Source organism: Halomonas sp. TH-94, assembly GCF_057473365.1.
This window is the reverse complement of the sequence record NZ_JBYCKL010000010.1, coordinates 1-112,555: the sequence shown is the minus strand read 5'-3', so window position 1 is coordinate 112,555 and position 112,555 is coordinate 1. Positions and strand designations below refer to the sequence as shown.

At 63.4% G+C, this 112,555-nt stretch carries 106 protein-coding genes and 2 tRNA genes (1 of these 108 cut by a window edge); 41 read left to right on the top strand and 67 right to left on the bottom strand.

From position 1 onward, the window contains the following. From upp to AC2VNO_RS01880, 6 genes are all read right to left on the bottom strand, one after another. Positions 1-66, bottom strand: partial view of a uracil phosphoribosyltransferase gene (upp, locus tag AC2VNO_RS01905; protein ID WP_228579120.1) — the start only. The gene continues 564 nt to the left of window position 1, outside the view; the window shows 66 of its 630 coding nt (coding positions 1-66); its start codon is at positions 64-66; its stop codon lies off the left edge, out of view. A gap of 108 nt (positions 67-174) precedes the next feature. After that, entirely contained in the window at positions 175-858 is a 684-nt protein-coding gene (gene ung, locus AC2VNO_RS01900; RefSeq protein ID WP_486932546.1) for a uracil-DNA glycosylase, read from the bottom strand. A 22-nt stretch (positions 859-880) separates the two neighbouring features. Continuing rightward, complete coding sequence (gene gpt, locus AC2VNO_RS01895; RefSeq protein ID WP_228579118.1) at positions 881-1,360, bottom strand: xanthine phosphoribosyltransferase; 480 nt, start codon at positions 1,358-1,360, stop codon at positions 881-883. Positions 1,361-1,367: 7 nt separating this feature from the next. Next, a complete protein-coding gene (locus tag AC2VNO_RS01890) occupies positions 1,368-1,913 on the bottom strand; it encodes an adenine phosphoribosyltransferase (protein WP_228579117.1) in 546 nt (181 codons plus the stop codon). A 22-nt stretch (positions 1,914-1,935) separates the two neighbouring features. Next, complete coding sequence (locus AC2VNO_RS01885) at positions 1,936-3,237, bottom strand: NCS2 family permease (protein WP_486932545.1); 1,302 nt, start codon at positions 3,235-3,237, stop codon at positions 1,936-1,938. A 201-nt stretch (positions 3,238-3,438) separates the two neighbouring features. Next, complete coding sequence (locus AC2VNO_RS01880; RefSeq protein WP_228579115.1) at positions 3,439-4,068, bottom strand: riboflavin synthase subunit alpha; 630 nt, start codon at positions 4,066-4,068, stop codon at positions 3,439-3,441. 429 nt (positions 4,069-4,497) lie between these two features. Between AC2VNO_RS01880 and AC2VNO_RS01875 the strand changes: the two genes are divergently transcribed. The 4 genes from AC2VNO_RS01875 (at position 4,498) to AC2VNO_RS01860 (ending at position 7,637) form a co-directional block, all read left to right on the top strand. Then, a complete protein-coding gene (locus AC2VNO_RS01875) occupies positions 4,498-5,589 on the top strand; it encodes a methionine ABC transporter ATP-binding protein (protein ID WP_486932544.1) in 1,092 nt (363 codons plus the stop codon). Continuing rightward, a complete protein-coding gene (locus AC2VNO_RS01870) occupies positions 5,570-6,223 on the top strand; it encodes a methionine ABC transporter permease (protein ID WP_228579113.1) in 654 nt (217 codons plus the stop codon). The genes AC2VNO_RS01875 and AC2VNO_RS01870 overlap by 20 nt, the downstream gene beginning before the upstream one ends. Positions 6,224-6,249: 26 nt before the next feature. After that, on the top strand, positions 6,250-7,065 hold the full coding sequence (locus AC2VNO_RS01865) for a MetQ/NlpA family ABC transporter substrate-binding protein (protein ID WP_228579112.1): 816 nt from the start codon (positions 6,250-6,252) through the stop codon (positions 7,063-7,065). A gap of 92 nt (positions 7,066-7,157) precedes the next feature. Beyond that, positions 7,158-7,637 (top strand): GAF domain-containing protein, encoded by a 480-nt coding sequence (locus AC2VNO_RS01860; protein WP_228579111.1) that lies wholly within the window; start codon positions 7,158-7,160, stop codon positions 7,635-7,637. Positions 7,638-7,694: 57 nt separating this feature from the next. Here the strand turns inward: AC2VNO_RS01860 and AC2VNO_RS01855 are convergent. From AC2VNO_RS01855 to glpK, 3 genes are all read right to left on the bottom strand, one after another. Further along, positions 7,695-7,771: transfer RNA gene (locus AC2VNO_RS01855), tRNA-Val, on the bottom strand. 26 nt (positions 7,772-7,797) lie between these two features. After that, positions 7,798-7,874 (bottom strand) — tRNA-Val (locus AC2VNO_RS01850). A gap of 104 nt (positions 7,875-7,978) precedes the next feature. Continuing rightward, positions 7,979-9,460, bottom strand: a complete 1,482-nt coding sequence (gene glpK / locus AC2VNO_RS01845) for a glycerol kinase GlpK (RefSeq protein WP_228579110.1) — start codon at positions 9,458-9,460, stop codon at positions 7,979-7,981. Between the two features lie 151 nt (positions 9,461-9,611). Between glpK and AC2VNO_RS01840 the strand changes: the two genes are divergently transcribed. The 3 genes from AC2VNO_RS01840 to AC2VNO_RS01830 all read left to right on the top strand — a co-directional run bounded on the left by AC2VNO_RS01840 (position 9,612) and on the right by AC2VNO_RS01830 (position 13,149). Continuing rightward, positions 9,612-10,370, top strand: coding sequence for a DeoR/GlpR family transcriptional regulator (locus AC2VNO_RS01840; RefSeq protein ID WP_228579109.1), 759 nt, complete (start codon positions 9,612-9,614; stop codon positions 10,368-10,370). 154 nt (positions 10,371-10,524) lie between these two features. After that, the gene (glpD, locus tag AC2VNO_RS01835) at positions 10,525-12,021 is read left to right on the top strand and encodes a glycerol-3-phosphate dehydrogenase (protein ID WP_486932543.1); all 1,497 of its coding nucleotides are present in this window, start codon (positions 10,525-10,527) and stop codon (positions 12,019-12,021) included. Positions 12,022-12,078: 57 nt separating this feature from the next. Beyond that, the gene (locus AC2VNO_RS01830; protein WP_486932542.1) at positions 12,079-13,149 is read left to right on the top strand and encodes an endonuclease/exonuclease/phosphatase family protein; all 1,071 of its coding nucleotides are present in this window, start codon (positions 12,079-12,081) and stop codon (positions 13,147-13,149) included. Positions 13,150-13,156: 7 nt separating this feature from the next. Here AC2VNO_RS01830 and AC2VNO_RS01825 read toward each other — a convergent pair whose 3' ends face one another. Continuing rightward, positions 13,157-14,536, bottom strand: a complete 1,380-nt coding sequence (locus tag AC2VNO_RS01825) for a class II fumarate hydratase (protein WP_486932541.1) — start codon at positions 14,534-14,536, stop codon at positions 13,157-13,159. A gap of 403 nt (positions 14,537-14,939) precedes the next feature. On the opposite strand from AC2VNO_RS01825, the gene AC2VNO_RS01820 reads away from it, so the two are divergent. Next, positions 14,940-15,293, top strand: a complete 354-nt coding sequence (locus AC2VNO_RS01820; protein WP_486932540.1) for a hypothetical protein — start codon at positions 14,940-14,942, stop codon at positions 15,291-15,293. A 14-nt stretch (positions 15,294-15,307) separates the two neighbouring features. On the opposite strand, the gene AC2VNO_RS01815 is transcribed toward AC2VNO_RS01820, so the two are convergent. Beyond that, positions 15,308-16,063 carry a helix-turn-helix domain-containing protein gene (locus AC2VNO_RS01815; protein ID WP_228579104.1) on the bottom strand — a complete coding sequence of 252 codons (756 nt, stop codon included), beginning with the start codon at positions 16,061-16,063 and terminating at the stop codon, positions 15,308-15,310. A 225-nt stretch (positions 16,064-16,288) separates the two neighbouring features. Here AC2VNO_RS01815 and AC2VNO_RS01810 point away from each other — a divergent pair, with 225 nt between their 5' ends. The 3 genes from AC2VNO_RS01810 to AC2VNO_RS01800 all read left to right on the top strand — a co-directional run bounded on the left by AC2VNO_RS01810 (position 16,289) and on the right by AC2VNO_RS01800 (position 18,494). Continuing rightward, complete coding sequence (locus AC2VNO_RS01810; RefSeq protein WP_486932539.1) at positions 16,289-17,290, top strand: sensor domain-containing diguanylate cyclase; 1,002 nt, start codon at positions 16,289-16,291, stop codon at positions 17,288-17,290. Between the two features lie 136 nt (positions 17,291-17,426). Then, positions 17,427-17,798 (top strand): phasin family protein, encoded by a 372-nt coding sequence (locus AC2VNO_RS01805; protein WP_486932538.1) that lies wholly within the window; start codon positions 17,427-17,429, stop codon positions 17,796-17,798. Between the two features lie 141 nt (positions 17,799-17,939). Continuing rightward, positions 17,940-18,494 carry a carboxypeptidase-like regulatory domain-containing protein gene (locus AC2VNO_RS01800; protein ID WP_228579102.1) on the top strand — a complete coding sequence of 185 codons (555 nt, stop codon included), beginning with the start codon at positions 17,940-17,942 and terminating at the stop codon, positions 18,492-18,494. 6 nt (positions 18,495-18,500) lie between these two features. On the opposite strand, the gene hda is transcribed toward AC2VNO_RS01800, so the two are convergent. Together hda and AC2VNO_RS01790 are read right to left on the bottom strand one after the other, a co-directional pair. Continuing rightward, entirely contained in the window at positions 18,501-19,202 is a 702-nt protein-coding gene (gene hda, locus AC2VNO_RS01795) for a DnaA regulatory inactivator Hda (protein ID WP_486932537.1), read from the bottom strand. Beyond that, positions 19,199-20,275 (bottom strand): AI-2E family transporter, encoded by a 1,077-nt coding sequence (locus AC2VNO_RS01790; protein WP_486932536.1) that lies wholly within the window; start codon positions 20,273-20,275, stop codon positions 19,199-19,201. Before AC2VNO_RS01790 ends, hda begins: the two co-directional genes overlap by 4 nt. 160 nt (positions 20,276-20,435) lie before the next feature. Here AC2VNO_RS01790 and purM point away from each other — a divergent pair, with 160 nt between their 5' ends. Together purM and purN are read left to right on the top strand one after the other, a co-directional pair. Continuing rightward, complete coding sequence (gene purM / locus AC2VNO_RS01785) at positions 20,436-21,512, top strand: phosphoribosylformylglycinamidine cyclo-ligase (RefSeq protein WP_228579099.1); 1,077 nt, start codon at positions 20,436-20,438, stop codon at positions 21,510-21,512. Further along, positions 21,509-22,234, top strand: coding sequence for a phosphoribosylglycinamide formyltransferase (purN, locus tag AC2VNO_RS01780; protein ID WP_228579098.1), 726 nt, complete (start codon positions 21,509-21,511; stop codon positions 22,232-22,234). The genes purM and purN overlap by 4 nt, the downstream gene beginning before the upstream one ends. Positions 22,235-22,238: 4 nt before the next feature. On the opposite strand, the gene dcd is transcribed toward purN, so the two are convergent. The 4 genes from dcd to AC2VNO_RS01760 form a co-directional block, all read right to left on the bottom strand. Further along, positions 22,239-22,805, bottom strand: a complete 567-nt coding sequence (gene dcd, locus AC2VNO_RS01775) for a dCTP deaminase (RefSeq protein WP_228579097.1) — start codon at positions 22,803-22,805, stop codon at positions 22,239-22,241. A gap of 100 nt (positions 22,806-22,905) precedes the next feature. After that, positions 22,906-23,712, bottom strand: a complete 807-nt coding sequence (gene apbC / locus AC2VNO_RS01770) for an iron-sulfur cluster carrier protein ApbC (protein WP_486932535.1) — start codon at positions 23,710-23,712, stop codon at positions 22,906-22,908. Positions 23,713-23,874: 162 nt separating this feature from the next. Next, a complete protein-coding gene (locus AC2VNO_RS01765; protein WP_486932534.1) occupies positions 23,875-25,005 on the bottom strand; it encodes a hypothetical protein in 1,131 nt (376 codons plus the stop codon). Positions 25,006-25,121: 116 nt separating this feature from the next. Beyond that, positions 25,122-25,769, bottom strand: a complete 648-nt coding sequence (locus AC2VNO_RS01760; RefSeq protein WP_486932533.1) for a hypothetical protein — start codon at positions 25,767-25,769, stop codon at positions 25,122-25,124. 103 nt (positions 25,770-25,872) lie between these two features. On the opposite strand from AC2VNO_RS01760, the gene AC2VNO_RS01755 reads away from it, so the two are divergent. Beyond that, positions 25,873-26,931, top strand: a complete 1,059-nt coding sequence (locus AC2VNO_RS01755) for a serine hydrolase domain-containing protein (RefSeq protein ID WP_486932532.1) — start codon at positions 25,873-25,875, stop codon at positions 26,929-26,931. A 290-nt stretch (positions 26,932-27,221) separates the two neighbouring features. Next, positions 27,222-28,145, top strand: coding sequence for a YihY/virulence factor BrkB family protein (locus AC2VNO_RS01750; RefSeq protein WP_486932531.1), 924 nt, complete (start codon positions 27,222-27,224; stop codon positions 28,143-28,145). A 10-nt stretch (positions 28,146-28,155) separates the two neighbouring features. Here AC2VNO_RS01750 and AC2VNO_RS01745 read toward each other — a convergent pair whose 3' ends face one another. The 28 genes from AC2VNO_RS01745 to AC2VNO_RS01610 form a co-directional block, all read right to left on the bottom strand. Beyond that, entirely contained in the window at positions 28,156-29,556 is a 1,401-nt protein-coding gene (locus AC2VNO_RS01745; protein ID WP_486932530.1) for a glycosyltransferase family 2 protein, read from the bottom strand. A gap of 10 nt (positions 29,557-29,566) precedes the next feature. Beyond that, positions 29,567-30,697, bottom strand: a complete 1,131-nt coding sequence (locus AC2VNO_RS01740) for a HEAT repeat domain-containing protein (protein WP_486932529.1) — start codon at positions 30,695-30,697, stop codon at positions 29,567-29,569. Then, positions 30,687-31,466, bottom strand: coding sequence for a YaiO family outer membrane beta-barrel protein (locus AC2VNO_RS01735; RefSeq protein WP_486932528.1), 780 nt, complete (start codon positions 31,464-31,466; stop codon positions 30,687-30,689). The genes AC2VNO_RS01740 and AC2VNO_RS01735 overlap by 11 nt, the downstream gene beginning before the upstream one ends. After that, positions 31,466-31,855 (bottom strand): response regulator, encoded by a 390-nt coding sequence (locus AC2VNO_RS01730; RefSeq protein WP_486932527.1) that lies wholly within the window; start codon positions 31,853-31,855, stop codon positions 31,466-31,468. The genes AC2VNO_RS01735 and AC2VNO_RS01730 overlap by 1 nt, the downstream gene beginning before the upstream one ends. A 12-nt stretch (positions 31,856-31,867) precedes the next feature. After that, positions 31,868-33,919, bottom strand: coding sequence for a sensor histidine kinase (locus AC2VNO_RS01725; protein WP_486932526.1), 2,052 nt, complete (start codon positions 33,917-33,919; stop codon positions 31,868-31,870). A 4-nt stretch (positions 33,920-33,923) separates the two neighbouring features. Next, the gene (locus AC2VNO_RS01720) at positions 33,924-34,151 is read right to left on the bottom strand and encodes a lipopolysaccharide assembly protein LapA domain-containing protein (RefSeq protein ID WP_486932525.1); all 228 of its coding nucleotides are present in this window, start codon (positions 34,149-34,151) and stop codon (positions 33,924-33,926) included. Positions 34,152-34,270: 119 nt separating this feature from the next. Next, complete coding sequence (locus tag AC2VNO_RS01715; RefSeq protein ID WP_486932524.1) at positions 34,271-34,873, bottom strand: HupE/UreJ family protein; 603 nt, start codon at positions 34,871-34,873, stop codon at positions 34,271-34,273. Between the two features lie 41 nt (positions 34,874-34,914). Then, a complete protein-coding gene (ureG, locus tag AC2VNO_RS01710) occupies positions 34,915-35,553 on the bottom strand; it encodes an urease accessory protein UreG (protein WP_486932523.1) in 639 nt (212 codons plus the stop codon). A 19-nt stretch (positions 35,554-35,572) separates the two neighbouring features. After that, positions 35,573-36,292, bottom strand: coding sequence for an urease accessory protein UreF (locus AC2VNO_RS01705; RefSeq protein WP_486932599.1), 720 nt, complete (start codon positions 36,290-36,292; stop codon positions 35,573-35,575). After that, positions 36,282-36,806 (bottom strand): urease accessory protein UreE, encoded by a 525-nt coding sequence (gene ureE, locus AC2VNO_RS01700; protein ID WP_486932522.1) that lies wholly within the window; start codon positions 36,804-36,806, stop codon positions 36,282-36,284. Before ureE ends, AC2VNO_RS01705 begins: the two co-directional genes overlap by 11 nt. A gap of 222 nt (positions 36,807-37,028) precedes the next feature. After that, the gene (ureC, locus tag AC2VNO_RS01695) at positions 37,029-38,738 is read right to left on the bottom strand and encodes an urease subunit alpha (RefSeq protein ID WP_486932521.1); all 1,710 of its coding nucleotides are present in this window, start codon (positions 38,736-38,738) and stop codon (positions 37,029-37,031) included. Further along, positions 38,735-39,055, bottom strand: coding sequence for an urease subunit beta (locus tag AC2VNO_RS01690; protein ID WP_486932520.1), 321 nt, complete (start codon positions 39,053-39,055; stop codon positions 38,735-38,737). The genes ureC and AC2VNO_RS01690 overlap by 4 nt, the downstream gene beginning before the upstream one ends. An 11-nt stretch (positions 39,056-39,066) precedes the next feature. Then, positions 39,067-39,369: an urease subunit gamma gene (locus AC2VNO_RS01685; protein WP_228579085.1), complete on the bottom strand. Its 303-nt coding sequence runs from the start codon at positions 39,367-39,369 to the stop codon at positions 39,067-39,069. A gap of 18 nt (positions 39,370-39,387) precedes the next feature. Further along, positions 39,388-40,281, bottom strand: coding sequence for an urease accessory protein UreD (locus AC2VNO_RS01680; RefSeq protein ID WP_486932519.1), 894 nt, complete (start codon positions 40,279-40,281; stop codon positions 39,388-39,390). A 230-nt stretch (positions 40,282-40,511) separates the two neighbouring features. Beyond that, positions 40,512-41,210: an urea ABC transporter ATP-binding subunit UrtE gene (gene urtE / locus AC2VNO_RS01675; RefSeq protein WP_486932518.1), complete on the bottom strand. Its 699-nt coding sequence runs from the start codon at positions 41,208-41,210 to the stop codon at positions 40,512-40,514. Then, a complete protein-coding gene (gene urtD / locus AC2VNO_RS01670) occupies positions 41,210-42,049 on the bottom strand; it encodes an urea ABC transporter ATP-binding protein UrtD (RefSeq protein ID WP_486932517.1) in 840 nt (279 codons plus the stop codon). The genes urtE and urtD overlap by 1 nt, the downstream gene beginning before the upstream one ends. Next, complete coding sequence (gene urtC, locus AC2VNO_RS01665) at positions 42,046-43,188, bottom strand: urea ABC transporter permease subunit UrtC (RefSeq protein WP_486932516.1); 1,143 nt, start codon at positions 43,186-43,188, stop codon at positions 42,046-42,048. Before urtC ends, urtD begins: the two co-directional genes overlap by 4 nt. 3 nt (positions 43,189-43,191) lie before the next feature. Beyond that, positions 43,192-44,895, bottom strand: a complete 1,704-nt coding sequence (gene urtB / locus AC2VNO_RS01660) for an urea ABC transporter permease subunit UrtB (protein WP_486932515.1) — start codon at positions 44,893-44,895, stop codon at positions 43,192-43,194. 70 nt (positions 44,896-44,965) lie between these two features. Continuing rightward, positions 44,966-46,312, bottom strand: coding sequence for an urea ABC transporter substrate-binding protein (gene urtA, locus AC2VNO_RS01655; protein ID WP_486932598.1), 1,347 nt, complete (start codon positions 46,310-46,312; stop codon positions 44,966-44,968). A 354-nt stretch (positions 46,313-46,666) separates the two neighbouring features. Continuing rightward, the gene (locus tag AC2VNO_RS01650; protein WP_486932514.1) at positions 46,667-48,163 is read right to left on the bottom strand and encodes a tripartite tricarboxylate transporter permease; all 1,497 of its coding nucleotides are present in this window, start codon (positions 48,161-48,163) and stop codon (positions 46,667-46,669) included. 19 nt (positions 48,164-48,182) lie between these two features. Continuing rightward, a complete protein-coding gene (locus tag AC2VNO_RS01645; protein WP_486932513.1) occupies positions 48,183-48,665 on the bottom strand; it encodes a tripartite tricarboxylate transporter TctB family protein in 483 nt (160 codons plus the stop codon). A gap of 119 nt (positions 48,666-48,784) precedes the next feature. Beyond that, entirely contained in the window at positions 48,785-49,786 is a 1,002-nt protein-coding gene (locus AC2VNO_RS01640) for a Bug family tripartite tricarboxylate transporter substrate binding protein (RefSeq protein WP_486932512.1), read from the bottom strand. 163 nt (positions 49,787-49,949) lie between these two features. Continuing rightward, the gene (locus AC2VNO_RS01635) at positions 49,950-50,708 is read right to left on the bottom strand and encodes a response regulator (RefSeq protein ID WP_486932511.1); all 759 of its coding nucleotides are present in this window, start codon (positions 50,706-50,708) and stop codon (positions 49,950-49,952) included. Positions 50,709-50,729: 21 nt separating this feature from the next. After that, positions 50,730-52,418: an ATP-binding protein gene (locus AC2VNO_RS01630; protein ID WP_486932510.1), complete on the bottom strand. Its 1,689-nt coding sequence runs from the start codon at positions 52,416-52,418 to the stop codon at positions 50,730-50,732. 80 nt (positions 52,419-52,498) lie between these two features. After that, positions 52,499-52,873 carry a septal ring lytic transglycosylase RlpA family protein gene (locus AC2VNO_RS01625; RefSeq protein WP_486932509.1) on the bottom strand — a complete coding sequence of 125 codons (375 nt, stop codon included), beginning with the start codon at positions 52,871-52,873 and terminating at the stop codon, positions 52,499-52,501. Positions 52,874-53,010: 137 nt separating this feature from the next. Then, on the bottom strand, positions 53,011-54,471 hold the full coding sequence (locus tag AC2VNO_RS01620) for a sodium-dependent transporter (protein ID WP_486932508.1): 1,461 nt from the start codon (positions 54,469-54,471) through the stop codon (positions 53,011-53,013). A 166-nt stretch (positions 54,472-54,637) separates the two neighbouring features. Next, positions 54,638-55,738 carry a 4-hydroxyphenylpyruvate dioxygenase gene (gene hppD, locus AC2VNO_RS01615; RefSeq protein ID WP_486932507.1) on the bottom strand — a complete coding sequence of 367 codons (1,101 nt, stop codon included), beginning with the start codon at positions 55,736-55,738 and terminating at the stop codon, positions 54,638-54,640. A gap of 266 nt (positions 55,739-56,004) precedes the next feature. Then, positions 56,005-56,613, bottom strand: coding sequence for a LysE/ArgO family amino acid transporter (locus AC2VNO_RS01610; RefSeq protein ID WP_486932506.1), 609 nt, complete (start codon positions 56,611-56,613; stop codon positions 56,005-56,007). Between the two features lie 94 nt (positions 56,614-56,707). On the opposite strand from AC2VNO_RS01610, the gene AC2VNO_RS01605 reads away from it, so the two are divergent. Further along, on the top strand, positions 56,708-57,643 hold the full coding sequence (locus AC2VNO_RS01605) for a LysR family transcriptional regulator ArgP (protein WP_486932505.1): 936 nt from the start codon (positions 56,708-56,710) through the stop codon (positions 57,641-57,643). On the opposite strand, the gene AC2VNO_RS01600 is transcribed toward AC2VNO_RS01605, so the two are convergent. The 4 genes from AC2VNO_RS01600 to AC2VNO_RS01585 are packed head-to-tail and all read right to left on the bottom strand — an operon-like array spanning position 57,640 to position 65,237. Further along, positions 57,640-57,945: an MTH1187 family thiamine-binding protein gene (locus AC2VNO_RS01600; RefSeq protein ID WP_486932504.1), complete on the bottom strand. Its 306-nt coding sequence runs from the start codon at positions 57,943-57,945 to the stop codon at positions 57,640-57,642. The genes AC2VNO_RS01605 and AC2VNO_RS01600 overlap by 4 nt on opposite strands. A 34-nt stretch (positions 57,946-57,979) precedes the next feature. Beyond that, a complete protein-coding gene (locus AC2VNO_RS01595; RefSeq protein WP_486932503.1) occupies positions 57,980-62,881 on the bottom strand; it encodes a coiled-coil domain-containing protein in 4,902 nt (1,633 codons plus the stop codon). Further along, entirely contained in the window at positions 62,878-63,714 is an 837-nt protein-coding gene (locus AC2VNO_RS01590; RefSeq protein ID WP_228579067.1) for a hypothetical protein, read from the bottom strand. Before AC2VNO_RS01590 ends, AC2VNO_RS01595 begins: the two co-directional genes overlap by 4 nt. Beyond that, positions 63,711-65,237, bottom strand: coding sequence for a hypothetical protein (locus tag AC2VNO_RS01585; protein WP_486932502.1), 1,527 nt, complete (start codon positions 65,235-65,237; stop codon positions 63,711-63,713). Before AC2VNO_RS01585 ends, AC2VNO_RS01590 begins: the two co-directional genes overlap by 4 nt. A gap of 173 nt (positions 65,238-65,410) precedes the next feature. On the opposite strand from AC2VNO_RS01585, the gene AC2VNO_RS01580 reads away from it, so the two are divergent. Further along, on the top strand, positions 65,411-67,396 hold the full coding sequence (locus tag AC2VNO_RS01580) for a RecQ family ATP-dependent DNA helicase (RefSeq protein ID WP_486932501.1): 1,986 nt from the start codon (positions 65,411-65,413) through the stop codon (positions 67,394-67,396). On the opposite strand, the gene AC2VNO_RS01575 is transcribed toward AC2VNO_RS01580, so the two are convergent. Continuing rightward, entirely contained in the window at positions 67,393-68,955 is a 1,563-nt protein-coding gene (locus AC2VNO_RS01575; protein ID WP_486932500.1) for a sigma-54-dependent transcriptional regulator, read from the bottom strand. The two genes, AC2VNO_RS01580 and AC2VNO_RS01575, sit on opposite strands and share 4 nt — an antisense overlap. Before the next feature lie 274 nt (positions 68,956-69,229). Here AC2VNO_RS01575 and phhA point away from each other — a divergent pair, with 274 nt between their 5' ends. From phhA to AC2VNO_RS01560, 3 genes are all read left to right on the top strand, one after another. After that, positions 69,230-70,066, top strand: a complete 837-nt coding sequence (gene phhA, locus AC2VNO_RS01570; protein WP_486932499.1) for a phenylalanine 4-monooxygenase — start codon at positions 69,230-69,232, stop codon at positions 70,064-70,066. A 51-nt stretch (positions 70,067-70,117) separates the two neighbouring features. Beyond that, a complete protein-coding gene (locus tag AC2VNO_RS01565) occupies positions 70,118-70,462 on the top strand; it encodes a 4a-hydroxytetrahydrobiopterin dehydratase (protein ID WP_228579062.1) in 345 nt (114 codons plus the stop codon). Between the two features lie 213 nt (positions 70,463-70,675). Continuing rightward, entirely contained in the window at positions 70,676-70,942 is a 267-nt protein-coding gene (locus AC2VNO_RS01560; RefSeq protein ID WP_228579061.1) for a ComEA family DNA-binding protein, read from the top strand. Between the two features lie 57 nt (positions 70,943-70,999). On the opposite strand, the gene AC2VNO_RS01555 is transcribed toward AC2VNO_RS01560, so the two are convergent. Further along, on the bottom strand, positions 71,000-71,761 hold the full coding sequence (locus AC2VNO_RS01555) for an SDR family oxidoreductase (RefSeq protein WP_228579060.1): 762 nt from the start codon (positions 71,759-71,761) through the stop codon (positions 71,000-71,002). A 201-nt stretch (positions 71,762-71,962) separates the two neighbouring features. On the opposite strand from AC2VNO_RS01555, the gene AC2VNO_RS01550 reads away from it, so the two are divergent. The 5 genes from AC2VNO_RS01550 (at position 71,963) to AC2VNO_RS01530 (ending at position 76,726) form a co-directional block, all read left to right on the top strand. After that, a complete protein-coding gene (locus tag AC2VNO_RS01550; protein WP_486932498.1) occupies positions 71,963-72,475 on the top strand; it encodes an FxsA family protein in 513 nt (170 codons plus the stop codon). Positions 72,476-72,697: 222 nt separating this feature from the next. Beyond that, entirely contained in the window at positions 72,698-72,991 is a 294-nt protein-coding gene (locus AC2VNO_RS01545) for a co-chaperone GroES (protein WP_228579058.1), read from the top strand. A gap of 59 nt (positions 72,992-73,050) precedes the next feature. Then, positions 73,051-74,694: a chaperonin GroEL gene (groL, locus tag AC2VNO_RS01540; RefSeq protein WP_228579057.1), complete on the top strand. Its 1,644-nt coding sequence runs from the start codon at positions 73,051-73,053 to the stop codon at positions 74,692-74,694. A 216-nt stretch (positions 74,695-74,910) separates the two neighbouring features. After that, positions 74,911-75,942: a sensor domain-containing diguanylate cyclase gene (locus AC2VNO_RS01535; RefSeq protein WP_486932497.1), complete on the top strand. Its 1,032-nt coding sequence runs from the start codon at positions 74,911-74,913 to the stop codon at positions 75,940-75,942. A 49-nt stretch (positions 75,943-75,991) separates the two neighbouring features. Further along, positions 75,992-76,726 (top strand): RNA methyltransferase, encoded by a 735-nt coding sequence (locus AC2VNO_RS01530; RefSeq protein WP_228579055.1) that lies wholly within the window; start codon positions 75,992-75,994, stop codon positions 76,724-76,726. A gap of 209 nt (positions 76,727-76,935) precedes the next feature. Here AC2VNO_RS01530 and AC2VNO_RS01525 read toward each other — a convergent pair whose 3' ends face one another. The 7 genes from AC2VNO_RS01525 to AC2VNO_RS01495 form a co-directional block, all read right to left on the bottom strand. Beyond that, the gene (locus tag AC2VNO_RS01525; protein WP_486932496.1) at positions 76,936-77,985 is read right to left on the bottom strand and encodes an Lnb N-terminal periplasmic domain-containing protein; all 1,050 of its coding nucleotides are present in this window, start codon (positions 77,983-77,985) and stop codon (positions 76,936-76,938) included. Positions 77,986-78,075: 90 nt separating this feature from the next. Next, positions 78,076-79,044, bottom strand: coding sequence for a branched-chain amino acid transaminase (locus AC2VNO_RS01520; protein ID WP_486932495.1), 969 nt, complete (start codon positions 79,042-79,044; stop codon positions 78,076-78,078). Positions 79,045-79,088: 44 nt separating this feature from the next. Beyond that, a complete protein-coding gene (locus AC2VNO_RS01515; protein ID WP_486932494.1) occupies positions 79,089-80,207 on the bottom strand; it encodes a class II histone deacetylase in 1,119 nt (372 codons plus the stop codon). Next, positions 80,204-81,145 (bottom strand): bifunctional Delta(1)-pyrroline-2-carboxylate/Delta(1)-piperideine-2-carboxylate reductase, encoded by a 942-nt coding sequence (gene lhpI, locus AC2VNO_RS01510; RefSeq protein ID WP_486932493.1) that lies wholly within the window; start codon positions 81,143-81,145, stop codon positions 80,204-80,206. The genes AC2VNO_RS01515 and lhpI overlap by 4 nt, the downstream gene beginning before the upstream one ends. A 1-nt stretch (position 81,146) precedes the next feature. Then, positions 81,147-81,503 carry a RidA family protein gene (locus AC2VNO_RS01505; protein WP_486932492.1) on the bottom strand — a complete coding sequence of 119 codons (357 nt, stop codon included), beginning with the start codon at positions 81,501-81,503 and terminating at the stop codon, positions 81,147-81,149. A 64-nt stretch (positions 81,504-81,567) separates the two neighbouring features. Beyond that, entirely contained in the window at positions 81,568-82,602 is a 1,035-nt protein-coding gene (locus AC2VNO_RS01500; RefSeq protein ID WP_228579049.1) for a histone deacetylase family protein, read from the bottom strand. Between the two features lie 81 nt (positions 82,603-82,683). Then, entirely contained in the window at positions 82,684-82,863 is a 180-nt protein-coding gene (locus AC2VNO_RS01495; protein WP_228579048.1) for a hypothetical protein, read from the bottom strand. A 162-nt stretch (positions 82,864-83,025) separates the two neighbouring features. On the opposite strand from AC2VNO_RS01495, the gene AC2VNO_RS01490 reads away from it, so the two are divergent. Then, complete coding sequence (locus AC2VNO_RS01490; protein WP_486932491.1) at positions 83,026-84,234, top strand: MFS transporter; 1,209 nt, start codon at positions 83,026-83,028, stop codon at positions 84,232-84,234. Further along, positions 84,231-84,359 (top strand): hypothetical protein, encoded by a 129-nt coding sequence (locus AC2VNO_RS01485; protein ID WP_486932490.1) that lies wholly within the window; start codon positions 84,231-84,233, stop codon positions 84,357-84,359. Before AC2VNO_RS01490 ends, AC2VNO_RS01485 begins: the two co-directional genes overlap by 4 nt. A gap of 28 nt (positions 84,360-84,387) precedes the next feature. Here AC2VNO_RS01485 and AC2VNO_RS01480 read toward each other — a convergent pair whose 3' ends face one another. Beyond that, positions 84,388-85,335, bottom strand: coding sequence for a LysR substrate-binding domain-containing protein (locus tag AC2VNO_RS01480; protein WP_486932489.1), 948 nt, complete (start codon positions 85,333-85,335; stop codon positions 84,388-84,390). Between the two features lie 126 nt (positions 85,336-85,461). Between AC2VNO_RS01480 and AC2VNO_RS01475 the strand changes: the two genes are divergently transcribed. From AC2VNO_RS01475 to AC2VNO_RS01455, 5 genes are all read left to right on the top strand, one after another. Beyond that, on the top strand, positions 85,462-86,331 hold the full coding sequence (locus tag AC2VNO_RS01475) for a pirin family protein (protein WP_486932488.1): 870 nt from the start codon (positions 85,462-85,464) through the stop codon (positions 86,329-86,331). 70 nt (positions 86,332-86,401) lie between these two features. After that, on the top strand, positions 86,402-87,022 hold the full coding sequence (gene ycaC, locus AC2VNO_RS01470; protein ID WP_486932487.1) for an isochorismate family cysteine hydrolase YcaC: 621 nt from the start codon (positions 86,402-86,404) through the stop codon (positions 87,020-87,022). A gap of 69 nt (positions 87,023-87,091) precedes the next feature. Continuing rightward, a complete protein-coding gene (locus tag AC2VNO_RS01465; RefSeq protein WP_486932486.1) occupies positions 87,092-87,667 on the top strand; it encodes an antibiotic biosynthesis monooxygenase in 576 nt (191 codons plus the stop codon). Between the two features lie 97 nt (positions 87,668-87,764). Next, positions 87,765-88,706 carry a pirin family protein gene (locus AC2VNO_RS01460; RefSeq protein ID WP_486932485.1) on the top strand — a complete coding sequence of 314 codons (942 nt, stop codon included), beginning with the start codon at positions 87,765-87,767 and terminating at the stop codon, positions 88,704-88,706. A gap of 44 nt (positions 88,707-88,750) precedes the next feature. Further along, the gene (locus tag AC2VNO_RS01455; protein ID WP_486932484.1) at positions 88,751-89,359 is read left to right on the top strand and encodes an NADPH-dependent FMN reductase; all 609 of its coding nucleotides are present in this window, start codon (positions 88,751-88,753) and stop codon (positions 89,357-89,359) included. Between the two features lie 111 nt (positions 89,360-89,470). Here AC2VNO_RS01455 and AC2VNO_RS01450 read toward each other — a convergent pair whose 3' ends face one another. After that, on the bottom strand, positions 89,471-89,656 hold the full coding sequence (locus tag AC2VNO_RS01450; RefSeq protein ID WP_486932483.1) for a hypothetical protein: 186 nt from the start codon (positions 89,654-89,656) through the stop codon (positions 89,471-89,473). 175 nt (positions 89,657-89,831) lie between these two features. On the opposite strand from AC2VNO_RS01450, the gene AC2VNO_RS01445 reads away from it, so the two are divergent. Together AC2VNO_RS01445 and AC2VNO_RS01440 are read left to right on the top strand one after the other, a co-directional pair. Continuing rightward, positions 89,832-91,232, top strand: coding sequence for a patatin-like phospholipase family protein (locus tag AC2VNO_RS01445; RefSeq protein ID WP_486932482.1), 1,401 nt, complete (start codon positions 89,832-89,834; stop codon positions 91,230-91,232). Continuing rightward, positions 91,229-92,674 carry a GntP family permease gene (locus tag AC2VNO_RS01440; protein ID WP_486932481.1) on the top strand — a complete coding sequence of 482 codons (1,446 nt, stop codon included), beginning with the start codon at positions 91,229-91,231 and terminating at the stop codon, positions 92,672-92,674. Before AC2VNO_RS01445 ends, AC2VNO_RS01440 begins: the two co-directional genes overlap by 4 nt. 19 nt (positions 92,675-92,693) lie before the next feature. Here the strand turns inward: AC2VNO_RS01440 and yddG are convergent, their stop codons facing one another. From yddG to corA, 3 genes are read right to left on the bottom strand one after another with little or no spacing between them, the layout of a single operon-like run. Next, positions 92,694-93,590, bottom strand: coding sequence for an aromatic amino acid exporter YddG (gene yddG / locus AC2VNO_RS01435; RefSeq protein WP_486932480.1), 897 nt, complete (start codon positions 93,588-93,590; stop codon positions 92,694-92,696). 41 nt (positions 93,591-93,631) lie between these two features. Continuing rightward, entirely contained in the window at positions 93,632-94,402 is a 771-nt protein-coding gene (locus AC2VNO_RS01430; RefSeq protein ID WP_486932479.1) for a helix-turn-helix domain-containing protein, read from the bottom strand. Between the two features lies 1 nt (position 94,403). Beyond that, complete coding sequence (gene corA / locus AC2VNO_RS01425) at positions 94,404-95,489, bottom strand: magnesium/cobalt transporter CorA (protein WP_486932478.1); 1,086 nt, start codon at positions 95,487-95,489, stop codon at positions 94,404-94,406. 178 nt (positions 95,490-95,667) lie between these two features. Between corA and AC2VNO_RS01420 the strand changes: the two genes are divergently transcribed. Then, positions 95,668-97,131 carry a sodium/glutamate symporter gene (locus AC2VNO_RS01420; RefSeq protein WP_486932477.1) on the top strand — a complete coding sequence of 488 codons (1,464 nt, stop codon included), beginning with the start codon at positions 95,668-95,670 and terminating at the stop codon, positions 97,129-97,131. A gap of 33 nt (positions 97,132-97,164) precedes the next feature. Here the strand turns inward: AC2VNO_RS01420 and AC2VNO_RS01415 are convergent, their stop codons facing one another. Beyond that, a complete protein-coding gene (locus tag AC2VNO_RS01415; protein WP_486932476.1) occupies positions 97,165-98,037 on the bottom strand; it encodes a class I SAM-dependent methyltransferase in 873 nt (290 codons plus the stop codon). A gap of 185 nt (positions 98,038-98,222) precedes the next feature. Further along, on the bottom strand, positions 98,223-99,176 hold the full coding sequence (locus tag AC2VNO_RS01410; protein WP_486932475.1) for a LysR family transcriptional regulator: 954 nt from the start codon (positions 99,174-99,176) through the stop codon (positions 98,223-98,225). A 133-nt stretch (positions 99,177-99,309) separates the two neighbouring features. Here AC2VNO_RS01410 and AC2VNO_RS01405 point away from each other — a divergent pair, with 133 nt between their 5' ends. From AC2VNO_RS01405 to AC2VNO_RS01380, 6 genes are all read left to right on the top strand, one after another. Continuing rightward, on the top strand, positions 99,310-100,248 hold the full coding sequence (locus AC2VNO_RS01405) for a sodium-dependent bicarbonate transport family permease (RefSeq protein ID WP_486932474.1): 939 nt from the start codon (positions 99,310-99,312) through the stop codon (positions 100,246-100,248). Positions 100,249-100,485: 237 nt separating this feature from the next. Then, the gene (locus AC2VNO_RS01400) at positions 100,486-101,655 is read left to right on the top strand and encodes an isovaleryl-CoA dehydrogenase (protein WP_486932473.1); all 1,170 of its coding nucleotides are present in this window, start codon (positions 100,486-100,488) and stop codon (positions 101,653-101,655) included. Positions 101,656-101,665: 10 nt separating this feature from the next. Then, positions 101,666-103,273: a carboxyl transferase domain-containing protein gene (locus tag AC2VNO_RS01395; protein WP_486932472.1), complete on the top strand. Its 1,608-nt coding sequence runs from the start codon at positions 101,666-101,668 to the stop codon at positions 103,271-103,273. A gap of 52 nt (positions 103,274-103,325) precedes the next feature. Next, entirely contained in the window at positions 103,326-104,159 is an 834-nt protein-coding gene (locus AC2VNO_RS01390; protein WP_486932471.1) for an enoyl-CoA hydratase/isomerase family protein, read from the top strand. Then, positions 104,156-106,198, top strand: coding sequence for an acetyl/propionyl/methylcrotonyl-CoA carboxylase subunit alpha (locus AC2VNO_RS01385; protein ID WP_486932470.1), 2,043 nt, complete (start codon positions 104,156-104,158; stop codon positions 106,196-106,198). The genes AC2VNO_RS01390 and AC2VNO_RS01385 overlap by 4 nt, the downstream gene beginning before the upstream one ends. Positions 106,199-106,386: 188 nt before the next feature. After that, positions 106,387-107,286: a hydroxymethylglutaryl-CoA lyase gene (locus AC2VNO_RS01380; protein ID WP_486932469.1), complete on the top strand. Its 900-nt coding sequence runs from the start codon at positions 106,387-106,389 to the stop codon at positions 107,284-107,286. 89 nt (positions 107,287-107,375) lie between these two features. Here the strand turns inward: AC2VNO_RS01380 and AC2VNO_RS01375 are convergent, their stop codons facing one another. After that, positions 107,376-108,551, bottom strand: a complete 1,176-nt coding sequence (locus tag AC2VNO_RS01375) for an outer membrane protein assembly factor BamB family protein (protein WP_486932468.1) — start codon at positions 108,549-108,551, stop codon at positions 107,376-107,378. A gap of 34 nt (positions 108,552-108,585) precedes the next feature. Beyond that, positions 108,586-112,555 (bottom strand): RHS repeat-associated core domain-containing protein (locus AC2VNO_RS01370; RefSeq protein WP_486932467.1); only part of this gene is annotated, 3,970 nt, incomplete at its 5' end.

The following is a 112,555-nucleotide window of genomic DNA, read 5'->3' as shown; positions in this document are numbered from 1 at the left end:
GCCGGCTTCGCGCATCAGGCCGAGCTTGTGCTGGACCAGCGGATGTTGAATGGCATGGACGCTCATGACGGACCCCTTGGCGTGTTGGAAAGTGGCGGCTCTCACCGCAATGACGAGACGCGGGCATTTTACTCTTATCCAGGTGCGAGGTTAAGGCAGCCAAAACCCACGCATTCATGGCGTTTCCGGCAGCTGCCAGTCGATCGCTTCGCGCCCGTTGTCTTCGAGAAATGCATTGGCCCGTGAAAACTGATGATTGCCGAAAAAGCCACGGTGCGCCGAGAGTGGCGAAGGGTGCGGCGACTCCAGCACCAAGTGGCGCGACGTATCGATCAAGGCCTTCTTTTGTCGTGCGTGGCTACCCCATAGCAGGAACACGCACGGCTCGGCATGGGCATTGATGACTTCGATGGCGCGGTCGGTGAAGACCTCCCATCCCTTGCCACGGTGGGAGCCGGCATTGCCCTGCTCCACCGTCAGTGAGGTGTTCAGCAACAGTACGCCCTGCCGGGCCCAGGACTCGAGATTGCCATGACTCACCGGCCGGCAGCCTACGTCGGCAGCCAGTTCCTTGTAGATGTTGGCCAGCGAAGGCGGAACCGGAACCCCGGGGCGAACCGAGAAGCTCAATCCATGGGCCTGGTTGGGGCCATGGTAAGGGTCCTGACCCAGCACCACGACCTTGACCTGCTCCAACGGCGTCAGCTCGAAGGCCCGAAACCAGTTCGAGGAGTGCGGATAGATCACCTTCCTGGCGGCCTTCTCGGCAGCCAGGAAATCACGCAGCGCCTCCATGTAGGGGGCATCGAACTCGTTCCCCAGCCAGCGCTCCCAGCTTGCGGGCAATGGACAGCTCATGATTCGCTCCCCCGGTGGACGCCTAGCGCTTGACCTGATCGACCAGCGGCTCGACGTAAGCCACACCCATGTCCCACGGAAACTGGATCCAGCAATCCTGAGCCACCTCGGTGAGATACTGATCCACCAGCGGGCGCCCTTCCGGCTTGGCGTAGATGGTGACGAAGTGCGCCTTGGGCATCATTTCACGCACCTTGCGCGCCGTCTTGCCGGTGTCGACCAGATCGTCCACCAGCAGCCAGCCGTCACCGTCATGCTCCACTCCCTTCAGCGTTTGCAGGCCACCCTGTTCCATGTGGTCGTAGCTGCTGATGCAGACGGTATCGATCAGCCGCACGTTGAGCTCGCGAGCAATCAGGGCCGCGGGAATCAGGCCGCCACGGGTGATGGCCACGATGCCCTTGAAGTCGCGCTCGACCAGGCGGTGGCACAGCTCGCGCACATCGCGGTGAAGCTGATCCCAGGAAACGGTGAAGTGTTGGTGGTAGCGGGCGTTACTCATGGCGTTGTCACTCGTCCTCATTGAAGGAGCAGACTGCAAAGACACTGAAGCCGGCCTCGCGAATCTTGCTCGACCCGCCGATATCGGGCAGGTCGATGATGGTGGCGGTTTCCACCACTTGCCCGCCCGAACGGGTGATGAGCTTGGCAGCGGCCAGCATGGTGCCGCCGGTGGCGATCAGGTCGTCCATGATGAGTATCCTGTCGCCCTGGCGGAACGCATCGGAGTGCAGCTCCACCTCGGCCTGACCGTACTCAAGCGTGTAGGTCTCGCTGATGGTGCGAAACGGCAACTTGCCCTTCTTGCGTACCGGCACGAAGCTGCAACCGAGCTCATAGGCGACCGGCGCACCGATGATGAAGCCACGAGCATCGATGGCGGCGATAGCATCCAGCTCCATGTCCTGGTAGCGGTGCACGAAGCTGTCGATCAGCTTGCGAAAGGCCGAACTGTTCTGCAGCAGCGGGGTGATATCACGAAAATTGACCCCTTGCTGCGGCCAGTCGGGGACGGTTCGGATGACGGACTTGATGTAGTCGCCGTAAATGCTCATCGCAGCTCTCGGTGAGGAAGTGTCAGTCTAGGAACAGGAATTTCAGTACGAACAGGATCGCCAGTACCACCACGGCCGGGTTGAGATCCCGGAAACGGCCGGAAAGCGTCTTGATAGCAGCGTAGCTGATGAAGCCAAGCGCAATGCCTTCGACGATCGAGAAGGTCAGCGGCATGGCCAGCGCGGCGATCAGTACGGGCGCGGCGTCGGTGGGGTCGTCCCAATTGGCGTGCGCCAGGCTGCCGGCCATCAGCACCGCCACATAGAGCAGCGCTCCGGCAGTGGCGTAGGCCGGTATCGAACCCGCCAGCGGAGCGAAGAACAGGCTGATCAGGAACAGCCCCGCCACCACCACGGCGGTCAAGCCGGTGCGCCCGCCCGCTGCGATACCCGCCGTGGACTCGATGTAGCTGGTAGTGGTCGAGGTACCCAGTGCAGCGCCGGCCATGGAGGCGCCACTGTCGGCCATCATGGCGCGATTCAGCCGCGGCAGCTTGCCGTCCTTGTCGAGCAGGCCACCCTTGTGGGCAACCCCAACCAGGGTGCCGGAGGTATCGAACAGGTCGACGAACAGGAAGGCGAAGATGACGCTCAGCATCGCCACGTCGAGAGCGCCCATCAGGTCCATGGCCATGAAGGTCGGCGCGATGGAAGGCGGCATCGACATCAGGCCGCCATACTCGTTGTGCCCCAGCACCATGGCCAATACGGTCACACCGAGAATGCCGATCATCACCGCCCCGGTAATCTTCAGATAAGCCATGGCAGTGATGACGAAGAAGCCCAGCAGCGCATAGATTGCCGCTGGCTGAGAAAGATCGCCGAGGGCTACATAGGTGGCCGGATTGGAGACTACGATGCCGGCATTCTTGAGTGCGATCATGGCCAGGAACAAGCCGATACCGGCGGCGATACCAAGGCGCAGGGAGAGCGGAATCGAGTTGATGATCCACTCACGCACCTTGAATATGCTCAGCAGGAAGAAGCAGAAGCCGGAGAAGAACACGGCACCCAGCGCCGCTTCCCACGTGTAACCCATGCCCAGTACGACGCCGTAGGTGAAGAAGGCGTTGAGCCCCATGCCGGGCGCCTGTGCGATGGGATAGTTGGCCCACAGCCCCATGACCAGACAGCCGACCGCCGCGGCCAGACAAGTGGCGACGAATACCGCGCCATAATCCATGCCGGCTTCGGAAAGAATGCTGGGGTTGACGAAAATGATGTAGGCCATGGTCAGGAAGGTGGTGATCCCGGCGATGACCTCGGTCTTCACGCTGGTGTTGTGTTCTGTCAGCTTGAAGCGTTTTTCGAGTACGTTCTTCATTTGTATTTGCTTCCTGCGCACAAGGGCTGGCGTTCGGCCAGGGGCGAGAAAAGCCGCACATGGTACCCAAAGGCTGGCGGTGATGCGAGGCCCAGCAAGGATACGCAGTGCGGCCGGTTCGCTCTGTATAAGCAAACTCTGCGCCAGACGCCAGCGCAGCTACCAACGAAGACTTGACGAAACGGTTGTATGAACCGTTTCTCAAACACCGCGAGCCGCCAGCACGCGCTCTACGGACTCGACGATGGCTTGGGTTTGAGGATCGATTTCGATATTGACCCGGTCACCGGGCACACGGTCAACCAGGAGAGTACGTTCCAGGGTTTCGGGAATGAGATCGACGCAGAACTGAGGGCCGCGTGAGGCCGTGGCGGGTCTCGTCGCCCCGATCGTCAGGCTGATGCCATCGACCCCGATATAGCCCTTGTCGAACAGAAATCGGCCCAGGGAGTGAGGCACCTCGAACCACAGGCGGCGGTTGTTGGGCGCCTGATCGAGCTCAACCAGTTCCGCCATGGCCATCACATGTCCGGACATGGCATGACCGCCTATCTCGTCACCGAAGCGGGCCGCGCGCTCGATATTGACGCGATCTCCTTCGCGCAATGCACCAAGATTGGTCACGCGCAAGGTTTCACGCATCAGGTCGAAGCTGACACGCTCCCCGTCGATGCCGGTGACGGTGAGGCATACGCCGTTATGTGCCACCGAGGCACCCAGCTCGAGCCCCTGGCGCAAATGCTCGGGCAGGCTCACGACATGAGTGCGAAAGGCCTCGGCTTCTTCGATGGCGACGATCTCGGCCGTGCCCTGAACGATGCCTGTGAACATAGTGACTCCTGCGCGGCTCCCTGAAGCGGGAAAGACATTGGGAAGAGTGGAACGCAGTGTAAGAATTGGCTGGCGCGCCGTCCATCATAAGCGAGCGCGCCTCAGCGCCATCGACCAGAGATATCCATGGAATTTCTTCCTCTAACAGCAATATCTTCTGTTAAACGAAGCGCACAAGACGACCTTTCACCAGTCGCGTTGACACCCTACGTCTTTGGCCCTAATATGCCGCCTCACATTTCAGGCGCCGATTTGTACCCGGCTTGCGGGCGCCCACGATGAGGACAGAGAACCGTCGGTTCGATGCTCTCATCGTGAAGTGCAGCTAAAAGGGTGTGTCCAGCGTTGATGGCCACCCGTCAGGGTGGCCTTTTTTTTGGTCTCGGCTCTGCCTGCACGCGCCTCACCGGAACGGCCGTAGGATGCCAGATGATCACGCTACGTAACGTCTCCAAGATTTATCATCTCGATCGCCCCCGAGCCCGGCTGCCGTTCGTTTCGCAACGACATACCGCCCCCGGGCGCACGATCGAAGCGCTGAACGAGGTGGACCTGCACGTTCCTGCAGGCAGCATTCATGGTGTCATCGGCCTGTCGGGTGCCGGCAAGTCGACCCTGATCCGCTGCGTCAACATGCTCGAACGCCCCACCAGCGGCAGCGTCATCGTCGACGGCAAGGAGATGACCGCCCTCTCCTCGACCCAGCTCAACCAAGCTCGCCACCGCATCGGCATGATCTTTCAGCATTTCAACCTGCTGACATCGCGCAATGTATTCGACAACGTCGCCCTGCCCCTGGAACTGATGGGCATGAAGCGCAGCGCCATACGCGAGCGCGTGCTGCCGCTGCTGGAACTCACCGGCCTCTCCGACAAGGCCCGCCAGTTCCCGTCGCAGCTTTCAGGCGGCCAGAAGCAGCGTGTGGCGATAGCCCGAGCGCTGGCCAGCGAACCGCGGGTATTGCTGTGTGACGAGGCGACATCGGCACTGGATCCACAGACCACCGGCTCGATCCTGACACTGCTGCGCGACATCAACCAGAAGCTTGGGCTGACCATTCTGCTGATCACCCACGAAATGGAAGTGGTGAAGACGATTTGCCATCGCGTCAGCCTGATCTCGGACGGCAGACTGGTAGAGGAAGCCGAGGTCGGCGATTTTTTCACTGCACCACGCACCCGTCTCGGCCGGGAATTTCTCAACGACTTCCTGCAGCTGGAGCCCCCCAAGGCGCTGGTCGAGCGGCTCGAAGAAGCGCCCGGCGAGCGTACCCACCCGGTGGTACGCCTGGCTTTCTCCGGCGACGCGGTGTCGACGCCGCTGATCTCGCGATTGGCACGGGAGTGTGGAGTCGACGTCAGCATCCTGCAGGCCAAGGTGGAGTCGATCCAGGAACGTACCCTGGGACTGATGATTGCCGAGCTGCTCGGTTCCCCCGAGCAGACTCGCCGTGCCATCGACTATCTCGAAGCCCATGATCTTCACGTGGAGGTGCTCGGCCATGTCCAGCGCGATGATTGACCTGATCCTGAGGGCGACTCTGGATACCCTCTATATGGTGGCGGTTTCAGGCACCCTTTCGGCCCTGCTCGGCGCACCGCTGGGCGTGATGCTCTACGTCACCCGCCCGCGCCAGATACTGGCACGCCCGCTGCTCAACAAGATCCTGGGCATGGCGACCAATATCGGCCGCTCCATTCCTTTCATCATCCTGATGGTGGCGATCATTCCCTTCACGCGCATGATCGTCGGCACCTCGATCGGCACCAACGCCGCCATCGTGCCGCTGACCATCGCCGCCATTCCCTTCGTCGCCCGCCTGGTGGAAGGCGCGCTGAACGAAATACCGCCGGGCCTGGTGGAAGCCGCTCAATCGATGGGCGCCACCCCGTATCAGGTCATTACCAAGGTGCTGCTGCCGGAAGCCCGCGGCGGCATCATCACGGGCCTGACGATCACCGTCGTGACCCTGGTGAGCTACTCGGCCATGGCCGGTGCCGTGGGCGGCGGCGGCCTGGGTGACCTGGGCATCCGCTACGGATACAACCGCTTCAACCCCACCGTCATGCTGATCACCGTGGCCATCCTGGTGGTCATGGTGCAGGGCTTCCAGAGCCTCGGGGACCACCTGGTACGTAAATCGGATCGCAAGTGACGTAACACCCAAGGAGAACGACCCAAATGCAAGCAACCCTGACCCGCCTGCTCGGCGCCGCCACCCTGGCAGGCGCCACCCTGATCGCCGGCTGCGGCAACGACGACGGCGCCGCCGAAACGCGCTCGATCAAGGTGGGCACCATGTCCGGCCCCGAGTCGGAAGTGATGGAAGTCGCAGTCGCCATTGCCCGCGAGCGCTACGATCTCGAAGTCCAGATCATCGAGTTCACCGACTATGTATCCCCCAACGCGGCTCTGGCCGACGGCAGCCTGGACGCGAACGCCTTCCAGCATGAACCGTACCTGCGCAGCATGATCGATGATCGCGGCTATGACCTGGCCGTCGCCGGGTACACCTTCGTCTATCCGATCGGCGCTTACTCCGACCGCCACGACAGCATCGAAGAGCTGCCCGAGCGCGCCATCATCGCCCTGCCCAACGACCCGACCAATGGCGGCCGTGCGATGATCCTGATGCACAACGCCGGCTTGATCGAGCTGGACGACCCCGAGAACCTCGAGGCGACCCCGATCAATGTGATCGAGAACCCACAGGGCTTCCGTTTCCGCGAAATCGAAGCTGCCCAGCTGCCGCGCGTGCTGCCCGACGTCGACCTCGCCTTCATCAACAACACTTTCGCCCAGCCGGCTGGCCTGCGCCTGGACGAGGCCCTGATTCAGGAAGGCGCCGAGTCACCTTACGTCAACCTGATTGCCGTGCGTGCAGGCGACGAGGAGCGCGAGGAGATCCAACAACTGGTCTCGGCCTATCAAAGCGATGAAGTCGCCGCCAAGGCACTGGAGCTGTTCGACGGCGGCGCGGTTCCCGGCTGGCAGTAATGCGGCCAGGGGAGACGTGACGACGACGGGCCGGCGCATGCGTCGGCCCGTTGGCGTTTCTGTCACGCTTGAATCTCGTTTCAGGAGACGACATGACACATCCCGACTATCCCCTGCTTGCCCGCCAGCTCGAGGCCCTGCTCGATACTCGCGACTGGCTGGTCAACAGCGCCCAGACCTGCGCCTTCATCATGCAGCAGGTGCCCAATCTCAACTGGGTGGGGTTCTACCTGCAGCGCCACCCCGAGCTACTCACCCTCGGCCCCTTTCAGGGCAAACCCGCCTGCAACCCGATACCCTTCCACAAAGGCGTTTGTGGAGCCGCTGCCAGGAGCCTGCAGTGCCAGCGCATCGATGACGTGCATGCCATTGCCGATCATATCGCCTGCGATGCCGACTCGAACGCCGAACTCGTGATACCGGTGCTGGTGGAGGGTTCCCTTTGGGGAGTGCTCGATCTGGATAGCCCGCTCGTGGGCCGGTTCACGGCAGCCGACCAGGCCGGCATCGAAGCGCTGGTAGAGATCTTCGTGATGAAAAGCGATCTGTCTGGCTTTGCGTTCGGGCAATGAGGTCGAGCGGAAATGAAAACGCCCCTTGGCATTCAAGCCAAGGGGCGTTTTGCAATCTGGTAGGACCAAGCGGATTTGAACCGCTGACCTCCACGATGTCAACGTGGCGCTCTAACCAACTGAGCTATGGTCCTGTAAAGCGACATACGGCGGCAGAGTCTGGTAGGACCAGGCGGATTTGAACCGCCGACCTCCACGATGTCAACGTGGCGCTCTAACCAACTGAGCTATGGTCCTGCTGCTTGCCGTATTCTGGCAATTCATGCCTGCCGACGCTGCTATTGAGCCGCGCCAACGGATGCATATCTTACCGATATCACTGATTTTTGCAAGCCTCGTCCTCAGCTTTTTACGCGCTCCACCGCCTCGAGCCAACCTTGATAGAGCCGCTCGCGTTCGGTCTCCGGCATGCTCGGTATGAAGCTGCGTTCGCAGCGCCATAGCTCGGCGATCTCCCCCAGATCTCGATACCAGCCGAACTGAAGGCCCGCCAGGTAGGCGGCACCCAGCGCCGTCGTCTCGAGGACCGTCGGTCGGTCGACCTGCACGCCCAGCATGTCGGCCAGGAACTGGACCAGCCACTCGTTGGCCACCATGCCGCCATCGACACGCAGCGTCCCGGGCGGCACACCCATGTCATCACTCATGCAGCTCTGTAGGTCGCGAGTCTGGTAGCACACAGCCTGCAGGCCGGCGGCAACGATTTCGGCGATCCCAGTATCACGCGTCAGACCGAATATCGCCCCCCTGGCCTTGGGGTCCCAGTGAGGCGCACCCAACCCGGTGAAGGCGGGCACCAGGTAGACGCTATGGCCGTCGCGAGTCTGCTTGGCCAAGGCCTCCGTCTCGGCGGCATTCGTGAACAGCTTCAGCCCATCCCGCAGCCACTGCACGGCCGCGCCGGCCACGAAAATGCTTCCCTCCATGGCGTAGGTGGTCTTGCCATTCAAGCGATACGCCACTGTGGTCAGCAGGCGGTTGCGCGACGTGGCTGGCTTGGCCCCGGTATTGACGATCATGAAGCAGCCCGTGCCATAGGTGCTCTTTCCCGTTCCCGGTTCGAAGCAGGCCTGGCCCACCAGAGCCGCTTGCTGATCGCCCACTACCCCCCCGATGGGAAGCTCGGCGCCCAGCCACTGTGCTTCGGTGGTCCCGAAATCGTCGCTGCTGTCGAGCACGTCCGGCATCAGGCTGGGGGGGATGTCGAAGAGCGCAAGCAGCTCGTCATCCCATTTCTGGGTGTGGATGTTGAACAGCATGGTGCGCGAGGCGTTGGTGGCATCGGTGGCATGGACGCGCCCGCCGGTGAGACGCCACAGCAAAAAGGTGTCTACCGTGCCGAAGGCGAGCTCACCACGTGCGGCACGTTCCCGGGCGCCTTCGACGTTCTCCAGCATCCAGGCAAGCTTGGTTGCGGAAAAGTAGGGGTCGATCAGCAGCCCCGTGTGCGACTGCACGAGTTCCGCATGCCCTTCGTCTCGCAGCTGGCGGCAGAAGTCCGCCGTACGCCGATCCTGCCAGACGATGGCTTTGTAAAGAGGCTGACCGGTTGCCCTGTCCCACAGCAGAGTGGTTTCACGCTGATTGGTGATGCCGATGCCGGCTATGTCACTGAGTGCAACGCCCGATAGATCGAGCACTTCCCGGCAAGTGGCGAGCACGCTCTCCCAAATGTCCTGGGGGTCGTGCTCGATCCATCCGTCCTGAGGAAAGTGCTGCGGAAATTCGCGTTGCGCTACGCGGATTACATGGCCGTCGCGATCGAAAAGGATGGCGCGGGAGCTGGTGGTGCCCTGGTCGATGGCAAGAAGGTAGGCGGCCATGATTCATCCTGTCATTGTATGTTCGTTTATGATCACCAAGAGTACTCGACTATGTTCGCAATGCTTTACGACTTTCGTTGAATAGTGTTTCGATCGTCTGCCGCAAGCGTACCGAATCGCTTACACTCGACTGGATCGAAAGGGAGCCGTCATGAACCAGCAACAGCGCCAAGATGCCATCGTGGAGCTGGTACGCCGTCAGGGCTATGCCAGCATCGAGCAGTTGACCGAACACTTCTCCGTCACTCCGCAGACCATACGTCGCGACCTCAACGCCCTGGCGGAAGAGGGTATGATCCGTCGCGTCCACGGTGGCGCCGGACTCGAATCCAGCACGGTGAACACGGCCTACAGCACGCGCAAGAACCTCAATCTCGAAGCCAAACGACGCATAGCCAATCTGGTGGCCAGCCATATTCCCGATCACGCCTCGCTGTTCATCAATATCGGCACCAGCAACGAGGTGGTGGCAGAAGCACTGCTGGATCACCAGGGGCTCGAGGTGATCACCAACAATCTCAACGTCGCCGCCATTCTCCAGCACAAGGAGGACTTCAACGTCATCATCGCCGGTGGGCAGGTGCGTTCACGGGATGGCGGCATCATCGGTGAGGCGACGATCGATTTCATCAATCAGTTCAAAGTGGACTTCGGCATAATCGGCATCAGCGGTATCGACGAAGATGGCGCGCTGCTCGAATTCGACTATCAGGAAGCGCGCGTGGCTCAAGCCATCATTCGCAATTCCCGCCAGGTCTACCTGACCGCCGACCATTCGAAATTTCATCGCAATCCCGTCGTTCGCCAAGGCAACATTGCCCAGCTCGACGCACTCTTCACCGATCGCCAGCCGCCTGAACGTATCGTTCACCTGATGCAGGTGAATGAGGTAGCGCTGTACATCGCCTGACCCTTCTGCAGGAAATCCCCTTCGCCGATGAAAAATGTCGGCACCTTCGCCATCGCCCTTGATGTTCGCTTTCGATTGCTCTATGTTCGTTTTCAAACATGAACTGTTTGAAAGCGCAGCTCAACGCTGGCGAAACATCGGAGCCTCTCCCCTCATGGCGCATAACCACCTACTCGACATGTTCATCATTGGCGGTGGCATCAACGGCACCGGTATCGCCAACGATGCCGCCGGGCGCGGGCTTGCGGTCAGTCTCTGCGAACAGGGCGACCTAGCAGGCGCCACTTCCTCGGCCAGCAGTAAACTGATTCACGGCGGCCTGCGCTATCTCGAGCACAATGAATTTCGCCTCGTGGGAGAGGCCTTGCGCGAGCGCGAAGTCCTGCTGCGCAAGGCACCTCACATCATCTGGCCGCTACGTTTCATTCTTCCGCATCGCTCTCATCTGCGGCCTGCCTGGATGATTCGCACCGGTCTGTTTCTTTACGACTACCTGGGCAAACGCAAGACGCTGCCTGGTTCGCGTGGCGTTCGCTTCGGTACCGACTCACCGCTGAAGAACGACATCATGCGCGGATTCGAATATTCCGACTGTTGGGTGGATGACGCACGCCTGGTCGTGCTCAATGCCCTGCAGGCTCGTGAGGGTGGCGCGGAGGTGCTCGTGCGCACGCGCTGCACCGGCGCGTCGGAGGAAAACGGCATCTGGCGCATCGAGCTGGAAGACGTGCGAAGCGGCAAGCGTTTGGTACGCCATGCACGCACCCTGGTCAACGCCGCCGGCCCCTGGGTAGAGCGTGTGGTACGTGAACAGGCCGCACGCAGCTCTCGCTACAGCATTCGCATGATTCAGGGCAGCCATCTGATCGTGCCACGGCTCAATGGCGACGAACGGGCCTACATTCTGCAGAACAACGACCGCCGAATCGTCTTCGTGCTTCCCTACGAAGACGATTTCAGCCTGGTCGGCACCACCGACCGCCGCTATGAGGGCGACCCTGCCCAAGTGGCCGTCAGCGAGGAGGAAGTCGATTACCTGCTCGGCGTGGTCAATGCCCACTTCAACCGACAGCTGGATCGGCGCGACGTGATTGCCAGCTACGCTGGGGTGAGGCCGCTGTGCGACGACGAGTCGGCGGATCCCTCGGCCATGACCCGCGACTATACCCTGGCGCTGGACCAGCAAGGCGCCCCGCTGCTTTCGGTATTCGGCGGCAAGATCACCACCTACCGCAAGCTGGCCGAGGCCGCCTTGAAACAGCTCGCGCCCGCCCTGCCCGGTATGGGGCCGAGCTGGACGGCCGACGCCATCCTGCCCGGCGGCGAGATAGGCAATCAGGCAAATTTCATGGCCCGGCTGCTACACGACTTTCCCTGGCTTGGTGAGATGCGGGCGCGCCGCTTCGCCCGCAGTTATGGCAGCCTGTGTCTACGTTTCCTCGCCGGCGCCCAATGCGAGCAGGACTTAGGCGAGGATTTTGGCGCCGGTCTGACCGCCGCCGAAGCCGATTATCTCGTCGACCATGAATGGGCAACCACCGTCGAGGACATCCTGTGGCGTCGCACCAAGCTCGGCCTGCGCCTGACACCGCGCCAGGTAGAGCGTTTGAGCACCCATGTCGAAACCCATCGTCAAGTACTGGCGGCGTGATGGCGACATGCCGTAGGCTGAAGGAGGAATGACCGAACGGCCTAACAGGGAGCCACCATGCCCTTCTTCCAGCTCGCGCTTGGTGGCTTGGTCGCGCTCCTGCTCTTTGCCACCGTCATTGCCAAGTTACCACTGCGCTGGTGGTGGATACGCGCCTGCGAATTCCCCCGGTTGCAGTTGGCTTCGGCCGCTCTGATTGCCGCACTGCTCGCCTTACCTCTCGGTCCACCCTGGGGCTGGTTCCTCTCCGCCACTGGCCTGCTGGTCGTCGCTCTGCAGGCGCGCTTCATACTTCCATGGACCCGCTTGTGGCCAGTCCAGGTCAAGGATGCCGAACCGGGACAGTCTGCACCCTGCATCTCGCTGCTGATCGCCAACGTGCTGACGCCGAATCGGCGTGCCGCTGAGTTGATTGCACTCATTCACCAGCACGAGCCCGATCTAGTCCTGACCCTCGAATCGGATGCGTGGTGGCAGAAGCATCTCGATAACGGTCTCGAAGCGGCATGGCCGCACAGCGTCAAGATTCCCCTCGACAACCTGTACGGCATGCATCTTTATTCACGCCTGCCGCTGAGCGACACCCGCATCGAGTGGCTGATCCAGGACGATATCCCCTCCATCCATACCGACGTCACGCTCGAAAGCGGCGATGCCGTGCGCCTTCATGCGCTGCACCCGCGTCCACCCGCCCCGAACGAGAGTGAAGAGACGCTGTGGCGCGACGCCGAGCTGCTCCTCGTCGGCCAAGCGGTCCATCGCGACCCGATGCCCACCATCGTGGCCGGCGACCTGAACGATGTGGCCTGGTCACGGACCACGAGGCTCTTCTGCCGCATCAGCGGCATGCTCGACCCGCGCCGCGGTCGCGGCATGTATAGCACCTACCACGCGCGCTACCCGCTGTTGCGCTGGCCGCTCGACCACATCTTCACCACCGAGCACTTCACCTTGGTAACACTGGAAAGGCTGCCATACATTGGCTCGGACCACTTCCCCATCCTGGCCTCGCTCTGCTTTCGCCCCTCGCGTAGCGATGAACACGACACCCCCGAAGCCGCTAGCGAAGAGCGCGCATGGGCACAATCGACCATCAGCGAAGCCAGCGTTCGCGAGCAGAAGACATAGCGTTGCGTCAGCCTGGAATGCCGCCCTGGGTCAGGCTTGCCGGGTCCAGCAGACGTTCAAGCTCCTCGCGGCTCAAGTCGGTCTGCTCTTCGGCCACATCGATGATCGGGCGCCCGGCCTGATAGGCCTGCTTGGCAATGGCTGCCGCAGCGTCGTAGCCAATCACTCCGTTCAGTGCGGTCACGAGAATCGGATTGCGCGCCAAGGGGCCGGCCAGTCGATCCTCCCTCACACGGAACGTGGCAATGGCTCTCGCACCCAGAAGACGAGCCGTATTGGCCATCAGCCCAATCGAGGTCAACAGGTTGTAGCCGATCAGCGGCAGCATCACGTTGAGCTGAAAGTTGCCGCTCTGTCCCGCCACGGTAACGGCGGTATCCAGACCGATGACCTGGGCGGCAGCCTGGGCCGCCGATTCGGGAACCACCGGATTGACCTTGCCCGGCATGATCGAGCTGCCCGGCTGGAGCGCCTCGAGCTCGATCTCGCCAAGGCCGGCCAGCGGCCCGGAATTCATCCAGCGCAGGTCGTTGGCGATTTTCATTACCACACAGGCCAATCCCTTGAGCTGGCCCGACAGCTCCACGGCAGCATCCTGGGCTCCCAGGCTGGCGAAGAAGCTATCGTTGGGCGACAGGGTTAGCCCGGTCTGCTGACTCAGTTCCTGAGCCATGCGGTCGGCGAACTCGGGATGCGCATTGATGCCGGTGCCTACAGCGGTACCGCCCTGCGCCAGACGCGAAAGCCTGACCATGGCGCTGTCGATGCGCTCGATCGCCTGGCCGATTTGGCTCGACCACCCTCCCAGCTCCTGTCCCAGCCGTAGCGGCATGGCATCCATCAGATGCGTACGCCCGGTCTTGACCACCCCGTCGAGCTCGAAGGCCCGCTCGTCGACGGTGGCACGCAGTTGCACTAACGCAGGCCGCAGCTGCGTGGTGACTTCCAGCGCAGCGGAAAGATGGATCGCAGTGGGGATGACGTCGTTGCTCGACTGCCCCATGTTGACGTGATCGTTGGGTCCCACCTTGAGATCGTCACGACTAGCGAGGCGGGCAATGACCTCATTGACGTTCATATTGCTGGAGGTCCCGGAGCCGGTCTGGAAAACATCCACCGGGAACTGATCGTCGTGCTTGCCATCGACGATCTCCTGAGCAGCGGCGATGATCGCCTTGGCACGCTCCTCATCGAGCAGGCCCAGCTCCCGATTGACATTGGCCGCCGCCAGCTTGATGCGCGCGATGGCGTGAATGAAGGAAGCCGGCATCGCTTGACCCGATACCGGGAAGTTCTCCACCGCTCGCTGGGTCTGAGCGCCATAAAGAGCCGAACTCGGCACCTGAAGTTCGCCCATGCTGTCGCGTTCGATTCGATGTTCGCTCATTTCATACCCTCGTAGTTTCGTCCTTTCTTAACCATGGTGCCAAGAGACAAACCGTGCAAGCCATGGCGTAGCCCATGCGCCTGATGTGAATGTCCGCCCTGACTGATATTTATCAAGTTTGCCGCTTATCCCCGTGCAATCGAGTTGGAATGTGACAACTATCGTTGTCGCGCCATTACCCGCCTCCTAAGATCGCTTCGCCTACCCACTCATGGCACTAACGACAACGGCCCGGCTCGGGCAGAACACGCGGACAATATCTTTCATGAACAAGAGCCATTCCTTGCTTCTATTGCCTTATGAGCAGCTGACATTAGCCAATGCGCATGAGGCAGCCGAGCTTCAGCGCTATCGTCGGCTGACCCTCAGTTTTCTGCCAGTAGCGCCTCAGACGAGTCGATTGATGGCGACTCTGGGACTGCAGTGCGAGAAGCGTCTCGACACGCTGCGACAGACCGCCGCGCTGTTGGAGTTGGAAGCCTGCGTCAGCAAACATCCTTTCGCCCCGCCCAACTACAGCATGGCCCAGCGGCACTTCTTCGTTGTCGACCACAGCATGGCGAGCGAGGTCATCGAACAGACCGTACGTACTGCGGTCGAGTCGAAGAACTTTTTCGAATGGCTGCTGAATACCAACGCCACTCCGGAATTGCATCAGCCACTGGTTGACTTCGTCAGGGAAAAAGAGGGTGAGAGCCGTGTCCTGCTCGAACACTGGGAGCAGCACCGAACGCCCAGTCTCATGCAGCGGGCCTGATCGATCAGAGTGACTCAAGGCCTCTTCTGACGCCTGCCAGTGGAAGAGGCCAGCCGCTCGAGTCGAGCGAGGTCAAGAAGATGATAATCACGACCCTGTACCTGCAGCAGTCCCTGGGCCTGGAAAGCCGAAAGCATCCTGCCCACGGTCTCCTGAGTCAGCCCCAGATAGCTGCCGATCTCGTTGCGCGACATGGGCAGGCGAAATTGGCGCGGCGAATATCCCCGACGCCGAAAACACGACGATACGGTCATCAAGAAAAACGCCAACCTCGCTTCGGCCGTGCGAGACAACAGCTGATGCAGGCTCACTCGTTCATCGTGAATGGCGCGGCTGATATTGCGCTGGAGATGGGTGCGCAGCTCGGGCAACCGCTGCATCAGCGCCTCGAACCGCCCGAAAGGAAGCTTGCAGAGCGTCGTCGTTTCCAGCGCGATGACAGAACCGGGATAGCGACCCCGGCCTATGGCATCGCAGCCGATGATATCGCCGGGAAGCCAGAACGCCGTCAGCAGATTCTCGGACCCCTCGACTGCAGTTTCTTGTTTGAGGGCTCCGCTTCGTACCGCATAGAGACTATCGAACGGCGCCTCCTGCCGGCAGAGCACATCACGCTTTTCCAGTCGGATGGGGGGGAAGACCATTTCGTCGAGCAGCGTTACCTCCTCGGACGACAACCCTTGTGGAATGCACAGTGCACTCAGATAGCAAGAGAGGCAGCTAATGGCCTCCGGCTTACCACCATGTCCATGACTGCCATAGCTCGACATAGTCGGCACTCCACTCCATGGGATAGAGACATTATAGAAGCCCGACGCGCCCAGGCAGTTTGAGTTCTTTCATGCTTCCCTTGAAGCGAGGCCAAAGTGGTTGCGTCAATGTCATGACAAAAATCATGCTGCACAGAAAGTTACAGCTGCCTAGTGTTAACGCTGCAACGCGCAGGCAAAGCGACGCCTCTGGAAAAGGGACGCGTATCAAAAGGGAACCTAGCCATGCACAAGACATTCTGGATGACGTCTGACATTCTCAGCCAACTCAATCCCAATGCAGGCATGCTACTGGTACGTAGCCTCTGGGAATATTGTCCCGAACAGATGTTCATATTGCGGGTAGAGGGGCCGAGCGAGTTCGTGATCGAGGCCATGAACCCTACGCGGCAAGCCGTCCTGGGTGAGTCCGCCGCGCTCATTGGCAAACCCATCGAGCAGTTGGTCCCCGCCTCGGAATGCCAGGGCGTCGTGGCTCACTTACGTCGTTGTGTGGAGACGCGCTCCCCGCTTAGCTACGAGGAGAGCTGTGGCTATCATGAGCTGAACGGTGGCTCTCTCCACGCCCATTGGCAAACCCTGCTGATTCCTATCAGCAACCAGGAAGGGGTCGTGACCCATGTGTTCGGTATATCGCGGGACCTGGCCCTGATGTCGCCTGGAGTCGGCAGTGGCGGCTCCCAGTTCTGCGAGCTGGAACAGCGCGTGCATGAACGCACGGCGGAATTGCTCGCGGCCAACGAGAGGCTGACCTATCTCGCAAGCCACGATCACCTGACCGGCACCTATAACCGCCGCTACCTGCTGGAAATGGCCGAGCTGGAGCTCAGACGCGCCTTTCGTTACCAGCAGCCGATGTGTCTGTTGATGCTCGATATCGACTACTTCAAGGAGCTGAACGACACCCACGGCCATCTGGAAGGCGACGAAGCGCTGTGCTGTTTGGCACGGACGATCATGGCGACCGTACGCGAGTGCGATCTCGTTGGCCGCTATGGCGGCGACGAATTCCTTATCCTGATGCCTGAAACCACCGCCAGCGGTGCCCAGGAATTCGCCGAGCGGCTGCGTATCACTCTCAGCCAGACGACACGATTGACAATCAGCATCGGCATCGCCTGCCTGGAGCCGGGGGACGATCTCGTCGTCGACCTGATCGATCGCGCCGATAGCTTGTTGTTGCAGGCCAAACGTAACGGACGCAACCGCATCGAGTACGCTGCGTAGCAACGACAAAGGCTCACAAGAAAGCGCTGCATTGGCTTACAAAAGAATATTGCAGCGCAAAAACAACTTTGTTATGTTGCATTGCAGCAGAACGGGTTTCCCGTTCGATACCAACGTGAAATCCGGAGATTGCCACATGATGAAATCATTCAGCTTCGACACCAAATCTTTTGAGGCGATGATGATCGGCCCGGCTCGCGCCTACGCCGCCCTGAGCATCGACTACACCTCAAAGCTACTCGGCACCCAGCTCGAGTCCGCCAAGGCCTACGCCGATACCAGCCTGGCCCAGGCCCGTGCGCTGCTCGACGTACGCGATGCCGATGGTCTGCGCAGCTATATCGAAGGCCAGCAGCAGGTCGCCAAGGACGTGACCGAGCGCTTCAAGAGCGATGCCGAGAAAGCCGTCTCTCTGCACCAGGACTTCTTCCAGCAGAGCCAGAAGCTCGCCGAAAGCAGCCTGCAGCAAGCTCAGAAGACCGCATCTAGCCAAGCCGCCAAAGCCTGACACTGCGGTACCGCTTCGACGAAAGGCCCGCCGGACGATGTCCGGCGGGCCTTTCGTCTGTTGAGTGCTAAAGCGCTGTGCCGCCAGGTTTTCATCGTTTATGCTCAAGGCGCACGGGCACAGCAATGAGGATGCATGCGAATGAAAGCCTGGTTACCCGTGGCCCTGCTGGGCCTCACCCTTGCCGGCTGTCAGATGATGGAACCGAGTCCACCACGCGAAGGAATCGAAGTCATCGATATCGGTGAGCCGCATCGACCCGATGCCGAAAGACCCGATATGGAGCGCCCTGCCCCGTCGCCGGGACGCATCGCACGTCAGGTGGCCTTTCCTGCAGCAGAATATGCCTCGCTGCCAAAAGCGGGCACCGCCGCCATCAGTGGCAGGCTGAGCATGAACGGTGCGCCCGGCGCAGGAGAAACCATCTCCGTGGCGCCCGTGACGACCTACTCCGCCGAAGCCGCCGAGCATGCGCTGGCAGGCCAAGCGGTCGAGCCTGCCGACCCCCGCGCGCGGGAATATACCCATACGACGCGAACCGACGGCAATGGAAACTTTACCCTGCAGGGGCTTCCCGCCGGGGAATTCTATCTCTCGGGAAGCATGGTCAATCCTGCCAACGGTCAACGTCAGGTCGTGCTTCGCCAGGTCTCCCTGCGCAATGGACAGCGACTCGACGTCAACCTGAGCCGCTGAGCCAAGCTACCAGCCCAGCGCCTGCTTGACGAAAGGGATGGTCAACTTGCGCTGGGCGGATAGCGAAGCGCGATCGAGAACGGCGAGTTCTTCGAACAGATCGTCGAGCCGGCGCGAACCGCGATGCAGGATATAGCGTGCCACTTCGTCGGGCAGCTGCATGCCGCGTATGCGAGCGCGCAGCTGCATGGCCTGCAGTCGCTCACTATCGTCCAGCGGCTGCAAGTGGAAGGTGACCCCCCAAGTCAAACGCGAAGCCAGGTCGGGCAACTTGACCGGCAGCTGGCGCGGCGCGGCGGCGGCTGATACGAGCAGCCGCTTACCGGCGTCACGCAGCCGATTGAAGGCATGAAACAACCCCTCTTCCCATCGCTTGCGCCCTATCACGCTATCCATGTCGTCTATAGCCACCAGGTCCAGTCGCTCGATATTTTCCAGCATCAGGGGGGGGAAATGCCCCAGCTCCTGAAGCGGTAAGTAGAGCGCACGCAAGTCACGATCCGTTGCTGCGTGGCAAGCCGCCTGGAGAAGATGACTGCGCCCGCTCCCGGGCGCTCCCCACAGGTAGACGAAGGGCTCTCCGTCGACATCGAGCTGGCGCGAGAGACGGTCCAGCAAGCCCGCGTTGCCCGCCGGAAGAAAGCTCTCGAAAGTGGCATCGTCACGCAGCCCCACACCCAAGGGCAACTGCGCAGGCGCTCGGCTCATGGTGGATCCTCGCTGCGACGCTCTTTTGTATCGGCGTCGTAAAGGCTGCTGCGTTTGTAGCGTTCATGCAGTTCGCGCAAGAGTACCATGATCACGGCCGCCGCCGGCAGCGCCAGGAGCACCCCGGTGAAACCGAATAGATTCCCCCCCGCCAGCACGGCGAAGATGACCGCCACAGGATGCAGGCCGATACGATCGCCCAGCAGCTTGGGCTGGAGCACCACGCTTTCGATGATCTGCCCGATGGAGAAAACGACGCCCACCCCGAGCAGCGCCAACCATGAGTCGAACTGAAAGAAGGCGACGATGAGCGCGACGCTGATACCGACGATGAAACCGAGAAACGGCACGATGCTGGCCAACCCTGCCACCATGCCGATCAGCAGGCCGAAACGAAGCCCCATGAGGGTCAGCCCGAGGGCGTAGATCGCCCCCAGGGTCAGCATCACCATCAGCTGCCCCCGCAGGAAGGCGGAAAGCACTTCATCGCAGCGCTGGCTCAAGCGCACCGCATCCGGCTCCAGGCGGCGGGGGACCATGGAGCGCAGATTGATCAACAGCCGCTCCCAATCGAGCAGCAGGTAGAAGGTGACAACCGGAATCAAGGCAAAATAGGTGACCCAGGCCAAGAACGCCGCGCCGGAACGACCCACCTGCCCCAGGAACTGGGCCAGATAGCCGCCGGCATCCTGCCAATGCTCAGCCATCGTCTGCTGCACGTCGTCCAGCCCTGCGGCCATGTCCAGGCCCGTCCAGCCCTGTATCTGCGGGGCCAGCACCGTTTCCACCCACTCGAAGATGCCCGGAACCATCTGCCCGAACTGGCGTAGTTGCTGCACCAGCAGCGGAATCAGTACCAGCAACGCCACCACCAGCACCAGCGTCATGATCAGGAAGACCCCGCATACCGCGAGGGTACGTGACATGCCCAGGCGCTGGAGCCGATTGGCCAATGGGTCAGTGAGGTACGCCAGTATCATGCCGGCGATGAACGGCATCAGCATCGTTTCCAACTGGAACAGCAGCCACACCATGGCCACCGCACCGATCAGGACCCACCATTCTCTACGCATCACCCCTCCCTGCGTTAACGTTCACGGCGATGCGAGCCGTGCGTCGTGATGCTACAATTCCGGCCCGATCTTGCCCACTGCTTCGGCCTTCAAGGTGACCGCTGCCTTGCGCCGACCGCCGGACCACTAACTACGTATTCTTCTTCGTACAGGACAGGCCATGACCGATTCCACCTCTCCCGACAACGCCAAGGCATCGCTGAGCTACAAGGATGCCGGTGTCGACATCGATGCCGGCAATGCCCTGGTCGACCGTATCAAGGGCGTCGCCAAGCGCACCATGCGCCCCGAGGTGATGGGTGGGCTGGGCGGCTTCGGCGCCCTGTGCCAGCTCCCTAGCGGCTATCGCGAACCGGTTCTGGTCTCCGGTACCGACGGCGTGGGGACCAAGCTGCGCCTGGCAATGGACCTCGGCCGCCATGACACCATCGGTATCGATCTGGTCGCCATGTGCGTCAACGATCTGGTGGTGGCCGGTGCCGAGCCGCTGTTCTTCCTTGACTACTATGCCACGGGCAAGCTCGATGTGGACATCGCTGCCGATGTGGTCGCCGGTATCGGTGAAGGCTGCGAGCGGGCCGGCTGCGCCCTGGTAGGTGGCGAAACCGCCGAGATGCCGGGCATGTACGAGGGCAGCGACTACGACCTGGCCGGATTCTGCGTCGGCGTGGTGGAGAAATCCGAGATCCTCGACGGCAGCAAGGTCGGCGAAGGCGACGTACTGCTCGGCATCGCCTCCAGCGGTGCACACTCCAACGGCTACTCGCTGATCCGCAAGATCCTCGAGGTCAGCGGCGTGTCGCTGGACACCGCCATCGACGGCCAGCCACTCGGCGATGCCCTGCTCGCCCCCACGCGCATCTACGTCAAGCCGCTGCTTTCGCTGATCAAGGAGAGCGGTGTTCCGGTACACGCCCTGTCGCACATTACCGGTGGCGGCCTGTTGGAAAACATCCCCCGCGTGCTGCCCGAATCGCTGGCGGCTCGCATCGACGTGAAAAGCTGGACCCGTCCCGCGCTGTTCGACTGGCTCCAGCAGCAGGGCAACGTGGCTGAGCTGGAGATGTATCGCGTGCTCAACTGCGGCATCGGCATGGTCATCGTCGTGCCCGCCAGCCAGGCCGACCAGGCTCGTGCGCATCTCCAGGCCCAGGGTGAAACGGTCTACCGCATCGGCGAGATCGTCGCTCGCAGCGAGGGCGAGGAAGCGGTTCTACTGGAGAACCTCGAGGCATGAGCGAGAGCTACGCGGATACTCTCAACGACCTGACGCCCGAGCTCACCGGTGCGCGTCGGGTCGTGGTGTTGATTTCGGGCAATGGCAGCAACCTGCAGGCGCTCATCGACGAGCAGACCCACGACCGGCTGGGCGGCGAGATCGTCGCCGTGATCTCCAACGTCGCGGATGCCTACGGCCTGCAGCGTGCCCGTGACGCAGGTATCGATGCAGTGGTGCTGCCCCACGGCGAGTACGACAGCCGTGACGCCTACGACGGCGCCCTGATCAAGGTGATCGAGCGACACGAGCCCGACCTGGTGGTGCTGGCCGGTTTCATGCGCATCCTGAGCACGCGCTTCGTACAGCGCTTTCACGGTCGCATGCTCAATATCCACCCTTCCCTGCTGCCAGCCTATCGCGGCCTTGGAACTCACGCCAAGGCGCTGGCCGATCGCGTGACCGAACACGGCTGCAGCGTGCACTTCGTCACCGAAGAGCTCGACGGCGGCCCGGTAGCGATCCAGGCCGTGGTGAAGGTCAGTGAAGGCGAGACCGAAGACAGTCTCAAGGAGAAGGTGCACGCTCGCGAGCACCTGATCTACCCCATCGCGGTGAAGTGGTTCCTGGAAGGACGCCTGCGCCTCGAAGGCGAGGCCGCCCTGCTCGACGGCACCCCGCTGCCGCCCCAGGGGCTACGCCTCTCCCACGCCGATGCCGCCGAAGAGCTAGACGAAGAATAGAGAGTTAGGTGCGGGGCAGAGTCACTCCCCTCTGCCCCATATACTTGCCGCCGCGATCCTTGTAAGACACCTCACACACCTCGTCGGATTCCAGGAACAGCATCTGCGCCACGCCCTCGTTGGCATAGATCTTGGCCGGCAGGTTGGTGGTGTTGGAGAACTCCAGGGTCACATGCCCTTCCCATTCCGGCTCCAGCGGTGTCACGTTGACGATGATGCCGCAGCGAGCGTAGGTCGACTTGCCCAAACAGATGGTCAATACGCTGCGTGGGATACGGAAATACTCCACGGTGCGCGCCAAGGCGAAAGAGTTGGGCGGGATGATGCAGACATCGCCCTTGATGTCGACGAAGCTCTTGTCATCGAAATTCTTGGGATCGACCACCGCCGAATGGATGTTGGTGAACACCTTGAATTCGTCAGCGCAGCGGACATCGTAGCCGTAGCTGGAGGTGCCGTAGGAGATCACCCGTTGATCGTTCACATAACGCACCTGATCGGCTTCGAAGGGTTCGATCATGCCATCCCGCTCGGCCATGCGGCGGATCCAACTGTCGGGCTTGATGCTCATGGGGCGTCCTGAGAAGTTGTGCCGAAGAATGAAGTAGGGCCGCTATCATAACGGCCCTAGGTGCACTCGTCACGATCCATGGCCAACGGGCCGGACCGAGTCAGTCACTGAACGAAATGCTCGGCCCCTCGCTCGGCGACTGGCCACCGAGTGTCTCCGCGATCTGCCTTGCCATGTCGCGGAAGGTGCTCGTCACCTCGCTTTCGGGGTCGGCAATGACCGTGGGCCGGCCGCTGTCTGCCTGCTCGCGTATCGACAGTGCCAGTGGCAGCCTACCCAGTACGCGGGTCTCGTACTCGCTGGCAATACGCTCGCCGCCGCCTTCGCCGAAGATCGGCTCGGCATGGCCGCAATTGGAGCACACGTGCAGGCTCATGTTCTCCACCACGCCCAACACCGGCACGTTTACCTTGCGGAACATTTCGATGCCCTTGCGCGCATCGAGCAGGGCTATGTCCTGCGGCGTCGTCACGATCACCGCGCCGTCTACCGGCACCTTCTGAGCCAGAGTCAGCTGAATGTCGCCGGTACCCGGCGGCATGTCGATGAACAGCACGTCGAGATCCTTCCATGCCGTTTGCGTGAGCAGCTGCTGAAAAGCGCCGGCCACCATGGGACCGCGCCATACCATCGGCTCCCGGGTATCGACCATGAAGGCCATCGACATGGCTTGGACACCATGCATCTCCAGTGGCCTGAACTTGTTCTCGCCGGCCTGCTGTGGCCTGACACCTTCCGGAGCGCCCAGCATCTGCGCCTGGCTTGGGCCATGAATGTCGGCATCGAGGATGCCGACCCGATAACCCTCGGCCACCATGGCCAGTGCCAGGTTGACGGTGACGGTGGACTTACCCACCCCGCCCTTGCCGGAGGCTACGGCCACGATATGCTTGACCCCTTCGATCACGACTGGCTCCTTGTGCTGCAAGTGGTGTGCTGCAAATGACGCTTGTACCTGGCCCAGTATAACGCGCCAATGAATGAGAAGAGCGAGTCGCCGTCACTTGGCGACACCCTGAAACAGCGTGCGGCGAGCCATGGCCCGCCGCACGCTGTATCGCCAGTGTCGTCAGTTGCGCTCGTTTTCAGCGTTCTGCTCTTCGTCTTCGTCCTCGTCTTCGTTATCCTCTTCCTGCTGACCTTCCTGCTGAGCTTGCTGCTCTTCCTGCTGAGCTTGCTGCTGTTGCTGCTGACCTTGCTGCTGCTGTTGCGCCGGCTGTTGTTGCTCCTGCTCGGCGGCTTCGGTGCGTAGCTCTAGCTCGGCCAGGGCATCGCGCCACTGGGCCAGCTGCGCCTCGATCTGCTCGAGCTGCTGACGACGACGGTCAACCTGGGCTTCGACATCCTGAAGCTCGCTCCGCCCCGACTCGATCTGTTCAGCCAACTCGTCGCGCTCTTCACGAATGGTCTCGGTTTCGGACACGGCCGCGTCGCGTTCGTCGCGAGTCTCGCCAACCTCCCGCTCGACCTCGCTACGCCAGGCTTCCAGCGCTTCGATATCGTTCTCCAGAGCTTCGAGCGTCTGCTGCCGCTCCTCGATCGCCTCGTTCAGCGTATCGAGCTGCTCCTGCGCAGCTTGGGTTTCCTCGCGAATCTGCCCAAGCTCATCGGCGCTCTGCTCAAGCGCGGCCTCGGCCTGCTGACGCGCCTGCTCCGCCTCCTGACGCTCTTCTTCGGCGGTCTGACGTGCCGCCTCGGCTTCCTGCCGGGCCCTTTCCGCATCCTGACGTGCCTCATCGGCGTCGGCCCGCGCCTCATCCACCGATTGGAAATCACTGCGGAGCGCGGTCATGTTCTCTTCCATCTCGCCCTGCTCTTCGCGGCGAGCCTCGAGCTCACTCTCCAGCGCGGTCTGCTGCTCCTGGAGCTCGGCGATACGGTTCGAGGCTTCAACGGCTTCGGCTTCGAGCTGTTCTACCTCGCCGCGGGCCGCCTGACGCTCCTCCTCCAGTGCGGCCAGCTGCGATTGTAAGGTCTCGATGTCCTCCCCCGCCTGATTACGCTCTTCGAGCTGAGCGGCGAGCTGCCGGTGTTCGGTTTCAAGCGTGGCCAGTCTCCCTTCCAACTCTGCGCTGCGCTCACGGTGGTCACCGGCATTGTTGTGAGCGAAGATCGCCCAGATGATAGCGAGCACAGCGATGGCGACCAGGCCCATGACGCGTCTGTCTTGGTATAGTGGGCTCTCGACTGTTTCTGGCATGTGTAAGACCCTCCTGATGGTCTATTTGAACGTCTTCATGGCATGACGATCGCTTACGGTTCCTTACTCAGCATACATAGCCAACCCAGTCGGCGAAAGAAAACGACACCCGGGGTTCAAGGCTCGGCGACTCGCCAATTGGACAGCCAGGGCGAGCCTTGAACCTCGACATCCAGCTCGCGCAGCCAGCTGGCGACGACCAGGTTGGACTGATGTACGGCTGAGTAGCGCCGCGGGTAAGGCACGAATGCCAACCCGTAGCTTTCACTTCTCACCGGCTCGCTGCCGGCGTCGGCAAATATTCCATCGAGCCGCTTCTGCAGCGCATTGACACGTTCCGCCTCGGCCTGTAGCGGATAGATACCACTGACTCCTTCCGGTGCCAGCCGGGAAAAATGACGAGGCTGGTCGATCCCGATATCGTCATGCTCGGCCTTCCCGAGCCCGGCACTGGTTGGCCACAGCATCGCCGAGGCGGCGGTGAAGACGTTCTGTCGTTCCTCGACGTACCATCGCCAGTCACCGTAACTATAGCGCACCACTCCCCCCTGCTCCCGGGGGAGGACGAGACTGGCGTGACGTCCGTGGTCGAGCAGGTAGATATCCACCGGCTCGGACAGGGTTCGGGGCTCGGGTGGCACGACCCGGCCGACGCAACCCGACATAGTCAGTATCAAAAAGGCGATTCCCAGCCAGAACAACGGACGAATGCGCCGATACAAGGTCGCTCTAACCACCACCGCTCCCGCCATACCCACTCTCACGATGATCACCTCCAAAGCGACAAGGCAGAATTTGGGACGGGTCGGAACCCCTCATGAGTCACGCTCTCAAAAGCTAAACGGTGGCGACGGGAGAGAAGCAGGCATGGACGACAAACACATCGACGCGATGCCCAAGCGCATGGCTCGCACCTGGCGCCGGGGTCTGCCGCTGCTGCTGACTCTGCTCATTCTCGCCCCCTTGTCGTCAGCGGGCCAGCCGACACACAACCGCGTCAGCGCCGCAGCCTTGTCCGCGCTGGAAGCCGAAGCGCAACGCATATCCCGTCTGCACAACGTGGTCGTGGCGGAGCGCGGAGAGATCATTCTCGACCTTCAACTGGGAGAGCGTAGCAGCGATCAGCCGGTCAATATCAAGTCGCTGTCGAAAACGGTGCTGGCTGCTCTGGTAGGCGCCGCCATCGAGGCGGAGCTTATCGAAGGCGTCGACCAACCCATCGTTGATCTGCTTGCCTCTCGCGTCCCGGATGGCGCCGACCCACGCATTGCCGACATCACCGTGGAGCACTTGCTGGCACAACAGGCGGGACTCGAGCGAACGTCGGGGCAATACTACGGCGCCTGGGTTGCCAGTCGCGACTGGGTCGCCTATGCACTGAGCCGCCCCTTCGTCGACCGCCCAGGCGGAAGAATGCTCTACTCCACCGGCAGTTCGCATCTGCTCTCGGCCGCTCTTACCGATGCCACCGGCGAGAACACCCTGGCTCTGGCGCGACGCTTGCTCGGTGCTCCACTGGATATCGCCATCCCGCCATGGCCCCAGGACCCGCAAGGAATCTATTTCGGAGGTAACGACATGTTGCTTTCGCCCCTCGCGTTGATCCGGCTTGGGGAGCTCTATCGTCATGACGGCCTGATCGACGGGCGCCGCGTGCTGCCCGAGGGCTGGGTAGAAGCCTCCTGGCAACCCCGCGGCACCTCGCGCTGGACGGGCGATGCCTATGGCTACGGCTGGTTCATCACCACCTTGGGCGAGGAGCGCGTCCTATACGGCCGTGGCTTCGGCGGCCAGGCCCTCTACGTCGTACCGGGAAGGGAGCTGACCGTGGCCTTCACCGCTGACCCGAGCCCCGGCGCCGATGACAGCCCCTTCCGACAGGAGCTGTTACATCGGCTCATGGCAAGGCTGCTCGAAACACCCTGATGCCTTTGATGCCTACCGGGGCCACTCGATCCGGAGCTGGCTAGCGCAGGCCCAGCATCGACAGAATGAACAGCACTACCACGATCAGGCCAATGATATAGATGATATTGCGCATACAGCTCTCCTTGCTGAGGGTTCGGGGTCGATAGGCGACAAAGGTATCGCCGTCAGCCCCAGTGTAGCGAACATGACAGATCCGGCCAGTCGAGTAACCGCCTTGTCGCCAAGAGCCCGGGCGAATACCTTGTGAAGCAAGGATCGACTAACCGGCACAAGGAGCGACGCTCGCCATGACCCAGGTTCGCAAGTCGCAACGTGTCATGTTCGTGATCTTGCCCCGCACGGCTGCCTTCGCCTGGCGTGTGCTGGCCAATTTCATGCGCAATCGAGGCATCCTGCTTGCAGGCGGTGTCGGCTACAACATTCTGCTCTCCATCGTTCCGCTATTCGCCCTGCTGGCCGTGCTGCTTACCCAAGTCATGGATGAAGAGCTGCTTTTCGAGGTGCTGGGTGTCCAGCTCGTTCATCTCGCCCCCTCTCATGCCGACGGCCTGATGGAAGCGGTACGCACACTGCTCGATTCCAGCGACGTTATCGGTATTTTCGGCATCCTGGTACTGCTGGTGTTCAGCTCTTTCGCCTTCCGCATGCTGGAGGACGCGCTGGCCATCATCTTTCACACGCCCGAATCACATCCCAAACGGAGTGTCTGGGTTTCGGTCTTGCTGCCCTATCTGTTCATGCTGGTGCTGGGAGCGGGCCTGGCAGCTCTCACTCTGATGGTGACCCTGGCCGAGGCGATGGGAACCTTGTGGGTGGCGGTGCTGGGGCGCGAGATGCCCCTTGCCGGCCTGTCCGACCCGCTGCTGAATCTGTTCAGCTTTCTCGGGGTATTCCTACTGTTCAGCGCCATCTACAAGGTCTTGCCGGTGGTAAGGATCTCGTTGCGTAGGGCCGTGGTGGGCGGCTTCGTCGCGGCACTGCTCTGGGAGGGGGTGCGCTTGCTGCTGATGTTCTATTTTCTCAACGTCTCCCTGGTCAACGTCGTATACGGATCGCTTGCCACTCTTATCGTGGTGCTGCTTACGCTGGAAGTCGGCGCCATGATCCTGCTGCTTGGCGCCCAGGTGATCGCCGAACTCGAATACAACGCCCGTCGCGGCCTGCCATGGTATGTCGATCCACGCCATGAGGCTGTCACTCACGTCGACTGAGCCAGACGTCTCACTGGCCCCATTGGCCGCTACGCTTCATGGCACCCCATTGATGCTTGCGCCGCGCGAACCATTGCCACAGTCCGCGGCAGCGCCAAAGCGTATTGAGCTGGCGATAGCCGAAGTTCTCCAATATCGCGACCAGAAATAGCCGCAGCATGTCCCGCCGACGCTGGTAGACGCGAAACGACAGGGTCTCCAGCAGCAGGCCGTTAACCGATAGCAGGATACCCATGCCGATCGCCACCAGCAGGAAGACAGTCAGCGCCACCGGCGAAATGACCCCCATGGCAAACCCACCGATCATGAAGACGTAGCCGGCCAGCTCCACCAGCGGCCCCAGCCATTCGAACAAAGCCATGAAGGGCCAGGCCAGATGACCTGGCGCCCCGCCCCGCCGGCTGAACGCGAGTCGCGCATGGCGGCTGAGGCTTTCAGCCAGTCCGCGCTGCCAGCGGCTACGCTGTCGTCCCAGTGTACCCAGGTCCTCGGGCGCCTCGGTCCAGCAGATCGGATCGGGCAGATAGCGGATGCGATAGGGAATCTGCCGCTCACGGTGGTAGCGGTGCAGACGCACCACGAGTTCCATGTCTTCGCCTACCGTGGTGGTGCTGTAGCCCCCCACCTCGGCGACACGCTCGCGGTCGAACAGCCCGAAGGCACCGGAGATGATCAAGACCGCATTGAGAGGCGACCAACCCAACCGGCCGAATAGAAAGGCGCGCAGGTATTCGACGATCTGAAACCGCGCCAGCAAACTGTTCGGGATACCCGCCTCGAGTAAAAAACCACCGCGCACCTTCGAACCGTTGGCGATGCGCACCGTGCCTCCCGCGGCCACGGTGCGCTCGTCCTCGAGGAACGGCTGCACCACGCGCAACAGGCTGTCTCTCTGCAGAATGGAGTCGGCATCCACCGCACAGAAGAGCCCATGACGCGCGGCATTGATTCCGGCATTGAGCGCATCGGCCTTCCCCCCGTTGGCCTTGTCGATCACCTTCAGGTTGGCATGGCGGCGCGAACGGTAGATGCCTCTCACCTCCTGGTGCGGCACGCTGCGGCGCAGCGGCTCCGGATGCAGCTCGAGCTCGAACGCCTCGATCAGAACGTCCAGCGTTTCATCCTTGGAGCCGTCATTGACCACGACCAGCTCGAACTCTGGATACTGCAGCTGAAGCAGGGAGAGCAGCGACGTGCGTATCGTGGCGGCCTCGTTGTAAGCCGGCACCAGTATCGAGACGGCGGGTTCCAGCCCCAGGTAGGGTGCAAGCTCACCCAGTTCTGCCCGCTGACGCATGTAGCGCCGCAGGCTTACCATGGAAAGCAGGTTGAGAAGCAGGTAGCCGCCATTGAGCAACACGAAGTAGCCAATGAAGCCGACCTGCCCCCACCAAACCCAGTCGATACCCATACTTGTCCCCTCAGCGGCGCTTTTCGGCCATGGCACGCGTCAGGGCGTCCTGCCCGTAGCGATCGGTCAGCTCCTGGTGCCAGGAGGCAATGTCGGCGTCGCTGACGCCAGGCAGTACGACCAATGCGTCTGCTGCGGCCTGGCGTACCCACCAGCTACTGTCGGCCAGTCGCTCGAGCAGGAAAGTGGCATCGTCGCGCCCTGCCTGACGACGCAAGGCCTCCACCGCCGCCAGCCGAACCTGAGGGGAAGCCGCGTCGAGCCAGCGCAGCAGCAATGGTCTGTCACGCGGGTCGCACTGCTGCCCCACGCAGCTCATTGCGGCACAGAGAGAGACATGCGTCCCTTCCTGCTCATCGACCTGGCCTGCGAGGAAGCGTCTGGCCCAGGGAGCAACGCGGTTCGGCTCGGCCCAGGCCAACAGGGCCACGAGTCGCACGGGGGGCTCTTGCCCATCGACCAGACGCGACAGCAACGGCCCGCTGACGGCAGCCGGGCCGGCCTGACGACATATCGCTTCGAGGCGAGGAATGGCCCAGTCGCGCCGCAGTTCTACCTGGGGAATGACACGCTGCATGGCGCGCACGGGATCCATGGCGACCAGAGTTTGCGCGGCGGTGAGCGCAACCACCGGGTTAGGATCGTCCACCAATGGCGAAACCTCGGGCCAGTAGCGACGATTGCCAAGGTCCTGCAGGCAGCTCAGCGACAGCAGGCGGCGGTGTACTCCCCTGCCGCGCAGGAGCTGCACCACGCGGCTGTTCATGCCGATGCCTTCGAAAAGAGTATTCAGCCGCTGTTGGGACTGGCCGCGTACCTGTCGCCGCAGGCGCAACCACAGCAACATGAACCAGACCTCCTCCTGCCTGCCGCGGGGTGGCCAGGGTAATGAATCGCCGTACTCCATGCTCCACGCCGCCAAGCGCGGTCGCCATTGGTCGGTGAAGACCAGGCGGCGGCGTTCTCGGCGGCTGGCCATCTCCGTCAGTATCAGGACCTGGAGCATGATGAGCAGCGTCAGCGCGGCCAGCGCCATGGCGCTATAGACGGCAAAGCGCAATACCGGGTCGTCCGGTGGGGTCGTGAGAACATTGAGCGCCTGGTTTAGCAGCTGCTGCAGTACCGCCAGGTCAGAAGGCATATCTCAGACCCAGCTGAACACCATAGCGGTCATAGAGGTCGCCTTGGCTGAGTGCCCCCAGCTCCCAGCTCAGCGCCCAGTCATGGTGAAACCAGTGCCGCCCGCGCAGGGCTACGGAAGCCACATCGGTAGTTGCCACCTGCCCGCCCGGAAGTCCCTCCTCCTCGCGGCCCAGAGCACCGCGCAGACCAACGACGCTGCGTTCGTCGTAGTAGTAGTCCAGCGCCACGGCATGCCCTACCGGGGTGCCTGCCACATCCACGTCACTGACGTTGAGCGTGTAGGCACCTCGCCAATTACCCCAGTAGCGCTCAATGCCGAGGGCGAGCCTGTCGACCTGGGAGCCTTCGTAGCGGGTGCGACGCAGGCTGGCACTGGCCACGTAGCCACCCCCCAATACACGCTGAAGGCGCAGGTCGGCATGCCACTGGGCCAGGAAATCGGCCGCAAAGGTACGTCCCACCTCAGGCTGTACGACCCAGGCATCGCCCAGCGGCACCGCTGCACCCGCCAGCAGCCCATCGTCCCAGGTACCGTAGCGGCGCTCGCGGTACGCCGCGCCATACCAAGTCGGTTCCCCCCGCCGGCTCGACTGCACATCCAGACGCTGGGTGAGCCAGTCGTCGAAGTCGCTGTCCAACGCGTCGTAGCGCAGCGAGGCCTCCACTTCGGTACGCCTTTCCTCGGCTGTCACGGCAGGTGCCATCCCGAGTCCCAGTACCATGGCGCCCAAGGTAACGGCACGACTGGCATTCACCATCGTCAACATCAACGCCTCCTCATGAAACGCCGCAGCCGGGCCAGGAGTTCCTCCGGCTGGAAAGGCTTGGTCACGTAGTCGTCGGCCCCCAGCTCGAGCGCTCGAACGACATCGGCTTCACGCGCCTTGGCGGTCAGCATGATGACGGGCACGTCCTGCCAGGCGGGCAGCCCACGCAGCCGCTCGAGCACTTCCAGCCCATCGTGGTAAGGCAGCATGATGTCGAGCAGTGCAAGGTTGACCGGGGGGATCTCCGCCAAGAGTTCCAGTGCCCGTCGTCCGTCCGGGGCATGCTCAACCTCGAACCCCTGCCGCTCGAGCAGGAAGCGAATCAGGAAAGCAATGTCTTCCTCGTCCTCGACCATCAAAATGCGGGGCTTGGGATCGGTCGTCGTCATCGCGCAACTCCTCTACAAGATTCGCAGACTGTCGGCGCCTGCCAAGGCCGGGAAACGCACCCGAAACTCGCTGCCGGCCCCAGGCACGGAGGTGAAGTCGATCTCCCCGCTCATGGCATGTACCAGGCCGCGAGTGATCGCCAGACCTAACCCGGTACCGCCTATGCGACGCCGGTCCGAGCTGTCCGCCTGGGCGAAACGCTCGAACACACGCGGCTGGAACTCGAGCGGTATGCCTTCACCCCGATCGGTGACCGCCACTTCCCACCACTCTCCTGCCGCGTGGTGCACCTGCTTGACGGAAACCACTACGGTCGAACCGGCCGGGGAATGCTTGCAGGCGTTGGAGATGAGGTTGGCAATTACCTGGGCGAAGCGATGCGGGTCCAGATCGAGTTCGGCTTGTCGCTCCGGGCGTTCGAGTCGCAACGTCACCCCGAAGCTATCGGCGTAGGGGGCATTGTCGACCAGGGCCTGCGCCACCAGCGAACTCAGTTCGACACGCTGAGGCCGCACCTCCAACTGCCCTGCTTCGAGCTTTTCGATATCGAGAATGTCGTTGATGAGATGTGCCAGACGCTGGCCGTTCTTATCGGCCACCTGGATCAACGCCTTGGCATCGTCAGTCAGGTCGCCGCCATAGCCCTGCTGCAACATGGTCAGCGCCCCCGTCACGGCGGTGAGGGGCGTACGCAGCTCATGGCTCACGGTAGCGATGAATTCTGCTTTCATACGCTCTATCTGGCGCCGCTGTGTAATGTTCACCGCCACCGTCAGCAAGTGTTGACTGCCGTCAGATAGCGTCAGCGGCCGCTTGAGCATCTGCAGCCAGTGTTCGTTGCCCTCGGTGTCCCGAACTTCCAGCTCCGGCACGCGCAGCTCATCGCGACCGGACAAGAGCTCACCGTCACCCACACTCAGCGGCTGCAATAGCGAGGCCTGGTGCAGCTCCGAAGGCTGACGCCCTTCCATCTCCCCGGGCTGCATGCCGAAAAAGTTGGCGAACGACTGATTGCATAGAAGAAAGCGCCCCTCGGCATCACGGGAGAAGATCAGGTTCTCATCGGCGTCCACCACCCGGCGCAGATACATCTGTTGATCGCGCAGCCGACGGCGACTGCGCAAACGATCGGTAATGTCACGAGCGATGACCAAGTGTTCGCCATCGCGTGTCGGCAGCATGCGCACTTCGTACTCGGTATCGTCGGGGTCATGCCAGACGAAGCTATGCAGCAATCCCGAGCTACCACTCTCGGCGAGGCGCTCGTGCAGCTCCCGGGCGAAAGGTTCGGATACCGGCGCTGCTCCTACCAATCGATGAATCCGGCGCTCGGCATCGATGACGTAGAGTTCGTCGGGCACGGTATGCAGCAGGGCCTGCAGTCGAGCTTCGCGATGTTCGGCATCTTCGAGCAGCTGGCGACGTATGGTCAGTACACGATTCAGGGCAGCGTAAGCCGCCACGAAGAGGATCACCACGAAGACCATGCCGACGATTCCTACCTGCCTGGCACGGGCTGCCTGCTCGGCGGCGCGATCGCTCTGCATCCCGAGCATTTCTCGCTCATTGCTCTTGAGCGGGTCGAGAATGGCGCGTATTCGCACCATGGTCTGGCGTCCACCGGCGGCCAGCAGACGCAGCGAGGCAGCCTCGAGCCCATCGCTCTCCCGCACGGCAATATTGTCCTCGGCGATCTTCACCCGCTGGTCGATCAGCGCTTCGAGAACCGCCGACTGCTCGACGGAGAGGCGCTCCTTGACGACTAGGCGTTCGAGTAAAAGCCGACGCTCGGCGTCGAGTCGCTCCCGGGCACTTCGATAGGGAACCAGATAGTCGCTGCGCCCGGTGATGACAAAGCCGCGCTCCCCGGTTTCCACTTCGAGAAGAGTCAACTGAAGGTCCTGTATGGCGGAGATCAGCGCCAGGCCATCATCCACCGCTTCGTTGGCGACCAGAAGCGCCTGCTGGACCCGCCCTGCCTGAAGGACAAGACCGATCAACAGGAGAAAGGCGAGTAGCGAGGCGAGACGATGCAGGGCAATCGCGGAGAGTCGATTCAGCAACGCGTCAGTACCTCGACGAGTGCTTGCGACGGCTTCGCAGTCGACTCAACAGATGAAACAGCGTCTTTCCGCTCACCATGCCGAGCACATAAATCACCAACAGCAGCAAGGCCAGCGGTAGCCGGGCACCCCAGAACAGGAAGCGCACTTCTACAAGGGCAATGTTCTGTACGAAAAGGATGAGAACCAGCAACGTGATGAATATCTTCACCGCCAGTAGTAGCTTGTCCATGCGCTCTCCAGGCCGAAGCGTCTACCTAAAGCTGGGCGGCTGAGCGTTTTCTGTCAACCTTCGCTAATACGACAACGCCCGGCTGCGTAGCCGGGCGTAATACTTTCGATAAACGATAATCAGCCGAAGGCAAACAGCGCACCGGCAGCGGCAATCGCCACGCCTAGTACCCGCAGGATCCGGTTCTCACGCATCATGAGGAACGCACCTGCCGCACGACCCGCATAGGTAATCGCCAGGGTCGCCAGGCTGAAGCCCGCCAGGTAGGCCAGCGTCGATGCTCCGTGCGGCATCTCGTTGCCGTGAGCGTGACCGTGAAAGAGCATGAACAGCACTACCACCGCAGCGCCAACCGGAGCAGGTACCTTGACGAGCGCAGCGATCAGCACCCCAGCCAGCAGCACCGACATGGCGATGCCGAACTCCACGCCGGGAAGTGCAAAGCCGCCCCACGCCAGTCCCGCCCCCAGCAACATTCCCACCGCAGCGAGGAGCGGCGCAGCGAAGCTGAAGGCACGGCTTTGGCGCAGGCTCCATAGCCCTACTGCCAGCATAGCCAGCAGGTGGTCGAGCCCCAGCAGCGGATGGGCCAGACCGGCGGCAAAACCGCCACCGTGGGCATGGTCGTGCCCCGGGTGCGCAATGGCCACGCCGGCGAAGACGATCAGTGCCGGCGCTGCAAGCAGCGCCAGCCGCGAGGTGTGAGAAAAAGATAGATTCATGGTGGCGATCTCCTTGCCGATGGTATTGCAGTGGAATTTTGTCAGGCGCTGGCAGAGTGGGCCTGGGGCCGGCGCTCCGGCAGCATGCCGCGGTCGAGAATGAACTCGATGATCGTCTCCAGCCCCACGCCGTCGTAGAGGTTGGTAAAAACGAACGGACGCTCGCCGCGCATCTTCCTGGAGTCGCGCTCCATCACCTCGAGTGAGGCGTGGACCTGCTCGGCGATGTCGATCTTGTTGATGATCAACAGGTCCGACTTGGTAATCCCCGGCCCGCCCTTGCGCGGAATCTTGTCGCCGGCCGAAACGTCGATCACGTAGAGCGTCAGGTCCGAAAGTTCGGGACTGAAAGTGGCCGAGAGGTTGTCGCCGCCCGACTCCACCAGCACCAGTTCGAGGTCCGGGTGCCGCTCCTGCAGCTCATCGATGGCGGCGAGATTCATCGAGGCGTCCTCACGAATCGCCGTATGCGGGCAGCCGCCCGTCTCCACGCCGAGGATGCGGTCGGCCGGCAGCGCCTCGTGACGCAGCAGGAAGTCGGCGTCCTCACGGGTGTAGATGTCATTGGTGACCACGGCGATGTCGTAGTGGTCGCGCAGCGCCAGGCAGAGCTGCTTGAGCAGGGCCGTCTTGCCGGAGCCCACCGGGCCGCCGACGCCGATGCGTAGGCAATGAGTCATGTCATCCTCCTGGATTTCATTAGCTGCGAAAAAGTCGTGAGTATTGGGTCTCGTGCAGCGCGCTGGCCAATGCCAGCCCCGGCAACGCCGGCCCGAGCTCTTCATCTTCGAGTGCGAGCGCCTCGTCTACTGCGGCGACCAGCGCCGGGCGCAGCCGTTCGACAAGACGCTGGGCCGCGGTATGACCGAGCGGCAGCGCCTTGCAGGCCACCGCCAGTTGATTCTCGAGCCAGGCCCAGGCAAAGCCGAGCATGGCCTGGCGCGGCGCCACCCCACGCACCTGGGCGGCCCAGGCGAAGACGGTCACGTAGCCCGCTCCGGCCGGTAGCACGGGCGACTCGCTCGATAAATCAGATGGCAACAGCTCCAGGCTGCCCAGCAGCCGGGTCAGCGATGCGCCCAGGCGGGAGTCCTCGGCGGCCAGCTCGGCTGTCTCGCGGTTGGCGGCAAGCCAGCAGTCCCACTGGGCTATCGCCTCGCCGTCGCCTGCCGCCCATGCCTGCTGCAGGCGCGCCAGCACCGGCAGCTCGCAGCGGGTCAGGCCGTCGTCGAGCACGCCCTCCAGCCAGCTACCGAGGCTTGTCTCGTCATGTGCCCAGCCCAGCTCGAAGGCGCTCTCGAGCCCCTGGGAGAAGGCAAAGGCACCAATCGGCAGCGCCGGGCTGACCAGTTGCAGCAGCCCCAGCAGCGCCAGGTCGTCGCTCTGCGGCATCCCCGACGGGGCCGACTCAATGGGCATGGTGATGCCCATGGCCATGGTGGCTGTGTTCGTGGCTGTGGTCATGATCGTGGCTGTGCACGTGTGCATGGCCGAGCTGGTTGTAGGCGCCCGGCTCGGGGTCGAAGGGAGCCTCGTGCCGCTCCAGGTTAGCCCCCAGAAGCTCGGCAAGCTCTTCCAGCACGTGGTCCGGGGGGAAGCGCACGTAGCTGCCCTTGGTGTCCTCACCCAGCGCCAGCTGAACGTGCCGGTTGCCCAGGTGATAGGCGAGCCGCGCCAGCGGCAGGCCGGCTTCGATCCGGGCCGTCACCACCGGTTCGATGGCCGCCCTGATCCGTACGATCTCGCCGCTCTCGGCACGCAGGCCCTCACCGTCGCGCAGCACCGGGCCGCGGTCGAGAAACAGTCCCAGCTCATGGTCGGCGTCGCTTGTCGCCTTGAGCCTGCCGCGAATGCGCAGCTCATAGGGTAGTGTCAGGGTGTCGGTGGCCTGGCTCGCCTCGATGGGCCCCAGACGTTCAATCAGTTTCAGCATCGGTATCGCCTCTTCGCTGGCCGCCAGCCTTGCCCTCGCTCAACGCCACGTGACCGAAACCCTGCCCCCTCGGGCGGACTCCTGCGGTCGGAAAGACGGCACATCCTTGTGCCGGCTTTCCTCGATCTTCATCCATGAAGATCGACCGCATCGCTTCGCCCGAGGGGTTAGCGGTCACGCGAGGTTTCGCGATGACAAGCTGGTTTGGCGATGTAGTCATGGTCAAAACAGGTGGTAGCGCTGCGCCAATGGCAGCTCGGTGGCCGGCTCGCAGGTCAGCAGCTCGCCATCGCAGCGCACCTCGTAGGTCTGCGGATCGACGCTGAGCTCGGGGCAGGCGTCGTTGAGCTTCATGTCGCTCTTGCGCACCCCGCGCACGTTCTTGCACGCTGCCAGCGGGCTCGCGAGACCCAGCCGCTCCTTGATGCCGGCCTCCAGCGCGGCCTGACTGACGAAGGTCAGCCGTGTCTGGCTGGCAGCACGGCCGAAGGCGCCGAACATGTAACGGTAGTGCACCGGCTGCGGCGTGGGGATCGAGGCGTTGGGATCGCCCATGGGGGCCGCTGCGATCATCCCCGCCTTGAGGATCAGCGCCGGCTTGACGCCGAAGAAGGCCGGGCTCCACAGCACCAGGTCGGCCAGCTTGCCCACCTCGATGGAGCCCACCTCATGGCTGATGCCGTGGGTGATCGCCGGGTTGATGGTGTACTTGGCGATGTAGCGCCGCGCACGGAAGTTATCGGCGCCCAGCGCCTCGTCCTCCGGCAGCAGGCCGCGCTGCACCTTCATCTTGTGGGCGGTCTGCCAGGTGCGGCACACCACCTCCCCGACCCGGCCCATGGCCTGGGAGTCCGAAGCGATCATCGAAATAACGCCCAGGTCCTGCAGGATGTCCTCGGCGGCGATGGTCTCGCGGCGAATGCGGGAATCGGCGAAGGCCACATCCTCGGGAATGTTGGGGTCGAGGTGATGGCACACCATCAGCATGTCGAGATGCTCGTCGATGGTGTTGACCGTATAGGGCCGCGTCGGGTTGGTCGACGACGGCAGCACGTAGGGCTTGGAGCAAGCGATGAGGATATCCGGCGCATGACCGCCCCCGGCACCCTCGGTGTGGTAGGTGTGGATGCCGCGCTCCTTGAAGGCGGCAAGAGTATCCTCGACGAAGCCCGACTCGTTGAGGGTGTCGGTATGAATGGCGATCTGCACGTCGTAGCGCTCGGCCACGCTCAGGCAGTTGTCGATTGAAGCGGGCGTGGTGCCCCAGTCCTCGTGCAGCTTCAGGCCCATGGCGCCGGCTTCGAGCTGGGCTTCCAGGGCCTCGGGCAGGCTGGCGTTGCCCTTGCCGAGCAAGCCGATGTTCATCGGCAGGTCGTCCACCGCCTGCAGCATCTTGCCGATATGCCAGGCGCCCGGCGTGCAGGTGGTGGCGTTGCTGCCGGTGGCCGGCCCCGTACCGCCGCCGAGCATGGTGGTAATGCCGCTCATCAGCGCCTCTTCCACCTGCTGGGGACAGATGAAATGAATGTGCGCGTCGATGCCACCCGCGGTGAGGATCTTGCCTTCACCCGCGATCACCTCGGTGCCCGGGCCGATGACTAGCTCGACGTCGGGCTGAGTATCCGGATTGCCCGCCTTGCCGATGGCCGCGATACGGCCGGCCTGGATGCCGACATCCGCCTTGACGATGCCCCACCAGTCGAGAATCAGGGCGTTGGTAATCACGGTATCCATCACCGTATCGTCGAGGCGCTGGCTCTGGCCCATGCCGTCGCGAATCACCTTTCCGCCGCCGAATTTCACTTCATCACCATAGTGGGTGGCGTCGCGCTCGACTTCGATCCACAGCTCGGTATCGCCCAGGCGTACCCGGTCGCCCACCGTGGGGCCATACATGTCGGCATAGGCCTGCCGGCTGATGCTGGTGCTCATGCCTCACCTCCATCCAGCGATCCCATTACCTCACCGCGGAAACCGTAGATATGCCGGGTGCCGGCAAAAGGAATCAGCGTGACCTCCCGCGTCTGGCCCGGCTCGAAGCGAATCGCCGTGCCCGCTGCCACGTCCAGACGAAAGCCCCGGACCCTGGCACGGTCGAAAACCAGGGCCGGATTGGTCTCGGCAAAGTGGTAATGGGAACCAACCTGAATCGGCCGGTCGCCGGTATTGGCGACCTCGACGGAGATCCGCTCGCGTCCGGCGCAAAGCTCGATCTCGCCGTCTTGCAACTGGTACTCACCGGGTATCATCAGGCGTCTCCTTACACTATCGGCGAATGAACGGTGACCAGCTTGGTACCGTCCGGGAAGGTCGCCTCGACCTGAACCTCCCCGACCATCTCCGGCACCCCTTCCATCACGTCGTCGCGAGTGAGGATTTCGCGGCCGTAGCTCATCAGTTCAGCCACGCTGCGGCCATCACGGGCCCCTTCCATGATCTCGAAGCTGATCAGCGCCACGGCTTCGGGATAGTTGAGCTTGAGGCCACGGGCGCGACGCCGCTCGGCCAGTTGAGCGGCCGAGAACAGCAGCAGCTTGTCCTTGTCTCTCGGGGTCAGTTCCATGCGTGTCTCCTGATTGAGTCAGGTGAACCAGATACGGGGTGGGTGGGCAGGCACGCCGATTAGCAGAGGTCTGAGGCACTCCCAGGCCTGCCGGCAGATCGCCCAGGCCTCGTTGCGCTCATGGCCCAGGTAACGCAGCAGCAAAACACCATGGCGAACGGTCACCGCCCAACGCTGGCTCGCCGTGATCGCCTCACGCAGGGCCTCGACGGCCACGGCCTCGTCGGTAAGCCCCACGGCCCACAGGGTGGCCTGCACACTGGCTCCGCCCTGCCCCCAGCGGCCGGTAAAACGTGGATGCCCGGGGTCGAGCGGCTGGCGTTCCAGCCATAGCGGCCGGCCGCCACGAAGCAAACGAAAGCGTTGATCGATTCGGCCTGAAACATAAGGCAGCCGGCTCGCCGGACGGCCCAGCGCCAGCACTTCCCAGCCCAGGCAGCGCGCACCTTCGTCCAGCTCGATGAACGTTTCCTGCTCGCCCCGCGAACCGTCGAAGGCGATGGTTTCCTGGGGCAGCCACTCGAGAACGCCATGCTGCGCCACACGCAGCTGGGTACGCTGGGACCAGGCAACGCCATGACTGTCGGCGCGATAGAGCTTGTTGGCGGCGGGCGTGGTGAGCAGCGCATGGGCGTCCGTTCCGACCCCAATCGAAATACTCAACGCATCGCCGCTCACCAGGCCGCCTGGTGGATGCAACATGTAGACGTGACAGGCACCGCCCCGGCCTTCCGGATAGAAGGGCCGCTGCACCCGCAGTGGACCGCTGTGCCTTGCCTGCAGCATGCGCGTGGCGCCGTCACGGGAGCCGAAGCCGAGCTCGAGCGCCGCCGCCCAGCGACGGCCGGCGTCGAAGCGATGACCGGAGTCCGTCAGTGGCTTGGCAAGGGCAGCTGTCTCAAAAGCGGTCATGGAATACTCGTGGCCTGGCATGGTTACCAGTGCTTTGAGCAAAGGCCGTACCAAAATGGTGAGACCTTTTTTTAATGATGGAGAAACAGCAAGTTATATGCTCAACACTGAGCGAGTGGCATTGCCTGCCGGCTCATCCTGGTGCAACCCTCGGCTCGATATGCACCTAGTCGGTGCGCCGAAACCGCCCGCTCATCATCATGGTGCAGGCGGTCGGCAAGGCATGCTGACTAGACGGTCAGATGCTCCTTGATCAGCGCATCGGAGAGCTGGCCAATCTCGCCCTTGGCCACCGGCCGGCCCCGATCCATGATCACGAAGCGGTCGGCATACTTGCGTGCGAAGGGGAGCTTTTGCTCCACCAGCAGCACGGTGAGTCCGTCTTCCGCAATCAGTTTGCGAATCACCTCGCCGATCAGGGTCACGATATTGGGCTGGATACCCTCTCCGGGCTCATCGAGAATCAGCAGCCGCGGCTCGATCACCAACGCCCTGCCGATGGCAAGCTGCTGCTGTTGCCCACCGGAAAGATCGCCGCCGCGGCGATGCTTCATCTCCTCGAGTACCGGGAAGAGCTCGAATATTCGTTCCGGTATGCTGCGACGACCGTCACCGCGGGCCGCCAGGCCGGTGCGCAGATTCTCCTCCACGGTAAGCAGCGGGAAGATCTGCCGCCCCTGGGGTACGTAGCCGATCCCCAGGCGAGAGCGATCCTCGACACGCCGCTTGGTGAGTTCCACGTCGTCGGCAAAGCGGATGCTGCCGGCAGCCACCTTCACCTCCCCCATGACGGCCTTCATCAGCGTGGTCTTGCCTACGCCGTTGCGCCCCATCACGCAGGTACACTGGCCTGCAGGCACGTCGAGATCCAGATCCCACAGGGTATGGCTCTCGCCGTAGTACTGGTTGAGCTTATCTACCATGAGCATCAGACCGTCTCCTCCTCGGCTTCGGCACCCAGATAGACCTCGACCACCCGCGGGTCGCTGGCGACCTGATCCATGCTGCCTTCCGCCAGTACGCTGCCCTGGTGCAGCACCGTCACCTTGCGTGCGATGGAGCGCACGAAGCCCATGTCATGCTCCACCACCACCACCGACTGCTTACCGGCAAGTCCGGTGAGCAGTTCGGCGGTACGCTCCATCTCCTGCTCGGTCATGCCTGCCACCGGCTCGTCCACCAGCAGCAGACGCGGCCGCTGCATCAGCAGCATGCCGATCTCCAGCCACTGTTTCTGGCCATGGGAAAGAATGCCGGCCGGGCGGCCACGCAGTTCGGCCAGGCCGATAGTGACCAGTACTTCCTCGATACGCTCGCGGATCTCACCGGTCATACGCGCCGTAAGCGTGGGCAGGATGCGCTTGTCGGCGGCCATTGCCAGCTCAAGGTTCTCGAACACCGTCAGCGCCTCGAACACCGTGGGTTTCTGAAACTTGCGGCCGATGCCCAGACTGGCGATCTCAGGCTCGTTCATGCTCAGCAGGTCGTGACGACTGCCGAACCACACCGAGCCGGTATCCGGGCGGGTCTTGCCGGTGATGATATCCATCATGGTGGTCTTGCCGGCGCCGTTGGGTCCGATGATGCAGCGCAGCTCGCCATCGTCGATGGTCAGGTTGAGATTATTGATTGCCTTGAAGCCGTCGAAGCTCACGGTCACATCCTCGAGATAGAGGATCGGGCCATGGCGCACATCGACGGGTGACGATGCCGGCACCAGAAAGTCGAAGACCCGGTCGCGGTGCGCCAGGGAACGCAGAATACTCATGCCGCTGCCTCCTTGACTGAGGGGGAACCGTCAGCGTTGCGCCGTCGTCTCAGCCGCAGTGCCAAAAGCCCCGCCACACCCTTGGGCAGGAACACGGTGACCAGCACGAACAGCCCGCCCAGGGCGAACAGCCAGGCATCCGGCATCGCCCCGGTGAACACGGTCTTCGCGTAGTTGACCAGAATGGCGCCGATCACCGCCCCATAGAGCGTGGCACGACCGCCGAGGGCCACCCACAGCACGATCTCGATGGAGAACAGCGGCGAGAATTCGCTGGGATTGATGATGCCGACCTGGGGCACATAGAGCGCCCCGGCCAGCCCTGCCAGCATGGCCGACACCACGAACACGAACAGCTGGAAGCGCTCGACCCGATAGCCGAGAAAGCGCGTGCGTGCCTCGGCGTCACGGGTCGCCACGCACACCCGACCCAGCTTGCTCGTCACGATTGCCCGGCAAAGCACGTAGCTCAGCGCCAGCGCTACGCCGGTAGCCAGGAACAAGCCCAGCCGGGTGTCGCTGCTGCGCAGGTTGAAGCCGAGGATCTCGCGGAAGTCGGTCAACCCGTTGTTGCCGCCGAAACCCATCTCGTTGCGGAAGAAAGCCAGCATCAGGGCAAACGTCAGCGCCTGGGTGATGATCGAGAGATACACCCCGGTGACTCGTGAACGGAACGCCAGAAAGCCGAACACCAGCGCCAGCGCTCCCGGTACCAGCAGTACCATCAGAAAAGCGAACCAGGCCATGTCGAAGCCCAGCCAGTACCATGGCAGGCTGTCCCAGTTGAGGAACACCATGAAGTCGGGCAGCACCGGATGGCCGTAGACGCCACGGTCGCCGATCTGGCGCATCAGGTACATGCCCATGGCATAGCCGCCCAGCGCAAAGAAGGCGCCGTGGCCGAGGCTGAGAATCCCCAGATAGCCCCACACCAGGTCCACCGCCACCGCCAGCAAGGCATAGCTCAGGTACTTGCCGAACAAGTTAACGGTATAAGCGCTGACATAGAGCGGATGCCCAGGCGGCACTGCCACATGCAGCAGCGTCACCAGAGTCATGGCTGCCAGCAGCACGCCGAGAAAGATCAGCGTCGAGCGTTCGCCGAAGGGGCGCAATAACCAGAGTCGAGAAGAATCCATGGATCAGCCCTCCGCCGCCCGGCCCTTCTGCGGAAAGAGTCCGCGGGGGCGCTTCTGAATGAACAGGATGATGAACACCAGCACGATGATCTTGGCCATCACGGCACCGGCCCAGGGCTCAAGCACCTGATTGATCACCCCGAGTGAGAGACCCGCGACCAGGGTGCCCCACAGGTTGCCCACTCCGCCGAACACCACCACCATGAAGGAGTCGATGATGTAGTTCTGTCCCAGGTTGGGTCCCACATTGGTGAGCTGTGAAAGTGCGACGCCGGCCAGCCCCGCCACCCCGGAGCCCAGGGCGAAGGTCATGATGTCGACCCGGGTGGCGCGGATACCCATGGAACGCGCCATGGCGCGGTTCTGAGTCACCGCCCGCACCTCCAGGCCAAGCCGGGTACGGCGCATGATCAGCATCAGCGAAGCGAACACCACCAGGGCGAAGCCGAGCACGTACATACGGTTGAGCGTCAGCGACAGCGCATCGTTGATGGCGATCGAACCACTCATCCACTCCGGGGTGATCACGGTCCGGTTGAGCGGCGAGATGGCGGTGCGTACCAGCTGCTGCAGGATCAGGCTGATACCGAAAGTGGCCAGCAGCGTCTCCAGCGGACGCCCCTTGAGGAACTGAATGACACCGCGTTCGATGGCGACACCGGCCAACGCCGCCACCATGAAACCGGCGGGAATCGCCAGAATCAGCGCCAACCCCGGCTGACCGGGCAGCAGCTGCTGCATGGCCCAGGTGGTGTAGGCGCCGAGCATGATCAGCTCGCCGTGGGCCATGTTGATCACGCCCATCACGCCAAAAGTAATGGCCAGGCCGATGGCGGCCAGCACCAGCACCGAGCCCAGCGACAGGCCGAAGTAGAGGGTCTCCACGGCGCGGTTGACCTTGAGCATCTGCTCGACGCTGTTCAACGCCTCGCGGGCGGCGTCGGCCACGAGCGGATCGGCGCCGTTGACGGCGCGGTTGAGGGCCACTCGCACGCGGGGGTGCAAGCTACCGCGCAGGTCGGCTATCGCCTCGATCTCGCCCTGCTCAAGACGATGGATGGCAAGTGCTTGCATCAGGCGCTCACGCACCCGGGCATCCGGCTCTTCCTCGATCACGGCAGCCAGAGGTTCGGCCAGGTCGGCATCGACCTCGCCAAGCAGGCGTTCGGCCGAGGCACGACGCAGAGCAAGATCAGACGAGTAGAGGTCGACCACGGCAATGGCGCTGCGCAGCTGGTTGCGCAGCGCGTTGTTGATGCCGATACGGTCAAGATCGCGACGCGACATCTCACCCAGCGGCTCGCCGCTCAAGGCATCCTGTACCGGCCACTCGCGGCCGGTATTGTCGAGCACCACCACGAAACGGCCTTCATCGGTGCGCTGAAGGCGACCGTCGAGCAGTGCCTGGAGCCAGTCGCGGGCGCGTGGGTCTTCGCTCAGCACGATGGCCTCGATGGCCTCGCCCTTGGCGGGAAAGGAGGCGACATCCAGCGCCTCGAGCAGTTCGGTGGCCACTTCGTCGTCGCCATTCGGCTCGCTCTGCGCCATGGCGGGAGCGGCCTGTGTCAGGCCGAGCGCCAGCGCGAGAGCCAGGAGGAGTACCAACAGCCACGAACCACGGGTCTCGGAGGCTCGTTCATTCCCGGCGGCAGCGGTGCCGACCCTCACCCCGGCCGACGCTGGCCCAAGCATGGGGGGATATCTCATCGGAGCGTTCCTCGGAATCGGTAGAGAAGGCGTGCTCCCCCACTGCCGTTGGGCAGCGGGGGATGGGGCGTTACTCGGCCAGAGCCGCTTCGGCTTCTTCGGCGGCCGTGCTGCCGCCGCAGCGGCCGGTGGCCACGTTGAAGTTGCCGCAACGCATCGGCGCCTGCCAGTCGGCCATCAGATCACGCGAGCCCGGCAGGAAATCGGACCAGGCGTCGCCGGCCACGGTGGAAGGCGTTTGCCACACGATGTCGAACTGGCCGTTGTCCTGCACCTCACCGATCAGCACCGGCTTGGTGATGTGATGGTTGGGCATCATCGCTGCAAAGCCGCCGGTCAGGTTGGGCACGGTCACGCCGATGATGGCGTCCTTGACCGCGTCGACCTCTGTGGTACCCGCCTTGCGCACCGCCTCGGCCCACATGTTGAAGCCGATGTAATGCGCTTCCATGGGGTCGTTGGTCACCGCCTCTTCGTCGCCGGTCCAGTCGATCCAGGCGTCGATGAAGTCGTAGTTGGCGTCGGTGTCCACGCTCATGAAGTAGTTCCAGGCCGCCAGGTGGCCGACCAGGGGGCCGGTGTCGATACCGGAGAGCTCCTGCTCGCCCACCGAGAAAGCGATGACCGGGATGTCGGCGGCGTCGATGCCCTGGTTGGCCAGTTCACGATAGAACGGCACGTTGGCATCGCCGTTGATGGTCGAAACCACCGCCGTCTTCTTGCCCTCGCTGCCGAAGCGGCGCACCTCGGCGACGATGTTCTGCCAGTCGGAGTGACCGAACGGCGTGTAGTTGATCAAGATGTCCTCATCGGCGACGCCGTGCTCCTCCTTGAGGAAGGCTTCGAGGATGCGGTTGGTGGTACGCGGATAGACGTAGTCGGTGCCGAGCAGGGCGAAGCGCTCCACGCCCACCTCGTTGATCAGATACTCGACGGCCGGTATCGCCTGCTGGTTGGGTGCCGCTCCGGTGTAGAAAACATTCTCGGAGGACTCTTCACCCTCGTACTGCACGGGGTAGAACAACAGACCATTGAGCTCCTCGAAGACCGGCAGCACCGCCTTGCGCGACACCGACGTCCAGTTGCCGAACACCACGTCCACCTGGTGTTGTTCGAGCAGTTCACGCGCCCGCTCGGCGAACAACGGCCAGTTCGAAGCCGGATCGACCACCACCGCCTCGAGCTGACGGCCGAGCAGACCGCCCTGCTCGTTCTGCTGGGCGATGAGCATTTCCACGGTGTCTTTCAGCGTCGACTCACTGATGGCCATGGTGCCGGAGAGCGAATGCAGGATGCCCACCTTGATGGGGTCCTCCTGGGCCAGCGCCTGGCTGGCGGCGCCAAGGGCAATCGCTGACAGCAGCGCGGCGGCCCCGGAGCGAAGCGGTGAAGACAGGGGACGAAGCGGGAAAGGCATGATGCGACGGGAAGCGTTCACTCGAACCTCCTTGCGCCCTCCTCTGGGAGGGACTTGTTGTGCAGGTCATGCACTGCCGACATTGGCAGTGCAGCTCTAGGCTCCCTGTCTTTGCAAGCCCCGCGCCAGCATGCAACATTCATTGGAAATCCATTGCCAAACAACAAAGTAGATTGAGTAATACTAGGCCGACACTCCCTCTACGCACCTCATCTGTGCACAACCGGCATGCGCTCATGCGCCGCGATCTACCGCCTGCACCAGCAATGCGCACCATGCCAGTGCACAGGTCCCCAAACGCAGCAGGGGCGCCGATTCCTCGACGCCCCTGCGTATTCACTGAACCCAATGGGATCAGCGGCGTGCCTTGGCCATCTTCAAGACGGGCTTGACCAGCGGCAGTGTCAGCGACAGTGCCGCAATGATCAGCAGCCACATGGAGATGGGCTTGTCGATGAAGATCGACCAGTCGCCACCCGAGATCTGCAGCGCACGACGCATCGACTCTTCCATGATCGCGCCGAGAATGAGCGCCAGAATGAGCGGTGCCGCCGGGAAGCCGAACAGCCGCATTCCCAGACCCAGCAGGCCGAAACCCAGCAGCAGCAACAGGTCGAAGACGCTGAAGCTCATGCCGTACACGCCGATCATGCAGAAGATCAGGATCAACGACAGCAACAGCGGTCGCGGCATGTCGAGGATCTTGGCAATCAACGGTATCAGCGGCAGGTTGAGCACCAGCAGGAAGATGTTGCCCAAGTACATGCTCGCCACCACGCCCCAGAAGACGTCGGGGCGATCCACCAGCATTGCCGGACCCGGCGATACCCCCATGACCAGCAGCGCGCCGAGCAGCACCGCGGTGGAGCCGGAGCCTGGCACCCCCAGGGTCAGCAGTGGCACGAAGGAGCCGGTACAAGCCGCGTTGTTGGCCGACTCGGGGGCCGCCACGCCCTTGATGTTGCCCTTGCCGAAGGTATCCCCATCCTTGGCCAGACGCTTCTCCATGCTGTAGCCCAGGAAGGAGCCGATGGTGGCGCCGGCCCCCGGCAGCACACCGGTGAAGAAGCCCAGGATCGAACTGCGGCCGATGGGTGCCGCGATCTCCTTCACTTCCGACTTCGACAGCTTGAGCGAGCCGATGGCATTGCGTGGCTGCTCCTTGCCGCCGCCACCCTTGAGCAGCATGTAGAACACCTCGGCCAGAGCGAAGATGCCCAGCGCCACGACAAGGAACTCGATGCCGTCGAGCAGGTGAACGGTACCGAAGGTGAAGCGCTCAGTGCCGGTCTGCAGGTCGATGCCCATGATCGAGATCATCACCCCCACCACGGCGGCTATCAGCCCCTTGACCAGCGACTTGTCCGACAGCGACACCACCGCAGTCAGGCCAAGCACCATCAGCGAGAAATATTCTGCCGGACCGAAGCTCACGGCCACCCGCCCGAGCAGCGGCGCCACCAGCATCAGGAAAATGATCGAAACGGTGCCGCCGATGAACGAGGCGTAGGCGGCAATGGCCAACGCCTTGCCGGCCTGCCCCTGCTTGGCCATTGGATAGCCGTCGAAGGAGGTGGCCACCGTACCCGCCACCCCGGGGGCGTTCAGCAGGATCGACGAGGTCGAACCGCCGAAGATGGCGCCGTAATAAACGCCGGCCATCAGTATCAGACCCGACGACGGATCCATGCCGAAGGTCAGCGGAATCATCAGCGCCAGGGCGCTGATCGGCCCCAGCCCCGGCAGCATGCCGATCACGGTACCGGCAAAGACACCGGCGAAGACGTAGAAGAGATTGATCGGCTCCAGCGCGATGCTGAAGCCGTACATCAGATTGTTGAAGGCTTCCATGGGCTCGCTCTCCGGCCAGTCAGATCGGCAGCACGCCGGTGGGTAGGTAAACGCCCATGACCCGTGTCATGGTCAAGTACAGCGCCAACACCACGCCCAGCGCGGTGGCCAGGTTGATCCAGTGGCGACGATAGCCGTAGTAGGCAGCCAGCCCATAAACCAGGGCGACTGAGGTCAACACGAAACCCACCGGTACCAGCAAGAGGGCATACACCGCCAGGGTAACGGCCGTGACCACCACGCGTGACCACGGCCGTAGCAGCAAGGGCTGCTGCTGCTCCTCGGGGTCGAGCGCTTCCGGTACATCCTTGGCCTTGGGTTTTTCCAGGAACAGCAGGACCGCAAGCCCAAGCAGCGTGAAGCCCAGCACCTTGGGGAAAAGGTCGGAATCGATCGGGCGCGGCAACGGAAAGGAGGGAATCTGCCAGGCCATGGCCAGATAGCCCACCGCCAGCAGCGCCAGTAACAGCGCAATGATCTGGTTGGAGTTGAGTCGTGTCATGGGATTCGGTCCCGGGCTACCGCCGAGCGGGCAGCGCCCAAGTGTGGCGTTCGAGTATGCCCGGACCACGCAAAGCGAGGTCCGGGCCCGGGTAGCGGGAAGCGAACAGGTGTTGCGGCTTATTCGCCCAGCAGGCCGAGGTCACCCAGAATGGTGCTGAACTGCTCTTTCTGCTCATCGAGGAAAGCACCGAACTCTTCGCTGGTCTGATAGGCATCGATCCAGCCCAGCTGCTCGCGAGCCTGCTGCCAGCCGTCGGTTTCGAGCATCTGAGCGAAAAGATCCTCATAGTAGGCCACTGCCTCTTCAGGCATGTCCGGAGCCCCCATCACGCCGCGCCAGATATCGAAGGTGTAATCGATATCCTGCTCCTGATAGGTCGGAACGCTCTCCAGAGCACCGCCCAGACGCTCGGGCGCGGAAACGCCCAGTGCACGGATCTGGCTGTTTTCGCCAAGCTGACCCGAGGCCTCACCGGCGCCGGTGATCACCGCCTCGACGTGACCGCCCATCAGGCTGGTCATGGCCTCGCCACCGCCCGAGAACGGGATGTAGTTGACGTCCGCTGCGTTCAGGCCCGCCGCGGCCGCCAGGCCCGCCATGGAAATATGATCCATGGAGCCAGGCGCACTACCGCCGCCGACGCTGAGGCCGGGATTCTGCTCCATGGCCTCGAGCAGCGACGGCAGGTCTTCGTAGGGAGAGTCGTTGCGCACCAGCACGATCGAATAGTCGGTGATCAGTCGGGCCACGGGCGTGAAGTGTGTGTGGTCGTAGCGAGACGCACCGGCAAGCGGAACCAGGATGATGGGCGGGCTGGTGGCGAACAGCTTGTGCGGGTTACCGCTGTCGCGGGCGATCTGCGCCCAGGCCACCGCACCGCCGCCGCCAGGCACGTTGATGGCACCGAAACTGCGCTCGGCCAGTCCCTCTTCCTGGATCACCCGCGATGTGGTGCGGACCAGGGTATCCCAGCCGCCGCCCGGGTTCGCCGGAGCGATGAATTCGATGTTGCGCGTCGGCGCCCAATCGTCGGCCTGGGCAGCGCCGGTCATGCCTACAACCGCGGCGAGCGGCAGCACGATGGCGCTGAAACGTGAGAGGTGTTGCTTGGCACTCATGGCGTTCTCCTGGAGTGTATCTTGTTGTGACGGTGGGTCTCGCGCCCACGTACAAGAGGAACGTTAGAAGAGCTGGATACGAAGCGGCAAGTTTATGGGCATAAACGATAAATTGTTCGTTGTGCGCATTTTGTTCATTTTGCTCACGGACGGGGTGAAATGCTCACCCCTCTTCGCACCACGCCGCCGCATCGCCCATGAGGCGATAGCGCCGTTCAGGTCTCCCTACATCACCGTAGCCCAGTTCGGCCCCAACCACCTGAACCGATACCAGAAATTCCAGGTAGCGTCGTGCCGTCGAGCGGCTCGCGCCCATGGCGCGCGCCACGTCCATGGCCGCAAGAGGGTGGCCGGCACTTTCCAGCGCCGCCACCACGGTGCGCAGCGTCAGGCGATCGATACCCTTGGGCAGGCTGCGCGCGCCGCTGACGGCGCCGCCTTCGGGTCGCAGGCGGGACAGCACCCGGTCGAGCTCCTCCTGATTGAGCTCATGGCGCGCCGACAACGCTTGGCGCTCACGCCGAAAGCGGGACAGCATCTGCGTCATGCGCAGCGCCTCGACGGGCTTGATCAGATAATCGAATATGCCGCCGCGCAGGGCCTCGGAAATGGTATCCACCTCGCGCGCGGCAGTGATCATGACGATATCGACATGCACATGCTCACGGCGCAGCGCCCACAGCAGCTCCAAGCCTTCGACATCAGGCAGATAGGCATCGAGCAGGACCAGTTGAACCTCGTCGGCATGGCATGCCATCAGCTCATGGGCCTCGGCTCCACTGCGCGCCATCCCGACGACGCGAAAGCCCTGGCTCTGTTCGATGAAGGCGCGATGAATCTCGGCGATCCGAAAATCGTCCTCGACGATCAACAGACCGTACTCCTCAGGCGTGCTGCCTGCTTCGTGCATCTCTTCCCCCATGGCGTGTCGCTCTTGTCGTTATCATTTCCCGGCTGCGAGCGGCTCTGCCGTTCGGCACAGTGAGCGGTCGAGTACCACCGTGAAGCAGGCGCCGCCGAGTTCGCTCTCTTCCAGCGTGACGGCGCCGCCATGCTCGCGGCACAGACGACTCACTAGCGCCAAACCGATACCGCGATGCTTGCCCGGCTTGGTGGAAAATCCCTCGGTGAAGATCGCCTCGACGTGTTCGGGCGGGACACCGGGGCCGTTGTCCTCCACTTCGATCAGCAGCTGCTCGCCGAGGTCGGTGAAGAACAGCCTCACCTGCCCGCTCTCGCCGTGAAGCCGCACGGCATGACAGGCATTGTCGATCAAGTTTCCGAGTATCGTCATCACCACTTCCTGGCCGGTGAAGGTCAGCGGCGTGGAGAGCGAGCTCTGCTCATCGATCTCGAGATTGACGTTGAGCTCCCGGGCACGGGTCAGCTTGCCCATCAGCGTGCCGCTGACGACCGGGTCGGCCACGTGTTTCATCAGGAAGGTCATTTGCGCCTGCTGCCGCTCGCTCTCCTGGTGAATCAACGCCAACGCATCGTCGATGCGATCGAGCTGGAGCAGCCCCGAAATGGTATAGAGCTTGTTGGAGTATTCGTGAGCCTGAGCCCGCAGCATGTCGACGTCGCGACTCGCCGCACTCAACGCATCGGAAAGCTCGACGATCTCGCGCCGGCTGCGGAAGGTGGCCACAGCGCCCTCGATCTCTCCGGCGTCCAGAATCGGCACGCGGTTGACCACGACCGGATGATCGCCGAGCCACATCTCCTGATCGAACTGACGCTCACCGCGCTCTAGCACTTCGAACAGCCGCGAGTTGGGCACCACCTCCTGGATGGGTCGGCCCAGGACCTCTTCGTCGGCGGGCAGCCCGAGGAAGCGGCGAGCCTGTTGATTGACCAGCGTGATCTGGCCCTCGTGGTTCACCGCCAGGATGCCTTCGTGAATCGACTGCAGGATGGCCTCCTTCTCCATTGCCAGCCGGGCGATCTCGTAGGGTTCGAGGCCGAGTATCACCCTCTTCAGGTGGCGTGAGAGCAGATAGGCACCGGCAAAGCCGGACACGATCATCAGCGCCACCAGCCACCAACCCAGGCTGGTGTGCTCGATCACGTCCATGGCCACCCGGTCGAGCATGAAGCCGACCGAGACGATGCCGATGATATTGCCGTCGGCATCGAACACCGGCGTCTTGCCGCGCATTGCCTCACCCAGCGAACCGGTGGCCTCGGAGACGTAGGATTCGCCGTGCAACAGGGCACGGTCGTTGTCACCGCCCACCATGGGCTTGCCCAGCCGCTCCGGTAATGGATGCGAATAGCGCAGGCTGTCGGTGTTGCCCACCACCACGTAGCGCGCTCCCGTTTCGCGGCGAATGCGCTCGGCAATGGGTTGAATGGTGGCGCTGGGGTCGGGGTCGTCGAAGGCAGCGATCAGTTCGGGGATGCTGGCCACGCTCTGAGCCACCGCCAGCGCACGTTCCCCCATCTGGTGGCTGATGATCTCGCCCTTGCGATGATTGAGATAGGCGCCCTGGGCCAGCAGCATGGCGGCGAGCAGCACGCCGACCAGCAGCATCACCTGCAAGCGGAAGCTACGCGTTAGCCAACTGCGACGCGGGCGGCCACGGGGCAGACGCTGTAATTCGGCAATGGAATCGCTGCGTGGGGAAGACATGGCGGACGCTCGAGGTTAGCGATGGCGCCATTGTCGCATGGCTGACAGACGTAGACATCTGCCGGCCAGGCCCTGGGTTTTCATTCGGGCGAAATACGCACGCCGACGACACCCGGCCCGATCATGTCGAGCTCTTCGGCGGCGCGGCGCGAGAGGTCGATGACCCTGCCGCGTACGAAGGGGCCGCGGTCGTTGATCCGCACTACCGTTTCTCGACCGTTGTCGAGCCGGGTCACCCGCACCCGGGTACCGAACGGCAGGCTGCGATGGGCAGCGGTGAGCGCGTTGCGATCGTGGCGTTCGCCGCTGGCGGTCTGGCGACCGTGGTACCGGTCGGCATAGAACGACGCCTGGCCCTGCTCGCCGCTCCAGCCCGCCGGGACTGACACGCGCTCGCCCTGCGCCCCACCGCGACCGGCGCAGCCGGTCATCAAGAGCAACACCAGAAGGGCCACTGCACCTCGTAGAATGCGAGACGTCGCCGGGCCGGAAGCGCAAAACTTAGCTGGGATCATCCGATAATCTCGAACAAGAAGACCTGTCAAACCCGGCCGACATTAGCGGCTTGCCCCGGCAGGGGCAAGCCTGTCGCTCAACTGGCCAGTGTACGGCGCAGCCTCGGGCTCAGCAGCTCCCCCATCACCGTGACCAGCGCCAGCACGCCCAGCAGCCACGGCCAGTGCACACCGAATTCCAGCCGCGCAATGCCCAGCGCATCGACGAAGATCACCAGGATGCCCAGTGGGCTGACGTAGCGCACCATGAATAGCCACAGGGCATGCCAGTGCGGCGCCAGCCCCAGCTCCTCACGGAATATTTCGCTCTTCAGCACGAAACCGGCCAATAGCGCCATGCCCAGACCGCCCAGCGGCATCATCCAGCGCGAGGTCAGGTAGTCCAACCAATCGAAGAAGTGGCGACCGGCAAGGGTCCAGTCGGCCCCCAGGTTGAACGACAGCATCGCCAGGGTACTGACCAGCCACAGCACGATGCCGGTACCCCAGGCAGCGGTGCGCCGGCTGATACCCTTATTATCCACCAGCCAGGAGACGGTAGCCTCGACCATCGAGATCGACGAAGTCAGCGCCGCCATGGAGAGCATGACGAAGAACAGGATGCCGAACAGCGTCCCCAGCGGCATGGCCTGGAAAGCCAAGGGCAGGCTCATGAAGATAAGGCCCGGGCCTTCACCGGGATTCAAGCCGTTGGCGAAGATGATGGGGAAGATCGCCAGCCCCGCCATCAGCGCCACCACGGTGTCGGCAATCGCCACGCTGAAGGTGGTGCGCACGATTGACGTGCGTGAAGGCAGGTAGCTGCCGTAGGTGAGAATGGCACCGGAGGCCAGCGACAAGGTGAAGAAGGCATGCCCGAGAGCAGCGAGCATGCCGTCACTGGTCAGGCTGCCGGCATTGAACGAGAACAGGAAACGCCAGGCCTCGCCGAAGCCGCCCGAGAAGACCCCATAGCCGATCAGGATCAGCAGCATGATCACCATGCCCGGCATCATCCAGCTGACGCTCTTCTCGATGCCCGCCTGCACGCCCTTGCCTACGATCAACATGGTCAAGAGGGTGACAAGGGTGCTCCAGAAACCGAGGTTGAAGGGGTTCTCGTTATTGGCGACGAAGATCGCCACCATGTCGTCTACCCCGCTGCCGACCAGCTGGCCCGAGAGCATCTTCCAGAGATAGGAGAACGACCACCCTGCCACGACCACATAGAACGACAGGATCATGAACCCGGCCAGCATCGCCAGCCAGCCCAGCAGCGACCACAGCGGTGAGCGCCCGGACTCCGTCACCACGCGACGTACCGCATCGATGGGGCTGCCCCGGCCGCGCCTCCCGAAGGCGATCTCGGTCATCATCACCGGCACGCCCACGGCCAGGATACAGGCCAGGTAGACCAGTACGAAGGCGCCACCGCCATGCTCGCCGGTGATGTAAGGGAACTTCCAGATGTTGCCCAGGCCAACGGCCGAACCCGTCGCCGCCAGCACGAAGCCCCAGCGGCCCAGCCACTGGGCGCGAGGTTGTTGCGTATCGGTCATCTTGTCACCAGGGGGGAATCGTTATTATCGACAGGAGCAGGAATATGCCCGGCCATATCAGTGCAAAGCAACACAATTTGTTATTGAGAGTTTTTCATACAGTCTTAATGTCTGACATCAAGACAAAAAAACGGCTCCCGCCCTGGGGCGGAAGCCGTTCTAGAGATCAATCGTCCTTGAGCACGCCACGACGGATCTGATCCTCTTCGATCGATTCGAACAGGGCCTTGAAGTTGCCCTCGCCGAAGCCGTCGTTGCCCTTGCGCTGAATGATCTCGAAGAAGATCGGGCCGATGACGGTCTCGGTGAAGATCTGCAGCAGCACGCCCTCGTCGGGACCGCCGTCGATCAACAGGCTCAGCTCGCGCAGATCCTCCACCTTCTCTTCATGGTTGGGCACCCGCGAGTCGATCTTCTCGTAATAGGTGTCCGGCGTGGAGAGGAAGGTGACGCCGTTGGCGCGCAGGGCACGCACGGTGGCGTAGATGTCGTCGGTGGCCATGGCCAGGTGCTGAATACCCTCGCCGTTGTACTCACGCAGGAATTCGGCAATCTGCGACGTATCGTCGGCAGACTCGTTGATCGGGATGTGCATCTTGCCGCAGGGTGCGGTCATGGCGCGGGAGTGAAGGCCGGTCTTCTTGCCCTTGATGTCGAAGTAGCGGTTCTCGCGGAAGTTGGCGATTTCGGTGTAGAAGTCGGCCCAAACGTCCATCTGCCCGCGGTCGACGTTGTGGGTCAGGTGATCGAGCACCTTGAGGCCGACGCTATTGTCGTTGGGCGAACGGCCGGGAATCGCCTCGAAGTCGATGTCATAAATGGTGCGCCCTTCGCTGTCGACCTTGTCGTCGACGAAATAGAGCAGCGAGCCACCGATGCCGCGTACCGCGGGAATGCCCACCTCGCCGGGGGCTACGGGGTTCTCAACCGCTTCGGCGCCGTGGGCCAGGGCATACTCGAAGGCCTGCTTCGCATCGGACACTTTCCAGGCCATGGCGCAGGCGCAGGGGCCGTGAACGCGGGCGAACTCGGCGGCGTGGCTGTTCGGCTCGGCGTTGAGCACGAAATTGACGTTCTCCTGCTGGAACAGGAACACCTGCTTGGAGCGGTGCTTGCGGGTCTCGGTAAAGCCCATGCGGTTGAACAGCGCACGCAGCGCCTCGAGGCCCTCGGCGGTCGGCGCACTGTACTCGACGAACTCGAAACCGTTGGTACCGATGGGATTGTCGCGAGTGATCGGTGAGACGGTCTTGGCGGGTGCGTTCATGTTTCCTCCAGGGGTTGGCCGTGGTCATGAGCCGTTGTTATGAATAGGGAAGCCCCGGCACCCATTGCGTGCCGATGTGTGGTTCAAGCCTAGTGCCCCACTCTCCCAGCCGAAACGCCCTCTTGGTGGCGATGCGACACTGCTGGAAGCCCCATTTACAGCCCACTTGTATAGAAAACGTTACACCCAGCCCAAGACAAAGAATCAGGCCTCCCGGGCGGTGCGAAATCGTGACAGGCCGTAAAGAAACATTTACGCAGGAAGTGTCAGGGCATCATCGCGCCACTGGCCAGCCTCCACGCCACCCACGCCAATATCGCGGCGATGAAGAGGTCGATCGCCCGCCATACCCGCGCGCTTGCCAGTCGTGGCGCCAGCCAACCTGCCGCGGCCGCCAGGCCGAAGAACCAACCGAACGAAGCCATAGCCGCACCGAGGAAGAAGCCCAGCGGACTCGGCTGCACCGCGCCGATGGCACCGAGCAGCACCACCGTTTCCAGATAGACCTGAGGGTTGAGCAGCGTAACGGCGAGCGTGGCCGCCAGTGCCGCCTGCCACGACTGCACCTGACCGCCTCCCGCCGTCAGTGCCTGCCCGGCCATTGCCCGGCGCAGCGCCAGCCACGCCTGCCAGGCGAGGAAGGCCGCCCCTGCCCAGCGTGCCACTTCCATCAACGCCGCCTGTTGAGCGATCAAGATTCCCAACCCCAGCACGCCGACGCCCACCAGCAGCCAGTCGCACAGCGCACAGACACCTGCAACCAGCCAGGCGTGCTGACGCCGCAGGCTCTGCTGCAGCACGAAAGCGTTCTGCGCACCGATGGCAACGATGAGGCCGGCACAGATCAATAGCCCGTTGAGCCATGACATCCACATTGCATCTTTCTCCTGGCAAGACAGTAGGGCCAAGGCTAAGCTCGCAGCATCGATTAGAGAAACAAATAAACAGAATAGGGAATTAGAAAATCTAATGATCGATTACAAGCTGCTCGAAGCCCTGGTGGCGGTGCTCGACCAGGGCGGCTTCGAGCGCGGCGCGCGGCAGCTGGGATTGACCCAATCGGCGGTTTCCCAGCGTATCAAACTGCTCGAAGCGCGCCTCGGACAGCCGGTGCTGGTACGCAGCCCGCGGCTGGAGCCCACCCCTCTGGGGCGCAAGCTGCTCAATCATGCCCAGCAGGTGCGCCTGCTGGAGAGCGACCTGCTGGGCGAGGTGCCGGCCCTTGGCGGCGGCGAACAGCGCCTGCGCCTGGCCATCAACGCCGACAGCCTGGCCACCTGGTGGCCGGAGGCCATCGGCCGCTTCTTCGAAGACTACCGGGTGCTGTTCGACTTGGTGGTGGAAGATCAGGAGGTGGCACTCAAGTGCATGCGTGACGGCGACGTGGCCGGTTGCATCTGCGCTTCACCCACGCCGGTGCAGGGGTCACGCAGCCACCCCCTGGGGAGCATGCGCTATCGTGCGCTGGCCAGTCCCGCCTTCATGGCACGCTACTTTACCGATGGCGTGACACCGCAAGCGCTGCGTCTGGCGCCGGCCATCGTGTTCGGACCGGATGACCGTCTGCAGCACCGCTATCTGGCCCAGCACGGCGTCGAGCCGCCCTTCCCTCACCACCTGTGCCCTTCGTCGGAGGGCTTCATCGGTCTGGCGCTGGCTGGGCTAGGCTACGGCATGGTGCCCGAACGCCAGGCCGAGCGGGAGCTCAGCGAAGGGCGACTGCAGGAAATCGATCCCGGCCCCTACCTCGCCGACGGCCGCCTGGTCGACCTCTCACCGGGCTTCGTCATCGACGTGCCGCTCTACTGGCACCACTGGCGCCAGGGCGGCAAGGTGCTCGATGCCCTCACCGACCACCTGCTGCGACTGGGTGACGCCTGGCTGACGCCACTCTCCAACGTCTAAGCGTTTCGCAGCTTGGTCTCGACGCTCGTCACCTTGTCGGCCATCGACTGCTCGCGGTCGGTGCGCGTTCCCAGCTTGATGGTGGTGGTGATGCGCGGCGCCCCCATCTCGTGCACCACCTCGTGGCAACGCTTGACTGCCGCCATCACCTCATCCCACGGCCCCTCGATATTGGTGCCGTAGGCATGCATACGGTGTTCGAGGCCCGATGCTTCGATCACCCGCTGACAGGCGGCGACCTGCGGTGAAACCGATACGCCTACCCCTAGCGGAATGACGCAGAGATCCATGATCACATGCATGGCGTCCTTCTCCTTGCATTGGGCCGACGACGACTCAGGTCGTTGCCGGCTCGCTGACGTGAATGCCGAACAGGCTGGCTTCACCAGCGCTGCGGCCGAGTGTTTCCGGCGGCGTAATACGGCCGTCGCGCACCATCACGTGCCCGCCCTGCCCCTGAGCGCCGCCGATCACGCTGCCCACCAGGTAGGTGGGGAAGATGTCGGGGTCGTTCTCGTAGTTGGGGTTGTGGATCAGGCCGATCATCTGGAATCGCCCGCGGGTGTTGCGCAACGACTCCAGCGAGTCCTGTATCAAACGACGGTGCGAGAGTTTGGAGAATAGCCCGTCGAGCAGGATCACGCTTTCACGGCTGGTACGCGCCCGGCGACGGTGGTGCCCCGGCAGTTCGCGCAGCTCGCGCTCGATGGCGAATTCGGAAAGCTTGACCAGCCACATCAGCGATACCGCCTCCCGCTGGCCTTCCGACATCTCCTCGTTGAGCGAAAACAGCCGCCCGTGGGGGCGAATGGCGTCGTGCTTGAGGCGGATCGCCACGTCGTGGAACAGGCCACGGTAGATGCGCCGACGGATCTGGCGCAGCAGGTCGTCGTCACGACGCCGTGCTTCCCCGTCGACCATACCGCCATCGCGTTCGGCACGGCGGCGCATGGCGGCCTGATGCTCGTCGATGTCGGCCAGCAGCGTGGCGATCAGGTCGCGCAACTGGTCGGCGCCGATCAGCGAGGCCTTGACCTCGAAGAAAGCCCCCCCTTCGCCGCTGCTCTTGGCCACGCGCTTGAGGATGTCGAGGTTGCCGGCGGCATCCGAGATGATCGAGCTGAGTCGCTCCACCAGGGTGCCTTCGATCTGTTCACGGGAAGCGTGCAGCCGTTCGACCCGTACGCGATGGTCGTCGAGCTGCCCGGCCAGCTGTTCGTACAACGAGGAGAGATCGTCCAGCGCTTCCTGAGTCGAACTGGAATGGCTCAGACCGCTCAATCTGGCACGTTCGGTGTCGCTGAAATGGCGACTATGAGCCGCCTCGGCCAGCGCCTCGGCAAGCTTGCGTTCACCGCTCTCGACCTGGCGGGCCTGACGTTCACGGTTACGCGCCCGCTCGCCCAGATTAAGCTCGCCTAGGGCGTCGACCAGGGTCTGCTGACACGCCTCCAGCGCCTCGATGTCCAGCGCACCGTCACCGGAGCCGGCCATGACACGCCAGCTACCCAGAGCCGCGTTTCGCGCCGCGTGTTCCCCATCGTCGCCTGGCCACTGGCTGGCCTGTTCGAGATCGACCAGCGCCGCCAGGCGACGCGGCCAGCCCTCGGGAAGCTCGCGCAGCACTCGCAGCCACTCCACCGCCAGCTGGTCGATGCAGGCCAACGCCCGGCGCTGATCGGCCAGGCGCGACTCGAGCACGTCGCGCTCTGTCGCGAGCGCCTTGCGCGACTCGCGTAGCTCGCCGAGTTCGCGCTTGACCCGGGCAATGTCGCGTTCGAGTTTCTGACTGCCGCCGCCGGCGTCGCGCACCTCCAGGTAGGCACGGATACGGGTGAAGTCGAAATCCGCTTGCTTCGTGGCGCGGGCCTGGGCCGACTCCAGCTCGGCCTGCACCTCGGCGGCGCTGGCCATGAAGTCGACCCCGCCGTCGGCTTCGAAGCGCGCCAGGGCGCGCAGACGATCGCGCTCGCCGTCGCTGAAGATGCCGCGCAGCTGTGCCTCGGTCTCCGTCACGCTGCGCGCCAGCGCCTCCTTCTGCTCCTCGGCGGCGGCCAGCCGCACGTTTGCATCGCTCAGGTGGCGCTCGAGCTCAGTGAGCCGCGCTTCCAGTGCCTGCAGCCGCTCGACGCCTCCGGCGTCGCTGAACTGCTCGGCGGCGAGCCAGGTCTGCCCATGGGCCTCGAGTTCGCGCCCTGCCCGCTCGCGCTCGGGGGCCAGTTCGGCCAGCGCCGTCTCGGCTTCAAGCTTCGCCTCGGCGGCCTCCTGCTGGGCGAACTGACCGCCCTCCTGCAGGTAGCGCTGATAGTCGTCGATGCAGGTGAGCGCGGCGTCGGTCAATCGTGGGGCCAGCGCGGCCTCGCGCTCGGCTAGCGCCGCCAGCCGTTCGGCCAGTGTCTCCAGGGCCAGTTCCACCTGAGCCTCGTCGGCTTCGCGGGCACGCAGCGCCAGGGCAAAGGTCTCACCGTGGGGATCGAGCCGTTCGCACTCTACGGCCAGCGCCTTCTGCCGCTCAGCGTCTGCGGCAAGGCGCCTTTCGGTGGCCTCGCGCAGCGCTTCGAGATAGCTGGGGTCGAGCGCGGCCTTGACCGCCAGGGTTTCCACCCCGGCCACGGCCCCCAGCGGCGGCTCGCCCCGGGCCAGCAAGCCGGCGAGCGAGTCGGCCTCGAACACCGGTACCGCCAGGCCAGCTTCGATCAGCGCGGCAGCAGCGGCCTCCGCCGCCTCGCGCCCGGCCACCACCGGAGCGAACAGCACGCCGGCGGCCTGCACCAGCCACTCGCGCCGCTGCTCCAGGGGCAATCCTTCACGATTGAGCACCGCATGTAGCGGCTGCCAGGCAATGCCGGCCTCATCCAGGTGCTGATGCGCCTCGGCCTCGACCACGCGCCGCTCCAGCGGGTCGCCGGAGAGGCTCGCCAAGTAGCGTTCGCGGGCGGCAATATCGGCTGCCAGCGCCTCGGCTTCCCGCAACAGCCGCGGGTAGCGGCGCCGGGCGTCGGTCTGCCACTGCTCGGGGGCCAGCTCGCTGCGCTCGGCGAAAGCGAGCCGCGCCCGATGCAAGTCACGCAGATGGCTCTCTTCGTCGAGCAGCCGTTTACGCTCATCGACCAGCTCACGCTCACGTTCACGCAGCCGGGCGCGCAGGTGTACCGGCTCGTCGTCGCCGTGGAGCTCGCCGTAATGACGAGCCGCCTCGGCCAGCGGTGCCAGCCGGGCCAGGGTGCGCTCGGCCTCCTGGCGGCGCTGTTCGGCCTCGCGACAGTTCGACTCCAGCTCGGCCAGGGCCGTCTTGCGCCGCGTCCAGAAGCCGCTCACCTCTTCGTCCGGCCAACCTTCGACGAAGGCGCGCCAGGGAGCCTGTCCGCGGGTCAGCAGACCCTGCTCGCCGGTCAGGCGCTCGCGTTCGCCGTTGAGCCGCTCACGCTCGCCGCGGGCGGCCTCGAAGGCGGTAGTGACGTCATCGCGGCGCCGGGTCAGCTCCTCGAGCGTCTCCGCCAGCTCGGTCTCACGCTCGAGCTTCTCTTCGAGACGCTCGGCCGGTGTGGCATCGAAGCACTCGAGACGGAAGGCAACGTGCCAGGCGGCAACCTGCTTGAGTTCGCCGACGCGGCCCAGGTGCGCGTTGAGCGCCGCACGGGCACGCGTCGCCTCGGCTCTGGCCACCTCGGCGCTGGCCTCGGGAGTTTCCAGCTCGGCCTCGCTGAACAGCCCCTCGGAGAGCGCCTGGGTGTAGAAGCTCTGGTTGTCGACGAAGTCGCGCTGCTGGGATTCCAGCCGTTCGCGCTCCTGCTCCATGGCGTCGCGGCGCGCGTCCAGCTCGGTGAGTTCGCGGGTCAGTTCTTCGAGATAGACGCCATCGCCGATCACCTCTTCGCGGAAGCGGTTGCCATCGGCGGCCTCGAAGGCGTCGGCTCCTTCGTCCAGGGCAGCCAGGGCCCTGTCGCGGGCGCTGTCGTCGTTGAAGGCGTGACTCTCGCTCAGCCACTCGCGGGCAGCCTTGAAACTGACATGCCCCACGTCGCGATTGAGCGGCCAATCCGCCTCGGGCAGGTGAATCAGGCGCCGATGGACGTCGACTCGGGCGCCGCGCTCCGACAGCGCCTGGCGCACGGCCCGCTCGGAGAGGCCGGAAAGCGTGGCCAGCAGCCAGGTGGAAACCCGGGGCCGGGTGGTATCGCCGGCAATCCAGGCGAAGCCCTCCAGCGGGGCGCCGCCGCCCTCTTCGTACCCACCCGCTGCGTCGGCTCGCGGCAGCCCAGGCAGGCCCAGCAGCGCCTGGCCGCCCAGCAGCGCTTCACTGGCCGCCAGCCCTTGGTCGAATTCTTCGAGCCTGGCGCGGGCATCGCGCAGGGTCTCGCCCTGCTCGCGCAGCTCGGCCAGGCGCACCACCTTGTCGCTGGCGCGGCGCTGGTCGCTCTCGGCCTCCTCCAAACGGTGGCGCAACTCGGTGATGTTGGTGCCGGAGTTGAGAATCACCTCCTCGATCAACTCTTCGCTTTCGTCGGTTTCGCCACGAGTGGCACCGGAGAGGATCTCGGGGGCCAGCACCTCGAAGAAGAACGCCTGATCGGCCTTCTCCCCGGCGCGGGGCTTGATGGCGTTGAAGATCTGGCTCTTGTCGGCACCGCCTTCCTTCTGGAAGGCGGCAAGCTGGGCCAGTTCACGACGCGACACATGGGCACCCACCGCTTCGAGCCACTCCTCGCGGTTGTGGGTCAGGCGCACATTGCGCTCGGCCATGGCGGCCTTGACGTCGCGGTTGGCATAGAGCGCCAGCTTGCCGTCGAGGGTCAGGTGATGTACCGGCACGTCCTCGAGGCGACCGCCATAGTGGTAGAAAGAGAGCCCGCTGCCATCGCTGTAGCCGTAGAAGCCGAACACGAAGGTCTCGCCGGCCACCTCCTCACCGGCGGCGGCGAGCATGTCGTCCTGACGTTCGAGACCGCTGCGCGAACGAAACTCCACCCGCAGGTGGCTCCAGCTCCGGCCCTCCCCGCTCACCGCCGAGGGGGAGCACTTGCGCCGCGTGCGCGAGAGCAGCGTGCGATCCCGCGACAGCAGCCCGATCAGCGCCTCCGCAAGCGTGGTCTTGCCGAAACCGTTCTCCATGCTGATCGCGCTGGATTGGCCGCGCAGATCGAGCAGCACATGGCGCATCTTGGCGTCCCAGGGCGAGGTCACGTCACCGTGCTTGTTGAGCAGGTTGGCGACCTCGATGCGATTGATCACGCTCATGCCTGGGTCTCCTCGTGTTCGTCGATTGGCGCTTCGTGCGCCTCGTCCCGATACCGGCTCGCCACGCGGCCCTGAGCCAAGGCCTGCAGATGGCCGAGCTGATGAATGCCGATCTGCTCGCTCTCCAGGGCCCCGAGCAGGGTCTGCTGCCATACCTCGCCGCCGCTCTCTTCGCTTGGCGTGGCAGGGTCAGCCTCACGCAGGCTTTCCAGCAGCCCGGCGCGCACCTGAAGGTCGATGAAGGCACGCACCCGGCGGCTGATGTCCTCGCCGCGCTCCTCCAGCAGCGCTCGGCTGGCCTCCGGCGCATCTTCACCCAAGGCACGCAGCGACTCGAGCTGGTCGCGCATCAGCTCGACCAGCTCGGCGCCGGCGAAGGTGGCCTCCTGATAGCGGCTGACATCGGAAAGCGCGCGGTTGTAGCGGGTGTAGAGCAGCGTATGCATCAACAGCCACAGCTGCAGATACCATTGGGCCAGCTCTGCACGGCTCTCCTGGCGCAGCTTGAGCGCCTCGAAAACGGGTTCACGAGTGTACAGCGGCGGCTGCTCCAGCTCAGGGTCCGGCAGCAGCGCGTAATAGCGCGAGCCAGGCGCGATGCCGGGATAGTCGCCGGCCTCGAAGGCCTTCAACCTCAGGCCCTGGCCGGCCAGGAAGTCGCGAAGCCCTTCGCGTTCGGCCTCGCTGGCGTCGTCGATCAACGCGCATACATCGCGCTCGGAGAGCTGGCCTTCACGGGCGGCGCGGCGCTTGCGACCGCCACCCGGCGTACGTTCGGCGCTGCGATAGCGCAACAGGTAGGCGACCACTTCGCCCATCTCGGTCATGTTCATACGGGCTTGTCCTGATCGATTCGGCGGGTAACGTCATTCAAGGCAGCGGGCGCCTGTAAGGTGTTCGGCGCGGCTTCGGGCGCCTGTAAGGTGTTCGGCGCGGCTTCGGGCGCCTGTAGAGAGAAGAAGCCGAGAGAGGGAGTCACGGCCCCTTCGATACGGCGGCCGTCGTCGAGCTGGAGTTCGAACGGCGTGGCATCGAGACCCACGGCGAGCCCCGGGTCGAGCAGCTCGGTGTCGACGAAGGTGTTGAGCAACTGCGCCAGGCAGTCGCTCCCTTCGAAACGATGCCAGCCCTCGGCCAGCGCCTCGGGCAACGACAGCGGGGAGCGCCGGATGCGCTGGCGAAGCTGCGGGCCGCGCGCCTCGAGGAAGCGCGCCAGCAGCGGGTCCTCGGGAGCGGCATCGCCGGCCTCGTCGAAGACCAGCGCCGAGGCGCTGACTTCGGCACGCCGGTTCTCGAGCAGCGGCACCAGGGGCGCCATGCGCGGGAAGGTGGCCTGCACGTGTAGAGGCATCATCCTGCTTACCACGGCGTCGCGCAGCGCAGCCGCGGGCGGTACCTCGAGCAGCTGGCGCGCCATGTCCTGAAAATCGACCACGCCCATGGCCTGGATGCGTCCCTCGGCGATGTCGCCCAGCACTTCCGAGAGACGCCGCGAGAGGTTTTCAATGGCGTTGAGTACCCGGCCGATGGCGCTCGAAAGCACGCGCAGGTCCCACTCCTCGGCCTGGGTCTCACGCCACGTCTCGAAACGCTCCATCAGCCGCGGCGTGGCGAGCTGGGAGCGGGCATCGAGCAGCGTCTGCTGAATGTTGGTCAGGGCGTTGTGGTAATGACGTTCGTTGTCGAGCAGCGCGGACAGCTTACCCTCGCGAGTGGGGTTCTCGCGTACCCGGCGCAGCTCCTGGGTCAGGGCACGGATCGCCAGCAGGATCTGATTGGTGATGTCGGGAATACGGGCGAAATCTCCCCGGGCCAGCGCTGCCAGCACCTTGGCGGCGTCATACTCGGAATAGAGCAGGTCCTCGACCTGGCTGGCCAGAGTGACCGCCTGACGGCCGCTCGGCGTGAGCCGCACCTGGCCGGTCTGCCCCTGCTTCTCGATCAGCGCCGTACGCTTGGTACTGCGCCGGCTGCGCTCTTCTCCCGCCGCTGCGTCTCTTTCCCCCGGCGAGGCGTGACGCGCGGACGGCGTGGGGGACGACTGGCGAAAGTTGATCTCGCTGGGCGTCGAGAGCAGATTGATGACGAAGCTCAGGTCGTCATGGGGCAGCGTCGGATAGATGTCGCGCAGGTGGTTGAGGCAGCGGCTTTGCGAGACGAAGGCGCTGTTGGTGGCGAAGTCCTCGTCGAGCAGATAGTCGAGCAGCAGGCAGCCGAGGTCGAGCCAGTAGCCGTCGCGCAGGCCGCGACGTTGTTCCTGGCTCACCTGCACAAAGGGCGAGCCCGGTTCGTGGGCGCTGTCATGCAGGTCGATCAGCCGCGTCGTGGCGATCAGCAGCTTGCTCCAGGCGGTCATGGGGCGTCCCAGCAGGCGAAGAATGGAAATGAAGAGGGGGCATTATGCCAAGCTCGGCCCTTCGGGTCATGATGCGACCCACGCTGTGAGAGAATGGACGCTAACGGATGGCCGACAAGGCCGCCCTTTCGTACCGCAAGCGGCCATGAAACAACAGCGCAGGGAGTGCCCAAGTGATCGAGCAGACGTTGAAGCGGGTCTTCGGCTATGACGACTTCCGCCCCGGACAGCGCCAAGTCGTCGAGGCCATCACCGCAGGCCGCTCGGCGGCGGCGATCTTCCCCACCGGCTCGGGCAAGTCGCTGTGCTACCAGCTGCCTGCGCTGCACCTGCCCCAGCTGACCCTGGTGATCTCACCACTGCTGGCGCTGATGCAGGACCAGCTCGCCTTTCTGGCACGCCATGGTATCGCCGCTGCCAGCATCGACTCGGGCCAGAGCCGTGAAGAAGCGGCCGCGGTGATGGAGGGTGTCAAGCGCGGCGAGATCCGCATCCTGATGATCTCGGTGGAGCGGCTCAAGAACGAGCGCTTTCGCGCCTTCATCAGGCGCGTGCCGATCTCGCTGCTGGTGGTCGACGAGGCCCACTGTATCTCGGAGTGGGGTCACAACTTCCGCCCCGACTACCTCAAGCTGCCGCAATATCGCCATGAATTCGGCATTGCACAGGTGCTGCTGCTGACTGCCACGGCCACGCCGCGCGTGATCGCCGACATGCGCGAGCGCTTCGACATCGCCGAGGACGACGTCACCGCCACCGGCTTCTACCGCCCCAACCTCAACCTGGACGTAGCGCCGGTGCCGGCCGAGGCCCGTGCCCGCGGGCTGGTCGAGTGGCTGCGTCCCAAGCTCGGCGCCGAGCCGCCCGAGCCCACCATCGTCTACGTCACCCTGCAGCAGACCGCCGAGCGCCTCGCCGCCTATCTCAGCAAGGCGGGCATGGTCGCCATCGCCTACCACGCAGGGCTCGACGGCGAGACCCGCGAGCGCATCCAGCGTGACTTCATGGCCGGCCAGACGCCATGCATCGTCGCCACCATCGCCTTCGGCATGGGCATCGACAAGGCCGACATCCGCAACGTGGTCCACTTCGACCTGCCCAAGTCGGTGGAGAACTACAGCCAGGAGATCGGCCGTGCCGGGCGCGACGGCAAGCCCGCCGACTGCCTGATGCTGGCCGGGCGCGATCACGTCAACGTACTGGAGAACTTCGTTTACGGCGACACGCCGGAGCCCCACGGCATTCGCCTGGTGATCGACGAACTGCTCGAGGCGAACCGGGGCGGCCCCGGCCAGTGGGAACTGGTGCTCAACTCCCTCTCCCAGCACAGCAATATCCGCCCGCTGCCGCTCAAGACCCTACTGGTACAACTCGAGCTGCGCGGCATCATCGCACCGCGCTACAGCTACTTCGCCGAGTACCGCTTTCGCCTGCACGACGAACCCGAGGCGTTGGTGGCCCGCTTCGAAGGCGAACGCGGCGCCTTCGTCCAGGCGATCCTCGATGCCTCCCAGCGCGCCCGTACCTGGTTCAGCCTGGACTTCGCGGCGCTAGAGCGCCTGGGGGGCGAACGCGGCCTGAACGTCGAGCGAGCACGCGTCATCACCGCACTGGACTACTTCGTCGGCCAGGGCTGGATGGTGCTCGAAAGCAAGCAGATGACAGAGGTGTACGACGTGCTGCGCGCCGACCTCGATCCCGTTGCGCTAACCGACGAACTGTACGCCTACTTCGGCGACAAGGAGCGAGCCGAGATCGAGCGGCTGCATGCCATGCTGGCGCTGTTCGAGAGCGCAGGCTGCCTGAGCCGTCGGCTGGCCGAGTGGTTCGGCGACGAGCGCGCTCCCGAACGCTGCGGCCACTGCTCGGCCTGCCGCGGCGCCATTGCCCGCCTGCCCGACCCCGAACCGCTCGACGCTCTTTCGAGCGAGACCGTCGAACGGCTAGCTGGCGAACTGATGCAACAGCTGGTTAGCGGTGGCGAGACCGCTCCCGTCACTCCCGATTTGCTGGCGCGATTCCTCTGCGGCCTGACCAGCCCCCTGCTCACCCGCCTCAAGGCACGCCGGCTGGCCGGCTTCGGGGCTCTCGAGGCCTATCGCTACGCCGAGGTGCGCGACCTAGCCGCTCACCTCCTGCGTGAACGATCAAGCGCTTAACCGTCGCTGGACCCGATCCCGTAGCTACGCAGCTTGTTGGCAACGGTGGTATGCGATACGCCGAGCCGCTTGGCCAGCTGGCGGCTGGAGGGGTGCTTGGGGTAGAGCGAGGCCAGTATTCGCCGCTCCACGTCGCTCATGATGTCGGCCAGCGAGCCGTCCAGGTCGATGCCTGAAAGCCCCGACGCCTCGCCCACGTCCGGCAGGCGCAAGTGCCCAGGCTCGATGGCATCGCCTTCACACAGCGACACCGCCTGAAACAGCACGTTCTCGAGTTGGCGTACATTGCCGGGCCAGTGGTAGGTAGAGAGCCTGGCCAGCGCCGCCGGCGACAGCGCCGGCATGCGGCAGCCGATCTGACGAGCTGCGCGATCGATGAAATGCAGAGCCATCGCCTCGATGCCATCGAGACAGTCGCGTAGCGGCGGCACCGTCAGCGACAGCACGTTAAGCCGGTGATACAGGTCCTGGCGAAACAGTCCCTCGGCGCACAGCTTGGGCAGATCCTGCTGAGTCGCACAGATCACCCGCACGTCGAGATAGGTTTCCTCGTCGCTGCCCACTCGACGAAAACCGCCATCCTGCAGAAAGCGCAGCAGCTTGACCTGCAGGCGCGGGCTCATTTCGCCCACCTCGTCGAGAAAGATGGTGCCACCCGCCGTCAGCTCCAGCAGGCCCAGCTTGCCCTCGGGGCGCGCGCCTTCGACGGCGCCCGGCGCGTAGCCGAACAGCTCCGTCTCGGCCATCGATTCCGGCAGCCCGGCGCAGTTGAGTGCCATGAACGGCGACTGGCCCCGAGCGCTGGCCAGGTGACAGGCCCGGGCAAGCAACTCCTTGCCGGTCCCGGTTTCGCCGTGAATCAGCAGCGGAGCATCCAGCGGCGCCATTCGCCGCGCCTCGCGAATCAGCGCGGCAAGCCTGGGGCTCGCCTGAAACAGCGCATCGAAGCCGCGCAGTTCCTGACGCTGTACCTGGTAGATTCGCTCGCCGATACGATCGGCACTGTGCAGAGTCACCACGGCGCCGGCCAGGGAGCCCACGTCGTCATGATGCTCGCGATGCAGGGGTGCGATGTCGGCCAGGAAGGTGGCATCGCGCAGCTTGATGCGCAGACCGTTGACCCGGGCATTGTTGCGTCGAATCAGTGCCGGGAGATCGAGGTCGGGCAAATAGCGGTCTAGCGAAAGCCCGGGCACCTCGTCGATACGCACCCCGAGAAGCTGACCCGCGGCCCGGTTGGCAGCCACGATATGGCCTTCCATGTCGATCGACATGACCGGATCGGAAAGTGAGGACAGCAGCGCATCGAGTTCGAGATGACGGCGCTCGCTGGGCATCAGACTGACTCGACGCACGCCGAATACGCCCGGCACCGCCTCCAGTACCGGCTTCAGCGTGGCCAACTGCGCATTGAGCAGGTTGGGAATATGCAGATAGATGGCGTTACCGTGCTCGCCCCCTACTTCACCGCGAGCCACGTTAAGCCCGTAATCGACGAAGTGGGAAACGATATCGCGCAGGATGCCGATTCGATTTTGGCAGTGAAACCTCAGGCGCATGAAAAATGGGGCCTCTGGCGGAAAAAGAGCGTCAAGTGGGCGTGACTCTGTTGTAAAGATAACGTGACACCCAAGCCGGAACAAACCTCAACCCCACAGGAGTTCCGCCTCTGCGACGCCCTTTCGACAACAATCGTCATGAATTCTTTACACCCGAGGCTGTATCCCACCCCCAGGCCCGCCTCGAGCCTGGCGTGTTTCACGGCTCAGCGCCTCTACACTCGAGTCAAAGGTTCGCCACACAAACATAAGATTCAGCTGACCGGAGTGCCTCATGACGTCATCCAATCCGCATCTGAGCGATGTCGCCAGCAAGACCGGATACCGCGCCCGCCTGCCCGATGACAACGGCATCATCGATTGGCCGGAGCAGGACAATGCCACCTGGCAGACCCTGATGCAGCGCCAGCTCGGCATGCTCGAAGGGCGTGTATGCCAGGAGTACCTCGACGGCCTGGAGCGCCTCGCCCTACCCGAAGACAGAGTTCCCCAGCTCGCCGACATCGACCGTGTGCTCCAGGCCAGTACCGGCTGGCAGACCGCGCAAGTCCCCGCGCTCATTCCCTTCAATACGTTCTTCGAGCTGCTGGCCAATCGTCGCTTCCCGGTGGCCACCTTCATCCGTACTCCGGAAGAGCTCGACTATCTGAAAGAGCCGGACATCTTCCACGAGATCTTCGGCCACTGCCCCATGCTCACCAATCCCTCCTTTGCCGAGTTCACCGCCACTTACGGACGTCTCGGTCTCGAAGCGGAGCCCAAGGAGCGGGTCTACCTGGCACGTCTCTACTGGATGACGGTGGAATTCGGGTTGGTGGATACCCCCGCCGGAAGACGCATCTACGGCGGGGGAATCATCTCCTCGCCCAAGGAGACCCTGCATTCGCTGTCGGACGCGCCCCAGCACCTGCCGTTCGATCCCATCGAGGCGCTGCGCACCCCATACCGCATCGATATCCTGCAGCCGCTCTACTATGTGCTGGACGACCTGTCGACCCTGCACGAGCTATCCCAGCAGGACATCATGGGCATGGTGCACAAGGCCATGCAGCTAGGGTTGCACGAGCCTCGCTTCGAACCGGCGCCGACGTCAGCCAAAGCCAAGGCTTGAACACAACGAGCGACATCGCACGACACCAATAAAACCTGACGAGGAGTGAACATGAGCCAACTTTCCGAACAGCAGTGCGAAGCGTGCAGTTGGGACGCCCCCCATGTCAGCGAGGAGGAGATCGAAACCCTCAAGCGCGACATACCGGAGTGGAGCATAGAAGTGCGCGACGGCATCAAGCAGCTCGAGCGCGTATTCAAGTTTCGCAATTTCAAGCAGGCCCTGGCCTTCACCAACCGTGTGGGCGAAATTGCCGAGGAAGCGGGCCACCATCCTGCCCTGCTGACCGAATGGGGCAAGGTCACCGTGACCTGGTGGTCCCATGAGATGAAAGGCCTGCACAAGAACGACTTCATTCTCGCCGCACGCACCGATCAGGTCGCCGAGCAGAACTGAGCGCTACTGTTCCGGCACCACCCCTCACCCGATGCCACCAGGCATCGGGTGAGTTCGTTCTGACACGTTCATGGGGCAATGGCTGCCACGTTCTATCGTTTTTTTCTTACGTAGCAAATAGCGTTAAGACTCTCTCGCTGAGACGCGAACCTCGATTAGGTTAAATGCGTCACCGTTACGGTGCCGTTACGCAAACTTTCGAGAGATAAAATCATGAAAAGGATCATTCAAGGCGCCCTGCTGGCGCTGATGCTCAGCTTCGCTACATTGGCCGCGGCTCAGGAAGTCGCCCCCATCAATGTCAATACCGCCGATGTCGAACTGCTTACCGAGCTGCCGGGTATCGGGCCGAGCCGTGCGCAGGCGATCGTCGAAGATCGTGAAGCCAACGGCAATTTCGAAAGCGCCGATGACCTCACGAGGGTCAGTGGGATCGGGGCGGCGACCGTGGAAAAATTCCGCGATCAGATCGAATTCTGAGAAAACGCAGCGAGGCCGGCAACATGCCGGCCTCGCTGTCATTCGTGACCGACGTCGTTACAGGCGAAGGCCGCCGTCACATTCGATCACGCGTCCAGTGAAGTAGTCGTTCTCGAAAATGAACGCCACGCTCTGGGCAATGTGATCCGGGTCGCCGAGGCGCCTGAGCGGCACGCCCGCGGTCAGCTTCTCCAACATCTCCTCACGCATCGAGGCCGTCATGTCGGTTTCGATGAAGCCCGGCGCCACCGCCCCCACGCGAATGCCGTAGCGCGCCAGCTCCTTGGCCCAGGTAGTGGTCAGCGACACCACAGCGGCCTTGGCCGCCGCGTAGTTGCTCTGCCCCATGTTGCCGGCTCGGGAAATGCTGGAGATATTGACGATCACCCCATCGTGACCCGCCTCGATCATCTGGCAGGCGGCTTCACGCCCGCACAGGAACACACCGGTAAGATTGACGTCGATGACGGACTGCCACTGCTCCAGTGACATGGTCTTCTCGACCTTGCCGTCCTTGGCCTTGACCAGCAGTGCATCCCGCAGGATACCGGCGTTGTTGACCAGGCCGGCAACCGGGCCGAGTTGGGCCGCGATATCACCGAAGGCACGCTTCACCGACGCTTCGTCGGCCACGTTTACCTTGAACGCGCCGGCCTTGATGCCTTCCGCATGCAGGGCGGATACGGCCTTGTCCAGCGCCTCGGCGTCCATGTCCAACAGTGCCAGGATGGCGCCTTGACGCCCCATGCGACGGGCCATCGATAGGCCAAGGCCGCGGGCTCCACCAGTAATGGCTATGACGGTCTTGTCCAGTTTCATTCGCTGTCCCTTGTCAGGATATTGGTATACGGCTCTCGCCCTACTTCTTTATTCGGCATTTGAGCGAGGCGACTTGAGGCCGAAATGGAAAATTGTGCATTGCAGCATAAAAGATGTCGGCCACTCCTGGCAACTGGCGTCTGCGCTTGAAATTTCCCGCCACGCCCCCATGATGCGCATAACGCTACCCTCGGAGCCGACATGCCGATACTGCTTTTCTTTTCGATCTTCACCCTTCTGGACTTCGTCGTTCTGTTCTCCATAGGCAGTCAAATCGGCCTCCTGCCCACCCTCGGGCTGGTTCTGGCCACCGGGTTCACCGGTCTCTATCTGATCCGGCAGCAGGGTATCGCCACGCTGATCCGAGCTCGTGAGCGCATGGCCCAGGGGGAGCTCCCTTCCAGCGAATTGCTGACCGGTGCCGCCCTGATCTTCGGCGGGGCCCTGATGCTCGCCCCCGGTTTTCTTTCCGATGCGTTGGGCCTGCTGTGCGTGCTGCCGGGCGCCCGGCGTCTGCTCGCCCGGCTGCTGGCACTACTCAACCTGCGCTGGCTGGTGGCTCGCCGCGACACCTCGAGCGATACGGCGTCCGGAAGCGAGTGGCAGAGTCACGGCGGCAAACCGCACGCAGACCCGGCTCAGGAGCAGCAGGAGGGGGACCACGCCCGGCCCCTGGAGGGCGATTTCATCAGCCGCGACGAACCCCGACGTTAAGGGGGTCTGGCGTGGCGACCAAGCGTGAAATTTTTTTACTGCAAGCCCTTGAAAGGAATTCGCTCGGCCCCATTTCTCGGTCAGCACAAGGCTACGGCGCCGAGCGACGCTCGGTGCCTTTGACAAGGAAGGCGTAGTCGCCTCCCCTTCCAGGCTACTGGAAGTGAAAGATGAACCGCCATGCCGAGCATGGCACCACAGACCATCAGGAGAACGTGAGCAATGAACATCCGTCCCTTGCACGATCGCGTCGTCATCCGTCGCGTTGAAGAAGAGCAAAAAACCGCTGGCGGCATCGTGCTTCCGGGCAACGCCCAGGAAAAGCCGACTCGTGGCGAAGTGCTCGCCGTCGGTAACGGCCGGATTCTCGACAACGGTGATGTTCGCCCGCTGGACGTCAAGGTCGGCGACACCGTGATTTTCAAGGATGGCTTTGGTGTCGAGAAGCAGAAGATCGATGGCCAGGAAGTCCTGATCATGAGCGAGTCCGACATTCTCGCCGTGGTCGAAGGCTGAGCCGACGAATCCTACTCCGTTCCATAAGACGTTCACGAACTCACAGGAAGTAACGAAAAATGGCAGCGAAACAAGTCAAATTTTCCGATGACGCCCGTAAGCGCATGGCCCGTGGCGTTGACGTTCTGGCCAACGCCGTCAAGGCCACCCTGGGCCCGAAGGGTCGTAACGTAGTGCTGGAGAAGTCCTTCGGCGCACCGACCGTGACCAAGGACGGCGTCTCCGTCGCCAAGGAAATCGAACTGAAGGACAAGTTCGAAAACATGGGCGCCCAGATGGTCAAGGAAGTCGCCTCCAAGACTTCCGACGTCGCCGGTGACGGCACCACCACCGCTACCGTGCTGGCTCAGTCCATCGTCACCGAGGGCATGAAGGGCGTAACCGCCGGCATGAACCCGATGGACCTGAAGCGCGGCATCGACCAGGCCGTCATCGCTGCGGTCAAGGAAATTCAGGCTCTGGCCGTGCCCTGCACCGACTCCAAGGCCATCGCCCAGGTCGGCACCATCTCCGCCAACGGCGACAAGCGCATCGGTGAGATCATCGCCGAAGCGATGGAGAAGGTCGGCAAGGAAGGCGTCATCACCGTCGACGAAGGTCGTGGTTTCGAGGACGAGCTGGAAGTCGTCGAGGGCATGCAGTTCGACCGCGGCTACCTCTCGCCCTACTTCGTGACCAACCAGGACACCATGGCGGTCGAGCTGGAAGACCCCTACCTGCTGCTGGTCGACAAGAAGATCTCCAACATCCGCGAACTGCTGCCGGTGCTGGAAGCCGTGGCCAAGTCCGGCAAGCCGCTGGCGATCATCGCCGAGGACATCGAAGGCGAGGCCCTGGCCACCCTGGTGGTCAACAACATGCGCGGTATCGTCAAGGTGGCGGCTGCCAAGGCCCCCGGCTTCGGCGACCGTCGCAAGGCCATGCTGCAGGATATCGCCATCCTGACCAACGGCACCGTGATCTCCGAGGAAGTGGGTCTGACGCTTGAGCAGGCCAACCTGGATCACCTGGGCAGCGCCAAGCGCATCACCATGTCCAAGGAGAACACCACCATCATCGACGGCGCCGGCAACGAGGGCGACATCGAAGCCCGCGTCAACCAGATCCGCGCGCAGATCGAAGAGACCTCTTCTGACTACGATCGCGAGAAGCTGCAGGAGCGCGTCGCCAAGCTGGCCGGCGGTGTTGCCGTCATCCGCGTCGGTGCTGCCACTGAAGTGGAAATGAAGGAGAAGAAGGCGCGCGTCGAAGACGCCCTGCACTCCACTCGCGCTGCGGTCGAGGAAGGTGTCGTACCTGGCGGCGGTACCGCGCTGGTTCGTGTGCTGACCAAGATCAAGGACCTCAAGGGCGAGAACGAGGACCAGACCCACGGTATCGCCATCGCGCTGCGCGCCATGGAGTCTCCGCTGCGCCAGATCGTCACCAACGCCGGTCAGGAAGCGTCCGTGATCTGCAACCAGGTGAAGGCAGGCGAAGGCAACTTCGGCTACAACGCCCAGACCGGCGAGTTCGGCGACCTGTTCGAGATGGGCGTTCTGGACCCGGCCAAGGTGACCCGTACTGCCCTGCAGTCCGCCGGTTCCGTGGCTGGTCTGATGATCACCACCGAGTGCATGATCGCCGACGATCCGGAAGAGAAGGACGGCGGTCCGGACATGGGCGGCATGGGTGGTATGGGTGGCATGGGCGGCATGATGTAAGCAGCCCTACCCCTGAGGCCTAACGGCCTGCAAGACCAAGCAAGCCCCGCCAAGTGCGGGGCTTGCTTCGTTGGAATGGTATGCCGTACCTGTAACTCTATTTCGTAACTCTATTTCGTAACTCTATTTCGTAACTCTATTTCAAAAACGTTACCATGTAGTCAAAACCGATGGCCCTCGAGGCAACGCGGTTCGGCTGAATGAGATGAGACGAGCATGGTAGACGTATTGGACAGACTGGCAGAGGCAGTTGCCGAAGATGAAGGCCTGGAAACCTTGGTCAGTGCGCTACTCGAGCTACTCGAAGTCGTCACCGGGCTGGAATCCACCTACCTGACCAGCATCGACGCTGAACGCGGCGTGCAAACGGTCCTTTTCGCCCGCAACAGCAAGGATCTCGACATTCCCGAGGGCTTCACCGTTCCCTGGGGGGACACGCTGTGTAAACGGGCATTGGATGAAAAGAAACCCTACACCGATGACGTCGAAGCCTGCTGGGGAGATTCCCGAGCGGCGAAAGGCCTCGGTCTCAAGACCTATATCAGTGAGCCGGTATGCATCGGCGAAGGTGCCCTCTACGGCACGCTGTGCGGAGCGAGCAAGCACAAGAAACCCGTTCCCCCCAAGGCGCGTCGCCTGCTGACCATGTTCAGTCTCCTGATTGCCCGCCAGCTCGAAAGGGACAGACTGCTCGAAAGACTCAAACATGAGCACATGGCCTTCAAGGAGTACGCCCTGACCGACCCGTTGACGGGCATCCCGAATCGCCGCGCAATGGAAGCCGAGTTGAAGCGGGCTCTGGCCAACGCCGAGCGAATGGGTAGCGCCGTACACCTGGCCTTCATCGATCTGGACGATTTCAAACAGATAAATGACCGACACGGGCACGACGCCGGTGATCGCTTCCTCATCGAAATCGCCAAGACACTCAAAGCCGGCATTCGCGAAGGCGACGTCGTCGCTCGTATAGGCGGCGATGAATTCGTCGTCTTCGGGAATGCCGGGGGTCTGGATTACGCTGCCGGCCGAAGCGTCATTGCCCAACGTCTTGCCAGTCTGACGTGCGGCGTCTTCGACCTGGGCCTGATACAGCTGGATTATCCCGGCGCCAGCGTAGGCGTTGCCACCTCACATCCAGGCGAAAGAGACGCTGAAGCCCTGCTGTCCCGAGCGGACGAGGCCATGTACCAGACCAAGCAGGCGAGGCGAGGAGCGCAGCCGAAGCAACCCGCCCCTGATTCGGATTGAAGCGTTTTACGTTAACATGCCTCATTCCAATATCTGCCAAGCGCCACCCATGCTCGCCAACATCCGTATCGTGCTCGTCCAGACCTTCCACCCGGGCAACATCGGTGCCTCGGCGCGGGCCATGAAGACCATGGGCCTGACCGAGCTCGTGCTGGTCAATCCCCGCTGTTTTCCCGACGCCGAGGCGTCTCGCCTGGCGGCAGGCGCCGAAGACGTGGTCGACGGCGCCCGTGTGGTCGCCTCCCTGGAAGAGGCGGTGGCCGACTGCGTACAGGTGGTGGGGGCCAGTGCTCGGCTGCGCAGCCTTCCTCTGCCCCATTACGACGAGCCCGAGTCAATGGCTCGCGAACTGGTCGCAAGCGCGGCCAGCGATCCGGTAGCCCTGGTATTCGGACGCGAACGCTATGGCCTGACCAATGACGAGATCCGCCTCTGTAGCCACCAGGTCAGCATTCCTGCCAATCCCGAGTACGGCATCCTCAATCTTTCCCAGGCGGTGCAGGTGCTCGCCTATGAAGTGTTCAAGGCCTGGCGTCAGCGGCCTGAAAGCGACCATGTGCAGATACGCCCCGCCGAGGAACGGCAGCCGACTCGTGAGCAGATGGGGCACTTCAATGAACATCTGGGTCGCGTCATGCAGGCCAGCGGCTTTCTGACTCAGCCCCACGCGCGCACCGAGGCTCAGCTCCAGGCCCTGTTCGCAAGGGCACAGCCCACTCGCAAGGAGCTTTCGCTGCTGCGTGGCCTGCTGCGTTCCTTGGAAGAAATGGCCAACGACGACTAGGCTTGTTAAGCCAACGTCACACAATCGTCATTGCGTCGTTACGGCACTGTCATCGCCACCGTGTGATAAAGGGCATGACCTCAAGAGGAGGTCTGACAAAGGATACTGTCGAAGTCACGACACGGATGCGTGCATGGAAGCGTAACGGGAGCGGCATTGCACATGCCCAGGGAGACATGCGCCACGTGGCCTAGCGTCCGTGGCGCTCTTTATTGCTTCGTGCCGGTATCGCTGGCTTTCGTCCCGGGCGATCTCTCGCTGGGGCTTGCCAGGTCCCAACCCGGCACTTCCGAGCGAATGCACCGTGAAAAATCCGGCGCGCGATGGGCTTGTCGAGCCTTCTCGTCGATCCTGCCTTTGTCTTCCAGTTCGGGCAGCGACAGCCCCGGCCACAACCCGCCCACCTTGAAGGCATAGCCCGGCAAACGGTCGGTGACCAGCAGACGATAATCGAACGGCAGGCGCGCGCCGATACCCCGGGCCATGTCGAAGATCAGCGTCGAGCAGTTGGCCGTGACCGTGTTGTAGAAGCGCGGCGACTCGGCCAGGGCGTTGGCCTCGTCCACATAGGCCAATAGCAGCGAGCGCATGGCCTTACGCGACATTCTCAGACGAAACAGCGAAACCCGCTCGCCCCGGACCTCGGCGCGCAGACCGACTGCATCGCGCTCCTCGGTGGCCACGATGGCGAGCTCGTATTGACGGAAAAATCCGCCGATCTCGGAAAAACGCTCGCCCTTCAGGCGTCGCACCTCCACCGAGAAGAGCACGAAACGCTCGCCCTCGAAGCCGAACGAAATCATCACGTGGGCAACTCCGGGACGGCCCCAACTGGAAACGATCATGTCGGCCGAGTCGAGCCGGTCGAGATCGTAACTACGCTCATTCCAGTGCTCATCCGCCTCGTCGCGGGTGCGCCAGTCGAAATCGCGCACATGGTGCAGGGTCAGCCGGTTACCCTGCACCTCGCCGGTCGCCAGATACGCAACATCCCCTGACCAGGGGCGGTCATGGGTCGGCTGCAGCCGAAACCACCAGGTCAGTAGTGCTGCCATCATCAGCACCAGCAAGCCGGTGGCCAGCCAGTGCCCCTGTACGCCAAGCAGCACCAACGCGAGTGCGGCCAGGCTCCAGCATGCTATCGCCAAGCGCCGCTGGGTAAGCGTACCGGGCAGGCGAAACCAGAGCGCAGCGGCCCCCCATACCGCTGCCATTACCAGCACGGCATGGATGATGAGAACTACCAATACTTGAAACATCTCAATCTACTTTGTCCGAGAAGGGCCATCTTAGCAGCCTACCCAAGGCCATGCCCGCCTCTCGATGAGTGGAGACAGCGCCGGACAGAATCAGGCCGGAGTCAACCAGGTGTCGTATTGCGCCAGACGTCCATCCAGCTCGCCTCGCGTGACCTGCCGATAGAGCCGCTGTAGCTGCGCCGTCACGCTGGCTCCGGCAATGGGCTGCCCCGGCAGAGGGGCCCCGGCCCTGGCACCGATATGCCGCCCGTCGAGTTCCCGCAGCGGCAATATCTCGGCAGCGGTACCGGTAACGAAAGCCTCGTCGGCGGTATACAGCTCGTCACGGGTGATGCGACGCTCGCGCACCTCGAGGCCCAGCATCTCGCGTGCCAGGTGAATCACACTGTCGCGGGTAATGCCCTGAAGGCAGGAAGTCACTTCCGGGGTATGCAGGACGCCGTCGCGCAGCAAAAAGACATTCGCCGCCGAGGCCTCGGCCACGTAGCCTTCGGGGTCGAGCATGATGGTCTCGTCGAAGCCCGCCTTGACGGCGGTGTTGAGCGCCAGCATGGAGTTGACGTAATGGCCGTTGGTCTTGGCCCGACACAGGCTGATGTTGACGTGGTGGCGAGCCCAGGAAGAGGTCAATGCGCGCAGTCCCAGTGACGCGGCCTCGGCGGAGATGTAGTCGCCCAGGTCCCAGGCGGCGATCATCACGTGAACCGATAGCCCCTTGGCGCGCAGCCCGAGCCCTTCCGCACCGAAGAAGACGGTGGGCTTGAGGTAGGCATTGCTCAGATCGTTCTTCACCACGCACTGCCGCTGGGCTTCGATCAGCGCCTGCTCGTCGAAGACAACCGGCACATCCAGGGCGTGGGCGCTGTCGAGCAGCCGACGGGTGTGCTCGCCGACCCTGAACAGATTGGTGCCCTGCGGGCCCTCATAAGCCCGTACACCCTCGAAGCAGCCCATGCCGTAATGCAGTGTATGGGTCAGCAGGTGAGTCTTGGCGTCGCGCCAGGGCAGCCAGTCGCCGTCCAGCCACAGCCAGCCATCTCGGTCATGGAGCGGTGTCATGTCGTCCTCTCGGGTTCACGTCAGTGCGGTTCAAGCAGGGGCGGTCAAAGCGGCGCAGCGCGCTGCCATCCTTCCCGGCAACTGTCGATAAGGGCCCGCTGGTAGGGCTGCAGCGACTGATAGGCCCAGGCGGCAATTTCGTCGTTCTGCGGGTCGGGCACCGAGATGCGACTGCCAGAGAGAGACTGAATCACCGCGTGGCCACACAGCGGTACATAGCCCTCCGAATAGCCGCCCTCATGAATCATCACCAGCTTGCCCTCGCTGATGCGCTCGGCCAGCGCCTTGAGCTGTTTCGTCATGGCAGCGAAGGCGGAACTGTTGAGCATCATCTTCCCCAGCGGGTCCTTGGCGCAGGCGTCGTAGCCGCAGGCCACCACGATCAAGTCAGGGGCAAAACCACCGATGGCGGGAAGTACCAGCTCCTGCATGGCATAGCGATAGGCGCCTATGCCGCTGCCAGGTGGCAGCGGCAGGTTGAGGTTGGCACCGTAGCCCGCCCCCTTGCCCAGCTCTTCGAAATCACCGGTATCCAGCGGATAGTGACCGGCCTGATGAATCGACACGGTGAGCACATCGGGGTCGTCGTAGAACGCCGACTGCTGCCCGTTGCCATGGTGCACGTCCCAGTCGAGGATGGCCACGCGGCGTACCTGCCCCAGGGCGCGAGCACGCATCACCGCCACCGGGATATTGCCCAGCAGGCAGAAACCTCGGCCGCGGTCGGCTTCGGCATGGTGCCCTGGGGGACGGCACAGGGCATAGGCATTGGGCACTTCACCGGTGGCCACCGCCTCTATTGCGGCAATTGCCAACCCCGCGGACTGGCGAGCCGCCATCAGACTGCCCTGCGTGTAGGGGGCGCATTCGCCCGCATCCCCACCGCGGGTCAAGTCGCCGGCTTCGAGTTCGTCCAGGTAGTTTCCGGTATGAAAGCGCGCCAGATCCTCACGGCTGGCCGGGGGTGCCTTGCGCACGTCGAGCTCATCGATAAGCCCCGACACCTCGAGCAGATTCTTCAACCGGCGCTTGCTTTCGGGACTTTCCGACGCAGCTTGAGGTTGCAGATATTCGTTAGGCGCGGAGAACACGCCGATAGCGCCAGGGTCGTGCCAGAAACAGCGCTCGTGCCAAAAAAAGCCGGTTCTTCCCCCATCGCTCATGCCTGACCCTCCAGTTGCTCCCAAACCTCGATGGCAGCTGCCAGGTCCTCGAGCGATGCACCTACCGACTTGAACAGCGTGATCGAATCGGCACTGCTGCGCCCCAGCTTCTCGCCTTTCAGCAGTTCCGCCAGGTCAGCGGCGATGTCATCGAAGGAGAAAACACCTTCAGCGACGGCCTGGTGGATATCCCCCGCCTCCCCCTGGGCCCCGGCATAGGTATCGACGAATACCTGAGCCCGACGCAGGCACTCGGCGTCGGTTTCACGCATGCTGGGGCGAAACGCCCCGATCAGGTCGAGATGGGTGCCGGGCGTCAGCCACTCGCCCCGAATCAGCGGCTGGGTGGAAAGCGTCACGCAACTGATCACATCGGCCTCGCCTGCGGCAACGGCAAGATCTTCTACCGCCTCGCAGTCGAAGCGATCGGCGTATTCGGCAGCCACCTGACGCGCCTTCTCGGGATTGCGCCCCCACACGCGGACCCGCTCGATGGGCCGCACTGCGGCATGGGCCTCGATCACCATGGGCGCCAGCTTGCCGGTGCCTACTACCAGCAGCGAGCGAGCATCCTCTCTAGCCAGCTCTCGGGCAGCCAGTGCAGATGCCGCCGCGGTACGTCGACGGGTCAACTCGCTACCGTCGAGACACGCCAGCGGGCGCCCGTGGGCGCCCTCACTGAGGAAATAGACGCCGGCAATGGCCGGCAACCCGTGGTCGGCATTCTGAGGAAACACATTGACCATCTTCACGCCGATGTAACCCGCTCGCTCCCATGCCGGCATCAGCAGCATGGTGGCCTCACCATCCGGGCGATGCATGGCGTGGTGGTGTCGCGGCGGCGACTCCACGCCTTCGCGGAAGGTCAGTGCCAAGCGCTCGACCAGAGCCGGCCAGGGCAGCGCGGCAGCGACTTCATCGGCAGTGACGATGCGCATCTCAGGCCCCCGGCAGTGCCGCGATCACCATGATCTCGACCTTCCACTCGGGCTTGGCCAGCTTGGCTTCCAAGGCGGCACGTACCGGAGGGCGACCCGGCACTACCCAGGCCTCCCAGGCGGCATTCATCTGGTCGAACTCGGCCATGTCGGTGACCCACACCTGAGCCGAAATGAGGTGCTCCTTGGACGTGCCGGCCAGCGCCAACAGCTCGTCGATGCGCGCCAGCACCTGCTCGGTCTGACCGCGCATGTCGGCGGTAGCGTCGCCGGGTACCTGGCCCGCCAGGTAGACGGTGCCATTGTGAACGGCCACCTGGCTCATACGGGCATTGCTTTCATGATATTGCACGGACATAAGGCTCTCTCTTTAACGTAAAGGGAAATACAGCAGCCGATCATGGCACGTCGGCGCAGCGACGTCAGCCGCCCATGAAGGCAGACATGAACGCAGCGAGGTTGTTGCCCAGGTGCTCGGTGGGATACCCCCCTTCCTGAACCAGCACGATGGGCAAACCCAGCCGACCCAACCGACGGCCAACCGCGGCAAAGTCCTCTGTTTCCAGCGTCATTCCCGCCAAGGGGTCGTCGCGATGGGCATCCAACCCCAGCGCAATGACCACCGCCTCGGGGCGGAAGGTGTTCATACGTGAGATGAGGGTTTCCAACGCCTCGAGGAAGACGGCACCGTCGCTGCCCAGTGGCAGCGGAAGGTTGACGTTGGCCCCCAGGCCCTCGCCCATGCCCTCCTCATTGGCGCCTCCCCAGAAGAAGGGGTAGAAGTCGGCCGGGTCCACGTGCAACGAACCGGTCCAGACATCGCCACGATAATAGAAGATATCCTGCGTGCCGTTGCCGTGATGCAGGTCGACATCGAGAATCGCCACCCGGGAGAAATGCTCACGCAGCACCGTTGCCGCCAGCGCCGAGTTGTTGAGGAAACAAAAGCCGCCGGCCCGATCGGGGCCGGCATGGTGGCCGGGTGGCCGACACAGCGCATAGGTGGTGCCGTGGCCGCCAATCAGCGCCTCGGCGGCCGCCTGGGCCGTTGCCGCACTGGCCAACACGCCGTGGAAACTGTCGGCGCCGATGGGGCAAGCCATGTCGTGCAGGTGCCAACCCGCCTGCCCCACCGGATGACGCGGGTAGTGATGCCCGCCCCCGCACGGGTGAACATTGGGCATGACCAGTTCGGATGCACCGGGCAGCTCGCGCCAGCGGGCGTGGATGGTCTCGAGGAAGCTCAGGTAGCGCGGCGTATGGATCTGGGCCAGCCGACTGCGCAGCCGCGGACTGTCGACATCATCCGGCTCTCGCAGTGTAAGCCCCGTCGCCGCCACGCCCTTGGCCAACAGCTCAGCACGCACAGGTCCCTCGGGGGACGCTGTCGGTTTACCTCGCAGCAGGAAAGACCCAGGTGCGTGCCGCTCTTGATCGGGGTGGTAGAAAAGCTTCATCTCGGTTCCTTAAGCGAAGCGTCGTTTGTTGTCTCTTCTACACTACCCTGCCGAGCGGCATCGGAAAACCGTCCTGTTACATCAGCAGCGTCCTTTCTTGGCCTGCCCCGGCGGACAGAATCGACCGCCGTGGTGTCCGCTGCGCCCGTCGTCGATGATGACGAGCGGCTCTGATTTGATGCGCGCCGGCTGGTAGCTACACCCAGCCACAAGCAGAGCGGTAAGAACGAGCAGGAAAGGAAACATCAGGCGCCGTGACATGGTGTATCTCCAGGTTGTCGAACAGTGTTCATAGTAGCGAAGTTCAACGCCGTTACACATGTGGCACGGCGGCTACAATCGGGTCGCCATACGGCGACATTGCCACTCTGCCGATAAAGGGCGATAGTGCATGCTCGTTAGCCTGCAAACTGGAATAGCCACATGGACGCCCTTCGTCGCCACTCTCTGCTGTTGATCGTGCTTGGCAGTCTGGTCATCTCGCTGGCGATGGGTCTGCGCCATGGTTTCGGCCTGTTCATGGCGCCGATGAGCAGCGATCTTGGCTGGGGGCGCGAAGTATTCGCCTTCGCCCTGGCGCTACAGAACCTGATCTGGGGATTCGCGCAACCGTTCACCGGCGCACTGGCGGATCGTTATGGTGCCGCCCGGGTGGTCACGGTAGGCGGCGCCCTCTATGCCCTCGGCCTGCTGTTCATGGGGCTTTCGGAATCGGCGCTGGGCATGTCCCTGTCGGCCGGGCTGCTGATCGGCCTGGGGCTTTCCGGCACCACCTTCTCGGTGATCCTGGGTGCGGTGGGCCGCGCCGTAGCTCCTGAGAAGCGCAGCATGGCCATGGGCATCGTCAGTGCGGCGGGCTCGTTCGGCCAGTTCGCCATGCTGCCGGGCACCCTGGGCCTGCTCGGCTGGCTTGGCTGGTCGGCCGCCCTGCTGGCCATGGGTGCGCTGGCGGCCATGATGGTGCCGCTCGGCGCCATGCTGAAGGATCGCCCTTCCGCTCGCCTTGCCACCGACCTCTCGCTCCGAGGGGCGCTCGACGAAGCTGCCGCGCACCGCGGCTTCTGGCTACTGTGCCTGGGCTTCTTTGTATGCGGCTTCCAGGTAGTGTTCATCGGCGTGCACTTGCCCGGCTATCTGTTCGACAACGGCCTGGCGCTGCACGTCGGCAGCACGGTGCTGGCACTGGTGGGGCTGTTCAACATCTTCGGTACCTACGCCGCCGGCTGGCTGGGCGGAATCTACTCCAAGCCGCGCCTGCTCAGCTGGCTCTACCTGACCCGCGGCGCAGTCATTGCCGCCTTCGTGTTCATGCCGCTGAGCCCGGCCAGCGCCTACCTGTTCGGCATCGCCATCGGCCTGCTGTGGCTCTCCACCGTGCCACTGACCAACGGCATCGTGGCCGCGGTGTTCGGCGTACGCCATCTCTCCATGCTCGGCGGCATCGTCTTTCTCTTCCACCAGGTCGGCTCGTTCACCGGTGTGTGGCTGGGCGGCATGCTCTACGACCTGCATGGCGACTATGATGTGGTATGGAAGCTCGCGATTCTGCTCTCGGTGGTCGCTGCGCTGCTGCACTGGTTCATCAGTGAAGCACCGGTGGAGCGCACCGTCACCCAGGAGGCCAAGGCATGACCTACCGCCTGCCGCTCTTTCGACTTGCCCTGCTGGGCGCCATGACCGGCGTACTGGCCCTGGTGTGGTGGGGATGGCAAACCGCCGATGCGTCGCTGCTGCTGCTCGGCGTGCGGCTGTGCTGAACCAGCCAATCCCCCTTCCCCACCCGCCTCACGCTTCGCTCGTCGCCTGAGACAGCGCCCAGGCGGTATCGCTGGTGAAGTCGATCTCGTTGATGTTATCGGCCAGGAAGTCGAGCAATGCCCGCACGGCGGGCAGCACGCCCCGCCGCGAGGGGAAGACCGCATGCAGCACGCCACCTCTCGGCTCCCAGCCGGGTATCACGTCGACGAGACGTCCCGCCTTCAAGTCGTCGCCGGCGACAAGCAAAGCCAACTTGACCACTCCCAGCCCGGCCAATGCGGCCTGATGCAGCGTCTCGGCGTTGTCGGTGACCAGCCGCGGATGATGTCGAATCTGCGCCGTCGCCCCCTCGGGGCCGTCCAGCACCCAGTCGTGCTGCCTGCCCACCTGATCGAAGTCGAGGCTGGGCAACCCGGCCAGATCGCCCGGCGCTTGCGGCCTCGGCCATGCTTCAGACAAGGCGGGGGCGGCCACTAGGCGCTGAGGGCTGCGCGACAGCACCTTCATCGACAGATCGCTGTCCTCGAGCGGCGGAAAACGCACGCGGATGGCCATGTCGAAACCTTCCCTTATCACGTCCACCCTGCGGCTGGTGGCCTCCACCTGCACCTCCACGTCGGGACACTGGGCCATGAAGCGCACCAGCAGCGGGGTGATCAGATAGTGCAGCAGGCTTGGCGGACAGCTCAGCCGCACCGTACCCCGCGGTAGCGCCAGGTTACGCTGAATCAGCTCCTCGGCGGCCTCCGCCTCCACCAGCATCGCCGCGCAGTGCCGGTAATAAGCCTGACCCAGCTCGGTGACCGAGAGATGGCGCGTGGAGCGATGAATCAACCGGGCACCCAGCCGCTCCTCGAGTTGCGTGATGCGCCGGCTCAGCTTCGATTTGGGAATGCCGAGGGCGCGCCCGGCCGGAGCAAAGCCACCATGGTCCACCACCTGGACGAAGTAGTAGAGGTCGTTGAGGTCCTGCATATCGTTCCGCCCTTGTTGTCCTATTAATGGAACGCTGAGTGCGAATTATACCCTCTACTGCCCCTTCCGTTCTCCTCATAAGCTTCCTGTATCGGGCAAAGGCCCAATCCATGCAGGAGCCAGACCATGAAGAAGATCCAAGGCATCTATGGCGCCCCTCGCGGCCACTGGGTCGGCGACGGCTTCCCCGTACGCTCGCCGTTCAGCTATGACAGCCACGGCGCCGATCACCTGAGCCCCTTCCTGCTGCTCGACCATGCCGGCCCGCATGACTTCCCGCCGGCAAGCCGGCCGCGCGGCGTCGGCGCTCACCCGCACCGTGGCTTCGAGACCGTGACGCTGGTCTACAAGGGCGAACTGGAGCATCGCGACTCCACCGGCAGCGGCGGTCGCATCGGCGAGGGTGACGTGCAGTGGATGACCGCCGGAGCCGGCATCGTTCACGAGGAGTTTCACTCCAGCGACTTCACCGCGCAGGGCGGCACCCTGGAAATGGTGCAGCTGTGGGTCAACCTGCCGGCCGAGCACAAGTCGGCCCCCGCGGCCTACCAGACCCTGCTCGACGCCGACATTCCACGCGTCGCGCTGCCTGACCGCGCCGGCGAGCTGCGGGTGGTCGCCGGCAAGTACCGCGGCCATGAAGGGCCGGCTCATACCTTCACCCCGATCGAGGTGTGGGATCTGCGGTTGGCGGCAGGCGGCGAAACGAGCCTGCAAGTTGCCGAGGGGCACACCACGCTGCTGGTGGTGCTCGAAGGGACGGTACAGGTCAACGGCGACGCCGTGGTGCGTGACGGCGGCCTGGTGTGCTTCGAGCGCCAGGGCGACGAGATACGGCTTGAAGCCAACAACGGCGCCAAGCTGCTGCTGCTCGCTGGAGCCCCCTTGGGCGAGCCGGTGGTGGGGTACGGCCCCTTCGTGATGAACAGCGAAGCCGAGATACATCAAGCCTTCGCTGATTTCCAGGCCGGCAAGTTCGGTCGCCTGGAGGGTTAGCGGCACCGCCGCGCCCAACCGCGCCCGGCTCCCTGACCGGGCGCTCCACTCACCCCTGGAGGAAAGACCCATGTCCTTTACCTACAACCGACTCGACAAGGACGATGTGGCCCTGCTGATGGTCGATCATCAGTCCGGTCTGCTCTCGCTGGTGCGCGACTTCAGCCCAGACGATTTCAAGAACAACGTGCTGGCTCTGGCCGACATAGCCAAGTTCTTCGAGATCCCCACCATCCTCACCACCAGCTTCGAGGACGGCCCCAACGGGCCAATGGTGCCGGAACTGAAGGAGATGTTCCCCGACGCGCCCTACTTTGCCCGCCCCGGGCAGATCAACGCCTGGGACAACGAAGAGTTCGTGGCGGCGATCAAGGCCACCGGCAAGAAGCAGCTGCTGATCGCCGGCGTGGTGACCGAGGTATGCGTGGCCTTCCCGGTACTCTCGGCCCTGGAAGAAGGCTATGAGGTATTCGTCGTCACCGACGCTTCCGGCACCTTCAACCAGACCACCCGGGACGCCGCATGGGACCGCATGTCCCAAGCCGGTGCTCAGCTGATGACCTGGTTCGGAGTGGGTTGCGAACTGCACCGCGACTGGCGCAACGATATCGAGGGCTTCGGCGGCCTGCTGGCCGGCCACCTGCCCACCTACGCCAACCTGATCCAGAGCTACACCGCCCAGAAGCGCTGATGGACCGGGCCCGGCACCTGCCGGGCCCAACCCCATTCACCACGCACTTCGGCCTGCCCAGGAGGCGTCATGTCCACTCACCAACTCAACCCCACCGCCCACTGCGACGGGGTGACCATCCAGATCCACCACCGCGTGCGGCCCGGGGCCGCGGATCGCTACGAGACCTGGCTGCGCCAGATCATCGAGGCCGCCGGACGCTTCCCCGGGCATCAAGGGGTGCATATCCTGCGTCCTCCCGAAGGTCATCACGACTACGAGATCGCCGTGCGCTTCGCCAGCGACGACGACGCCCGACGCTGGCGGGAGTCGGCCGAACGCCGTGAACTCATGGCGACCATACAGGGAGACCTGCAACAGGCCGAGCGGGTGGAGATCGTCAGCGGCATTGACTACTGGTTCACCCCACCCACCCCAGCCAGCAGGCAGCCAACGCGCTGGAAGCAGTGGCTGGTGACCACCTCGGTGATCTGGCCGCTGACCATCATCGTACCGCTGCTGTGGCAACCGCTGTTCGGCCTGCTGCCGCTACTCGACACCTGGGGGATTCGTCATGGGCTGATCGCCGCCACCATCGTCGCGCTGGTGGTCTACGTCGTCATGCCCCGGGTGGTGAAACTGGTAGCGCCCTGGCTGTTCCGTTGAGTCATGAGCATCCTCTCTCAGGCAGGGCGAACGGCCAAAGCCTATGCTGAAACGACCACGGCCTACTCTGTCCTCCTAGTCCTCCGGGAAAACGACAATGAGCAATCTCGTCAACGAAGCCGACCTCTCCTCCTCCCTGGATTGCCCCATCGTCGACGGCAAACGCCAGGTGCAGCATGTCGCACCGCGTACCGCCGACGTGGGCGGCATCCCCGTCAACCGCGTGCTGCCTTCGCGCCATAGGCGCCTGATCGGTGCCTGGTGCTTCCTCGATCATGCCGGCCCGGCGGTTTTCAAGGGCGACTCACGCGGCCTTCGCGTCGGCCCCCACCCGCACATCGGCCTGCAGACCTTCACCTGGATGATCGAGGGCGAAGTGCTGCATCGTGACAGTCTGGGCAACCGACAGGTGATTCGTCCCGGCCAGGTCAACCTGATGACGGCGGGACGCGGTATCAGCCACACCGAAGAGTCGGTGCCCGGTGAGTCACACCTGCATGCCGCCCAGCTCTGGATCGCTCTGCCCGAAGCCCATCGCCGCACCGACCCGCGCTTCGACCACTACCCGACGCTGCCGCAGTGGCGCGAAGGCGACGTCGAGATGACCCTGCTCACAGGGGAATTCGCCGGCCATCGCGCACCGACGCTGGCCTTTTCGCCGCTGATGGGTCTGGATCTGGCGGCCTCGTCGAGCGGCGCGCTGGAACTGCCGCTACGTGAGGAGTTCGAGTACGGCCTGCTGCCGCTGGAAGGCGAACTCGCGATAGAAGGCGAACGCTTCGCCACCAACGAGATGGCTTACCTTGGGCGCGGGCGCCGCGACGTCACCATCGAACTGCCGTCAGGCGGACGTGCGATCCTGGTGGGTGGCGAACCGCTGGGTGAGGAGATCCTGATCTGGTGGAACTTCGTCGGTCACAGCAAGGCCGAGATCATCGAGGCCCAGCGTGACTGGGAAGCCGGCAGCGAGCGCTTCGGCAGCATTCCCCAGTTCGATGGCAAACGCCTGGAGCCGCCGCCTCTGCCATGGCAGGCTTGAAGACGGCTTCCCCTCCCCCGCCATCTGAAGAGAGACACTCATCCATGACCACCCATACGCCACCGCGCATTCTGGTCTTCGCCGGCAGCGCCAGAGAGAACTCCTTCAACAAGCGCCTGGCCCGCCTGGCGGCCGAGCGAGTCGAGCATGTCGGCGGCCAGGCCACCTTCATCGACCTGCGCGACTACCCGCTACCGCTCTATGACGGCGACCTGGAAAGTCGCGAAGGCCTACCCGCGAATGTGCGCAGCTTTCAGGCGCTGCTCGCCAAGCATCAGGGGCTGCTGCTTGCCTCTCCGGAGTACAACGGCTTCATCACCCCGCTGATGAAGAACACGCTCGACTGGATATCTCGTCCGGACGGAGAGAACAGCGGTCTGGCCCTGTTCGCCGAGCGGGTGGCAGCGGTGGTATCCGCCTCGCCGGGGGCATTCGGCGGGATGCGCAGTCTCGCCCTGCTCCGACAACTGCTGAGCAATCTCGGTGTGACCGTGCTGCCCAATCCGCTGGCGATTCCCCGAGCCGCGCAGGCTTTCAGCGAAGCCGGCGAGCTGGCGGACGAGAGCCAGCGGGAGCGTCTCGACGCCCTCTGTGAGCGCCTGGTGACCACGCTGGGCAAGCTGCACGCGACCGCCCCCACCGAGGGCCGGTGATCGGCAAGCGCTCAGGTTATCAATACCACCGACAAAAAAGCGCCCATGCCGATCGGCATGGGCGCTCTGCTTTCGGTCGTCCGGCACCCGTGCTGCGACGGGTGCGATCGCCTAGATGTAGAACTTGCTCAACTTGCGCGGCGGCCGCTTGCTCTTCGGCTTCTTGGTACGCAGCGGGACATCCCAGATGGTCAGGAAACGCTCAGTGACGGGGGCTGCTGCGGTCTTTTCGACGCTCAGATCGCGGCGGCTTGGCAGCGGCAAATCCCAGATAGTGGGGAAACGCATGGTGGTCATAGGCTTGTTACGACTCCGGGAGTCGCCTCCGAATGAATTTGTGGAATCATTTTTCATATTATCTCTTTTGTTAGACTTTAGTTCAAGCCAACTTCGCGATTGACTCTCGATTCGGGAGGCAAGCACTCACTTAGCCGCTATACTGCAACGCAACATGAATGACTCAGGAGTTGGCATGGCCAAGGAAGAACGCAAGCACATCGATCTCGCCCTGCAGGGCGGCGGTTCACACGGCGCACTGACCTGGGGTGTACTCGACAGGCTGTTGGAAGAGGAGCGCCTGGAGATCGACGGCGTCAGCGGCACCAGCGCCGGCGCCATGAATGCCGTGGTGCTGGCCGACGGCCTGCACCGTGGTGGGCGTGAGGGCGCCCGCGAGGCGCTCCACAATTTCTGGCGCGGCGTCAGCGAAGCAGCACGCTTCTCGCCCATCCAGCCGACACCGTGGGACCAGCTGATGGGCAATAGCAGCCTGGACAACTCGCCCACTTACCTGATGTTCGAAAGCCTCACCCAGCTCATCGCCCCGGCCAAGCTCAACCCGATGAAGCTCAATCCGCTGCGTGATCTGGTATGCAAGCTGGTGGATTTCGAACGGGTCAATGCCTGCCGCAAGGCCAAGGTGTACGTCACCGCCACCAACGTTCGCACCGGGCGCGCCAAGGTCTTCAGCCAGCCCGAGATCACCGTGGACACCGTCATGGCCTCGGCCTGTCTACCGTTCATGTTCCCGGCGGTGGAAATCGACGGCGAAGCCTACTGGGACGGCGGCTACAGCGGCAACCCGGCGCTGTTCCCGCTGGTGGATGACATGGATTGTCAGGACCTGGTGGTGATTCAGGTAAACCCGCTGATACGCCAGACACTGCCGGACAGCGCCCGGGACATCATCAACCGCATCAACGAGATCACTTTCAATACCAGCCTGATCAAGGAACTGCGCAGCATTCAGCTGCTGCAACAGCTGATCGATGCCGAGGGACTGGAAGTGGAGCGCTACCGCTCCATGCGCCTGCACCTGATTCATGCCGAGAAGGAAGTGGAGCAGTTGAGTGCCTCGAGCAAACTCAACGCCCAGTGGGACTTCGTCTCCCGCCTTTACCGCCAGGGCCGCGGCTGGGCCGACCTGTGGTTGAAGGAGAACTTCGACTCGCTGGGCAAGTGCTCGACCTTCGACCTCAACGCCGTGTTCAGCGATACCTTCCGTCCGCTTGCGCGCCCCACCGACACGGCCGAGGCCCCCGCTGCGGCGAAAGCCAAGCCCCCGGCCGACAAGACCGCCGCTCCGGCACAAGCCAAGCCCCCGGCCGACAAGACCGCCGCTCCGGCGAAAGCCAAGCCTCCGGCCGACAAGACCCCCGCTCCGGCACAAGCCAAGCCCCCGGTCGACAAGGCCCCCGCTCCGGCGAAAGACGATACCCAGCCTGACAAGACCGCCGCTCCGGCGAAAGCCAAGCCCTCGGCCGACAAGACCGCCGCTTCGGCAAAAGACGACACCCAGCCTGACAAGGCCGTCGCTCCGGCAAAAGCCAAGGCGTCGAATGACAAGGAGAAAGGACAGGGAGGCAAGGCATGACCGGCATTGTCGCCATTGTCATAGCACTCCTTCTATTGATGTACCTGGCCTACCGCGGCTTGAGCCTGTTGATTCTCGCCCCGGCGCTGGCCGCCCTGGTGGCGCTGGTCTCGGTGGATACGCCGCTGCTGGCCAGCTATACCCAGGTCTTCATGGGTTCGGCGGGCGGCTTCATCGTCAGCTACTTTCCGCTGTTCCTGCTCGGGGCGATCTTCGGCAAGCTGATGGAGGACTCGGGCAGCGCCGAGGTACTGGCAGGCGCTATCGTCGAGCGCCTGGGCGAAAGCCGGGCCATCCTCGCCGTGGTGCTCTCCTGCGCGGTAATGACCTACGGCGGTGTGTCGCTCTTCGTGGTGGCCTTCGCGGTGTTTCCCATCGCTGCCGCGCTGTTTCGCAAAGCCGACCTGCCCAAGCGGCTCATTCCCGGCACCATCGCGCTGGGGGCCTTCACCTTCACCATGACCGCCCTGCCCGGCACACCGGCGATCCAGAACGCCATCCCAATGCCCTTCTTCGGCACCTCGCCCTTCGCCGCGCCGGGGCTAGGCATCATGACAGGGCTGGTCATGCTCGGCCTGGGCCAGGGGTGGCTGACCTATCGCGCCAGACAGGCCCGGGCGGCTGGCGAAGGTTATGGCGAACACGCCGGCGAACCGGTACCGCACGACCACCTGCGTGAGCGTGCTGCCGGCGAAGGCTTCGACCTGGCCGAAGTCGAACCGCAGCCGCGCAGCGGGCTGCCTTCGTTACCGCTGGCGCTGGCGCCCATCGTGCTGGTCATCGCCCTGAACCTGCTGTTCACCGCGGTGATCATCCCGGCCATGGATACCGGCTACCTGTCGGACCCGGTCTATGGCGCCACCAGCATCGAGTCGGTGCGCGGCGTATGGTCGGTCATCGCCGCCCTGGTGCTCTCCATTCTGGTACTGATCGCATTGAACTGGCCGCGCCTGCAGCACCTGACCGCCTCGCTGGACAGCGGTGCCAACGCCTCGCTGCTGCCCATTTTCAACACCGCGAGCCTGGTCGGCTTCGGCTCGGTGATCGCTTCGCTTGCCGCGTTCGATGCCATCAGCGCCTGGGTGACCACCGCCGGTGGCGACAACCCGCTGATCTCACTGGCCATTGCGGTGAACCTGCTGGCAGGCATGACCGGCTCCGCCTCCGGCGGCATGAGCATAGCGCTGGCGACACTAGGCGACACCTACCTGGCCATGGGCCAGGCGGCGGGCATCTCACCGGAGCTGCTGCACCGGGTCACCGCGGTGGCCACCGGCGGGCTCGACGCCCTTCCCCACAACGGCGCGGTGATCACCCTGCTCTCCATCTGCGGGCTGACGCATCGCCAGGCCTATCTGGATATCGCCGCCGTGGCGGTGATCGGGCCGATCATCTCGCTGATCGTACTCATCATGGTGGGATCGCTGGTGGGCACGTTCTGAGGAGGTCAGGCGCCTCGCCTCAGGCGGGGCGCACCGGTGGCTCTCGCTTACTGCGCCGGACCATCGCACCGCTACCGATCAGCATGCCCAGAGTTATCACGCAGGTCGCCAGCGCCAACAGCAACGTGGCCTCGGCATAGCCTGCAGCAATCAGAACTAAGGTGGAGAGTAGCGGCGTGACGTAGGCCAGCAGTCCCAGCAGGTGCAAGTCGCCGTGCTTCACGCCGATGTCCCAGGTGAAGAAAGCGATGCCCACCGGCCCCAGCCCCAGACCGATCACACCCAGCCATTGAATGCCTTGCGGCCAACGCGTCGATTCGAACAGCCCATGGCAGGCGAAAGCCAATAGCGCCGTAGCCAGGCAGAAGCCGCCCACCGCGGATGTCGGCACAGCCTTTTTGACCCGTGAAAGCACCGAGTAGCCGCTCCACACCAAAGCGCAGGCGAAGGCAGTTCCGTAGCCCAATATGCTGCCGTCTCCCCCTAGGTCACCAGCAATCAGCAGCGCGGCCCCGACGAAGCCCAACATTGCGCCCACCACGTGCCTTAGCAGCAGGCGCTCGCCCGGCAAGAGGCCGGCGAACAATACGATCAAGAGCGGCCACAAATAGCTGATCAGCCCTGCGTTGGCTGGTGGCGCATTCTGCTGGGCAACGAAATAGAGAGCGTGGTAGCCGAATAGTCCACCAACGCCCAGCGCCCAGACCGAAGGCGACAGGCGCAGGGCCGTAACGAACGACTCGCGGCGCCAAAAACACCATGCCACAAAGCACAGAAAAGCGATGCCAAAGGCCAGCCCGGTCAGCAGAAACGGCGGTACCGGTCCCGAGAGCTGTGTCAGGGTGGCGAGCAGCGCCCAATTAAGGATGGTGGTAGCCCCAACGACTGTGGCTCGGCATTGGTTCAGGGCAGGCATGATATGTTCTCGTCAGCGGTGTCGAGGCCGCAGCATGCCTTTCATTGCATTGAGTGGCTTGTCGAATCCTGACGGTTTGTCGAATTTCCACTCGACATTACCCGCCGCCATTCACTGGGTGAAACACCATGGCGGCAACGAAAACTGCGTGAAAAATGAGCGCTGTCTGCAAAGCCGCACGCCTGGGCTACCTCGGTCAGCGAAGCGTTACCGTTCATAAGCAGTTCGCAGGCGCGCGTCATCCGCTGTCGTAACAGCCACTCATGTGGGGGCAAGCCGGTCAACGCGCGGAACTGGCGAGCGAATACGGCCTCGGCCAGATGGCAGCGACGCGCCATTTCGGCAACACGCCAAGGGTGGGCCAGGTCGTCGCGAATAGCGGGCAAGAGATCCAGCAGCTTCAGACGAGGCGGTACTGAGCATCGACCAACGCCTTCGAGCACCAGCTCAAGCCAGTGAGCCACCGCCTGCCCAGCGTTGCCGAGCCTTGCCCCCTGAACCACCAGCGGCTCAGGCAATCGCCGTGCTGGCCGCGGTAACAAAATCTCGAAAGACAGCGTCTCACACCAGGCCTCGGGCAGGTCGAGTACCAGGACACGATTATCGCCCGGCGCCAGGTAGTGATGTATTTCGCCGCTGGCTATCGGCACTAGCATGCCGCGGGTCACGTGGGAGAGTCGCCCGGCCGCCTCGATTTCCAATGCGCCCTCCAGCCCCAGCAGCACCTGGTGGAAGCTATGGCGGTCGCAAAGCACGCGGTCGGGATAGCAGCGCGGCTCGACGCTCGGAAGTTCGCGTGAATCGGACATCATGCTAGAACCAGCGCTTGCGCTTGAACCACACCACCATGCCGATGGCGATGACCACCATCAGGCCCAACACCAGCGGGTAGCCCCAGTACCAGCCGAGTTCCGGCATGGCAAAGGGGCTGTAGGGGTGCTCGAAGTTCATGCCGTACACGCCAACGATGAAGGTCAGCGGCATGAAGATGGTGGCAATGATGGTGAGGGTGCGCATGCTCTCGTTGAGGCGGTTGCTCATGCTGGAGAGATAGACGTCGAGCAGGCTGGCGGTCATGTCGCGGTAGCTCTCCACCAGGTCCATCACCTGCACGGTGTGGTCGTAAACGTCGCGCATCCACATGCGCGTATCGGCGGTGAACAGGTCGTTGTGGTCGCGCAACAGCTGGTTGATCACCTCGCGGGTAGGCCACAGGTAGCGGCGTAGCATGATCAGCTCGCGCTTCAGCCCATGCAGGCGCTCCAGCGTCGAGCTGTCGGGATGGTTGAGGATCTCCATCTCGAGCTCCTCGATGCGCTCACCTACGCCGTCCAGCACCGGGAAGGCGTGGTCCACCGCGGCGTCCAGCAGGCCGTAGAGCAAATCGTCAGTTTCCCCCAGCGCGCGCCCACCGCGCTCCTCGAGCCGTCGACGCACCTCGATGAAGGGGTCCAGCGCTTCGGCGATGATGCTGACGACTATGTTGCTGCCCGCAACCAGGGTCAGCTGATAAAGATGCAGCCGGCCCTCGTCGTCCACCTCGGGTATTCCCAAGGTAACCACCAGCGACTCATCGAAGCGCTCCACCTTGGGCCGCTGGCCGCCGTTGAGAATATCCTCCTGGGCCAGGGGGTGCAGCCCCACCCGGTCCCCCAGCAGCTCCAGCTGTTCAGCGGTGGGCATGCCCTGAACGTGCAGCCAACACAGCGGCTCATTCGTACCAGGCTCGGGAATGGCATCCGGGCTTATGTCCTGCACGTCACCCCAACGTCCTGACTTACGGCGCGCCAGGGTGAACGTGGCCGGAGCGTGCTGGGCCGCCTGTTCCAGCGACAGCTCACGCAACGTTCCCGGCGCCGTACCGGCCGGGTGGTAATGCTTATGGAAGAGACGTGTCATGAGTTCCTATCCTTGGCGATTCGGCCAACCCTTATAGTGGCATGCTCTTGTTCCTGGGCGAACTTTGCCATGCTTTTCAAGGTCCGGAATCGCTTCGGCGACCTTGGACAATGGTCGAATTCGGCTAAGCTGAACCAAGCGATGTCTAAAGTAAGCTGATCCAAGGAAGGAAGATGACATGACCATGACGGTGGGTGAGCTGTTCATAGCCTTGGTGCTTATCTCGCTGGTGTTACTGGCCAGCAATGCCATCCGCAACGTATCTCCCTGGCTGCGTCGCCTGTTCATGCCCAGCTCGGTGATCGGGGGGTTCATCCTGCTGCTGCTGGGCCCCGAAGTGATAGGCCGTGCAGTAACGGCACCCTTCGACGATCCTGCCGGGCTGTTTCCCGAATACGTCTTCGAGAGCTGGGCCGCCCTGCCCGGCCTGTTGATCAACGTGGTGTTCGCCGCGCTGTTCATCGGCCGCCCGATTCCCGGGCTGCGCACCATCTGGATGCGTGCCGGACCGCAGGTAGTGGTGGGCCAGACCATGGCCTGGGGCCAGTATGTGGTCGGCCTGACCCTGGCAATACTCATCCTGGCACCCATGTTCGGCATGAATCCCATGGCCGGTGCCCTGATCGAGATCGGCTTCGAGGGTGGCCACGGCACCGCGGCCGGCATGGCGGATACCTTCGCCGAGCTTGGCTTCGAGGAGGGCGCCGATCTGGCGCTGGGGCTGGCCACCGTGGGCATCGTCTCCGGGGTGCTGATCGGCACCCTGATGATCAACCTGGCCGCCCGGCGCGGCGTCATCCAGTTGGACAACACGCAAAAAACCGCCGAAGCCCTGGATGAAGTGAGCATCCAAAGCGACGCCAGCGACCTGCCCCCCACCGAGCAGTACAGCGAATTCAAGAAGGACCTGGCTCAGGAAGAGGAAACGGCAGACCCGCTGAGCCTGCACCTCGGGCTGGTGGGCATCGCCATCGTGGTCGGCTGGCTGATCCTCACTGGCCTGCAATGGATCGAACAGCAGACCTGGGCCCGCGACGGCGGCCTGGAGATTCTGGCCCACGTGCCGCTGTTTCCCCTCGCCATGATCGGCGGCGTGCTCGTACAGCTGTGTGTGACCCGCTTCGGGCTGGAGCCCCACGTTTCCAGCCGCACCATGGCGCGCATTGCCGGCACCGCGCTGGACTTCACCATCGTGGCTGCTCTGGCCACGCTCTCGCTCACCGCCCTGGGCGAGCACTTCATTCCGTTTCTGCTGCTGGCCCTGGCGGGCATCGGCTGGTCGTTGTTCGTGCTCATCGTGATCGCCCCGCGGGTCATTCCCGAGAACTGGTTCGAGCGCGGCATCGGGGATTTCGGTCAGTCAATGGGCGTCACCGTGACCGGCCTGCTGCTGATGCGCATGGCCGATCCCAAGAACCGTTCCGGCGCCTTCGAAAGCTTCGGCTACAAACAGCTGATGTTCGAACCGGTGGTCGGCGGCGGGCTGTTCACGGCGGCGTCGCTTCCGCTCATCGCTCAGTTCGGCGCACCAGCGGTGCTGGGTCTTACCCTGCTGCTCACCGTGGCCTGGCTGATCTTCGGGCTGCTCTACTTCGGCCGCATGGTGCCGGACCGTGGGCGTGGCAGGTGGGGTCAGCGATAGCCTACCGGTCCGGCGAGTGCGTCATCGGTTTCTTCAGGCATCGGCCGGCTTGCGTGCCGAGATGGTCCAGGAGCTCGAGCCGATCACAATCTTGCCGTCCTGCTCATAGGGAGCGAGCACATTGCGCAGCGCCTGCTCGATTTGCGGGCGCTGGCGCTCAGCCTCCTCCCCGGCTTCGCGAAAGACTTCGCCAGCCGGCCCCAGGGCCAGCTGGAAGCGCATGGCATTTTCCACCGAATCGCCTACTTCCACAGGGCCATCGTTACGCTCGAAGTGGATTTCCTCGAAACCGGCTATCTCCAACTGCTGGCGGACCACGTCTGGGTTGGACATGGAGAAAGGCCCCGGCCCACAGGTGCGCGCGCCCTCTCCGGGTGGCGGCAGGAAATCCAGCACCACCTGCTTGGGCAGGCCCAGCCAAGGGTTGTCCTCGATATCGCGCCAGACGATGAACATCAGCTGACCACCAGGACGCAGTGCCTTGTGTATGTTGCGCATGGCAACGACAGGATGCTCGAAGAACATCATTCCGAACCGCGAGAAGCACAGGTCATAGTCAGGCTCGAAGGGATAGCGCTCGACATCGGCGGCCACGAAGTTGACGTTGCTCATGCCTGCCGCCTCGGCGCGTCGACGGGCGTCTTCAAGGAACTGCTCCACACAGTCCATTCCCAGCACCTGGCCCTCGGGGCCGGTCTTGCGGGCTAGGGCTATGGCCGTATCGCCCCAGCCGCAGCCCACGTCGAGTATCCGCGAGCCCGGCGCCACCTCGAGACTGTCGAGCGGAACCTTGCTGTGGTAGCTCAGGCCATTCATCAAAATTTCTTGGAAGCGATTGAACTTCTCGGCCAGCGTATCGTTCCAGAATTCTACGTATTCACTGGTTTGCTGAGTTGTATTTGTCATTGGCATACCTCCGCGCGCGGCACCATCAAAAATGGATTTCCGGCAGGCCAAAGCGAGTCGAGTTGGCCGTCGAGATGATGACCGCCTCCAACCAGTCTAGTACCAGTAACGCAGGGTTGATCATGCACGCTTTAGCGGCCGTTCTACACAAAGGAGCGACACCAATTCGGGCACGGGCCCGACAGCTAGGTGCCCAGTCCCACTATCAACCTCTCCAGCTCATTGGCGATGAAGCGTGGCTCAACGCACTCATCGAGATGGCCTGAGGCGAAGCGCAGCAAGCCCAGCGCGGCATGGGGCAGGCGACGGTCGCGGCGAACGATGAACTGCCAGTGGCTTTCGATGGGAAAGTCGGTGACAGGCAGAATGACCAGATCGGGGTGCTCCGGCGGCAGCACGTGCTCGGAGAGCACCGCCAGGCCCATGCCGGCGGCCACGCCCACGCGAATCGCCTCGTTGCTGGCCATTTGCAGCGTCGGCCCCAGCGACAGGCCATGCTCCTGCAGCCAGCTTTCGAACATCATGCGCGTGGCCGATCCCGGTTCGCGCAGCAGGAAACGCTCGCCTACGAGCTCGCTCATGGCGATGCGTTCACGGCTGGCGAGAGGATGCTCATGCGGGGCTATCACGACCAGCGGGTTGCGCAGAAAGCGCCCGGCCAAGGCGTGGGCCAACGAAGGCGGATGGCTGAACACATAGAGGTCGTCGTCCTGGCGTTCGAATCGAGTGAGCATCTGACGGCGGTTACCGATGTGCAGCGTCACCTCCACGTCGGGGAACACCTGGCTGTAAGGGCCGAGCAGGCGTGGCAAGACGTACTGCGCCGTGTTCACCAGGGCGATGCTGAAGCGCCCCCGCTCGCCCCCACGCAGAGCGGTAAGGTAATCCTCGAAATCATCGAAGCGACCCAGCACTTCGCGGCTGGCGCGGTAGAGTTCGCGCCCCGCTTCCGTCGGCGATAGCCGTCCTCGGCTCGTTTGCAGCAGTGGCTCTCCCACCGCTTCATGCAGGCGTTTCAACTGTTGCGAAACGGTCGGCTGGGTCAGATGAAGCTGACGCGCCGCCTCGCTGACCGAGCCGCTACGCACCACCGCGACATAAACCTGTAGCAGGCGGAAGGTAAGGTGACGCACGTTCATTTACACGGCTCCCGCAGCGATGCATAGAATATACTCTATAGTAGACTTCTAGAGATTCAATTGGAATCAATACCAGGCGCTGCGCACAATCCGCGACTACCCTGCCAATGCGGTTACAGAAGAAGAGAGAGATATGCCCGACATCGTCGTGATGTTCTTTCTGCTCGGCCTTCTCGCCGGGATAGTGAAGTCCGACCTGAACATACCCAAGGCCGCCTACGACACCTTGAGTCTGCTGTTGATGCTCACCATCGGCCTCAAGGGCGGTATGGCACTCTACGGCAACCTGCGCTGGTCGCTGGTGCCGGAACTACTCGCCGTTGCAGCCCTGGGCGCGTTGATCCCGCTGGTGTTGATGCCGGTGCTGCGCCGTTTCGCTCGCCTTTCGCCGGCCGACAGCGCCAGCATCGCCGCCCACTACGGTTCGGTGAGCGCCGGTACCTTCGCCGTAGCGCTGGCCTTTGCCGAGAGCCGCGCCCTGCCCATCGGCGCCGAAGTCACGCTCTACCTGGTGATGATGGAACTGCCCGCCATCATGGTGGCCATCGCGCTCTACCGCCGCCATGCGGGCAAGAACTCCAGTGAAGCCATGCAGGGCATCTGGCACGAAACGCTGACCAACCGCGGCGTGATCCTGCTGGCCGGTGGCGCGGTGATCGGCGCCATGTACGGGCCCGGGGAAGGCGCCGCCGTTACCGAGCTGTTCATGGGCGCCTTCCACGCCGTACTCGCCCTGTTCCTGCTGCAGATGGGTCTGACCGCAGCCGAAACCCTGCGTCCCATTCCCTGGTTTCACTGGCGCCTGCTCACCTTTGCCGTGGTGGCACCGTTCTTCCTGGCCATGGCCGGTCTGGCGGTTGGCCTGGCCCTGGGCCTGCCCACCGGCTCGCTGATGATCCTCACTGCCCTGGCCGCCAGTGCTTCCTACATCGCTGCCCCGGCGGCCATGCGTACCGCCATTCCCGAGGCCAACATCGGACTCGCCATGCTGGCCGCGCTGGGCTTTACCTTCCCGCTGAACGTGATAGTGGGCATCCCCATCTATCATCAGCTGGCGCTCTGGCTGGGCTGATCCAGCTACGCTCTGCTCCGCGCCACCGGTGCATCCGACCGGTGGCGCACTGCGTTTCGCTTCGCCTCCTTCGACATTCGTCGCACGCCTTAAAGCTGCACTTTACGTTAACGTCAACCTCGCCTAGTCTAGTAACATTCTCGCTTAGCACTGCGAGCTGCGCCTGCGCGGCCCGCACAATCTGACAGCTGCACTATCGCATCATTCGCTACCGACACCACATCAGGGAGTTCCGCCATGCTCACCGCCTACAAGCCCCTCGACTTCGGTCTCGACGACGAACTGAACATGCTGCGCGATCAGGTCAACGCCTTCGCCCGCGACGAGATCGCCCCGCGTGCCGCCGAGATCGACGAGAAGAACGAATTTCCCAACGATCTGTGGCAGAAGTTCGGTGACATGGGCCTGCTCGGCATCACCGTCTCGGAAGAGGATGGCGGCACCGGCATGGGCTATCTGGCGCACTGCATTGCCATGGAAGAGATCTCCCGCGCCAGCGCCTCGGTGGGTCTCTCCTATGGCGCGCACTCCAACCTGTGCGTGAACCAGCTCAAGATCAATGCCAACGCCGAGCAGAAAGCCAAGTACCTGCCCAAGCTGATCAGCGGCGAACACATCGGCGCGCTGGCCATGTCCGAGCCGGGTGCCGGTTCCGACGTGGTTTCCATGAAGTTGCGCGCGCGCAAGGAGGGTGACAAGTACATCCTCAACGGCAACAAGATGTGGATCACCAACGGCCCCGACGCCCACGTGCTGGTGGTCTACGCCAAGACCGACCCGGACGCCGGCTCCAAGGGCATCACCGCCTTCATCATCGAAAAAGGCATGCCTGGCTTCTCCACCGCCCAGAAGCTCGACAAGCTGGGCATGCGCGGCTCCAATACCTGCGAGCTGGTGTTCCAGGACTGTGAAGTGCCGGCCGAGAACATCCTGGGCGAGGAAGGCAAGGGCGTGCGCGTACTGATGAGCGGCCTGGACTACGAGCGCACCGTGCTCGCCGCCGGCCCCATCGGCATCATGCAGGCAGCCATGGACATCGTGGTGCCCTACGTCCACGAGCGTAAGCAGTTCGATCAGTCCATCGGCGAGTTCCAGCTGGTGCAAGGCAAGATCGCCGACATGTACACCACGCTGAACGCCTGCCGCGCCTATCTTTACGCCGTGGCGGCCGGCTGCGACCGCGGCCAGACCTCGCGCAAGGATGCCGCCGGCGTCATCCTGTACTGTGCCGAGAAGGCTACCCAGGTGGCGCTGGACGCCATTCAACTGCTCGGCGGCAACGGCTACATCAACGAGTATCCCACCGGCCGCCTGCTGCGCGACGCCAAGCTGTACGAAATCGGCGCCGGAACCAGTGAGATCCGCCGGATGCTGATTGGCCGCGAAATCTTCGCTGAATCCAAGTAAGGAGCCGGCAATGGCGATTCTGAACACCCAAGTCAATCCGCGCAGCGACGGCTTCCAGGCCAACGAAAAGGCCATGCGCCACGAGGTGATGAAGCTACGCGAGCTGACCGCGGCGATCAGCCAGGGCGGCGGCGAGAAGGCCCGCACCCGGCACGAATCCCGCGGCAAGCTGTTCGTGCGCGATCGTATCGACCACCTGATCGACGAAGGCTCGCCCTTCCTCGAGTTCTCGGCGCTGGCCGCCCATGAGGTCTACGAGAGCGACGTGCCCGCCGCCGGTTTGGTCACCGGCATCGGCCGCGTTTCCGGCGTCGAGTGCGTGATCGTCGCCAACGACGCCACCGTGAAGGGCGGTACCTATTACCCGCTCACGGTGAAGAAGCACATCCGCGCCCAGGAGATCGCCCGCAAGCACCGCCTGCCGTGCATCTACCTGGTCGACTCCGGCGGCGCCTTCCTGCCCCGCCAGGACGAAGTGTTCCCCGACCGCGACCACTTCGGACGCATCTTCTACAACCAGGCCACCCTCTCCGCCGAAGGCATTCCGCAGATCGCCGTGGTGATGGGCTCCTGCACCGCCGGCGGCGCCTATGTGCCGGCCATGGCCGACGAGTCGATCATCGTCAAGCAGCAGGGCACCATCTTCCTCGGTGGCCCGCCCCTGGTGAAGGCCGCCACCGGCGAGAGCATCAGCGCCGAGGACCTGGGCGGCGCCGACGTGCACGCCAAGAAGAGCGGCGTGGCCGACCACTACGCCGAGAACGATGCCCACGCCCTGCAGCTCGCCCGCGCCTGCGTGTCGCGCCTGAACTGGCAGAAGCGCGGCCAGCTCAAGATGCAGGAACCCAAGCCGCCCAAGCTCGACCCGAGCGAGATCTACGGCATCGTCGGTACCGACCTGAAGAAGCCGTTCGACGTGCGCGAAGTGATCGGCCGCATCGTCGACGACTCCGATTTCGACGAGTTCAAACGCTATTACGGCGACACCCTGGTGACGGGCTTCGCCCATATCCACGGCTACCCGGTGGGCATCGTCGCCAACAACGGCGTGCTGTTCTCCGAGTCCGCGGTGAAAGGCGCCCACTTCATCGAGCTATGCGCCCAGCGCAAGATTCCGCTGGTATTCCTGCAGAACATCACCGGCTTCATGGTTGGCTCCAAGTACGAACACGAAGGCATCGCCAAGCACGGCGCCAAGCTCGTTACCGCCGTGGCCTGCGCCAAGGTGCCCAAGTTCACCGTGCTGATCGGCGGCAGTTTCGGCGCCGGCAACTACGGCATGTGCGGCCGCGCCTACGACCCCAACCTGCTGTTCATGTGGCCCAACGCCCGTATCTCGGTCATGGGCGGCGAACAGGCCGCCGGCGTGCTGGCCCAGGTCAAGCGCGAACAGTACGAGCGCGAAGGCCGCGAGTGGAGCGCCGAAGACGAAGAAGCCTTCAAGCAGCCCACTCGCGAGCAGTACGAGCACCAGGGCCACCCCTACTACGCCAGCGCGCGACTGTGGGACGACGGCGTGATCGACCCGGCCCAGACCCGCGACGTGCTGGGGCTCTCGCTGGCTGCCGCCATGAATGCGGAAGTGCAAGAGACGAAGTTCGGCGTGTTCCGGATGTGAGTCGTAAAGTGTCTGCGCCTTCGCTCGAAGACTTTACGGGAGCCGTAAATAGATGACTGAAACAAAGAGCTTTTCACAGCTAAGCATTGATGAGCGCGGTGTCGCCTGGCTGACGCTGAATCGTCCCGAGGTGCACAACGCCTTCGACGACAGCCTGATCGCCGAACTCAATGAGCATCTCGCCAAGCTGCACGACGCCGCCCGCCATGGCGAGGTGCGCGTAGTGGTGCTGGGCTCCGAGGGCAAGAGCTTCTCCGCCGGTGCCGACCTGAACTGGATGAAGCGCATGGTGGAGTACGACTTCGAGGGCAACCTGGCCGACTCGCGCAAGCTCTCGCAGCTGATGCACGGCCTGGACACCCTGCCCTGCCCCACCGTCTGCCGCGTGCAGGGCGCCGCCTTCGGTGGTGCCGTGGGCCTGGCCGCCTGCTGCGACATCGTGATCGCTTCCGAGAAAGCCAAGTTCTGCCTCTCCGAAGTGAAGATCGGCCTTTCGCCGGCGGTGATCAGCCCCTACGTACAGCGTGCCCTAGGCCCGCGCCAGATGCGCCGCTACGCCCTCACCGCCGAAGTGATCGACGCCGACAAGGCGCTGGAACTGGGCCTCGCCCACCAGATCGTCGGCCACGACACCATCGACGAAGCCGTGAGCGACATGCTCGAGATCCTGCTGGCCGGCTCGCCCCAGGCCCAGCGCGCCACCAAGTCGCTGATGGCCGAAGTGGCACGCGACTCCGACAGCAAGGCGACCCGCGAGCACACCTGCCGCGTGATCAGCGAGCTGCGGGTCAGCGCCGAGGGTCAGGAAGGCCTGACCAGCTTCTTCGAGAAGCGCCGCCCCGCCTGGGCCGACGACAACACGAATTCCCCGGAGCGCCGCTCATGAGCCAGACCAACGATTCCCGCACCACGCCCTTCGACACCCTGCTGGTCGCCAACCGCGGCGAGATCGCCTGCCGCGTGATGCGCACCGCCCGTGCCATGGGCCTGCGCACCGTAGCGGTGTACTCCGATGCCGACGCGAATGCCCGCCACGTGCGCGAAGCCGATGAGGCCGTGCGCCTGGGCCCGGCCGCCGCCCGCGAGAGCTACCTGAAGGTGGAAGCGGTGGTGGAAGCCGCCAAGCGCACCGGCGCCGGCGCCATTCACCCCGGCTACGGCTTCCTCTCCGAGAACGGGGCCTTCGTTCAAGCGCTGGACGCCGCCGGTATCACCTTCGTCGGTCCGCCCGCCTCGGCGATTGCCGCCATGGGCGACAAGTCCGCCGCCAAGGCGCGCATGGCCAACGCCGGCGTGCCGCTGGTGCCGGGCTACCACGGCGACGACCAGGACGATGCCCTGCTCAAATCCGAAGCCGACAAGATCGGCTACCCGGTGCTGCTCAAGGCCAGCGCCGGCGGTGGCGGCAAGGGCATGCGCGTGGTGGAAAGCGGTGAGCAGTTTCAGGCCGCACTGGACGGCTGCCGCCGTGAATCCCAGGCCGCCTTCGGCGACACCCGCATGCTGATCGAGAAATACCTGACCCAGCCGCGTCATGTCGAAGTACAGGTGTTCTGCGATTCTCACGGCAATGGCGTCTACTTGTTCGAGCGCGATTGCTCCGTGCAGCGCCGTCACCAGAAGGTGCTCGAGGAAGCCCCCGCCCCCGGCATGACCGCCGAGCTGCGCCGCGAGATGGGCGAAGCCGCCGTACGCGCCGCCAAGGAGATCGGCTACGTCGGCGCCGGTACCGTCGAGTTCCTGCTCGATAAGGACGGTTCGTTCTACTTCATGGAGATGAACACCCGCCTGCAGGTGGAGCACCCCGTCACCGAGATGATCACCGGCCAGGACCTAGTCGAGTGGCAGCTGCGCGTGGCCATGGGCGAAGCGCTGCCGCTGACGCAGGACGAGCTGACCATCACCGGCCACAGCTTCGAGGCGCGCCTCTACGCCGAAGACCCAGACCAGGATTTCCTGCCCGCCACCGGCAAGCTCGAGCGCTTCGTCATTGACCTCAAGGGCGCCGGCCTCGACCCGCGCCAGGTACGCCTGGACAGTGGCGTGGAAACCGGCGACGTCGTCTCCATGCACTACGACCCGATGCTCGCCAAGCTGATCGTCCACGGCGACGACCGCGATCAGGCCCTCTCCACCCTCAACCGGGCGTTGGCAGCTCTCGACGTGCAGGGCGTTGTGACCAACCGCGCCTTCCTGCAGCGGCTGGCCACCCACCCCGCGTTCAAGGCGTGCGATCTCGATACCCGCTTCATCGAGAAGAACGAAGCCACCCTCTTCGCGCCCAAGCAGTACAGCATCGAAGAGTACGCCGGCGCCGCGCTGATCGGCCTCAACCAGCTCGCTCGCGAGTGCGAGAGCGACTCCCCGTGGGACCGCCACGACGGCTTTCGCCTCAACGCACCGCATACCATCCGCATCTCCCTATGCGACCCCGCTAACGTGCAGGACGAAGAGAGCGTGGTCGTGGTGGAAGGCACCCGGGCCAGCGGCGCGGACCCGTGGGACCTGACCATTGGCGGCGAGACCCTCACCGCGCGCCTGGAGCACCTGGAAGGCGACGCAGTTGCCGTTACCCTCAACGGCCACCGCCGCCGCCTGCAGGCCCGCCGCGACGGTAACGTCGTCGTCATGGTCGACCCGCGTGGCGAAACCCGCCTGTTCTGGCGCCGTATCGACGCCATCGATCACGGCCACCACGAAGCCGAATCGACTCTCACCGCGCCGATGCACGGCACCGTGGTCGCCCTGCTGGTGGAAGCCGGTCAGAAAGTGGAGAAAGGCATGCCGCTGATGGTCATGGAAGCCATGAAGATGGAACACACCATGACCGCCCCCGCCGACGGCCACGTGGAAAGCTTCCACTTCAACGCCGGCGATACGGTGGGACAAGGCGACGTGCTGCTGGAATTCGCTCCCGTCGAGTAGACTGGAACCGAAGCTGAGAACGCCAAAGTAAGCGGCGCCGGGAGCTGTCGTGAGCGAAGCTCATTTTTCAGGGATGAAAAATGGAGCGCCCAGGGATGGGTTCACAGCGATCTTCGCGAGAGACAGCTGCCGGGGTAGCCGCGGACGAAGCCACTGATTGCGTGCCGTGAACAGGAAGGAGTTTACAAATGGCATTTCCCAAGCGCGTGCGCCTGGTCGAGGTCGGCCCCCGCGATGGGCTGCAGAACGAGCCCAATCCGATCGACACGGCCACCAAGCTGGAACTCATCGATCGCCTGGGTGCCGCCGGGCTCAAATACATCGAAGCCGCCAGCTTCGTCTCGCCCAAGTGGGTACCGCAGATGGCCGACCATCGTGAAGTGATGACCGGTCTCACGCGTCGCCAAGGCGTGACCTACGCCGCCCTCACCCCCAACCTCAAGGGGCTGGAAGCGGCGTTGGAGTGCGGCGTGGAAGAAGTGGCGGTATTCGGTGCCGCCAGTGAAGCCTTCTCACAGAAGAACATCAACTGCTCCGTCGCGGAATCCCTGGAGCGCTTCGCCCCCGTGCTGGAGCGAGCCAGAGAGGCCAACGTGCGCGTGCGCGGCTACGTCTCCTGCGTGCTCGGCTGCCCCTACGAAGGCGAGATCGCCCCGGCCAAAGTGGCCGAAGTGAGCAAGGCACTGTTCGATATGGGCTGCTACGAAGTCTCACTGGGCGACACCATCGGCGTAGGCACCCCGCTCGCCGCCAAGCGCATGATCGAAGCCGTGAGCCGCGACATCCCCATGGAAAAGCTCGCCGCCCACTTCCACGACACCTACGGCCAAGCGCTGGCCAACCTCTACGCCGTGCTGGAAGAAGGCATCAGCGTGGTGGACAGCTCCGTCGCCGGCCTCGGCGGCTGCCCCTACGCCAAGGGCGCCTCCGGCAACGTGGCCAGTGAAGACGTCGTCTACCTGCTCAACGGCCTGGGTATCGAAACCGGCATCGACCTCAACAAGCTCGCCGAAACCGGCACCTGGATCACCCAGACCATCGGCCGGCCGAATCGCTCGAAGGTGGGCGTGGCGCTGGCGGCGAAGTGATTAGGCGATAGAAACGGAAAGCCCCTGAGCCAAGTGGTTGGCTCAGGGGCTTTGTGTTTGGCGAATAGCCTTACTATACGATGCAGTTGTTATTCTAATACATAAACATGGCCATCTATACTGCCAAAATAAACACGCCCAGCAACTACAGCTGGGGCGGATGCTATACCTGCACCCGTTTCGTACCGCCACTGCATTTCACCGGTATGGCGATCAACTGCATATAGATAGTGGTCGTGACTACCAAAATAAACTATATCTCCAGCTATGGCAGCCCCCCCTCTCACGAAGCCCTCTGTTTCAAATCGCCAAAGCAACTCTCCATTCTTAACATTTATGGCATTCATGTTGCCATGTGCCCCTGCATGCCCCCCCCCATCATCGCCAAAAAATGCGACATTTTCAGCCAAACTGACCGATGACATACTCGAATAATCAATGGGAAACTCAGACACCAGCTCTCCGTTAATTTTATTTATTTTGGAAAGCACACTACTTTCCTCACCACTTATCAGAGCATAAATATACTCACCCCCTATAGCCGGGGTGCTAAAATGCCACTGCCTATCAGTGGGCGGAGTAAAACTCCATTGTAGCTCTCCACTCTCAGGTGAAAGAGCATAAATTGTCTGTGAAACATCTTGAAAGTACAGGACGCCATTAGAAATAAGAGGCTGCCTATCGCCACCTGAAATAGGGTGCCGCCAGATCTCCTTTCCATCCGCCAAATCTAAAGAAAAGATAAAATTAGACATGGATGCCAGAAAAACCATGTCATTATATATGGTTGGGGAGTCCATTCCCGAGCGATCATTGGTCTCAAACTTCCAGCGTTCCTCTCCTGATTTTCGGTCGATTGCAATCAAGTAGCTTCCATCGCCTTCTTCCGAGAATAGCCGCCCTACGAGTAGCACATCTTCGTCAATTGCAATCTGAAAACTTGGCTGCCCCCCTAGACTCCTCTCCCACAACAAAGTACCGTCACTCTGATTGAGGGCATACACTCCGCCGTCAATATCAACAAAATATACTATGCCACTGTAAACCAACGGTGTGCTAAACACAGCAGCACCTGCATCAAACGTCCATGCCAGTACCGGATCACTTTTCGGACCTTCAGCCTCGTAAACACCGTTCCTTTCTAGATTAGCTTGGAACATTATAAAGTCGGCCTGCAAAGCTGGCGCCGCCGTCATTAATATAAAATATGACAGAAAATTTATAACCATAATCTTACTTTGCGACACCTTGTTTTCAATAGCCATGTAACATCCTTGCTCCAACAACTTAATTTATAAATCACCTACGCCCACGAGGCACTTCCAAATCTCCAACGGAAGGATCAAGGCAACGCTGAAAAATTTCATTCAGCTGGTCATCCACACCAGCACGTCGGGTGACATCCTCCCGGGCTATTTCCAACAACCTTTCTTGATAACCTCTTTCAGCTCGATCCAAACACGCATTATAACCACCTTCGGCAACATCTGCAGGCGAGCCATAAATTAGTTGGTTACGTTTTTTCTGGCCGCAGCCATCGACACGGCTACTTCTTGCTTCGTCAGCCATTTCAATGTGCTGCTCCACGATAGCGGGGAGCTGAGATACGCTACTTGCTGCTGCGAGATATTGCGCCGCACACCAAGCTTCACCCCTTATTTTTTCTGCTCCTACCAACAAGCGGATTTGGCCAGACAACCCCAGCGGATCCACCATCCCGGTCGGGTTGCTGACGTAGCCATACAGGTTGGTGCCGCCGTTCAGGCCAATCGGGTCCTGGTTGATATAGCGGCCCTGCTGCGGGTCGTAGTAGCGGTGGCGATTGTAGTAGAGACCACTCTCTTCATCGTACCACTGGCCCTGGAAGCGGATGGGCTGGGCGGTACGGCCTTGCTCGTTGGTCACTGCCGCCCAGTCGTCGGGTTGCGCCTGCCACAGGGTATCGCCTCTCGGTGTGACGAGCTGCATGGGTGTGCCCAAGGCATCGGTGACGTAGGCGCTGATCTGCTTGGCTGCGCCATCACCGCGCTGGTCGATTCGGAGCATCGGCACGAAGCTGCCCGGTTCGTAGACCACGGTGGTGCGTTGGTTTTCTTTCGCTTCGTGCACGAGCCGGTCGCCGTCCCAGCCGTAGTGGGTGGTGGCGGTGGTGCCGTTGGCGTGATGTACGGTCTTGCTGATACGCCGCCCCAGGGCGTCGTAGTGGTAGCTGGCTTCTTCGGTCGCTCCCTGGGCGCTGGTGCGGGTCAACCGTACCAGGCGGTTGGCGCCGTCGTAGCCGAGGCTGAGCCGCTCGCCGTTGGAAGTCTCGCGCTCGATCAGGTTGCCGGCGCCATCGTGACGGTAGCGGGCACCGTCGAGCTGGGTCAGGCGGTTGTCGGGCTGGGCGCTGGCTTGGCCTTCGAGGCGGTTGCCGGCGGCATCCACCGGGTAGCGGTGGGCGCGGTCGCCGTGCTGACTGGCGATAAGACGACCCGCTGCGTCGTAGGTGTAGGCGATGATCGGGCTGCCACTGCCTTGCCCGGGGCTGCGGAAGCTGAGCCGGCCGAGGGCGTCGTAGCGGTAATGCTGTTCGCCTTTGGCGCTGCCGGGACCACGCAGGTTCAGATGGTCGAGTTGGCCAAGTGCCGTGTAGCCACGCTCGAGGATCAGCGGTTGGGGCTGATCGGCGCTGCTCATGCGGCGCTGGGTTTCACGGTGCAGGGCGTCGGGTTCGAGGGCGAGTTCGAGGCCCAGGCCAGGGGCGCTGAGGCCGTGCAGGTGGCCGCTGCCGTAGGTGTGCCAGGCGAGCTCGGGCAGATCGCCATAGCGGCTGGCCTGGGACGCGCCGTTGGCGGTCAGTCGTTGCTGATGCTGCCATTGCCACGCGGCTGTGTCGCCATCGGCAAGATGCCGCTGCCGCTCCCCGATGGGACGACCGGCAGTGTCATAAGTGAAGGTGACCTCGCCCTCAGGATTGACGACACCGCTGAGCTGGCCGTCAGCGCGCCACTGATAGCGCTCGGTGCTGACCGGGGCCGAATCGGTTGCAGGCAAATGACGAGCGATCAGGCGACCGTTGGCATCGAACTCATAATGAACCGCGAGCGGCTGCCCATCGGGGCCGAGCCGGTTGGCTTCAGTTCGCGCCGTCAGCTGGCCTGCGGCGTCGTAGGCGTAGTGCTGCTCGCGACCGTCCGGGCCGGTCTCGCTGGCGAGGCGGTCCATCTCGTCATACTCGAAGCGGTAGCCGGCGCCGTTGGCTAGGGTCAGTTCACTGAGTCGGCCAGCTTCGTCGTAGGCGTAATGTTCGCGGCCACCGTCGGCGTCGATACGCAGCACGGGGCGACCGTGGGCATCGAAGTGGAACTGTTGGCGGTAGCCTTGCGGGCCTTCCTGCTCGACTAGCCTACCCTGTAGGTCGTAGTGGTGCTGCCAGCGGCTACCGTCAGGCAGCTGAGTAGCGACACGTCGGCCCATTTCGTCGTGAGTGGTGCGGGTGGTTTCACCCAGCGCGTTGGTCACGGCAAACAGATGGCCACGGCTGTCGTAGTCGTAGCGCGTGCACTGATCGGAGCAGTCGGTCTCGACAGCGAGCTGGCCAAGGGCGTTCCACTCGAGCCGGCGAGTGCTGCCGCCGGCATCGGTCACGGCGGTGGGCCGGTCAGGAAGGCCTTCATCCTCGAAGGCGAACGCAGTGGTGCCCTCGAGGCCAGTGACACGAATGAGGTTGCCGCGGGCATCGCGCTCGAACTGCCAGAGCAGGTTTTCCGGGCCGGTCACGGCAATGGGCTGACCCAAGGCGTCCCTGGTAATGGCCCAGCGGTTGCCGTCGGGGCCTGTCTGGGCGACGACTTGCCCTGATTCGTCGCGCTCCAGTGTGGTTTCGCGGCCGAGCGGGTCGATGGTGGCGATGCGCTGCCCGGCCTCATCGTAGCGGTATTGAATGACCGAGCCATCGGCACGGGTGTGAGCCGTCCAGCGCTGGCCGGGGCCAGTGCCGCTGAAGTGGTAGCGCTCCTCCCGGCCGAGGCTGTCGGTCACCAGGGTGTGGTCCGAATGGTAGGCGTAGGTACGCGTCAGCCCGCCGCTCTCCTCCTGCGCGATGACCCGGCCTTCCGGTGTGTATCGATCCCAGGAGTAGCGGGCTTCGATACCACCGGGCACGCGGTGGGCCGTCAGCATATGATCCTGCCATTCGAACTCGCGCACGACCTCGCCATGACGCAGCTGCACGCTGATCAGATCGCCTTCAGGGCTGTAGGCATAGCTCACGAGCCATTCGTCCTGCGTACTGCCGGTGGCGTCCCGCACCAGGCGCACGCCGGCCAGGCGCTGCCCGCTGTCTTGTTCACTGGCCGAAAGCAGCGCTTCGTACTCAAAGCTATAGTGGTGCCCCGCGCTGTCCTCGACCTGTACGAGCAGCTCGGCTTCCCAGCGGTAGGTGGTGGCGTAGCCGTTACGGTCCCGCTCCTGGGCAAGGCGCCAGGTGGACGATGCCTCCTGCGTCGGTGCGAAGACGTAGTAGAGGCCACCGGCATCGGTCAGCACGATGGTCTGCGGGTCGTGGCGCAGGGCTTCAGGCAGGGCCTGCCAGCGGACGCTTTCGCCATCCTTGCCCGCTTCCAGCTCGGCCGACTCGCCACCACGCCGCAGCCAAAGCTGCTCGGTGGGCGAGTAGCGTGTCTGCCCCGATGCCAGCGGGCCGAAAGTGATGTCACGGCCCTGGGCATCGTGAATCACACAGGCATCGTCGCGCAGGGTGAGCGAGAGACCGTCGCCAGGTACCGACCACCCCTGCCCCAGCACGCCGATACGGGCATTGGCGGAAAGGTAGCCGCGTGAGAACACGAAGGGTCGCGGTGCCGGCAAGGCGAAGTCGGTCTCCGCAGGCAGCAGCTTGGCGCCCAGCAGCGGATTGACCGGGCTACCCACGGCAGGCGCACAGGCACTGCAGCGGTTGGCCAAGCCTTCCAGCATGGCGGGATTACCAAGATTCAGCAGGTTGCCTAGCTGTGAAAACAGCCCGGCCCCGACCGATTTGAGCGTCACATCTTCGCTTGCTTCCGGTGTGGCGGCACCCGGCAGCAGCGCAGCCGCCGCCCCCTGCCCGCTCCCCGAGCCGGGGCTGCCACCGGAGTTGATCTTGACCTGGGCGCCGACGATGGTGATGCCGCTGGGGTCGAGCTTGATGAAGCTGCCGCCGGCCTTGAGGGTGATCTCGGCGCCGGCGTCGATCACGGTCTTGCTGCCGGCCTTGTGATGTATCTCCTGGCCGGCTTCGACGAGC

Bases quoted from the DNA above. Each gene is read 5' to 3' on its own strand.
- purN (WP_228579098.1), top strand. From the start codon at position 21,509: ATGAGCGAGAGCTACGCGGATACTCTCAACGACCTGACGCCCGAGCTC.
- AC2VNO_RS01870 (WP_228579113.1), top strand. From the start codon at position 5,570: ATGTCCAGCGCGATGATTGACCTGATCCTGAGGGCGACTCTGGATACC.
- AC2VNO_RS01420 (WP_486932477.1), top strand. From the start codon at position 95,668: ATGACCATGACGGTGGGTGAGCTGTTCATAGCCTTGGTGCTTATCTCG.
- AC2VNO_RS01820 (WP_486932540.1), top strand. From the start codon at position 14,940: ATGGCGACTCTGGGACTGCAGTGCGAGAAGCGTCTCGACACGCTGCGA.
- urtA (WP_486932598.1), bottom strand. From the start codon at position 46,312: ATGCCTTTCCCGCTTCGTCCCCTGTCTTCACCGCTTCGCTCCGGGGCC.
- AC2VNO_RS01730 (WP_486932527.1), bottom strand. From the start codon at position 31,855: ATGACGACGACCGATCCCAAGCCCCGCATTTTGATGGTCGAGGACGAG.
- AC2VNO_RS01750 (WP_486932531.1), top strand. From the start codon at position 27,222: ATGACCCAGGTTCGCAAGTCGCAACGTGTCATGTTCGTGATCTTGCCC.
- AC2VNO_RS01800 (WP_228579102.1), top strand. From the start codon at position 17,940: ATGAAAGCCTGGTTACCCGTGGCCCTGCTGGGCCTCACCCTTGCCGGC.
- AC2VNO_RS01765 (WP_486932534.1), bottom strand. From the start codon at position 25,005: ATGCCAGAAACAGTCGAGAGCCCACTATACCAAGACAGACGCGTCATG.
- AC2VNO_RS01465 (WP_486932486.1), top strand. From the start codon at position 87,092: ATGTCCACTCACCAACTCAACCCCACCGCCCACTGCGACGGGGTGACC.
- AC2VNO_RS01755 (WP_486932532.1), top strand. From the start codon at position 25,873: ATGGACGACAAACACATCGACGCGATGCCCAAGCGCATGGCTCGCACC.
- urtC (WP_486932516.1), bottom strand. From the start codon at position 43,188: ATGGATTCTTCTCGACTCTGGTTATTGCGCCCCTTCGGCGAACGCTCG.
- ycaC (WP_486932487.1), top strand. From the start codon at position 86,402: ATGTCCTTTACCTACAACCGACTCGACAAGGACGATGTGGCCCTGCTG.
- ung (WP_486932546.1), bottom strand. From the start codon at position 858: ATGAGCTGTCCATTGCCCGCAAGCTGGGAGCGCTGGCTGGGGAACGAG.
- hda (WP_486932537.1), bottom strand. From the start codon at position 19,202: ATGAGCCGAGCGCCTGCGCAGTTGCCCTTGGGTGTGGGGCTGCGTGAC.
- AC2VNO_RS01590 (WP_228579067.1), bottom strand. From the start codon at position 63,714: ATGAACATGACCGAGATGGGCGAAGTGGTCGCCTACCTGTTGCGCTAT.
- dcd (WP_228579097.1), bottom strand. From the start codon at position 22,805: ATGAGCATCAAGCCCGACAGTTGGATCCGCCGCATGGCCGAGCGGGAT.
- AC2VNO_RS01745 (WP_486932530.1), bottom strand. From the start codon at position 29,556: ATGGGTATCGACTGGGTTTGGTGGGGGCAGGTCGGCTTCATTGGCTAC.
- AC2VNO_RS01550 (WP_486932498.1), top strand. From the start codon at position 71,963: ATGCCGATACTGCTTTTCTTTTCGATCTTCACCCTTCTGGACTTCGTC.
- AC2VNO_RS01480 (WP_486932489.1), bottom strand. From the start codon at position 85,335: ATGCAGGACCTCAACGACCTCTACTACTTCGTCCAGGTGGTGGACCAT.
- AC2VNO_RS01610 (WP_486932506.1), bottom strand. From the start codon at position 56,613: ATGTGGATGTCATGGCTCAACGGGCTATTGATCTGTGCCGGCCTCATC.
- AC2VNO_RS01415 (WP_486932476.1), bottom strand. From the start codon at position 98,037: ATGACAAATACAACTCAGCAAACCAGTGAATACGTAGAATTCTGGAAC.
- AC2VNO_RS01400 (WP_486932473.1), top strand. From the start codon at position 100,486: ATGCTCACCGCCTACAAGCCCCTCGACTTCGGTCTCGACGACGAACTG.
- AC2VNO_RS01555 (WP_228579060.1), bottom strand. From the start codon at position 71,761: ATGAAACTGGACAAGACCGTCATAGCCATTACTGGTGGAGCCCGCGGC.
- AC2VNO_RS01380 (WP_486932469.1), top strand. From the start codon at position 106,387: ATGGCATTTCCCAAGCGCGTGCGCCTGGTCGAGGTCGGCCCCCGCGAT.
- AC2VNO_RS01690 (WP_486932520.1), bottom strand. From the start codon at position 39,055: ATGATACCCGGTGAGTACCAGTTGCAAGACGGCGAGATCGAGCTTTGC.
- AC2VNO_RS01385 (WP_486932470.1), top strand. From the start codon at position 104,156: ATGAGCCAGACCAACGATTCCCGCACCACGCCCTTCGACACCCTGCTG.
- AC2VNO_RS01545 (WP_228579058.1), top strand. From the start codon at position 72,698: ATGAACATCCGTCCCTTGCACGATCGCGTCGTCATCCGTCGCGTTGAA.
- AC2VNO_RS01560 (WP_228579061.1), top strand. From the start codon at position 70,676: ATGAAAAGGATCATTCAAGGCGCCCTGCTGGCGCTGATGCTCAGCTTC.
- AC2VNO_RS01640 (WP_486932512.1), bottom strand. From the start codon at position 49,786: ATGAGTGCCAAGCAACACCTCTCACGTTTCAGCGCCATCGTGCTGCCG.
- AC2VNO_RS01535 (WP_486932497.1), top strand. From the start codon at position 74,911: ATGGTAGACGTATTGGACAGACTGGCAGAGGCAGTTGCCGAAGATGAA.
- yddG (WP_486932480.1), bottom strand. From the start codon at position 93,590: ATGCCTGCCCTGAACCAATGCCGAGCCACAGTCGTTGGGGCTACCACC.
- AC2VNO_RS01475 (WP_486932488.1), top strand. From the start codon at position 85,462: ATGAAGAAGATCCAAGGCATCTATGGCGCCCCTCGCGGCCACTGGGTC.
- AC2VNO_RS01830 (WP_486932542.1), top strand. From the start codon at position 12,079: ATGCCCTTCTTCCAGCTCGCGCTTGGTGGCTTGGTCGCGCTCCTGCTC.
- AC2VNO_RS01650 (WP_486932514.1), bottom strand. From the start codon at position 48,163: ATGGAAGCCTTCAACAATCTGATGTACGGCTTCAGCATCGCGCTGGAG.
- purM (WP_228579099.1), top strand. From the start codon at position 20,436: ATGACCGATTCCACCTCTCCCGACAACGCCAAGGCATCGCTGAGCTAC.
- AC2VNO_RS01645 (WP_486932513.1), bottom strand. From the start codon at position 48,665: ATGACACGACTCAACTCCAACCAGATCATTGCGCTGTTACTGGCGCTG.
- AC2VNO_RS01740 (WP_486932529.1), bottom strand. From the start codon at position 30,697: ATGCCTTCTGACCTGGCGGTACTGCAGCAGCTGCTAAACCAGGCGCTC.
- AC2VNO_RS01575 (WP_486932500.1), bottom strand. From the start codon at position 68,955: ATGCGCCTGAGGTTTCACTGCCAAAATCGAATCGGCATCCTGCGCGAT.
- AC2VNO_RS01600 (WP_486932504.1), bottom strand. From the start codon at position 57,945: ATGCATGTGATCATGGATCTCTGCGTCATTCCGCTAGGGGTAGGCGTA.
- glpK (WP_228579110.1), bottom strand. From the start codon at position 9,460: ATGGCCGCCTACCTTCTTGCCATCGACCAGGGCACCACCAGCTCCCGC.
- AC2VNO_RS01685 (WP_228579085.1), bottom strand. From the start codon at position 39,369: ATGGAACTGACCCCGAGAGACAAGGACAAGCTGCTGCTGTTCTCGGCC.
- AC2VNO_RS01375 (WP_486932468.1), bottom strand. From the start codon at position 108,551: ATGGCTATTGAAAACAAGGTGTCGCAAAGTAAGATTATGGTTATAAAT.
- AC2VNO_RS01680 (WP_486932519.1), bottom strand. From the start codon at position 40,281: ATGACCGCTTTTGAGACAGCTGCCCTTGCCAAGCCACTGACGGACTCC.
- AC2VNO_RS01860 (WP_228579111.1), top strand. From the start codon at position 7,158: ATGACACATCCCGACTATCCCCTGCTTGCCCGCCAGCTCGAGGCCCTG.
- AC2VNO_RS01825 (WP_486932541.1), bottom strand. From the start codon at position 14,536: ATGAGCGAACATCGAATCGAACGCGACAGCATGGGCGAACTTCAGGTG.
- AC2VNO_RS01715 (WP_486932524.1), bottom strand. From the start codon at position 34,873: ATGAATCTATCTTTTTCTCACACCTCGCGGCTGGCGCTGCTTGCAGCG.
- AC2VNO_RS01390 (WP_486932471.1), top strand. From the start codon at position 103,326: ATGACTGAAACAAAGAGCTTTTCACAGCTAAGCATTGATGAGCGCGGT.
- AC2VNO_RS01445 (WP_486932482.1), top strand. From the start codon at position 89,832: ATGGCCAAGGAAGAACGCAAGCACATCGATCTCGCCCTGCAGGGCGGC.
- AC2VNO_RS01515 (WP_486932494.1), bottom strand. From the start codon at position 80,207: ATGAGCGATGGGGGAAGAACCGGCTTTTTTTGGCACGAGCGCTGTTTC.
- AC2VNO_RS01460 (WP_486932485.1), top strand. From the start codon at position 87,765: ATGAGCAATCTCGTCAACGAAGCCGACCTCTCCTCCTCCCTGGATTGC.
- urtE (WP_486932518.1), bottom strand. From the start codon at position 41,210: ATGCTCATGGTAGATAAGCTCAACCAGTACTACGGCGAGAGCCATACC.
- AC2VNO_RS01495 (WP_228579048.1), bottom strand. From the start codon at position 82,863: ATGTCACGGCGCCTGATGTTTCCTTTCCTGCTCGTTCTTACCGCTCTG.
- corA (WP_486932478.1), bottom strand. From the start codon at position 95,489: ATGACACGTCTCTTCCATAAGCATTACCACCCGGCCGGTACGGCGCCG.
- AC2VNO_RS01620 (WP_486932508.1), bottom strand. From the start codon at position 54,471: ATGACCGATACGCAACAACCTCGCGCCCAGTGGCTGGGCCGCTGGGGC.
- AC2VNO_RS01720 (WP_486932525.1), bottom strand. From the start codon at position 34,151: ATGGACAAGCTACTACTGGCGGTGAAGATATTCATCACGTTGCTGGTT.
- AC2VNO_RS01805 (WP_486932538.1), top strand. From the start codon at position 17,427: ATGATGAAATCATTCAGCTTCGACACCAAATCTTTTGAGGCGATGATG.
- AC2VNO_RS01455 (WP_486932484.1), top strand. From the start codon at position 88,751: ATGACCACCCATACGCCACCGCGCATTCTGGTCTTCGCCGGCAGCGCC.
- ureC (WP_486932521.1), bottom strand. From the start codon at position 38,738: ATGAGCACCAGCATCAGCCGGCAGGCCTATGCCGACATGTATGGCCCC.
- AC2VNO_RS01635 (WP_486932511.1), bottom strand. From the start codon at position 50,708: ATGGGGGAAGAGATGCACGAAGCAGGCAGCACGCCTGAGGAGTACGGT.
- AC2VNO_RS01790 (WP_486932536.1), bottom strand. From the start codon at position 20,275: ATGCGTAGAGAATGGTGGGTCCTGATCGGTGCGGTGGCCATGGTGTGG.
- urtB (WP_486932515.1), bottom strand. From the start codon at position 44,895: ATGAGATATCCCCCCATGCTTGGGCCAGCGTCGGCCGGGGTGAGGGTC.
- AC2VNO_RS01520 (WP_486932495.1), bottom strand. From the start codon at position 79,044: ATGACACCGCTCCATGACCGAGATGGCTGGCTGTGGCTGGACGGCGAC.
- AC2VNO_RS01565 (WP_228579062.1), top strand. From the start codon at position 70,118: ATGAGCCAACTTTCCGAACAGCAGTGCGAAGCGTGCAGTTGGGACGCC.
- gpt (WP_228579118.1), bottom strand. From the start codon at position 1,360: ATGAGTAACGCCCGCTACCACCAACACTTCACCGTTTCCTGGGATCAG.
- AC2VNO_RS01440 (WP_486932481.1), top strand. From the start codon at position 91,229: ATGACCGGCATTGTCGCCATTGTCATAGCACTCCTTCTATTGATGTAC.
- AC2VNO_RS01450 (WP_486932483.1), bottom strand. From the start codon at position 89,656: ATGACCACCATGCGTTTCCCCACTATCTGGGATTTGCCGCTGCCAAGC.
- AC2VNO_RS01395 (WP_486932472.1), top strand. From the start codon at position 101,666: ATGGCGATTCTGAACACCCAAGTCAATCCGCGCAGCGACGGCTTCCAG.
- AC2VNO_RS01500 (WP_228579049.1), bottom strand. From the start codon at position 82,602: ATGAAGCTTTTCTACCACCCCGATCAAGAGCGGCACGCACCTGGGTCT.
- AC2VNO_RS01530 (WP_228579055.1), top strand. From the start codon at position 75,992: ATGCTCGCCAACATCCGTATCGTGCTCGTCCAGACCTTCCACCCGGGC.
- groL (WP_228579057.1), top strand. From the start codon at position 73,051: ATGGCAGCGAAACAAGTCAAATTTTCCGATGACGCCCGTAAGCGCATG.
- glpD (WP_486932543.1), top strand. From the start codon at position 10,525: ATGGCGCATAACCACCTACTCGACATGTTCATCATTGGCGGTGGCATC.
- AC2VNO_RS01865 (WP_228579112.1), top strand. From the start codon at position 6,250: ATGCAAGCAACCCTGACCCGCCTGCTCGGCGCCGCCACCCTGGCAGGC.
- AC2VNO_RS01890 (WP_228579117.1), bottom strand. From the start codon at position 1,913: ATGAGCATTTACGGCGACTACATCAAGTCCGTCATCCGAACCGTCCCC.
- AC2VNO_RS01525 (WP_486932496.1), bottom strand. From the start codon at position 77,985: ATGTTTCAAGTATTGGTAGTTCTCATCATCCATGCCGTGCTGGTAATG.
- AC2VNO_RS01810 (WP_486932539.1), top strand. From the start codon at position 16,289: ATGCACAAGACATTCTGGATGACGTCTGACATTCTCAGCCAACTCAAT.
- AC2VNO_RS01605 (WP_486932505.1), top strand. From the start codon at position 56,708: ATGATCGATTACAAGCTGCTCGAAGCCCTGGTGGCGGTGCTCGACCAG.
- AC2VNO_RS01840 (WP_228579109.1), top strand. From the start codon at position 9,612: ATGAACCAGCAACAGCGCCAAGATGCCATCGTGGAGCTGGTACGCCGT.
- phhA (WP_486932499.1), top strand. From the start codon at position 69,230: ATGACGTCATCCAATCCGCATCTGAGCGATGTCGCCAGCAAGACCGGA.
- AC2VNO_RS01585 (WP_486932502.1), bottom strand. From the start codon at position 65,237: ATGACCGCCTGGAGCAAGCTGCTGATCGCCACGACGCGGCTGATCGAC.
- AC2VNO_RS01735 (WP_486932528.1), bottom strand. From the start codon at position 31,466: ATGTTGACGATGGTGAATGCCAGTCGTGCCGTTACCTTGGGCGCCATG.
- hppD (WP_486932507.1), bottom strand. From the start codon at position 55,738: ATGAACGCACCCGCCAAGACCGTCTCACCGATCACTCGCGACAATCCC.
- AC2VNO_RS01485 (WP_486932490.1), top strand. From the start codon at position 84,231: ATGACCTACCGCCTGCCGCTCTTTCGACTTGCCCTGCTGGGCGCCATG.
- AC2VNO_RS01490 (WP_486932491.1), top strand. From the start codon at position 83,026: ATGGACGCCCTTCGTCGCCACTCTCTGCTGTTGATCGTGCTTGGCAGT.
- AC2VNO_RS01885 (WP_486932545.1), bottom strand. From the start codon at position 3,237: ATGAAGAACGTACTCGAAAAACGCTTCAAGCTGACAGAACACAACACC.
- lhpI (WP_486932493.1), bottom strand. From the start codon at position 81,145: ATGCGCATCGTCACTGCCGATGAAGTCGCTGCCGCGCTGCCCTGGCCG.
- urtD (WP_486932517.1), bottom strand. From the start codon at position 42,049: ATGAGTATTCTGCGTTCCCTGGCGCACCGCGACCGGGTCTTCGACTTT.
- AC2VNO_RS01405 (WP_486932474.1), top strand. From the start codon at position 99,310: ATGCCCGACATCGTCGTGATGTTCTTTCTGCTCGGCCTTCTCGCCGGG.
- AC2VNO_RS01875 (WP_486932544.1), top strand. From the start codon at position 4,498: ATGATCACGCTACGTAACGTCTCCAAGATTTATCATCTCGATCGCCCC.
- AC2VNO_RS01595 (WP_486932503.1), bottom strand. From the start codon at position 62,881: ATGAGCGTGATCAATCGCATCGAGGTCGCCAACCTGCTCAACAAGCAC.
- AC2VNO_RS01630 (WP_486932510.1), bottom strand. From the start codon at position 52,418: ATGTCTTCCCCACGCAGCGATTCCATTGCCGAATTACAGCGTCTGCCC.
- AC2VNO_RS01880 (WP_228579115.1), bottom strand. From the start codon at position 4,068: ATGTTCACAGGCATCGTTCAGGGCACGGCCGAGATCGTCGCCATCGAA.
- ureE (WP_486932522.1), bottom strand. From the start codon at position 36,806: ATGCTGAAACTGATTGAACGTCTGGGGCCCATCGAGGCGAGCCAGGCC.
- AC2VNO_RS01505 (WP_486932492.1), bottom strand. From the start codon at position 81,503: ATGTCCGTGCAATATCATGAAAGCAATGCCCGTATGAGCCAGGTGGCC.
- AC2VNO_RS01705 (WP_486932599.1), bottom strand. From the start codon at position 36,292: ATGCCCATTGAGTCGGCCCCGTCGGGGATGCCGCAGAGCGACGACCTG.
- AC2VNO_RS01815 (WP_228579104.1), bottom strand. From the start codon at position 16,063: ATGTCGAGCTATGGCAGTCATGGACATGGTGGTAAGCCGGAGGCCATT.
- AC2VNO_RS01410 (WP_486932475.1), bottom strand. From the start codon at position 99,176: ATGAACGTGCGTCACCTTACCTTCCGCCTGCTACAGGTTTATGTCGCG.
- AC2VNO_RS01430 (WP_486932479.1), bottom strand. From the start codon at position 94,402: ATGATGTCCGATTCACGCGAACTTCCGAGCGTCGAGCCGCGCTGCTAT.
- ureG (WP_486932523.1), bottom strand. From the start codon at position 35,553: ATGACTCATTGCCTACGCATCGGCGTCGGCGGCCCGGTGGGCTCCGGC.